The sequence below is a fragment of the Pseudomonas sp. 31-12 genome (assembly GCF_003151075.1).
Lineage (GTDB): Bacteria > Pseudomonadota > Gammaproteobacteria > Pseudomonadales > Pseudomonadaceae > Aquipseudomonas.
Window position 1 is genome coordinate 115,344 of the sequence record NZ_CP029482.1, and the last position, 115,343, is coordinate 230,686.

Consider the following 115,343-nt stretch of genomic DNA (forward strand, 5'->3'; position numbering starts at 1 on the left):
TTCTCTTTCCTCAACGACCAGAACCAGCTCGACGGATTTGACGTCGATGTAGCCAAAGCCGTGGCGGACAAACTGGGCGTCAAACTGCGCCTGGAAACGCCGTCCTGGGACGTCATCGCCGCCGGACGCTGGAGTGGCCGCTACGACATCTGCGTCTGCTCGATGACGCCGAGCAAGGCACGGGCTGAAGTCTTCGATTTCCCGGTCGAGTATTACGCCTCACCAGCGGTGATAGTGGTCAATGCCAAGGATGATCGCATTCACAGCGCCAAGGACCTGAGCGGCAAGAAAGTCGGCCTCACCAGTGCGTCCAGCTACGAAAGTTACCTGAACAAAAACCTGGTTATCGAAGGTGCTGAAGACACCCAGTTGCAGTACCCGTTCGAGGATGTGCAGATCGCGCCGTATGACACCGATAACGTGGCGTTCCAGGACCTGGGCCTCGGCGCTGGCGTGCGGCTGGATGCAATCCTCACCAACCTCGTCACCGCGCAACCGCGCCTGACCGAAGACAAACGCTTCAAGCTGGCTGGCGAGCCGCTGTACTCGGAGCCAAACTCGGTGGCCATCGAGAAAGGCGACGCACAGTGGGACGCCAAGGTGCGTGAGGTCTTTGCGCAACTGAAACAGGACGGCACCCTGAGCAAGCTCTCGCAAAAATGGATCGGCGCCGACATCAGCCAATGACTTCTTTCCCGACACCTCCTCAACCGCCGCAACCGGTGGCTGAGTCGCGGCTGCAACGCCTCTTCGGTTTCCGCACGCGCTTGTACCTGACGTGGGCGGCGATGTTTGGATTGTTCGCCAGTTTTTTCCTGAGCTTCGACCTGAAGTTCTCGATCATCCTCGACAAACTGCCCAACCTGATCGGCCTGCACCTGGCGCCGAACGGCTTCCTGCAAGGCGCGGCGCTGACGCTGTTTCTGTGCCTGGCCTCAATCGTGACGTCGTCGCTGCTGGGTTTCATCACCGCCCTGGCGCGCCTGTCGAAAAGCGCCGTGGCCTTCGGCATCGCCAGTTTCTACGCCTCGTTCTTTCGCGGCACACCGCTGCTGATCCAGATCCTGCTGATCTACCTCGGCCTGCCGCAACTGGGCATCGTCCCCGGCGCAGTCACCGCCGGCATCATCGCCCTTTCGTTGAACTACGGCGCGTACCTCAGCGAAATCTTCCGCGCCGGAATCCTCGGCGTCGCCCACGGCCAACGCGAAGCCTCCCTGGCACTGGGCATGCGCGAAACCGTGATCTTCTGGCGCGTCACCCTGCCCCAGGCCATGCGCACCATCATCCCGCCGACCACCAACCAATTCATCTCGATGCTCAAGGACTCGTCACTGATCTCGGTGATGGGGGTTTGGGAAGTGATGTTCCTGGCGCAATCGTATGGGCGGTCGAGCTATCGGTATATCGAGATGCTGACGACGGCGGCGATTATTTACTGGGTGATGTCGATTGGTCTGGAGCTGATTCAGGCAAGGATGGAGCGGCATTATGGGAAGGCGTATTTGAGTCGGAGTTAGTCTGAAGGCTGACGCACGGACATCATTCTGTAAAAACCCTCCGCTATACAAGACGGCCCGCTTATAACAAAAAGGCCGTCTCACATGTCCTTCTCTCCCCAGCGCCTGGCATTCAGCATCGCGTTATTGATCAGCACCGGCGCCCACGCCGCCCCCTTCAAAAATGTGCAAATCGACACTGCGACCACCGCCGCACAAACCCTCGGCGGTGCCGACACCCTGACGATCTCGGCGCCAGGCAGCATCACCAACGCGGGCAAGACTGTGAGCCTGAAAGACAGCACCAGCGGCACCGGTGTGGTGATCGATAACGCGGGCAAGATCATCTCGACCGGCGGCCGGGCGATCGACAGCAGCGGCGACCTGACGCAAGCGCGCAACTACAGCATTTACAACCGCGTTGGCGCGCAGATCCTTGGTTTCAATGACGCCCTGCGCATCGACAGCAACTTCGTCAGCGGCAGCCTGCTGATCGATAACAGCGGCATCATCCGCTCCACTACCGGGCAAGGGCTGGACCTGGATGCGTTGCGCAGTGCCGGGGTCAAAACCACGGTCATCAACCGCGCGGGCGGATTGATTCGCGGAGACGCCAGCGATGGCATGAAGACCGGCGCCAACGCGACGATCACCAACTATGGCGAGATCGCTACCGGCGACTCTCGAAGCGCCGACGACAAGTTCGACGGTATCGACATCGATACCGCGACCGGCGTGACGGTGACCAACTACGGCAGCATTTCCGGCGGCCGCCACGGTATTACCACCGACCTCGGCGCGACACTGGCCAACTACGGCCAAATCACCGGTCGCAATGGCTCGGGTTTCGGCTCCGATGGCGACGGCACCGTGATCAACCACGGCACGATTACCGGGTCCTATTCGGGCCTGCAACCTAATGGCGACGGCGATGGCGTGGACATCGACAATCTCGCCCACATAGAGAACTACGGCACCATTCAAGGTATCGGCGCCGGGGGTGTCGACAAGGGTGGTTTCGCTAACGGCAGTGAAGGCATCGCGTTGGGCGGCGGCTATGTGTTGAACGCCAACGGCGCGCTGATCGCCGGCGCCAACAGCGCGATTCTGGTGGACGACGGCAGCGGCGGTTCGGGCGTGGCGGCGACTACGCTGGAAAACTTCGGCACCATTCATGGCCTCGACGGTTTCGGTGTGAAGTTTGTCGGTGAGTTCGCCGACAACGTGATCAACGGCGGCACGATCAGCGGCAGCAACGGCCTGGCGCTGGATCTGGGGGGAGGCAACGACAGCCTGACATTGCGCAACGGCAGTCGCTTCGTCGGTGTAGTCGACGGCGGCAGCGGTGACGACCGCGTGGTAATGGACGACGCGGCGGGCGGCAGCTTCGGCGCGAGTCGCAACTTCGAATGGCTGGAGGTCAAGCAAGGTGCCTGGACGCTGACCGGGAGCGGTGATTTCAGCGATGGCGGCGCGGTGCGCAACGGCGCGACGCTGATCAACCAGGGTGGCATCGCCGGCAGCCTGACCGTCGACGAGGGCGGTGTGTATGCCGGCGGTGGTTCGGTGGGCAACTTGCTGGTCAACGGCACTTTGCGCACCAACACTCAACTCGGCACGGCGACCATCACCCATGACTTGACCATGGGCAGCGGTTCCACTTTGGCCTATGGCGTCAACGCCGACGGCAGCAGCGCGCCGATCAAGGTCGGCGGCGTAGCCAACCTGAACGGCGCCACCCTGGCGGTGAACCCGGGCAGCGGCACCTATCCGTGGCAAAGCCAATACACCGTGCTGCAAGCCGCGAGCATCAACGGCACCTTCGGCAAAGTCACCAGCGACTACGCGTTCCTCACGCCGACCCTCGCGTACACCCCGACCCAGGTCGACCTGACCTACACGCGCAACGATGTCGCGTTCAACGAATTCGCGGTCACGGGTAACGGCAGCAACGCCGCCAACAGCCTGGCCTCGATGAGTAAAAACAACGAGCTCTACAACGCACTGCTCAACACCACCAGCTCCACGGCCGGCGCTGCAATCGAGCAACTCGCCGGCGCCAGCAACGCCAACCTGACCAGCGCCACCCTTGGTGCCATCAGCCAGATTGGCGGCAGCATGCTGTCGGCGATGCAACAAATGAGCGGCGGTTCAGGATTGCTGGTTGGCCTGGATCAGCGCGATACCCCGGTGCTCGCCGCCACCGGCGTCCCGTCCGACGCCCGCAACCTCAACGACCCGAACGCCCAAGGCCGACTCTGGCTGCAAGCCATCGGCGGCTACGGCAAGCTCGATGGCGAACACGGCAACAGCGGTCTGGAACAACGCACCAAGGGCACCGTGCTCGGGACTGATTGGGCGCTCGATCCGCAATGGCGCCTGGGTGTTCTCGGCGGCTATTCGAAAACGGATCTGGACGCCACGGGAGTCGATGGCAACGTCGAGAGTTGGCACGCCGGCGTTTACGCCTTGCGCCAAAGCGGACCCTTCGCTTTGCGTCTCGGCGCCGCGTACAGCGGCCATCAAGGCGAAAGCAAACGTACTGTCGCTTTCAACGGTTTCAGCGACCGACCAAAAGGCGATTACGACGCCGACAGCCAACAGGCCTTCGCCGAACTCGGGTACGCGATGGGCAGCGGTCGCCTCAGCGCCGAACCGTTTGCCAGCCTCGGCTACCAGCGTTATCACCGCGACAGCTACCAGGAAAAAGGTGGAGCCGCAGCGTTGCAGGTGGACGAAGAAACACAGGACAACTTCAGCAGCACCTTCGGCCTGCGCCTGGCACACCTGAGTTCGCTGGAGAACGGCATGAGCCTGACGCCACGCATGACCGCTGGCTGGAAACACACCTATGGCGATGTCAGCAACTCGACGCGCCAGGCATTTGTAGTCGGAGGAACGGCGTTCAGTGTCGATGGCAGTTCGCTGGATCGTGACAGTCTGGTGCTGGAAGCCGGGCTGGATCTGGGTATTTCAGCGCGGCATTCGGTGGGGGTGGGTTATAGCGGGGAGATGGGGAGCAACAGCCGCAATCATGGGGTGATTGGGCAGTGGCAGATGAGTTTTTGATTTTTCGCCAATGGACGCTTCCCCCAATGCTGTAGGGAAAGGCTTCTAATGCTCGGGCAATCCGTACGTGGGTGAAGCGCCCTGTGGTTTCGGCTACAAGCGAAGTCCCTGCGTCTTGCGAGACACCGAGAATCGCCCGGCATCCGGAAACTTCATCGACTTTTAAGGTTTGGCCTCCTTCACAAGAGGCTGAACCCGATGCAGATTCAACACACGTTCCGACCCCACTACATAGCGCTGGCGATTTCCTTGGCGCTCGGCCATGCCGGTTCCGCGAATGCTCAAGATCCCGCCTCTCTCTCACCGCCACCCGTTGACCAACTGGCGTGGATCGAAGCATTCATCAGCGATCCCGACACCGTTACAACGTCGGTAACCAAATCAGAAACGGGGCCTGACGGTGTCGCGTTAAAACTCGGTGATTCCAATGATCTGGTCACCGTCAGCCGACGCGGCCGCTTCGTCGGGATCGTTGACGGCGGTGGAGGCACCAATGCGCTGCAACTCGATACCTTGAGTGGTGGCGAAATCGGCGAGAGCCGGAACTTTAATTTCCTGCACATCAAGCGCGGTCCGTGGACATTGACGGGGAACGATGATTTCTCAAACGGTGGGTTAGTCATGGACAACGCAACACTGACCAACCGCGGGCGTATCATCGGCCCGGTAACAGTGGAGAAGAAAGCGACCTACCGCGGCGCGGGTCAGGTCGGCCACTTGCTGGTGGCGGGCCGCCTTGAGGTCAATGCGTTGCATGGAGCGCCCAAGGTAAATGGCAACCTTGAACTGCAGAACACCGCAGAACTCATCTACGAGGTGAACGCCGATGGCCGCAGCGAAACGATCAAAGTTGATGGCATCGCCAAACTCGACAATGCCACGCTGAATATCGTCGCAGTGCCGGGTGACTACCCGTTGAGCAATCAGTACACCCTCATTCAGGCCGAAGGGGTCGAAGGTAAATTCGGCAAAGTCCTCAACGATCTGGCGTTCATGACGTCGACCGTTGAGCACAATGGAAAAACGGTCGAACTGACGTTCGCGCGCAACAAGGTGCCTATCGAGAGTTTCGCGAATAGCAACAACGGACGTGAACTCTCCCAAAGCATCGATGAGCCAGAGGAATTACGGCAAGAGCAGGTGCTATCTGACAACGCTTCCTCCCCCGCGCAAGCCCTGAATCCACTGACAAGCACCGATTCTTCTCCCACCGCTCCCACACCGATCGCTCCCACCGATGCGATCGCACCCACTGCCTCAACTCCATCAACAACGACTAATCCCGTCGCCACAACACCAAAACCAACCACCCCCGCAAACGCCGCTGTCAACGCCCTGCTCGGCAGTAACAAAGTGATCGCCGCCCATGCAATTGAACAGCTTGCTGGCGGCAACACCGCCAACCTCGCCAAAGCCACCCTGAACAGTGACAGCCCGGTCAGCGCCACCCTGCTCTCAGCCATGCGCCAATTGGACAGCGCCAGCGGCTACAACAAACCCGGCAACCGATCCAACGCACCAAGCCTGGCCGTCGGCAACGAAGAAAACGGCAGGGTCTGGCTGCAAGCCTTGGGGCACGGCGGAACACTGGATCGCGACCACGATGCGCTGCAAACATCGACCAAAGGTCTCGTTCTGGGCGCGGATTGGCGCGTTGATGAGGAATGGCGTATCGGTGTGATGGGCGGCAAGTCCGAGACCCGCCTGGACAGCCGCGAGCTCGACGGCGATCTCGACAGTTGGCACTTGGGCGCCTATGCGCTGCGCCAGAGCGGCCCCATGTCGCTGCGCCTCGGCGCGACCTACAGCAATCACGACGGCAGCACAAAACGGCGGGTTGCCTTCAACGGTTTCAGCGACCGTCCCGAAGGCCGTTACGACGCCAGCACCCAGCAGGCCTTCGCGGAAGTGGGTTACAACCTCGGTCGGGCCAATGTCAGCATCGAACCGTTTGCCAGCGTTGGCTATCAACGCTATCAGCGCGACGGCTACACCGAAAAAGGTGGCGCGGCCGCACTTAAAGTCCACGGCCAGACCCAGAACAATATGTACAGCACACTCGGTCTGCGTCTGGCGAAGGTCAACACGCTGGATAACGGCATGCAACTGACGCCGCGGTTCAGTGCCGGCTGGAAACACACGTATGGAGACGTCTACAGCGATACCCGCCAACGACTGGTAACGGGCGGAAAAAACTTCACCGTATCCGGTGCGCCGCTGGACCGTGACAGCTTGCTGGTTAATGCAGGGCTGGACTTGGGCTTGTCAGCGAAACAGACGCTGGGTGTTGGCCTTATCGGCGAGATCGGCACTGACAGCCGCAATCATGGCGTAACGGGTCAGTGGCGGATGGCGTTCTGATCAACAACTGACTCAACGCAGTCCCTGTGGGAGCGAGCAGGCTCGCTCCCACATTTGCCAACGCGAAACTCCGGACAAAAAAAGGGGAGCACATGCCCCCCCGAGGTTTAAAGCGTTGTATCGAGGCTGTTAACTCAGCCTTCGATCTCGATCAGGATTTCGCCCGGGTTCACCCGGTCGCCCTTGGCCACATGGATGGCGGTGACTTTGCCGGCGATGGCTGCCTGGACTTCGGTTTCCATCTTCATCGCTTCGGTGATCAGCACGGCTTGCCCCGCTTTCACGGTGTCGCCTTCCTTGACCAGCACGTCGACGATGTTGCCCGGCATGGTGGTGCTGACGTGGCCTGGAGCGCTAGCTTGCTTGCGCTTGCTGCTGCCGCCGCTGACAAACTCGTTGAGCGGTTCGAACACCACTTCTTCCGGCATGCCGTCGATGGACAGGTAGAAGTGACGCTTGCCTTCCGCCTTGACGCCGACACCGGTGATGTCGACGCGGTAGGTTTCGCCGTGGACGTCGATGACGAACTCAGTCGGCACGCCTTCGCCACCGGCTGAGGTCACACCGCCGGCCTCAGGGATCGGCAGCAGCACTTCTGGAGTCAGGGTGCCGGCAGCACGTTCTTCGAGGAACTTGCGGCCGATGTCCGGGAACATGGCGTAGGTCAGCACGTCCTCTTCAGACTTGGCCACAGCACCGATCTCGGCACGCAGTTTGGTCATTTCCGGCTTGAGCAGATCAGCCGGGCGCACGTCGATCACTTCTTCGCTACCGATCGCCTGGCGACGCAGTTTTTCGTTCACGATGCCCGGCGCCTTGCCGTAGCCGCCTTGCAGGTAAAGCTTCACTTCGTTGGTGATGGTCTTGTAGCGCTCGCCGGCCAGCACGTTGAAAAACGCCTGGGTGCCGACGATTTGCGAGGTCGGGGTCACCAGCGGCGGGAAGCCGAGGTCTTCACGAACCCGCGGGATTTCGGCCAGCACTTCCGCCATGCGGTTCAGGGCGCCCTGCTCTTTCAACTGGTTAGCCAGGTTGGAAATCATCCCGCCCGGTACCTGGTTGACTTGCACGCGGGTGTCGACGGCGGTGAACTCGCTTTCGAACTGGTGATATTTTTTGCGCACGGCGTAGAAGTACAGGCCGATCTCTTGCAGCAGTTCCAGGTTCAGGCCGGTGTCGAACTCGCTGCCTTTAAGGGCGGCAACCATCGACTCGGTACCTGGGTGGCTGGTGCCCGAGGCGAAGCTGGAGATCGCGGTGTCGATGTGATCGGCACCGTTTTCGATGGCCTTGAGTTGGCACATCGTGGCCAGGCCGGCAGTGTCATGGGAGTGGATGAAGACCGGCAGCGACTGCTCGGATTTCAACGCCTTGACCAGTTCGCCGGTGGCGTACGGGGTCAGCAGGCCGGCCATGTCCTTGATCGCCACCGAGTCGCAACCCATGGCTTCCATTTGTTTGGCCTGGGCCACGAACGCGTCGATGGTGTGCACCGGGCTGGTGGTGTAGGCGATGGTGCCCTGGGCGTGTTTGCCAGCAGCTTTCACCGCTTCAATGGCCACTCGCAGGTTACGCACGTCGTTCATGGCATCGAAGATGCGGAACACGTCGATGCCGTTGACCGCTGCCTTGGCAACGAACGCTCTGACCACGTCGTCGCTGTAGTGGCGGTAACCCAGCAGGTTCTGGCCACGCAGGAGCATTTGCAGGCGTGTGTTAGGCAGCGCGGCACGCAGTTGGCGCAGACGCTCCCACGGGTCTTCTTTCAGAAAACGCACGCAGGCGTCGAAGGTTGCGCCGCCCCAGCATTCCAGCGACCAGTAGCCGACTTTGTCGAGCTTGTCGCAGATCGGCAGCATGTCTTCGGTGCGCATGCGGGTCGCGAGCAGCGATTGGTGGGCGTCGCGCAGGATGGTGTCGGTAACGTGGATTTTCTTGCTCATTGTTCTATTCCTCACAGGCCTGCGTGGGCGGCGATGGCGGCGGCGATGGCCAGGGCCAGCTCTTCGGGTTTGCGCTTGATCGAGTAGTTGGTCAGTTCAGGGTGGCTTTCAACGAAGCTGGTGTTGAACTGGCCGCTACGGAATTCCGGGTTACGCAGGATTTCCTGGTAGTACGCGGCGGTGGTCTTGACCCCTTGCAGACGCATGTCGTCGAGGGCGCGCAAGCCACGGTCCATCGCTTCTTCCCAGGTCAGCGCCCATACCACCAGTTTCAGGCACATGGAGTCGTAGAACGGCGGAATGGTGTAGCCGGTATAGATCGCCGTGTCGGTGCGCACGCCGGGGCCGCCGGGCGCGTAGTAACGAGTGATCTTGCCGAAGCTCGGCAGGAAGTTGTTTTTCGGGTCTTCGGCGTTGATGCGGAATTGCAACGCGAAACCACGGTGCTGGATGTCTTCCTGTTTCACCGAAAGCGGCAGGCCGGACGCGATGCGGATCTGCTCACGCACAATGTCGATGCCGGTGATTTCTTCGGTGATGGTGTGTTCCACCTGCACCCGGGTGTTCATCTCCATGAAGTACACCTCGCCCTCGGCGAGCAGGAACTCCACGGTGCCGGCGTTCTCGTAACCCACAGCCTTGGCCGCACGCACCGACAGGTCGCCGATGTAGGCGCGCTGTTCCGGGGTCAGTTGCGGGCTTGGCGCGATTTCGATGAGCTTCTGGTTGCGGCGCTGGATCGAGCAATCACGCTCGAACAGGTGCACCACGTTGCCAAAACTGTCGCCGAGGATCTGCGCTTCGATGTGTTTCGGATTGACGATGCATTTTTCGAGGAACACTTCCGCCGAACCAAAGGCCTTGGTGGCTTCGGAAATGACTCGCGGGAAGGCTTGTTCGAGTTCTTCACGGCTGTCGCAGCGCCGGATACCACGGCCACCACCACCGGAAGTTGCCTTGAGCATCACCGGATAACCGATACGGTCACCTTCGACCAAGGCTTCCGTGATGTCCGCGACGTTGCCTTCGGTGCCTGGCGTGACCGGCACACCGGCCTTGATCATGCTGCGGCGCGCTTCGGTCTTGTCGCCCATGCGGCGAATGACTTCAGCCGATGGACCAATGAATTTGATGCCGCGTTCAGCGCAGATATCTGCCAGCTCGGCGTTTTCCGAGAGGAAACCGTAGCCGGGATGCAACGCATCACAACCGGTTTCCACGGCCAGATTCACCAGCTTGCGCGCATTCAGGTAACCGGCCAGTGGCTCGGCACCGATGCTGTGGGCCTCGTCCGCGCGTTTCACATGCAAGGCATGGCGGTCGGCGTCGGAATAGATCGCGACCGAGCGAATGCCCATCTCGGCGCAGGCACGCACGATTCGTACGGCAATCTCACCACGGTTGGCGATCAGGATCTTTTTTATCACTTGGAGGTTCCCTTGAGCCGGTGGTACCCACGACCTGCTAGACCAGGTCGACGCGTGACTAAATGTTTCGATTTAGTCGCAGCCCCACACTAGCCCCCACAAGGGATTAACAAAAATGATTAATAATTGGGTTAGCCATAAGTAAAGACTTATAGTTGATTCATCAGCCTGGGGCGGGAGCTTCTAGATAATGCGTAAGTCATTGATGCGTATGACATTGCGTCAATTGCAGATCTTCAATGAGGTCTGTGATTTGCGATCCTACAGCCGCGCAGCCGACGAAATGTCGCTCACACAACCTGCCGTGAGCCTGCAGATTCGTCAACTTGAGGAGCTGATTGGTCAGCCTTTGTTCGATTACGTCGGCAAAAAACTCTACATGACGGAAGCCGCCGAAGCTCTACAGCGCGCCAGCCGGGATATTTTCGGGCGCCTGGAAAACCTCGACATGCAGCTTTCGGACATGCAGGGATCGTTGCAGGGCCAGCTGAAACTGGCGGTCGAATCCAGCGCCAAGTATTTCGTGCCGCACCTGTTTGCCGCGTTCAAGCGCCAGCACCCGGAAGTGAATCTGCAACTGACGGTGGTCAACCGGGGGCAGGTGATCCGTCGACTGTCTGATAACCGCGACGACCTGGTGATCATGTCCATGGTGCCGCAGGACATGGGGCTGGAGTTTCTGCCGTTCCTCAACAATCCGATCGTGGCCGTGGCGCCGCCGGATCATCCGCTGTGCCACATGGGGCCGTTGCGCCTGCAAGACCTCGAGCCTTACACCCTGTTGCTGCGCGAACCCGGTTCCGGAACGCGATTGGCGTGCGAAGAGTATTTCAAGGAAAAACGCGTGCACTTCAACCAGACCCAAGAGGTCTCATCGGCCGAAGCCCAGCGTGAATGTGTGCTGGCGGGTCTGGGCGTCGCGCTGTTGACGCGCCACGCCCTGAACCTTGAGTTGGCGACCGGCGGATTGATTGAATTACCGGTCGAAGAGCTGCCGCTGTTTCGCAGCTGGTGCCTGGTGCAGGCCAAGGCCAAGCGGCTGTCGCCGGTGGCCCACGCGTTCCTTGCGTTTATCCGCAGCGAACGCGTGCAGATCAGCGCGCTGGTTGAGCGTTTCGACGGGAAGTTGCGGGAGCTGCCTGCCAGTAGTTGAGTTCCAGATCGGGGAAATCACCGATCTCGGCCAGCAGCTGACGGCGTTCGCAGCGATCTTCGATGGCGCGGCGAAATTCCATGCGGCGCTGATCTTCTTGCTGACGGCGGGTTTTGACGGCGCTGTTGCGTTCTTCGTAGGGCTGGGCCATTTCGAGTCTCCCAAGGCGATTACGGGAGTTTCAAGATAGGCGCGGGGGATGACGGTTTGGCGGCGGGTGGGTTACAGAACGATGAAACTCGCAGACTGACCGCGAATCTGTGGCGAGGGAGCTTGCTCCCGCTCGGCTGCGCAGCAGTCGTAAATGAGCTTGATGCGGTTGGTCAAAAATTGCTGTGAATGGTTTGGGGGCCGCTGCGCAGCCCAGCGGGAGCAAGCTCCCTCGCCACAATTCCAGCCACTATCAATCGTCCAGCGCTTTCACTGATTTTGGCGACAACCGCAAGCTGCGCAGGCTGCGCTTGACGCTCTTGAGGTGGTTGACCAGGCTCGGCCCGCGCGCCATGGCCACGCCCATCGCCAACACGTCGATCACCACCAGGTGAGCGATACGCGACGTCAGCGGGGTGTAGATTTCAGTGTCTTCGTGCACATCGATCGCCAGGTTGACGGTCGACAGTTCGGCCAACGGCGTCTGGCTCGGGCACAACGTGATCAACGAGGCGCCGCTTTCACGCACCAGGTTCGCCGTGATCAACAAATCCTTGGAACGCCCGGACTGGGAAATACAGATCGCCACATCGGTCGGTTTCAAAGTAACTGCCGACATCGCCTGCATGTGCGGGTCGGAATAGGCCGCCGCAGTCAGCAGCAACCGGAAGAACTTGTGCTGGGCATCCGCCGCCACCGCGCCCGATGCACCAAAGCCGTAGAACTCGACGCGCTGGGCCTGGGACATCAGCGACACGGCCCGCTGCAACTCCACCGGATCGAGCTTCTCGCGAACCTCCATCAAGGTGTGCAGGGTGGTGTCGAAGATTTTCAGGCTGTAGTCGGCGACCGAATCGTCTTCATGGATCGCAAACTGGCCAAAGCTCGCGCCTGCCGCCAGGCTCTGCGCCAGTTTCAGCTTCAAGTCCTGGAAACCGGAACAACCAATGGCGCGGCAGAAGCGCACAATGGTCGGCTCACTGATGCCCACGCTATGGGCCAGGTCGGCCATGGAGCTGTGCATCACCGCCGCCGGATCAAGCAGCACGTGGTCGGCGACCTTGAGCTCCGACTTGCGTAAGAGGTGGCGTGACTGGGCGATGTGTTGCAGCAGATTCAAAGGGCTGGACTCTTTGTTATTGGCAGGTGCCGGATATGTAGCAAGCTTGTAGTTATACTACATGAATCGGCTTTTTGCCTGCTCAATGCGTAACTCGATGTCCCCATTCCACGCCACATGCGCTCCATGTAGCACTTACAAGGGTTTTGCGTCCTCACGTAAAAGCGCAGCCAGGTCATCGGCTTCGACCGGGCGACTGACCAGATAACCTTGCACTTCATCGCAGCGCTCGGCTTTCAAGAATTCCAGTTGCTCTTCCCGCTCGACACCTTCAGCCACCACTTTCAGCGACAATCCATGCGCCATGGCGATGATCGCCCGGGTGATCGCCGCGTCCTCGCTGCCCTGCCCCAGGCCGCGGATAAACGCCTGATCGATCTTCACGTAATCCACGGGAATGCGCTTGAGATAGCTCAGGGACGAATAGCCTGTGCCGAAATCATCGATCGCCAGTTTTACGCCAATATCCCGCAACTGCTGAAACGTCGCGATGATGTGCTCGACGCTGTCCAGCAACTGGCTTTCAGTGAGTTCGAGCTCCAGGTAGTGCGGCGCCAGGCCGGTTTCTTCCAGCACCTGCCGCACCAGGCTGACCAACTTGCCCTGACGCAATTGATGCACCGACAAATTGACCGACACGCGAATCGGCTCAAGCCCTTGCCGCTGCCATTCGCAGGCCTGCCAACAGGCTTGGCGTAACACGAACTCGCCGATAGGACCGATCAGCCCGGTTTCCTCGGCCAGACCGATAAAGTCCCCCGGCGGCACGCGACCCATGGTCGGGTGATCCCACCGCACCAAGGCTTCGGCTGCGTTCAGGCGGCCAGTCTCAAGGCAAAGTTTGGGTTGGTAATAGACTTGCAGCTGCTTTTCGTCGATGGCTTTGCGCAGCTGGTTTTCAAGCTGCAATCGTTCAAGAGTGCTGGCCTGCAAGCTCTCGGTGTAGAACTGGAAGTTGTTGCCGCCCAAATGCTTGGCGTGCTGCATGGCAATGTTCGACTGGCTGACCAGCGCGGAAATTTCCCGGGCGGTGTCCGGCAGCATGCTGATGCCCATCGAGGCGCTAACCACCAGTTCATGGCCATCGACGGTGATAGGCAGCCGTAGTTTGGTCGACAATCGGGTCGCCACGCGGGCCAGGCTCGACAGGTTGCCGTAGGCATCAAAGATCACCGCGAATTCGTCACCGGAAAGCCGCGCAATGGTGTCGGCCTCGGGCAGTGCGTTGACCAGCCGCCGGGCCATCTTCTGCAGCAACTGATCGGCGACTTCATGGCCAAGGCTGTCGTTGAGCAGCTTGAAACGATCCAGGTTGATATGCAGCAGCGCCAGGCTGCGGCGCCCGCCCTGACGCACCCGCTGATGCGCTTCGCGCAGCCGTTCGCGGAACAGCGATCGGTTGGCCAGACCGGTGAGTTCGTCGTAATGGGTCAGGTAGCGCATGCGCTCTTCGGATTCCCGTCGAGCGGACAAATCGGCGAAGAAGCCGACAATATGGCTTACATTCCCCCGAGCATCCCGAACAGCGTTCAGTTGCAGCCACTGCGGATAGAGCTCGCCGTTCTTGCGGGTTTCCACCAGTTCGCCCTGCCAGGTGCCGTGCTGTTCCAGCGCATGATGAATCGCACCATAGTGCCGGCGCGCATCGCGACTGCACGGCAACTCGACAACGTTGCGCCCGAGCATGTCTTCGATGTCGTAGCCGGTGACGCGGCTGAACGCCTGATTGACCGCGATCAGCGCGTAATTCGGGTCGAAAATCACGATGCCTTCGCTCGCCGCTTCAAACACCGTCGCCGCCAACTGGCGCTGTTCTTCCTGGCCCTTGCTCGCGCTGATGTCGCGGCGGGTGCCGACCATGCGGATCACCCGGCCATTTTCGCTGCGCTCGACCGCCCGCCCACGGTCCTCGATCCAGACCCAATGGCCGTCACCATGCCGCACGCGGTATTCGATCTGGTAATCCTCGCTGCGACCCTTCAAATGCTCGACCAGGGCACGGCGCAGCGACGGCAAGTCTTCGGGGTGAAGGCGCGGCTTGAGGTGGCTGAGCATCGCGGTCACGAACTCCGGCTCCAGGCCGAACAACTCCTGAAGCTGGGTGTGATGGACTTCGTCGGTTTGCAGGTTCCAGTCCCACAGCCCGAGCTCACTGGCCTTCAACGCCAGCGCCAGCCGCGCCTCGCTCTTGCTCAGGGCCTGGTTGGCCGCGTCCAGCTCCAGGCTGCGTTGGGCAACACGGTTTTCAAGCTCGACCTGGGCTTCACGCAATTTTTCTTCGGCGCAGCGGCGGTGATCGATCTCTTTGGCCAATTCGTGATTGAGTTGGTCGCTGCAAGTCTGCGCCTGCTGCAAGTGTTCTATCAGAGCCTGATTCTGAAAGCGCCGCAGCAAACCGCTGTCGATCAGCCGATTGACTTGCCAGGCCACCACGCTCAGCGCCCCCAACAGAATCAGCCCGAACCAGCCCCAACCCTGGCCTTGTTGATCGCCGCCCCAGAATAGATAGGCGATGGCCGGCAACAGACAGGGCAAGGTAAAGGAGAGGAATGCCGGAAGACTGACCGCATACGCGACGCTGGCCGACAAGGCGGCGGCACCGATCAGGCCGAACACCCAGGCTTGTTGCATGAAATTGTCAGCGGGGACCAAGGCAATACCGGCACCGGCCAGGGTCAGGCCCGTCATGGCAGACCCCAACAGGAACATGCGACGCCAGACCGGATGGGCCTGGCGGTTGGGGATGGCCGAATCGAAGGCTGCGACTTGAATCACCCGCAAGGCCACCAGCGATAAAAGCCAGATCAGCCAGATGCTGACGATGAAGTAGCGCTGCGGGCTCCAGAGCAATGCGGCGCAGACCAGTCCGTTGATCAGCATGAACAGCGTAGGCAGCAGCGAGCCCTGGTAAAGCAGGCGCGTGCGCTCGACCGCCATTTCCATGGCGTACTGTTTACGGATAACCCGAGGCTCCACAGAAGGGCCCGACAGGTCGGAGCTGAGGGTCATAGGCAATGTTCTTGTTCTTATAATGATGAGCATGAGCCCGAAACGTGAACGGAGCATACACAAGCCAATGCCCTTACCAAACTGCCCCGGATCATAAAATCGACAAAATTTCAGGCCCCCGCCGTCCGCTGAAAACCCTTCGAGCGAGCCCCGCCAACGCTTGCAGCCAGTGACTGACCGGTCGTCATTCGTGCTTCTTTCATCGGCTAATGCAAAGCTCGGTTTGCCCGGTGTGACGGCGCACCCTAGAATGCCCCGATGCGCGATGATCTCTCCCTTCTGCTGAACTCCCTCAACGATGCCCAACGCCAGGCCGTAGCTGCCCGCGTGGGTCGTCAGTTGGTCCTGGCCGGTGCTGGTTCCGGTAAAACCCGAGTGCTGGTGCACCGTATCGCCTGGTTGATCCAGGTCGAGAACGCCTCGCCCCATTCGATCCTGTCGGTGACCTTCACCAATAAGGCCGCTGCCGAGATGCGTCATCGCATCGAGCAGCTGATGGGTATCAACCCGGCCGGTATGTGGGTCGGCACCTTCCACGGCCTGGCGCACCGCTTGCTGCGGGCGCATTGGCAGGAAGCCGGCCTGAGCCAGACCTTCCAGATTCTCGACAGCGACGACCAGCAACGGCTGGTCAAGCGGGTGATCCGCGAGCTGGGTCTGGACGAGCAACGCTGGCCGGCCCGTCAGGCCCAGTGGTTCATCAACGGGCAGAAAGACGAAGGCTTGCGCCCGCAACACATTCAAGCCAGCGGCGACCTGTTCCTGGCGACCATGCGCAGCATTTATGAGGCCTACGAGGCCGCTTGCCTGCGCGCCGGCGTTATCGACTTCTCCGAATTACTGCTGCGTGCCCTCGACCTGTGGCGCGATCATCCGGGCCTGCTGGCCCATTACCAGAAGCGCTTCCGGCACATTCTGGTGGACGAGTTCCAGGACACCAACGCCGTGCAGTACGCCTGGTTGCGCCTACTGGCCAAGGGCGGCGACAGCCTGATGGTGGTTGGCGACGACGACCAGTCGATCTACGGCTGGCGCGGCGCGAAAATCGAGAACATTTATCAGTATTCCGACGACTTCCCGGATGCCGAGACCATTCGTCTTGAGCAGAACTACCGCTCCACCGCCGGCATCCTCAAGGCTGCCAATGCTCTGATCGCCAACAACACCGGGCGCATGGGTAAAGAGCTGTGGACCGATGGCGGCGAAGGCGAAGCGATCAATCTGTACGCAGCGTTCAACGAACACGACGAAGCACGCTACGTGGTGGAAACTATCGAAAGTGCGCTGAAAACCGGCTTGGCCCGCAGCGATATCGCGATTTTGTACCGCTCCAACGCCCAATCCCGCGTTTTGGAAGAAGCCTTGCTGCGCGAGCGCATTCCGTATCGCATCTATGGCGGTCAGCGCTTCTTCGAACGCGCAGAAATCAAGAACGCCATGGCCTACCTGCGTTTGCTGGAAGGCCGTGGCAACGATGCGGCGCTGGAGCGGGTCATTAACGTTCCGGCCCGTGGCATCGGCGAGAAAACCGTTGAAGCGATTCGCGACCATGCGCGCCACAGCGATGTGTCGATGTGGGAAGCAATGCGCTTGCTGGTTGCCAATAAAGGCCTGACCGGCCGCGCGGCCGGCGCGCTCGGGGCGTTTATCGAGCTGATCGAAAACCTCGCCGCCAAGTGCATGGAAATGCCGCTGCACCTGATGACCCAGACGGTTATCGAGCAGTCGGGGCTGATTGCTTACCACGAAGCGGAAAAAGGCGAGAAAGGCCAGGCCCGTGTAGAAAACCTTGAGGAACTGGTGAGCGCCGCGCGCAACTTTGAAAACGCTGAAGAAGACGAAGACCTGACACCGCTGGCGGCATTTCTCGGTCATGCGTCGCTGGAAGCCGGGGACACTCAGGCCGACGAGCACGAAGACAGCATTCAGTTGATGACCTTGCACAGCGCCAAAGGCCTGGAATTCCCTTACGTGTTCCTCGTGGGCATGGAAGAAGGCTTGTTCCCGCACAAGATGAGCCTGGAAGAGCCGGGGCGTCTCGAAGAGGAGCGCCGTCTGGCCTACGTCGGCATCACCCGGGCGATGCAGAACCTGGTGATGACCTACGCCGAAACCCGACGCCTGTATGGCAGCGAGACCTACAACAAGGTGTCGCGCTTCGTACGGGAAGTGCCAAAAGGCCTGATCCAGGAAGTGCGGCTGTCCAACAGCGTCAGCCGTCCGTTCGGTGGTGGCCAGCAACAGAGTTCCAGCAGCCTGTTCGGCGGCAGCGAAATCCCGGACACCGGGTTCAGCCTCGGCCAGGCCGTACGCCATTCGGTGTTTGGTGACGGCGTTATCCTCAACTTTGAGGGTGCCGGTGCCCAGGCCCGGGTGCAGGTGAACTTCAGCGAAGGCAGCAAGTGGCTGATGCTTGGCTACGCCAAGCTCGAAGCAATCTAAAGCCCGCCAGTGATTCAATGTGGGGGCGGGCTTGCTCGCGAAGGGAGCAACGTGGTTTGTCAGAAACACCGCGCTATCGTTCTTTGCGAGCAGGCTCACTCCCACAAGGTTCATCCGACCGGATAACCTTCCTACAGAACTTATCTCCTCGTCCTACAGACCAAAGTTAACAGGCCCTATTGCGCTGACTGAAGCTGAACGCAACCTGTCAGGCAAAAGCCCGAAACACTCTGCCGCTAGCCAGTATCACTTCAGCTGTGCAACATGGCGCGCGTGCCATCCACAAATGGGAATTCCCTTTATGAAACGTTTTCTTAGCATCGCCATGGCGTTGTGCATCGGCCTGACGATGAGCCTCGACGCCAACGCCAAGCGCTTTGGTGGCGGCAAGAGCTCCGGCGCTGCGCCGACTCACCAGACCAGCCAAATGGCTCCTTCTTCTGCCGCTGGCGGTGCTGCCGCCACTGCGGGCGCGGCCGGTGCCGCTGGCGCTGCCGCCAAGGCCGGCGGTGCTTCGCGCTGGCTCGGCCCTCTGGCCGGTATCGCTGCCGGTGGCCTGCTGGCCTCCATGTTCATGGGCGGCGGCTTCCAGGGCATGCAGATCTTCGACATCCTGATCATGGCTGTCATTGCCTTCCTGGTCTTCCGCTTCATCGCCGCTCGTCGTCGCAAGCAGCAGGAGCATTTGGCTCCAGCCGGTGCGCCGATGCAGCGTGAAGTGTTCGAGCAGAAGCCAGCCGGCATGGGTTCGATCTTCGGCGGCTCGGCCGCACCTGCTGCCGCTCGTCCGGTAATCAACGCGCCAGCCTGGTTCAATGAACAGAACTTCATTGAAGCGGCCCGCAACCACTTCCAGTCCCTGCAGCAACACTGGGACGCCAACGAAATGGACAAGATCTCCGAGTTCGTGACCCCGCAACTGCTGGAGTTCCTCAAGCGCGAACGTGCTGACCTCGGCGAAGGTTTCCAGTCCACCTACATTGATAACCTCAATGTTCAACTGGACGGCGTGGATGATCGCGCGGACAAGACCATCGCCACCCTGACCTTCACCGGCGTGTCGAAGACTTCGCGTTTCGACCAGGGCGAAGTGTTCAGCGAGAGCTGGAACATGGAACGTCCGCAGGGCGAAAACCAGCCTTGGCTGGTGGCCGGTATCCGCCAGAACGGCTGATCCCTCCGCGTTACGCATGCTGAAATGAAAACCCCGGCCTCGCCGGGGTTTTTCTATTTCACGGTTGCATCTATAGCGAGCTACTGTATAAACCGCCCCAACTAAACCGCGCCATCAGCAAGAGGATCCCGGACGTGGAAGAAATCATCGAACAACTGCGTGAAGCCAACGAACCGGTACCGGTCCCCTTGGAGTTGCCTGACGAAGACCAGATCGTGGAAATCGAAGAACAACTGTTCATCGACATTCCCTTTGTCTTCAGAGAGTTTTTGCTGACCGTCAGCGACGTCGTCTACGGCAGCCTGGAGCCGGTGACCGTCACCGACCCGCAATCCCACACTTACCTGCCAGACGTTGCGGCCAACGCTTGGGACGCTGGCGTCGACCGCAGCATGATCCCGATCTGCCAGGACGGTGACGATTACTACCTCGTCGAAGAAGACGGTACCGTGGTGCTGTGGCAGGCCGAAGAAGAGCTGATTGCCGAAGAAACCTGGGAATCGGTGTGGCACTGGGCGCGGGACGTCTGGCTGGAAAGCTGAGCCGCCTGACGCGCCGCGTGGTCAATGCCCGGACGGCTCCTTGTGGTTGTCCAGCGTTTCGAGCAAGGCCACCTGCATCCGCGTGTGCACGCGGATGAACCAGCGCCAGAGCACGGCCGCTACCGCGGCGGCGACCACGACGATCAGTACCAGCAACTTGTTGGTCGGCAAGATACTGGCCGACAAGGCTGCCAGCAGCAGGAAAATCACCAGCAGCGAGAGGATCGGGATCACTTCGGCGATCACCCGGCGCACTCGCTGCGTGTGGCGCCCCGCCATCTCCGGCTTCACGCCCATCTCCGCCAACAGCATCGACAGCGCCTTGAGCTTGCGATAGGCGGCGATCAGGAACGGCAGCGACAACAGCAACGCCCCACCCCAGATCAACGCTTTCTGCCAGCTCGGGTCACTGATCCAGTCTTGCAGGTAAACGGACATGCGTTCGGCGAAGTACGCGCCGGAAAAGAAGATCGCAATCACCAGCGCCAGATTGACCCCCACCTGCAACAGAATCCGCCGGATCATCGACGCCAGCAACGCGCCCTCGCCCTGAGGCTGGATGCTGCGCAGCCATTCGCCGTACATCCCCAACACTCGAGCCAGCCGCTGCGGCATCACGGCGGCCAGCTTGATCGACAGCGGATCAGCCGCGCGGATCAGATACGGCGTCAGCAACGTGGTAATCACCGAGACCGCCACGGCGACCGGGTAGAGGAAGTTGCTGGTGACCTGCAGCGTCATGCCCAGCGCGGCGATGATGAAGGAAAATTCGCCGATCTGCGAAAGCCCCATCCCCACGCGCAGTGAGGTACGTCCGTCATTGCCGGCGATAAAGGCCCCGAGACCGCAGGAAAGCATTTTGCCGAGCACGACGGCCACGGTAATCACCGCGATCGGCCAGGCGTATTGCAGCAGGATCATCGGATCGAGCATCAAGCCGATGGCCACGAAGAAGATTGCACTGAACAGGTCGCGAACCGGCTCGATCAAGCGCTCGATCTTCAGCAATTGCCGCGACTCGGCCATGATCGCCCCAATCAGGAATGCGCCCAGGACCATGCTGTATTCGAGCTTGACCACCAGCAGGCAGAAGCCGAAACAGAGGCCCAGCACGGTGATCAGCAGCATTTCGTTGCTCTCGAACTTCGCCACGTAGGCCAGTAATCGCGGCACAAGCAAGATGCCGATGACCAGCGCAACGATCATGAACAGCGAGAGTTTGCCCACCGTGGAAAACACTTCGCCGGAACTGACCGTGCCGCTCACCGCGATGCTCGACAGCAAGGCAATGATGCCGATGCCGAGAATGTCCTCGACGATCAATACGCCGAAGATCAACTGGGCGAAGCGCTCGTTCTTCATCTTCAGGTCGTTGAGCGCCTTGACGATGATGGTGGTCGAGGAAATCGCCAGGATCGCGCCGAGGAACAAGGAATCCATGGTGTTCCAGTCAAACCATTGGCCGATTTCGTAGCCGATCCAGATCATCAGCACGATTTCCAGAAACGCCGCGATGAACGCCGTGGCACCGACCTTGAACAGTTTGCGCAGACTGAACTCGAGGCCCAGGCAGAACATCAGGAAAATCACCCCGAGTTCAGCGAGGGTCTTGATGGTTTCTTCGTCGTGGATCAGGCCGAACGGCGGCGTGTGCGGGCCGATGATGAAGCCGGCGACGATATAACCCAGCACCACCGGCTGTTTGAAGCGATGGAACAGCACGGTCACCACACCTGCGACCAACATGATCACTGCCAGATCCTGAATAAAACTGATGGCATGCATGGTGTGGGGCTCCTTGAGGTGGACGTTCGGAGGTTAACACCGCGACTTCCGCCAGAAAGACGGTGCAATATATGGAAACAGATCGATCCGGCGTGACGGCGACCACCCGCCCGGCGTCCCGATAACTGTGGTTTGAAAAAAACCGACCAGGCACCCGCAGAGGTGCCGCCCTTCCGCCATTCTGCCTTGAACCGTGAGAACGCTATGGAACCCGGAAACGCCCAGCTGTCGATGACGGTATTGATGACCCCTGACATGGCCAACTTCTCTGGCAATGTTCACGGCGGTACCCTGCTCAAATACCTCGACGAAGTGGCCTACGCCTGCGCCAGCCGTTACGCCGGCCGCTACGTGGTGACCTTGTCGGTGGACCAGGTGATTTTCCGCGAGCCGATTCATGTCGGCGAACTGGTGACCTTCCTGGCCTCGGTCAATTACACCGGCAACACTTCCATGGAAGTGGGCATCAAGGTGGTGACCGAAAACATCCGTGAGCGCTCGGTTCGCCACACCAACAGCTGCTTCTTCACCATGGTGGCAGTGGATGACGACCGCAAACCGGCTGCCGTACCGCCGTTGCAACCGCAGAACAGCGAAGACAAGCGCCGCTTCATGCAGGCTCAGCAACGCCGGCAGATTCGTCAGGAACTGGAAAAGCGGTATCAGGAAATCAAGGGCGATGCCTGACGTGTTCGGGCTTTAGATCGCTTTCGCGGGCAAGTCTTGCCCGCGAAGCTTTTAAAGACTGATCGCGGTTGCTTCGAACTTCACCCGCGGATGCGCAATCCGGTCCTGCGCCCGCACCAGTTCCAGTTCATAGCTGGCACACGCCTGGGTTTCCAGCAGCACTTCATGCACCGCCGCCGCCGTGAACTCAAAGGCTGCCACCAGGCTGTCACCCAACAGCACGCGCGCCAGAAACAGCCCCGACGTCAGGTCGCCAACGCCCACCGGCTGACGCGGAAACGCCAGCAGCGGACGGCGCAGGTGCTAGCTGCCTTCAGCCGTCACCAGCAACATCTCGAAGCCATCCGCCGGCTTGCCGGGATAGTCCAGATGCTTGACCAACACCGCCTTCGGCCCGCGCGCCAACAGTGCGCGCGCCATCGCCAGGCAATCGAACAGTGACTGCGGCTTGCGCCCCGAAAAGCTGTCCAGCTCCAACTGGTTCGGGCACATGAAGTCCGCCACCGAAGCCGCCTCTTCCAGCAGGAAATCGCTGACTTCGGCCGGCACGCTGCAGCCCTTCTCCGGATGGCCCATCACCGGGTCGCACAAATACAACGCCTTGGGGTTCATCGACTTGATCCGCGCCACGCCGGTCAGGATCGCCCGGCCCTGGGCCGCACTGCCGAGGTAACCGGACAGCACCGCATCGCAATTGCCCAGCTCGCCAATCGCCGCGATCCCTTCGACCAGATCGGGGATCTGGTGCGGTGCCAGCACTTCACCGGTCCACTGGCCGTATTGCGTGTGGTTGGAGAACTGCACGGTGTTGAGCGGCCAGACATTCACCCCGACCCGCTGCATCGGAAAAACCGCGGCGCTGTTGCCAGCGTGGCCGAACACCACGTGGGACTGGATGGCGAGCAGATGGGGCGTACGTTTCATGCGGTGAGTTCCGTAAAACGATTGAAATTCGAGCCGCGCAGTATGCGACGAAACACAGCCTGTACGACAGACCAGCGACGCAGTTAAGCTGGCACTATCTTGTTGGAGCAACCTGCTGATGCTGACCCTCGGAAATATCTTCGTGCTGATGCTGCTCGCCACTGGCGGCGCATGGCTGTGGCACAACCACGGCTTGCGCGAGCGCGCGCTGGAACGGGTCAAGTTGCATTGCACAAAGCTCGGGATCGAGTTGCTGGACGGTAACGTGGCGCTGAAAAAGATCGCGTTCATCAAAGACGCCAACGACCGGCGGCGCCTGGCTCGTGTGTATAACTTCGAGTTCACCGTGACCGGCGAAACCCGCCACAACGGCACCATCACCCAGTTCGGCGCCCATAGCGCGCAGATCGAGCTGGCGCCCTACCCTATGCCGTTCGACGACACCCCTGCGGTGGTCGACGTGGTGAAGCCTCGCGCTGAAGTGATCGAGCTGAGCCAGTGGCGGCAGGAACACACCAAGTGGCGTCCTTAACCCGACCGACAGTCGGCCAACGCTCTTTGCAGTGAATCAACATCCTGCGCCTCACCGAAAATCAGCTCGATCCGCGAATCCTGGCGCCATTCGCTGGGCTGCCATTTCAATGGCGAGTTATCCAGCGCATTCGCCGACACCCAGCCATCCAGGCTGTGGATAACCAGCTTCGCCCGCCGCCAGGCAATGCTTTCAAGCCACTGGCCAACGCGCGCCGCATCGAAGGTCTGCGTCGGATGCCAACGCCAGCCGACGCTCCAGCCGCCCTCCTGCGCCTGGCTCAAGCAAATCGGCAGCGCAGGATCGGTCCAGATGGCCGGCATTTGCGCCAAACCCTTGGGCACGATGAAGTTATCCACACCCACCACCGCCTGAGCGCCAAGCCCCGGTAGCTTGCTCAACGGCAAGAGCGCTTGCTGCGTCCAGTACAAAGGACGAGAAGGCAGTTGCGCGGCGATTCGCTGGCGATCATTGAAGTCGAGACCTTCCGCTTTGTTGAGCACCAACAAACCGGCACTGCTCAACGCCTCCAGTTGCGCCTCGGGCAATGGTTTGCCAGCGGCGAGCGCTTGGGCATCCAGAACCAGTACACAAGGCTGTACCGCCAGTACGCCTCGCCACGGCGCCTCACCCAATTGCCTGAGCAACTGCGCCGGGTGGCCCAATCCGGAAGGTTCGATGAACAGTCGATCCGGCCGCGCCTTGCGCAGCAACCGCCCGAGGCCAATCTGAAACGGTGCACCGTTCACGCAACACAAACAGCCCCCGGCCACTTCACCCAGTGCGATACCATCGGCGTCCTGGGTCAGCAGCGCGGCATCGAGGCCGATCTGCCCGAACTCGTTGATCAGCACCGCCCAGCGCTCACCGATCGGTCGCTGTATCAGCAGGTGCTTGATCAGGCTGGTCTTGCCGGCACCCAACGGGCCGGCAATGACGTGAGTGGGAATGTTCTGCAACATGGTCGATGTTTTCTGAGGAGGTAATGAATGCGGTTGATGGGATTGTCGTTGTTCTTGGCGCTGTTTTCCGGCGAGGCGCTGGCTCAGGCTTGCGTGGTACATAGCACGGCTGAGCGACTTGACGTGAAAGTCTGCCAGCAGAACCGCAACATCCCGCAAAAGCTCTTCGCCGATGGATTCTGCCAACCGAATCTTCCCGGGCAGAAAGTCGAGGTGCAATACGTCGACCAATGCCCCACCGGTGCGTTCGGCGTGTGCAGCAACGCCCAAGTCGCCAATATGCCTTACCGGCAGGATATTCACTATTACGGCGTGGCCACCGATGCAGCGTATCTGAAGCCGTTTTGCGAAGGCCAGAGCCAGGGCAACTGGCTCAAGCCTTAAGCCAGCCAATCCAGGGTCAGAATCAAACGGCGTTCGCCCGGCGCGGGTTGCGGCGAACGGTGAATCAGGCCGAAACCTTCGTTGCCGTGCCATTTCTCGCCTTTGAGCAGTGCCACTTCGCCACTGGTGATTTGCTCGATCAGCGAATCCTCTGTGGGTTCGGCCGCAGGATTGCCCAAGTGCCGGCGATCCATCACCCCTTCTTTCAGCCACTGACTGCCGATACCGGAATACGTGGTGATCAACCGCACCGGCACATGATCGACGTGAAAGCGCGGGCACATGGCCTTGTCCAGGACTCGCACGCGCAAGCCTATGCGCTTGGCGCCCAGCAGACAGGCGAACGCGCTGACCAGCCATGACACGTCGGCATTGAAACCGGCATACCCTTCCAGATCGTTGAATCCTGAGGCCAATCCCTGCAGATCGGGTTCGGCGTCATCGCTGGACAATTCCAGGACCCGCGACTCAGCCAGCGGTTCGTTCAGGGACAGCAGCAAGCGCCCGAAATCACTGATGTGCGCCGGGAGCTGGCGCTGCCAAACGGCGAGGTTTACGCCGTCATCAAGAATTCGCGTCAGTGTCTGCGGCGTTTCACCCTGAACCTGATGAACGATCGTCTGCGGTTTCAGATTCGGCGCCAACATCAGGCGGCCACCTCTTCGTGCCACGGGCCGAACGGATCGGCCAGCAATCGCCAGCCTTCCACACCCAAGGCCATTTCATCATCGTTCAGCAGGCATGCGTCGAGTTCGGCGGTGAGCTGCGCGAAGTCGATGTTCTGGCCGATGAACACCAGTTCCTGGCGGCAATCGCCGGTGGCGGCGGTCCAGTTTTCCATGATCCCGGCCGTGCTTTCTTCGTCCTGCGGCCACTGGGTTTTCGGCACGAAACGCCACCAGCGTCCGGCGAAACCATGGCGCATCAAGCCACCCGCCTGGGACCAGCTACCGGCGTCCATGTGCTTGCTGGCGAGCCAGAAAAAACCTTTGGAACGCAGCAGCTTGCCGTTTACCCACGGCCGATCGATGAAGCTGAAAAAGCGCTGCGGATGAAACGGGCGGCGGGCTCGGTAGGCCGTCGAGGCGATGCCGTATTCCTCGGTTTCCGGCACGTGTTCGCCACGCAACTCCTGCAACCAGCCCGGCGCTTGAGCAGCTTTTTCAAAGTCGAAACGACCGGTGTTGAGGATTTTTTTCAGAGGAATCTCACCCATGACCATCGGGATGATTTCTGCCTGAGCGTTGAGGCGCTCAAGGATCGCGATCAGCTCCAGGCGCTCGCGGCTGCTGATCAAATCGATCTTGCTGATGAGGATCACGTCGGCGAATTCGATCTGCTCGATTAACAAATCGGTGATCGAGCGCTCGTCCTCTTCGCCCAATGTTTCACCGCGCGAAGCGAGGCTTTCGGCGGCCTGATAGTCGAGCAGGAAGTTCATGCCGTCGACCACCGTGACCATGGTGTCGAGCCGCGCGATGTCGGCCAGGCTCTGCCCTTGCTCATCACGGAAGGTGAAGGTTTCGGCCACGGGCAATGGCTCGGAGATGCCGGTGGATTCGATCAACAGGTAATCGAATCGCCCATCCCTCGCGAGTTTGCTGACTTCTTCGAGCAGATCTTCGCGCAGGGTGCAGCAAATGCAGCCGTTGCTCATCTCCACGAGTTTTTCTTCGGCACGGTTCAGGCTGACATCGCGCTGGACTTCGCTGCTATCGATGTTGATCTCACTCATATCGTTGACGATTACGGCGACTCGCAGGTTCTCGCGGTTGCGCAACACGTAGTTGAGCAGCGTACTTTTACCGGCGCCGAGAAAGCCCGACAGAACGGTCACGGGGAGACGATTGGGCATCAGGAATTCCTCACAGAGATACCCGATCGCAGTGTCGGGTTGATTTCAATGTTATAGTATAACAATGCAATCAAGCCAGCCCGCTCTTGCCCATAACAGCAAAGGGCACGATGCTGAAACCCGTCCAACCCGTGAGAATTCCCATGCGTATAGCCTTGAAATCTGCGCTGATAAGCCTCCCGCTGTTGTTCGCCGGAAACGCCTGGGCGCAAGTGCCGAGCCTGGCCACATGCACTCGAAGCGCCAATCTGCTCGCTTGCGTGGATGCCGATGGCAATGCTTACAGCGTCAACACCGTCGGCAGCACGCTCTATTTGCGCGGCTTCGAAAGGGTGGGCAACCGCTATTGGGCGCAGACCAACAGCCGTTACGGACAGCTCACGTTCTTCACCGGTATCGCCTCCGATGGCGAGGCTTGGGTCGGCTACAACCGGCGGGTTGGCTGGACCACGATCAATCGCTTTTCCAGCTCCGGCGGCAGCAGCGCCAAGTTCACCTGCAGCCGGATAGCAGGCTGCTAGGCCTGCGCTTTTCTCTGGTGCTGTTGCCAGGCGATGTAGCTGTTGAACGGCGGATTCTTCTGAAAATAATGCTGCAACCCTTCGAACAATCCGTCAGCTACAGCCTGCTGATGGCGTGGAGTCACCAGTCGCTGGCTGTCGCGGGCGTTGGAAATGAAGCCGGTTTCCACCAGGATCGATGGCACGTCCGGGGACTTCAGCACCGCAAATCCCGCTTGTTCCACGCGCTTCTGATGCAGCGTGGTGATGCCCGCCAGACTGCCGAGAACCGTGCTGCCCAACTGCAAGCTCGCGGCGAGGGTGGCGTTCATCGACATGTCGAGAATCACCCCGGCGAGCATCGGGTCCTTGTCCTTGAGATTGAGCAGACTCGTAGCGCCCAGCAAGTCCGCGCCGTTCTCCCGCTGAGCCATGAAACGCGCCGTGGCCGAGGTGGCGCCTCCTTCCGACAAGCAATACACCGAGGCGCCTGAAGCGGTGAGACGCGGCGCTGCATCCGCATGCACCGAGATGAACATATCGGCGTTGTGCTTGCGGGCGATCTCGACCCGCTTGCGCAGCGGAACGAAGAAATCGTCGTTGCGCACCAGCTTCACGTCGAAGCCCTTCTCGCGTTTCAGCCGCTTGGCCAACAGCTGGGCGATCGACAGAACGACGTCTTTCTCGCGCTCCCCTTTGGCACCCACCGCACCGGGGTCTTTGCCGCCGTGGCCCGGGTCGACCACCACGATGATGTCGCGCTTGGGATGAGCCTTTTCGATGCTCGCTTCAGGCGCCACTGCAATGGGTAACGACGTTGTCGACTTCAGATCAAGCACCAGTCGATCGCCTTGGCCATCCTGCGGCGGCAAGAGAAAGCTGTTGAGCTGAACCGGGGCGCTGAGGTCGAGGACGATCCGCGTATCGCCCTGACCAAAATGCCCGGAGCGGATCGAGCGGATGACCGTATTGCCGAGCGCAAGCTGGCTGAAGTCGCCACTGAGGCTGGCACCCCGCAGATCGATGATCAGCCGCTCGGGCGCGCGCAGTGAAAAGGTTTTGTACTGCACCGGCCCGCTCAGATCGAATACCAAACGCAGCGTGTCATCGGAACGCCAAAGCCGCGCATTGCGAATCTGCGCGGCCGAAACACCAAAGGGTAAAGCGAAGGCCGCGCTGGCCAGTATCCAGTTGAGCAAGTGACGTCTGTGCATTTTGAGAGCCGCTCGTGAAAAAGGCGTAGTCGATCTTGATGTAATAACATAACATTAGAAACCGACTCCTACGATGGACCTTTTCATGAATGCGCTGACTCTGCCGGATATCGCCGCGCAGGCTTCACGCCAAGCCCTGCCACTCGACTGGGTGGGCATGTGCGGCATCGCCCTTCCTGTTTTGTTCGATGGCCAACGGCTAAGCGCAAAGGCGGACGCCGGCGTGAGCCTTGATGATGGAGAAGCACGCGGCATTCATATGTCCCGGCTGTATTTGGCGCTGGAAATGCTTGAACGTGAAAACCTGACACCCGCGCTTTTGCGGCGAGTCTTGCAACGTTTCCTCGACAGTCATGAAGGACTATCCAACACCGCCTACTTAAAAATTGATGCGGATTTACTGCTCAAAAGACCGGCGCTGATCAGCCCGTTGGCCGGCTGGAAAACATATCCGGTGAGCATCGAAGCGCGTTTGAAAAACGCGATGTTCCACGTGGAACTAAAAATCGATGTTCCATATTCCTCAACGTGTCCGTGTTCAGCTGCACTTTCCCGACAATTGATTCAGCAACAGTTCGTCGACGACTTCGCCAACCAATCATTGCAACACGCCGATGTATTGGCCTGGCTAGGTTCCACAAAAGGCATCGTGGCGACGCCTCACAGCCAACGCAGCAATGCACATTTACGGCTGCGCTTGGACGATTATCTGGATGACCTGCCGCTGATTGCACTCATCAACGATGCAGAAGCAGCACTCGGGACCGCCGTGCAAACCGCGGTGAAGCGCGCCGATGAACAAGCCTTCGCCCTGGCCAATGGTCAGAACCTGATGTTCTGTGAGGACGCCGCCCGCCGCTTGAATCTGGCCCTGAAACGCTCCCCCGGCATCAACGCTTTCCACATACGCGTCATCCACGCCGAAAGCCTTCACGCCCACGATGCCGTCGCCGAAAGCCGATGGAACTGGGAAGCGCCATGATCCGCTGCCAAGCATTGCGCTGGGGAGCACCTGGTCAACCGCTGACGCCACCTGTGGATTTTGCCTTGCCCAGAGGAAGTCTGACGGCCGTGATCGGCGCCAATGGCTCCGGTAAAAGCAGCCTGCTGAAAGTAATCGCCGGACTGCAAAAACCACTGGCTGGAAAAATCATCCTCGATGTCCCGCGTAAGGGTTCGCTTTCTTTCCTGCCCCAGCAGCAACACTTGGACCGGCAATTCCCCATCAGCCTCCAAGAGTTGGTGGCAGCCGGTTTTTGGGGCAACCAACAATCACCAGCGCTACGCCGCCAACGCCTCAAAGCCGTGCTGGAAAACTGGTGCCTGAGCGGTTTGGAACAGCGCCCGTTGATGGCCCTTTCCGGTGGCGAATTACAGCGCGCCCTGCTCGCCCGTTTGAGCCTCGCCGACACGCCGTTGCTGTTGCTCGACGAACCCCACGCCGCACTCGATGAGTTGGGCCAGTCGCTACTCTGGAAGCACATCCACGCTTGGCACGCCGAAGGTCGAACCCTGCTGGTCGTGTGCCATGACCTGGCCGCGGTTCGCCAACACATGCCTCAAAGCTTGCTGATCAAAAGCAGCGGCTGCGTACTTGGACCCAGTACCGAACTGATCCGTCAACAACCGCAAACACAGGTGGCTTGATGCTCGCTGCCGCTCAGCTTTGGCAACCGTTCCACGAGTTTGTATTCATGCGCCGGGCACTCTTGGGTGGATTGGTCCTGGCCTGCAGCACGGCTCCGCTGGGCGTGTTTCTGATCCTGAGACGCATGAGCCTGATCGGCGACGCAGTGGCTCACGGCATCCTGCCGGGTGCCGCGCTCGGCTTCTGGTTCGCCGGATTGAGTTTGCCGGCATTGACCTTCGGTGGCCTCGGCGCAGGCTTGAGCATGGCCGGACTCGCCGCCTGGATCACCCGCCGGACGGGGTTGCGCGAAGATGCGAGCCTTGCCGCGATATACCCGATTTCACTCGCCAGTGGTGTGCTGATCCTCGGCATCGCCGGCAAACGCCTGGACCTGCTTCACCTGTTATTCGGCTCGGCACTGGCGGTCGATGGGCCGACATTGACAGGCATGTTGTGGGTCTCCGGTGTCAGCCTGATCGCTATGGCGCTGATCTACAAACCGTTACTGCTGGACACCCTCGACCCGCTTTTCCTGCAAACCGTCAGCCGCCTCGGTCCCTTGGCACACGGCGTATTTCTGACCCTGGTGGTGCTGAACCTGGTGATCGGTTTCCAGGCCATCGGCGCGTTGATGGTGGTTGGGTTGATGATGTTGCCCGCCGCCGCATCGCGCTTCTGGAGTCGCCGTTTGCCAGTGTTGATCGCAATCGCCGCCCTGCTCGGTTGCCTCTCTGTGTGGCTCGGTTTGTTGCTGTCGTTCTACTACTCGCTGCCCAGCGGCCCGGCGATCGTGCTGGTGGCTGGCGGTTTGTATGTGCTGTCTGTGGTGTTCGGGCCGGTGCACGGTTTGCTGCGCCGCCCGCCTTTGTTCACATCCCAATGAGGTGCTTTCCGATGCGCGCTTTACTCGTGCTGTTCAGTCTGATGCTGTCGATGTCGCTGTCCGCTGCGGAGAAACTTCAGGTGGTCACCAGCTTCAGCATCCTCGCCGACATGACTCATCAGGTCGGCGGCGAACATATCCACATCACTAACATGGTCGGTCCCGACGCCGATGCCCACACCTACGAGCCGACTCCGGACGATGCCAAAGCCTTGCTCAAGGCCCGACTCATCATCAAAAACGGTCTGGGATTCGAACCCTGGCTGGACCGTCTGGTGACCAGCACCGAGACCAAAGCCCCGGTCATCAGCGCGAGCCACGGCGTCATCCCACGCTCCCTGGATGAAGACGGCGAGACCGTTCCCGACCCTCACGCCTGGCACAACCTGGCCAACACCGAGTTGTATATCAGCAACATCACCAAAGCGCTGATCGCCGCCGATCCGGCGAACAAAGCCGACTACGAACGCAACAGCCAGGTCTACCTGAAACAGATCTACGCGCTGCTCGCCAAAGCCAAGGCCAAGCTTGCTTCGTTGCCACCAGGCAACCGCAAGATCGTCACTTCGCATGACGCCTTCGGTTATCTGGGCCAGGCCTACGGCATCGACTTCATGGCGCCGCAAGGCCTGTCCACGGAACGCGAACCTTCGGCCGCCGAAGTCGCTGCGCTGATTACTCAGATTCGCCAGGCCAAGGTTAAAGCGGTGTTCATGGAAAACATCAAGGATGCTCGCCTGCTCAAACAGATTGCCGACGAAAGCGGCGCGCACATCGGTGGCACGTTGTACTCCGACGCGCTCGCCGCAAGCGGTCCGGCGAGTACCTTCGCCGGCCTGTTTGAATACAACCTCAACACCCTCTACGACGCCTTGAGCAAGCCATGATCCGCAAGAATCCCTCAGGCGATTTGCCACTGATTGCGGAGTCCGCGTATGTGGATAAAACTGCAATCATCTGCGGCAAAGTGGTGATCGGCGAAAACGTGTTCGTCGGCCCATACGCCGTCATTCGGGCCGACGAAGTGGATGCGTCAGGCGAAATGGAACCGATCACCATCGGTGCCAATTCGAACATCCAGGATGGCGTGGTGATTCACTCCAAGTCCGGCGCGGCGGTGACCATTGGCGAGTTCAGTTCGATCGCTCATCGCTCCATCGTTCATGGCCCGTGCACCGTTGGCGACCGGGTGTTCATCGGGTTCAACAGCGTGTTGTTCAACTGCGCGGTCGGCGATGGCAGCGTGGTGCGGCACAATTCCGTGGTCGACGGTCGTGACTTGCCTGAGGATTTCTACGTGCCCTCCACCACTCGCATCGGGCCCCACACCGACCTCTCGCAGTTCCCGCCGGTGAGCGTCAGTGCCTCGGAGTTTTCCGAAGACGTGGCGCGCACTAACGTCGATCTGGTGCGCGGCTACAAAGCCCTGCAGAACGAGTTTTGACCATGAGCAGCGTGCTGATTCGCAATGCCAGATTGGTGAATGAAGGTCGAGAATTCGAGGGTGACCTGCTGGTGAGCAACGGCCGGATCGTGAAGATTGCCAGCAGCATCGACGGGGAAAATGCCCACATCGAAATCGACGCGCAAGGGCAGTGGCTACTGCCGGGCATGATCGACGATCAGGTGCATTTTCGCGATCCCGGATCGCCGGATAAGGGCAGCGTTTACACGGAATCGCGGGCGGCCGTGGCGGGCGGTATCACCAGTTTCATGGACATGCCCAACACCAACCCGGCCACCCTGACCCTCGCGGCACTCGCTGACAAAAAACGTCGAGCTGCGATCAATTCTGTCGCCAACTATGGCTTTCACTTCGGCGTGAGCAACAACAATCTCGACACCGTCGCGGCGCTCAATCCCTGCGAAGTGGCTGGCGTAAAAGTATTCATGGGCGCCTCGACCGGCAACATGCTGGTGGACGATCCGCAGACGCTCGAACGTTTATTCGCCGAGGTGCCGACCCTTCTGCTGGCGCATTGTGAACACACGCCCAGCATCGAGGCCAATGCCGCGACGGTGCTTGAGCGTTTTGGAGAATACATTCCCGCCGCCGTCCATCCACTGATTCGCGACACCGAAGCCTGTTTTCGCTCCTCCTCAATGGCCGTGGACCTCGCTAAACGTCATGGCACGAGACTGCACGTTTTGCACCTGACCACAGCCCGCGAACTCGCTCTGTTCGAAGACAAGCCGCTGGCACAGAAACGCATTACCGCCGAAGTTTGCCTGCATCATTTGTTGTTCGATGATCGCGACTACCCGACCCTCGGCAACCTGATCAAGTGCAATCCGGCTATCAAAAGCCAGGCTGATCGTGATGCCTTGCGTCATGCCCTGTTAAGCAATCGACTGGACGTCATCGGTAGCGACCACGCGCCGCATACGTGGGCGGAAAAACAACGGCCCTACACCCAGGCACCCTCCGGTCTGCCGTTGGTGCAACATGCCCTGCCGGCGTTAATGGAACTGGTGTTGGACGAAGTTCTGCCGATAACTACCCTCGTGGCCAAGACCAGTCACCGCGTGGCTGATCTGTTTGCCATTCCCGACCGCGGTTATCTGCGCGAAGGCTATTGGGCCGACCTTGTTCTGATCAAACCCGAGCCGGAAGGCGTAGCCGTTTCCAGGCAGCCAATCTTGTCGCAATGCGGCTGGACACCTTTCGCCCGCCAGCGGTTTCGCCACAGCGTCAGCACCACGATCGTCTCGGGGCAAATCGCCTGGCACGACCAACGTCTTAATGACAACTGCCAGGGTTTACCTCTACGGTTTATGCGCTAACGCGCGTTTATTGCACTCGAGAGCACCGACATGATTCACATCACCCTGAGCGATGGTTCATTGCGTGAATACGACCAACCGTTGTCGGTGTATGAGTTTGCCGCGAGCATCGGTGCCGGGCTGGCAAAAGCGGCCGTGGCCGGCCGGGTGGACGGTGTTCTGGTGGACTGTGAATTCATGATCGAGGCCGATGCCCGGGTCAGCATCGTTACGCCTCAAGAGCCCGATGGGCTGGAGATCTTGCGACGCTCATGCGCCTTGATGCTGGCGGTGGCCATCAAGCAGCTCTATCCAAAAACGCGGCTGCAGACCGGATCGGCGCTGGGAGACGGCTTCTTTTACGAGTTCGCGTTTGAGCGTCTGTTAAACCTGGTCGACCTTGCCGGCATCGAAGCGCGCATGAGGACCCTGGCGGCGACCAACCATTCGATCCGGCGCCGCAAGCCGGTAACCGGATCGGTACCCACGCAGAGGTCATTGCCCTACCTCCTCGGGGATTTCGAATGTGTGTCATCGGGCCCGCATGTTCCCGCAACACGGGTGTTGCAAGCATTCGCGCTTGATCACATCAGCGGCACCGCGCCGCAGCGGATCTATGGCACTTGCTGGAGCTGCCAACAGGAACTGGAAGATTGGCGATCGCCGCCGCACGTAATCATCGTCAGCATGGACGAGCGTCAGGCGGATTACGCACAGTCCGTGACCGAGGCCTTGCGCCGAAGCGGCGTGCGCGCTCGTGCGGATCTGCGCAATGAGAAAGTCCGCCACAAGATCCGCGAGCACAGTCAGCAAGTGCCCTATCTGGTGGTGATCGGCGAGAAAGAAAAAGCAGGCGGGTTTGTCAGTGTGCGCAGCCGCACCGGGGAAGATTTCGGCAGGATGGCTGTGGAGGCAGTGTGTGACTGGTTGAGGTCAATAGGCATTGCGAGGGTCTGAACTGACGCCATCGCGAGCAGGCTCGCTCCCACAGGATTCACACCGACCCTGTAGGAGCGAGCCTGCTCGCGATGCTTTTAAGCCCTCGGCTTAACGGTCCCGCAATCCTGCCCCAACCAAACCGCACGGGTATCAAGGCTACCCTTCTGCTGAAGGCCGGTCGCATTGAACGTGCCGTTGACCTTGGTGGTGAACTCACGATCGCTGAGGAAAGTGGCGACACCCGCCCCCTGCGCTTTCGGACAGCTGAAGCGGAATTTCCACTGATTACCGCTGCGCTCAGTGATTTCCTGTTTGCAGCCCGATTGCGGATCCGTCAGCGGGATATTGTCCGACTTCACTTGCTCCGGCGTCAGGCACGCGCGAATGCCTTTGCCACCCATGGTGATGCCCTGCTTCTCCAGTTGCGCGCGCTGCGCCGGGGTCATCTGTCCTTGCAACTGACCGAGGATCAACTGCAAGTCCGGCAGGTTCTGGTCATCGACCTTCATGTTGCTCGTGGTCAATTCCCACAAACCTGGCTGCAGCATCTGCGCCTGAGCGGCCACAGGAAGAGCCAAACCAAAAGCCACGGCCAAACCCAGCAGACGAACGTTCATCGAGTAACTCCTGATCAGTAGTGGCCGTTAGACGTCAGCCAATGGCTTCGGTTCATGGGCCAATTAAATAGCGACATTCTGCACGGAACATGGTCTGTTAAGCATTGAATCTTCAGGAGCAAGGCTGCCCCATGGATTACTTTGGACCGCACATTTTCGGCTACATGATTGCACTGCTTCATACGCTGGGCCTGATCGCAGCCATTCACGCCGTACTCACCGTCCGGACCGCCCAGGGATCCATCGCCTGGGCCCTGTCGTTGATCTTCATGCCTTACCTCACGCTTATCCCGTACCTGGTCTTCGGCCGCAGCACCTTCGATGGCTACATCAAGGCGCGGCGCCAGGCCAACGAGGAAATGCGCAAGGCCATCTCCGAGCTCAACTGGCGGCCCTGGGTAGAAGAAGCGCTGACCGCTCGTGCTTCCAGTGCATACGCCTCCCTGAGAGCGATGCCGAAACTGGGGCGCATGCCGTGCCTGGCGAACAACGAAGTGCGTTTGCTGATCAACGGCCAAGCCACCTTCGACGCGATTTTCGAAGCCATCGACAACGCCAAGGAAGCGGTGCTGATTCAATTCTTCATCATCCACGACGACCGCCTCGGCCAGCGCCTGCAAACCCTGCTGTTGAAGAAAGCCGCCGAAGGCGTGGCAATCCACTTGCTGTACGACCGCATCGGCAGCCATTCCCTGCCCCACAGTTACGTGCAACCGTTGCGTGATGGCGGCGTCGAGGTCAAAGCCTTCGCCACCCGCAGCGGCTGGCTCAACCGCTTCCAGGTCAACTTTCGCAATCACCGCAAGATCGTCGTGGTCGACGGCATTCTGGGCTTTGTCGGCGGGCATAACGTCGGCGACGAATACATGGGCGAGAAACCACCGTTAGCACCCTGGCGTGACACCCACGTCCGCGTGCGCGGGCCGGTGGTGGCCTGCATGCAGGAATCGTTTGCCGAAGACTGGTTCTGGGCGGCGCGATCGCTGCCACCGCTGATCCTGCCGGACGTGTACCCGGACGACGGTGTGCTCTGCCAATTGCTCGCCAGTGGCCCGGCCGATTCCTACGAAACCTGTTCGTTGTTCTTCGTCGAAGCCATCCATGCGGCGACAGAACGGGTGTGGATCACCAGCCCTTACTTCATTCCCGACGAAGCGGTGTTCGCGGCGTTGAGACTGGCGGTGCTGCGCGGCGTGGATGTGCGGCTGCTGCTGCCATCACGACCGGACCACCGAATCGTCTACGCGGCCTCAAGTCTCTACGCCTTCGAAGCGGTACGCGCAGGCGTGCGAGTGTTTCGTTACCAGCCGGGTTTCCTGCATCAGAAAGTGGTGTTGATCGACAGCGAAATCAGCGCAATTGGCAGCGCCAACCTGGACAACCGTTCGTTCCGGCTGAATTTTGAAGTGATGCTACTGACCGTCGACAGCGCGTTCGCCGCCGAGGTGGAACAGATGCTCAACGATGACTTCGCCCAGGCCCACGAGATCGCCAAAGAAGAAAGCCGGGAGACCCGCCGCCTGCAACAGGTCGGCATGCGGATCGCCCGGCTTATTTCGCCGATTCTCTAAAGGTAGATGTCGTCTCGCGTCCAAGGCAGTTCATGGCTGCCATCGGCGTGGGCTTTCACCGCGAGGATCTGGTGCAGGTTGATCCAGCCTCTGGCGAACGCATAGGCGCATCCCGCCAGGTACAACCGCCAGATCCGCAGCGCCTGTTCCGGAACCAGTTTTGAAGCCGCTTCCAGATTGTCCTCCAGGCGTTCGCTCCAATGGTCCAGGGTGCGCGCGTAGTGCAGACGCAAACTCTCGACGTCGACGATCTCCAGCCCCGCTTCGCTGATCTCGGCGGAGATCATCGACAGGTGCGGCAACTCGCCGTTGGGGAACACATACTTCTCGATGAACTCCCCGGCACCGCGTCCCACGGGTCGGCCATCAGTGTGCTTGGCGGTGATCCCGTGGTTCATCACCAGACCGCCCTCTTTCACTGCGCCGAACAAGGTCTTGCAATACTCGGCCAGGTTGGCGTGGCCGACGTGTTCGAACATGCCGACGCTGACCACCTTGTCGAAGCGCCCGTCCTGAGGCAGATCGCGGTAGTCGAGCAGTTGCAGTTCGACCAGATCGTCCAGGCCTTCGGCCGTCACTCTTTCACGGGCCAGGGCCAGTTGCTCTTTACTCAGAGTAATCCCGAACACTTTGGCGCCGAACTCACGGGCCGCAAAGCGGGCCAGCCCTCCCCAACCGCAACCGACATCCAGCAGGTATTCGCCGGGTTGCAGCCGCAGCTTGCGGCACAGGTGGCGGAATTTGGCTTGCTGGGCTTGCTCCAGCGTTTCACTGCCGGTCTCGAAATAAGCGCAGGAATACGCCATGTCGCTGTCGAGCCATAGCTGGTAAAACGCGTTGGAAAGGTCGTAGTGGTAGGAAATCGCCTTCGCGTCGGTTTCCTTGTCGTGGACGGTGCGCACTGGTTGACTGTCGTCATCCTCGCTCAACAACGCCTGGCTCCATTCATCACAGACGCGGATCACGTCGCTGATGGAGCCTTCGAGTTCAAGCTTGCCTTCGACAAACGCCGCTCCGAGCGCGTCCAGGCTTGGGTGGGTAAACTGGGTAACCATTTGTGGGTCCTTGACCACAATAGTGACGCTGGGCGCCGGCCCCAGGTTGAATTCATGGCCGTCCCAGAGTCGCAGGCGTAGCGGTAACTGCAGATTCTGTAAGGCCGGTGGAAGTTGCGCGAGCATGGAAAATCCCCCCTTGTTTCAGACGTCTGATGTGAGGTTAGACCATTCTGGAAAAATAGCTGGCTATCGATTTAATAGCCGTTTTCTATGATTCGCGGCGCTGTAACCAACCGTCATGAATCCACTGTTTCAGCCATGTAACAGCTTGAAGTGGTGCACCCTCACCATAGATGACTGCTAATTCGGAACACAGTTCAGCAAAACTCCAGCCGTGCTGAAACATACCTTTTAGAGCGGTTGCCTCGGCAGATTCGAGACTCCGGTAGTGACAAACCAATTCGCTGCGCCAGATGACGACAACCTGGTGCGCCTCCAATCCTGTGCTCCCTGGAAACGCGGTTTCATCCTTCACTGCTCGCCACAGTGCGACGCTGTTGAAAGCACATTCCAACCACTGCACGGTGGTACCGGGACAGACTCGCAACATCGGCCAGTCTTGCGGTGGCAAAGTGGCCATGTCCTGCATCGTCAGCGGTCGGGAATCAGGTGCGTCAAACGCCAGGGTGAAAGCCCACTCAAGCGCGGCTAACTCGGCAAGTGCAGCACTCTGTTCAGGTACCAGGTGCTGACGGATGAACATTTCAAAACCTTTACCGAGCCACCTCAAACTGAAATGTGTTGAGGGTGACTGGCGAATGTAAGCCGCGGCGAGCTGTGCGAATTCATCGTCGCCCAACCAATGCCAGATGGCCGGATAGTCCCCACGCAACACTTCCTGAAGCCGCGCCTGATAGGCGTTGTGATAGATCGCCAAGCCAGTATTTACATCGAGTGTCGGGCCGCCGATCAGGCTTGCTCCCAGCTTGGGATCGGCTATTGCCCGCTCCCCTGACAGGTAATCCTCAAAGGCCAGTTGCCAATCGTTCAGACGCATTTCAGTCTCCGGGCCAGCACGCTATCGCCTAGCTCCCGGACCTTTTGCAATTCAGTCAGCAGCTCTGCAAAAGGCGGGAAGTGATCATCGCGTTCCAGAAGCGTGGCGACCGGGCCGAGGTGTTCGAGGGTTTTTTGATAGAGCGTCCAGACCGAATCACTCACGGGCTGATCATGGGTGTCGATCACGTAATGTCCGTAATCGCTGTGCCCTGCCAGGTGCAGTTGGCGAATCTTGTTCGCCGGCAAACCTTGGATGAACGTCCACGGATCGAAGCCGTGATTGCGCGAACTCACATAGACATTGTTCACGTCCAGCAACAGCTCGCAGTCGCTCAGTCGGCTGAGGGCTTCAAGAAACTCCCACTCGCTGAAATCGTCGCCGGCGCTGCGCACATAACTGGAGACATTCTCCAGCACCAACGGCCGCTGCAAAACGTCCTGAACCTGTCGCACTCGGCCCGCAACGTAGTGAAGGCTTTCCTCGGTGTAAGGCAACGGCAGCAGATCATGAAGCTGATGAGCGTTGCCGCGGCTCCAGCACAGGTGATCGGAGATCCACGCGGGTCTCACTCGCTCAGCCAATAATTTGAGTTGATTCAGATAGTCTGGATCGAGGGCGTGAGGCCCGCCGATGGACAACGACACGCCATGCATCACCACCGGATAACGCTCGGCAATGGCGTCGAGGTAGTACAAAGCTTTGCCGCCCTGAACCATGAAGTTTTCGGAGACGACTTCGAACCAGTCAACGGGGGGTGACTGCTCGAGAATCTGTTGGTAGTAAGCACTGCGCAAACCCAGGCCGTAGCCCAGGCAAGGAAGGGATGCAGACATTTTGCGGACTCCTCGCAAAGTGGCCGCAGTGGCGCAAACCACTGCGGCGGCATGCAGTAGTCGATTACTCGCCGACCTTGCCACCTGCTTTCACACACTCGGTCTGAGTCATTGCCTTGAAGCCGTGACCTTTGCAAACACCCTGGCCCTTGCAGGCATTTTCAGCAGTCTTGCAATCGTTCATGCCTTTGCAAGAAGTCACGCCGTAGCAATGAACCTGAGCAGTGTCCGCGGCTTGGGCCTGAGTGGCGACACCGGCAAACAGGGTTGCAGCAGCGAAGGCGAGAGCAGCACCGGCGGTGGCGTTTTTGAAGTTCATTTTTATATCCTCGGTAATCGTCAGTGGTGTCGGCCAGGACGGCTTGTCCAGTCCCGACACAGCACTAGAGCGCAGTGCCCCCAGCGGCGTTACAGAGGGAGTAAAAAAAGAGTTTCGCGCCCCTTAAAGCTCGTCCTTCAACTTCAGCAATGGCTCCTGAAAGCGCAGCAACCGTCCAGCGTTACCAAGTACCAGCAACGTGCTGAGGTTATGCAGCAACGCTGCGATCATTGCCCCCGCTGCACCGAGCCAGCCGAACGCGGCGAAGGCAACAATCGCCAGGGTCCAGCCCAGCCCGATGATCACGTTGACCTGCAAGGTCTGCCGACATTGGCGACTCAACCGCACACAGGTGCCGAGGCGACGCAGGTCGCTGCCGATCAGCACGATGTCCGCCGACGCCAGCGCGATGTCCGCACCACCCGCGCCCATGGCCACCCCCACGACGCCGGCCTTGAGTGCCAATGAATCGTTGATGCCATCCCCCACCACCATCGGCCGGAAACCGTTGTCGATCTCCGCCAGCACGCGATTAAGTTTGTCCTCGGGCAAGGCCTGCGCTTCAACGTCGCTGATGCCGACATCGCGCGCCAGCGTGTGCGCCACGCTGTGCCGATCACCGGTGAGCAGCAACTGACGGCCCAACCCCAGTTCACGTAATTCGCTCAAGGCAAATCGCGCCTCAGGTTTGACGCTGTCGGCCAGCAACAGCCAGGCAAGGAATTCACCGTTGAGTGCCAGCCCGGCAATCGGGCCGTCGTGTTCGGGAACGACTGAAGTGGCGATGCCCAGTTGCGCGAACAACTCCGGACGACCGAGTGCCGCTTCACCCTGCTCCGTCATCGCGACGACGCCCAGACCCTGACGCTCGTGGATGTCCGACAGCAGCAGAAAATGTTCCTGAGTGACCAACCCGGCGAGCGCACGGCTGACCGGATGACTGCTGGCCGAGCCCAGGCTGGCGGCGAGTTTCAGCACGTGACTGCGGTCCGCCAACGGGCTGTCGATGGACTGCAAGCGCAAGGTGCCAAAGGTCAGGGTTCCCGTCTTGTCGACCACCAGCGACGTCAGGTCCGCCAACTCTTCCAGAAACGCCGAACTACGGATCAGAATCCCGTGCCGTGCCGCCACCGCCACGCCGGCAATTGCCGTGGCCGGTGCCGACAAAACCAACGCGCAAGGACACGCCGCCACCAACACCGCGAGCATCGCCTGGGCATCGTTGGTGACAAACCAGGTCACCGCGGCCAATAGCAGCACCAACACCATGTAGCTGCCGGCGTAACGTTCGAGCAATCGCGTGATCGGCGGCTTTGAACGCTCCGCGCTTTGCATCAGCGCTATGACTTTACCGAGGGTCGATTCTTTGCCCGTGCGCGTCACTTCAATGCGCAGCAAACCGTCGAGATTGATTGCGCCGCCAAAGACCTGCATGCCGACACCCGCCTCGACCGGCACCGACTCACCGGTGATCGATGCCGTGTCGAGGCTCGCCTGACCGGACAACACCCGACCATCGGCCGGCACCCGGTCACCGGCCCGCACCTCGACAATGTCGCCGGATTTAAGTGTGCCGTTGTCGACCTCGACGATGGCACCGTCCGCCTGAACCTTGCGTGCATGACTGCGGGTCAGTTTGCCGAGCGCACGAATCGCTTCCTGGGAACCGATCACACTGCGCTCTTCCAGTACGTGGCCGAAGATCATGATGATCGGCAACAACGCGGCGGTCAGCAGGTCACCCGTGGCCCAGGCGCCGAGCATGGCGAGGGCGATCAACTGATCGGTGATTCCGTGCAGGCTCGGATAGCGCAGGCTGTACCACGCCGATCGCATCACCGGCACAGCCACCAGTAAGGAAGCAAAACCCAACAGCAATTGACTGACGCCGGTCTGTTCCGGCGACAGCCAGCGCCAGACCAAACCGAGGCTGAGCAAGCCAAGGGCGAGCATGGCCAGGGTCAATTGGCGTGCAGCGCTGCGTTGTTCAGCCGAGGACAACAGGCTCGGTGCGGCGGCAGTTTCGGCGGTCATTGTGTGGCTCCCTGAATGATCAGGCGGGTATCGTCTTCCGGGTTGACCGTCGTCACCGAGCCGGCCTGGCCGAGAATCTTCGGCATTCGCTCGCGGTAGATACGCAGCAACATTTGCGGGTCGGTGCCCTGCTGTTGCGCCTTGGCCAGGCTCAACACCGTGGCCGTATCGGCCGAGGCTTTGGCCAGTCGTTCGCTCGCCTGGGCGTGGGCGACTTGCAGTGTTCGATCGCCTTGTTCATTGGCGGTCTGGGTCAACTTCTCGGCCTCGGTGCGCGCATTGGCGACGGCTTTATCCGCTTGCTGGCTGGCGGTCAGCACCGCATTGAACGCATTCACTGCTGGGCCGGGCAGACTTGATTGCACGTCGACTCGCGTCACTTCGATACCCAGTCCCTGCCCTGTCGCGGTCAGCTCGGCCAGTCGTTTATTGATGCCTTGCACCAAGTCACCGCGCAGGCGTTCGCGGCGTTCGGCCGCCTGATTGTCGGAGCCGATCAGCTCCGGTCGTGCCACCAGAATGGTGTCCAGGTCTCGCGCAGCGGTGAGTGCAACGGCGCTGCGAGTGACCAGTCGATCGAGTGCCGGCAGCACATGTTCACCTTGAAGCACGAAGGCATAAGGTTCGGTGACCTTGTAGAAAACCCGCACATCCAGTTGAACCACGCCCGCGTCACCGGTCAGCAAATAGCCAGAGCCAGCAAGCGCATCGCTCAGCGGAGTCGCGAAGGATGCCACTCGATCGGCTTGCAACGCGGCATCGCTGCGAAGCAAGTTCTCCACCCGACGTTCGATCACCCGATCGGCTGCCGGCAACAAAATCACTTGCTCGATGGGACGCGGCCACGCCAACAGCAACCCGGCATTCTGGATGCGATCCAGCGCGCCGAAGTGCAGGACCACAGCGCGATTCTGTGGATCGATCTGCCGCACATTGGAGAATGCCCAAGCTAGCGCGGCGAGAATTGTCACTCCGTATAGAGCAAGAAAAGCCAACCGCCCGGCCTGAATCCAGGGGCTACTTAACTCAAGTGTTCCACGTGGAACTAAATTCATGGCTGCGACCCGGACTTGGTTTCGAGGGTCGGCGGACCGTCAACCAACACCCGGAAAGGCGCCGCATCCGTTCGCAATATCAGTTTGGTGCCTGGGGAAACGATCGTGCCCAAGGTGTCGAGGGAGCGCAGCAAGTTGTAAAGCTGCGGCGAACCGGCGTAGGCACGACCATAAATCTGCGCCGCTTCGACCCGTGATTGGGCTTCAATATCAGCCGCTTTGACCGTTGCATCGGCTTGCACGATGCGCGCATCACGCTCGGCAGCCGACCGGATTTGCGCGGCTTCTCGTTTGCCGATAGCGGTGCGTTCAGTGGCAATTGTTTCACGCTCGGCACGCATGCGATCGACGGTGGCGGTTAGCGTTACCGACGGCAGAGTCAAACGCTCGATGCCCACTTGAAGCACCCGGACGCCATACGTGGTCAGCAACTGTTGGTCGATCTGTTTACGCAGCTGCGCTTCGAAATCGGCAATGTGCACTTGATTGGCGTCGGTGTTCACCAGGTTGGCCAGATCAAAACTGCTCGCGGTGGTTTCCAGCGCAGAACCGACAAACGTACGAATCTGCCGTGCCGCTTCGTCCGGCTGATTCTGCACGGCGCGCATAAAGCGCTGCACGTTGTCCGGATCGCCCTGCACCTGCCACGCCACGTACGCCTGAACAATGATGCGCAAACCGTCGCGCGTGCCCACATCCTGCAAGCCGCTGGAGGTGGTGCGCAGCCGCAAGTCGACAGGAATCGCCGCTTCAAACGGGGCCGGCCAGCGCCAGCCAAGGCCCGGCTCCAGCAACACCCGCGACGGATTGCCGAAGCGAGTGATCACCGTGGCTTCTCCCGAGCGAACCTGCACCAGACTCGCTGCCGCGATGGCGAATGCTACGAGCAACGCGGCCCAGCCCATGCGCCGCCACGGGAATGGACCGGCTTCCTGTGGATCACCGTGATGGTGGTGACCGTGGTGATGTCCGCCATGGCCGTGATCGTGGCCGGCGTGGTCGTCATGATCGTGAGTGTGCGACTGGCTCAATGGGCAGCTCCTGGCTGAGCGCTGGTGCGCGGCGACGCAGGATCGGCCGGCAGCGTGAAGGTTCGTAAGTCGATGGTCGGTGCATTGCCGCTGCCGCCGAGACGATGATCGAGCACCAGCAATTTGGCGTTGGCCAGGCCTTGGGTCAGTCGGCTGAAATACTGCTCCAACACGAACGCCTGGCCGGCGCTGGCATACGCTTTCTGTTCGGCGGAGAACTTCAGATCAGCCGCCTGAGCGGTGGAGTTGATTTCATGGGCACTGGCTGTCGCTTGATCGCGAGCGATGCTGGCCTGCAATTGCGCCTGATTGGTCGCCTCGGCTGCCGCGCCGCGTTCACGGGAGATCAACGCCTGGGCACCAATCTGCGCTGCTTGAACACCGTGATAAGCATTGGCCGCACCGGCCGGCGGATGGATCGCCTCCACCACCGTCGCGAGAATTTCCACGCCGCTGTCAAGTTTCTCCAGATCGGATTGCACGGCGCGACCGATCTCTTCGGCCAGCCCTACCCTGTCTTCGCCGAGCAAACCATCGAGGGTTCGCGAGGCAAAGTCGTGAACCAGAATCCGGCTGGCGGTGCTGCGAATCAACGTCGGTACATCGGCGCTGTTGTACGTCGCGGCCAGCGCCGCTTGATCGGTCAGACCGATGCGATAGACAAAACGCACGTCCATGTTGACGATTTGAAAGCTCTGCTTGTCGGCACGGCTGCTGGCGATGACCTGGGATTTATCGTTCACATGACTGGCGTCCCACAAGCGATTGGCAATCGCCGGCGCCGGGCCTTCCGCCGGCTCCAGGACGACTGGCGCCGACGTTTCGCCAACGCTCGTTGCCAACTCATGAACCACGCCGTTTTCAACATTCAGCACCCGACCCAATGGCCACGGCAGACCAGCGTGCAAACCTGGACCGAACACTTCCACCGGTTTGCCGAAACGTTCGTAGATGCCCCGCCCTTGCAGCGGAATTTCGTGAACGCCGGTGAGCGACCAGCCGACGATCGCCACCACCGCCATCACCGGCAAAAATGCCCGGCGCATATAGGTGAACGCCCAGATCTGCCGCAAGTCGATACCGAAGCGGTTATGCAATTCGTGCTGCAACGCCAGCAACGGTTGTGGTGGCCAGCGCAGCATGTCGGCGACAAAACTACGCGCCAGCAATGTCGGTTCAAGTTGTTCACGGCGAGGACTGAACAGCGACAGCACGGCGCGCAGCAGCAACTCGACTGCGACCAGTCCTGGCAGCAAGCCGATCAATACGGCGAGGCGTACCGGCCAGACCGAGGTTTCGCTACCGAACAACAAACACAACGCGCTGAGTACCAGGCAAATGATCGCCACCCGGCTCAGTTGCGCCAACGGCCCCGCTTCCGGCCATTGGGCGATGTTTTCCTGGGCGAGCTGACGCTCAAGCACCAGCAAACCGAAGCCCAGCAACAACGACAGCACCGCGCCGACGCTCGCCGATAAACCCAACGCAGCGGGCGGTAACGCGAGGTTCCAGAACTGACTGATGCTCAAGATCGTTAACAGCGCCCAACCTGCGAGCCAGAGGGTTGGTGCGCCGATCTGCCCGAGCATGCGCACCCAGCGCTGACTGAGTCGCTCCAGCAAACGCTCATACCAGCCTTCGGGAACAACCGTCGTGTCCTCTGTGAGCACCCCCGGCAACGTCGGGCTCATCGCCTGCGCGCGCCACTGCGTTATCCACCACGCCGATTGCAGGCCTGCAATCAGCACTAACAAACCGGCACTTTGAGTCACCAGCAACGGCGCCCACAGCGACAGCGGCGCAAACAATCCGACGAAAAACGCCAACAACAGACCGACCGCCGCCAAGGCGCTCAGGCCGATGGCGAACTGACGTAATCGCCGCCCTTGAAAGACCGCCTGCTGAAAGCGCGGCAGCCCGGCTACCTGCGTTCCATCGACTTCGAGATCGACTTGCATACCACCCCAGTGCTTATCATTAGCTGTATCGCAATTCGTTACGATATAACGAAAGTGGTGAAATTTTTGTACTAATTCGCTCTATCTAAAGATGCCCAACCTGTCGCCTTGCTGAAGCCTTGACCGAAATAGTCACAAACGCACATGTTACGTCCGTAATTTTAATCAAAGACTACGGTTATCCAGCCCATTCCCCTTTCAGTCCAGGAGTACATCCATGAGCACTTATGACGTCGTGATACTGGGCGGTGGCCCGGGCGGTTACAACGCAGCGATCCGCGCAGGTCAGCTGGGCCTGAAAGCGGCGTGCGTGGAAGGCCGGGCGACGCTCGGCGGCACCTGCCTCAACGTCGGTTGCATGCCGTCCAAGGCGCTCTTGCATGCCTCGGAACTCTACGACGCGGCCATGGGAACAGAATTCGCCAACCTGGGGATCGAGGTCAAACCCACCCTTAACCTCGCCCAGATGATGAAGCAGAAAGATGAAAGCGTGACCGAGCTGACCAAGGGCATCGAGTTTCTGTTTCGCAAAAACAAAGTCGACTGGATCAAAGGCTGGGGCCACATCGACGGGCCAGGCAAAGTGACGGTGACCGACAGCCAGGGCGCCAAGACCGAACTGAACGCCAAGGACATCATCATTGCCACCGGCTCCGAGCCCACTCCCCTGCCCGGCGTCGAGATCGATAACAAGCGCATCCTCGACTCCACCGGCGCGCTGTCACTGGCTGAAGTGCCGAAGCACTTGGTGGTGATCGGTGCCGGCGTGATCGGCCTGGAACTGGGCTCGGTGTGGCGACGCCTGGGCGCTCAAGTGACGGTGGTCGAATTTCTCGACCGCATCTGCCCCGGTGTGGACGCAGAAGCAGGTAAAACCCTGCAGCGTTCATTAAGCAAACAGGGCATCAGCTTCAAGTTGAGCTCGAAAGTGACCAGCGCCACCACCTCGGCAAACGGCGTTCAGCTCAGCGTGGAGCCGGCGGCGGGCGGCACCGCCGAGCTGCTCGAAGCCGATTACGTGTTGGTGTCCATCGGTCGCCGTCCTTATACCCAAGGCCTGGGGTTGGAAAACGTCGGCCTCACCACCGACAAGCGCGGCATGCTCGCCAACAAGGGACACTGCACCGAAGCTGCGGGCGTGTGGGTGATAGGCGATGTCACGTCCGGGCCGATGCTCGCCCACAAGGCCGAAGATGAAGCCATGGCCTGCATCGAACAGATCGTCGGCAAGGCGGGCGAGGTCAACTACGACCTGATCCCCAACGTGATTTACACCAGGCCGGAACTGGCCAGCGTCGGCAAGACGGAAGAGCAGCTCAAGGCTGAAGGCCGCGCGTACAAGGTCGGTAAATTCCCTTTCACCGCCAACAGCCGGGCGAAGATCAACCACGAGACCGAAGGCTTCGCCAAAGTGCTGGCCGATGAACGCACCGACGAGATTCTCGGCGTGCACCTTGTAGGACCGAGTGTCAGTGAAATGATTGGTGAGTATTGCGTGGCCATGGAGTTCAGCGCTTCGGCGGAGGACATTGCGTTGACGTGCCATCCGCATCCGACGCGGTCCGAGGCGTTGCGTCAGGCGGCGATGAATGTGGAGGGGATGGCGACGCAGATGTAAGCCAGCCTGCCAGAGTGATGCCGGCCGTCAGGACGCCTTCGCGAGCAAGCCCGCTCCCACACTGGTTTTGTGAACGCCACAAATCCCCTGTGGGAGTGGGCTTGCTCGCGAAGGGGTCGACTCGGTCTAAAGCGGCAAATGCCCCAACGGCAACGCCCCCGGCGTCTTCACCGTATGAATCGCAAAGTTGCTGCGAATATCACTCACGCCCGGCAATTTCAGCAGCCGCTCCGTGAGAAAGCGGTCATATCCACGCAGATCCGGCACCACCACTTGCAGCAGAAAATCCGACTCCCCTGACACCAGAAACGCCGAAATCACCTCGGGCAATGCCGTCACGGCCAGGCGAAACGCTTCGGCCTGTTCATCGTTGTGGCGCTCCACCTTGACCCCGACAAACACCGTCAGCCCAAGCCCCACTTCGTCACGATCAAGATTGGCCTGATAGCCACGAATCACGCCCGCCTCCTCCAGCATCCGCACCCGGCGCAAACACGGCGACGCGGACAAACCGATCTCGTCGGCCAGTTGCACATTGCTCAGGCGCCCGTCCCGTTGCAGGGCTGCGAGAATTTTGCGGTCGTAGGCGTCCAGTTTCATGGTTTGGCAGATCCTGATGGTTTGATCGTCACGAAGTGGCAGGTTATGCCAATTATCGATCCATTAGAAGCTGACTACGCAAGCACCTGCCCCACTCTTGCACCCTAGACTGGCGCTACCAAATCGACAACGAATGGGGTGCAAAGTGGAAGGACTCTGGCTGTTTTTCATGGCATTGGCGGTGGTGTATCTGTTGCCTGGCCCGGACATGATTCTGCTGCTGCAAACCGGTGCCCGTCAGGGCAAAGGCGCGGCGTTGGCGACGGCGGTGGGTCTGGGCATTGCTCGCGGCTGCCACGTGGCGTTGGCTGCGCTGGGGCTGGCGGCGCTGTTCAAGGCTGCGCCGTGGACCTTCGACGTGGTGCGTCTGGCGGGGGCCGCGTACCTGCTGTGGATCGGCATTCAGTGCCTGCGAACCACGATGTTGCCGAACCTGAATGGCGCAGCCACAACCGGTGAAAAATCGTCCTGGCGCGCATCGATCCAGCGCGGCTTGCTGACCAACCTGCTCAACCCCAAGGCGCTGCTGTTCTGCTCGGTGCTGTTGCCGCAGTTCATCAACCCTCACGCAGGACCCGTGCTCGCGCAATTTGCGGTATTGGGCGTGCTGCTGGTCGGCGTCGGTTTGCTGTTCGACAGCGCCTACGCCTTGACCGGCGCCGCACTGGGCCGCTGGCTGCAACGCAGTCCCTCGGCCCAGCGCCTGCAACAGTGGTTGTTTGGCAGTCTGTTGATCGGCTTCGCCCTGCGGCTGACCTTTGTTCAACAGGCCTGAACCTTACTGCGCCTTACGACGGCGACGGCGGTTGAGCAACAACAGCGCCGCCGCAGTCACCGCGATAACACCACCGATCTGCAACGGCCACTTGTACGGCCGCAGCACCGAACGCGTGGCGTCAGTCACCTGGGTGACATAACGTTTGCTGGCATTTTCGAAGTCGGGATACGGGCACTGGTGGCCGAAATCCACCGCCCACTCCACGTACGGCCCTTCCTTGACATAGCGCTGGTACAGCGCGCTTTGGTCTTCAAGGCTGCTGTTCCAGCCCGCCGCTGAACACAACACCGCCGCAAAGGCCTGGCTGGTGTGAGGCAGGTTATCGGCGGCGCGGTTGGCCAAGGCCGTTGCGACGAATCGATAGTGGTAGCGTTCGTCGGGCTTCGCGGCACTGGCTTGCTGGCGCTGGACTTCACCCTCGGCCACCAATGGGCCAACCTTCAGCTCAGCCGTCTCCAGGCTGTAATTGCCGCCAAACGTGGCGTAGTCCGGGGCCATTTCATAACCGAGAATGTCCATGCCCCACTCGCGTGCCGTCCAGGCTGCGTTGAACAGAGCAGACGCACGCTTGGTCGGCCACCACGCCGCATCGGCGAGCTGCCGCTGTTGCGCATACAAACGGGCTTTTTTCTGTAGATCCGGGTTATCGAAGTAGACCAGCGCCTCGTCGTAGCGCTCTTCACGCAGCAAGCGACGCCCGAGCAGATTGCGCAGTTGCGCCGCCACCGGCAACGGCACGTAGTTGTCACGATCCTGCTGGCTGAGCGCTGGCGGCGCCGGCACCTGGGTGTCGACGTAATGCTTGAGTTCATCGACCGTCAATACGCGTTCGGCAACGGTCGCGGCGTCGAACCAATAGATGCTTTGGCTGCGATAAAGTTGATCGAACGCTTGCAGGTAATCGCCGCGTTGCAGCGCCAGGATCGCGCTTTCACCCTCGACCCGGCACTTGGGCTGCAGGCTTTCGAAATCGTAGTCGGGCGTACGTCGCTCGCCCCACGACTCGTTCTGCGGGAAAGCCTGGGCAGCCTTGGCATACGCCGCGGCGGCTGCGTTTTTGTCGCCGTCACGCAGCGCCAGTTTCGCCCGCAGCCACCACGCCAGACCGCCGTCCCCGGCGTGTTCAAGGAACGCCTTGGCGCTGGTGTAATCGCCCTGCTGATAATTCATCGCCGCCAACCGATCAGCGTTGTCCAGACTGCCGCGCGTGCTGCTTTGCAGGAGTTTGATCAATTTCAGTTCGTTCGGTGGTTGATCACCAAATGACCAGCCCAGGCGACTGATCAACGACGCGGTCACCAGTTGCTGCACCGGTTTGCCCTTGAGCAACTCGGTCAACTGATCCTCAGGCATCGCCAGCAGATCCGCCATCAACAGCTTCAGCGAGGTGTAACCCACTGCCGAACCGTGACGATTTTGCGTGGCGTACAGATTGATGGCGCGGTTCCAGTCGCCCGCAGTGCGCGCCACTCGGGCTTGTTCGCCGAGGCTGGCGACACCCAGTTCCAGCGGGTCGCTGAAACCCTCGATAGTCAGCTGAAGGGCCTGCTCGAAAGCTGTTTGCGCCTGCGCCAACAGGTCGGGCGCTGCGCCCGCTTCGGCGCTCATGGCAAACAGCGCCCGACCCAGCGAATACGCGGCCCAAGTGCTGCGCAATGCGCGTTGATCCGCCGGCAGCGCCAGCACTTTCTGGAAGTACTCGGCGGCCAGTGCGTGATCACCGGCGTTGAACGCCACAGCACCCGCCAGATAGAACCGAAGCTCGGCCGGCAGGCTCGCGCCCTGGGTCTCGACTTGATGGGCATCGGTCAGCGCACGCAGTTGCTTGACCAGTGCTTGCTGCTGCTCCGTCAAACCGGCCTGCTCGGCCTTGTCCCGCTGCTCTGCGTAGTCAGTCGCCTCCATGCTGTAAGGGGACGCCGCAACGTTCTTGAGCCCAGCGATCATGTGCCCGAGGCGGTTGATCTCGAACTGGAAGTTGCCTTCCGGCAGCTCCGCCAGCGATTGGGCGCGGTTGTCCAGCAAGCGCATCGGGAAGTCCGGCCCGCAGGCCATCGCCGAACCCAGCGGCAGGCTGAGGCTCAGGCAAAGCACATGGCGGGGCCAGTTACGGGTGAACATTCGAAGCTCCTTGATCAATTTGCGCGCAGCGTGCCCAACCGATGGCGCGCTGCTCGCCGGCCGGTATCCGGCCGTCGCGCAGGCGGGTGAAGGTAAGCAGATCCGGGCTTTGTTGCAATGAATAACCGGCCAGCGCATCGGCACCGTCGCAGCCGCGAACCGCCAGCGTTACGCGTTCGGGCCAGGCGTTGTCGAGGTTGCCTTGATTGCTGACGCTGATGTCATAGAGGTCGTCTTGCGCGATGAGTTTCAAACTCAAGCGACTGTCGAGGGAATCTCCGCGAGCTACGGCCCTCAGCGTGTTCAGGCTCCAGGCCCGACGATCACCTGCCAGCGGCAGACGAAACCAGATCAGGCCGGCCAGATGCTCCGGTGGATCGGCGCGTAGCTCGGTGGCGAGTGTGCTCAGCTGCAAGGGGTCCGCCAGCAATTCCCTACGTTTGCCGGTGCGCTCGATGGGCACTTCGCTTTCAATGACCGGCGCACCACTGGCCCCCGGCAACAGAGCCACGCCATAGGCGGGCAGCGCGAGGTAAAAGGGTTTTGAGGTGATGCGGCTCCAGGCGTTGGCCCATTGCCTGGCTTGGTCCGGATCAAACAAACCACGACGCGGATCGCTCACCGCATGCACCTGCAAGACGCTGCTGTCGACAGTCGCCAAGAGTGCCGGCAATTCAGGGCTGTCGAGCCAGGCAGGCAATGCGGTGATGCTTAACGGCAAAGCGGCAGGTAAAACCGCGCGCAAGTGCGTGAGAAATTCGCGGTAAGCCGGTAGCCGGGCGCTACCGGCGTCGTGGTCGATTTCGACGCCGGAGAGCGTCAGCCCCTGCCCTTGCCAGTCGCTGAGCACTTGCTGGATCTGCGCCGTGACGTCGTCCTGATCCAGCGCCGTGAGTTGGCCATCGAGGCGGATCACCGCAATAAGCGGCCGGCCATCACGCTTGAGCAACGCCGGATCGATCCGCGCCCGGCTCCAGCCCGCCTGGGGAAATGCCTGCAAGGCCAGCACCCGCAAGGTCGAGAAGTCCGCGCGACTGTCTTGCAAGGCGGCGTCGTGGGCTGACGTCCATTGCCGTTGCCAGACGTAGAGTTGCTGATCGAGCGGTGGCGCGTCCTTTTGCTCGCAACCGTTGAGCAGCATCAACGCGGCAAGCACCACCGCCAAACGAATTGAAAGCATGAAATCCCTGATCCCGAACAACACAATGTTGCAGGGTACACAAAACCTGTGGGAGCGAGCTTGCTCGCGATGAGGCCGTCACATTCAGCATCAAAGGTGAATGTCACACCGTCATCGCGAGCAAGCTCGCTCCCACAGGTCAGACGCTAGGGCTTGCGGGCAATGATCACCTGACTTTTCGCCACGACCGCGTCCAGCGCCTGCTTGATCTGAGTCCCCCGGGGCGATGCCAGGATGGCCTGCCACGTGTCGGCCCAGTGGTTGAGCAGCGGGTGGTCGGGATTGCTGAAATCAACCTTGGCTTCCCAGAACAACAGCATCCACATCGACCAGTAAAACCCGTACTGACTGTGGCTGAGCACTTCCAGGCCCGCGTCACTGACCATCGCCTTGAACTGCTCTTCGCTGATGATGCGAATGTGGTTGGGCTTCTGGAAATACTCGGGCGCCGCGATGTCTTTTTGCAGGTCTTCGGAGCTTGGATGCGGGACGCTGAGCAAGTACAACGCGCCCGGTTTGCCGACCCGCACAAGCTCAGCGAGAAACTGCGCCGGATCGTCCACGTGTTCAATGACTTCGGTGGACACCACGCGGGTGGCCGTCGCATCGGCGATCGGCAGAGGATTGCAGTCGGTGACGTGGCATTCGACCTCGCGCGCCGGCGTGTCGCTCAGGCGCTGACGGGTGGCTTCGACCTTGGCCGCGTCGATGTCGGCGATGATGATCTTTGCCCCGCGCATGCCGCAGAAATGCACGTTGCCGCCATCACCGCAGCCGACGTCCAGCAGCGTGTCCTTGGCGGTCACCGGGAACCCGGTGAACAGCTCGCCGGTTTGCTGATTGAACCAGCCGCTGAGCATCGCGTCGTGCAGGCCGAGCATGTATGGATCGACCTTCTCGACCTTGTCCACCACAGGCGCCACGGGAGCGGGCGTACCCGCCGTGAGTTTCTTCAAAAGGCTCAGCATGAGGTGGCTCCAGAGGTTTGGGCGGCTGTTCGGGACGTGCCCAGGCGTTTGACCAGCGAGGCGCCGCGGTTGCGCATGGGCATTTCGATAAAGCGGAAGTTGAGTTCGCTCAACAAGGCGATCAACCCGCCAGCAATCATCAGTGTCAGGATCGGATGGCCGCCGGGATTGGGCAGACCGGCACCCTGCAAGCGGAAGGTGAATTCGCGTACCAGCAGATAAGCCGGAATGTGGATCAGGTAGATCCCGTAGGAGCGACTGCCGACCCACGTCATCAGGTTCTTGAACGCGCCCCGTGGCAGGAGGTAATCGCGATTGTAGGAAGCAATCCACACCAGCACCGCGCACAACACGGCAATCGTGCCGATGCGGTAGTTGGTAAACGTGAAGCGATCCGTCGCCATGAAACTGAGCACCAGCGACAGCACTACCAACGCCGTCACACCGGCCCATGGCCGGCGTAAAAGCGTCGGCTCCCAGCGCAGATACGAAGGTTGTGCACTCCACATCGCCAGCAAGATACCGAGTGCCAGCGCATCGGTGCGAACCACCATCAGGATCGGCGTGCGCAACGTGAACAACTGCACCGCGACCAGCGCCAGCAAGGCCCAGACCAGGTGCTTGCGACAAAGCAGAATCAGCAGCGGAAACAGCAAATAAAACTGTTCCTCCAGCGACAGGCTCCAGTACACGAAACTGGTGCCGTACTCATAGTTATAGAAGCTGTCGGCGAAGCGGAAGTTGGCGTACTGCGCGACCCCGGCCAGGGTCGCTTGCAGGTTGGCGTGCAGCGTGCCGAACGCCCCGGAGCGATTGAGGAAAATACACGCCAGCAACATCAGCGCCAGCCACAACCACGCCGACGGCAACAATCGAAAGGCTCGGCGCAGCCAGAAGTTGCGCGTCTGCTCCCAGTATTCCTGGCGCGTGCTGCAACCCTGCAACGCCGGGATCAGGCTGCGTGCGATGACAAACCCGGAGATAGCGAAAAACAGATCCACGCCCCACCACGGCTGCCCCCACGCGGTGATGGCTTGCAACAGCGGCACCGGGGCCGCAAACAGGCTGTCTTGCAGGTGATGGAACAACACGCCGAGCACCGCAATGCCGCGCAACAATTCGATGTCCATGATCCGTCTGTCGTTACTCATGTCGTCCTCCTGGACGCTGCTCCGCTATATACCCGATGCAACGCTGCGCGGGTCATGCTTCGGGGGTATCCACGGCGACGCAGGTTTCAAGGAGCTGCGCGAAGAAGACTTTCAGCCGTTGCTCGGCAGTGGCCTGGCTGCAGAATTTTTCCAGGCTGGCCACCGAATGCGCGGACATCTGCGCGTAACGCCCGGCATCGTTTTTGGCGACGTCATAGCTGGCCCGATAAGCGCGGCACAACGACGCCCAGTTCGTCACGTACCTCAGGGTCCGGAACGCCCTGCGCGGGTCGTGAGGCCAGGCGGTCAGCTCGTCGGTGGAGTCGATCAGGAACGCATTGTCGGCATCCAGGTAATCGATCATCGCCGTGGTCCGTGGCGCCACGGCCGGTTTGCCGCAGGACATGAACTCCATCAACGGCAAGCACTGGCCTTCGCCGTAGGAGGTGTTGACCACGTAGCTGGTTGCCTGCACCAGCTGCTCGTAGTCCGCATCCGCGAGGTAGCCGTAAATCAGCACGATGCGGCAGCGGTAAGACTGGTTTTTGTACAAATGGTGAAGGATGTCGGTCAGCGCCGCTTCGGCGTCGTGGTGGGTCAGTTTGAGCACCAGCGTCGCGTCATCGACCTCGCGGAACGTCACGCAGAAGGCACTGAGCATGTCTTCCCAATTCTTGCGCCCGTCACCCGGGTTGAACACTGAGGTGTAGATCACGCCGTCGAGCACCAACTCGTGCTCACGGGGCGGCGCCTCGAAATCGATACCTTCACCTTCGCGTAACGGCGCCGGCCCAAAGGCCCGCAAGTCAAGCGTGCGGCTGTCTGCCACCAGGCCTTTGATCTTCAGTCGCACCTGGCTGGCCAGTGGTTGACGCTGCAACTGGGCGCCACGCGCCGAGAATCGATCCCACACCGGCGCCGGCACCGCGACGATCGGATAGTCGGCGCCCATCGCCTCGCGTACGGCATTCACGGTGTAGCCGGAATGGGTAATCGCCGCGCCTGAAGCGCGCAAAACCGTGCGCCAGTCATTGCGCGGCTCACCGGCAAAGGGTTCGTTGGGAATGGTGCTGAATTCCCACGCAAACACCGGCAAGGTCGGACAGGCGAAGTGCATCGGCGTGCAATGCGGCGGCGAGAACGACAGGAATATGCAGTCTTCACCACGGGACAGCGCGTCGAGGTACAAGGCATCGACTTCGGTCTGCGGATCCCTGACTTCTACCACGCGCCCCAGGCGTTCCAGCACCGGCCGGTACTCCTTGAGCACGAAGTAATAGCTGTACTCCGAACGGCCAAGGTTCTGGGCAATGGTGTGCTGGTTGGTTTCCGAATGAATGATGATCAGCATGAGGCGTTATCCGTCACGGCCGCGCCCGGAAAAACCTGCGGCGTCAGCCCGAAAAAATCCGCCAGGCGCTTCTGCACCGGGGCGAAGGCGCAGTAGTCGCGCATACGCTCGACCGCGTCGCCAGACATGCGCTGGTACGCCTGCGGTTGCTCCTTGGCCATCCGATAGCTGTTTTCGTAGGCGATTTTCAGCGACCCCCAGTCCGGGCGATAACGCAGGGTCCGGTAGATGATCCGGGTGTCCTGGGGCCAGATGGTCAGCTCTTCGCTGGACTTGACCACAAACGCCACACGCTCATCGATGTAATCCTCCATGGCGGTGTGGTTCGGGGCGATCACCGGTTTGCCGCTGGCCATGAACTCCATCAGCGGCAGACACAAACCCTCGCAGCGCGAGGCGTTAACGTAATAACTGGCCGCTTCGTACAGCCGGGCATATTGCGGATCGTCCAGGTAGCCGTGCATCACCACCACCCGACAGGCGAACGGCGAAAGTTGCGCGAGCAAGGTCATCAGTTCGTCGTAATAGGACGACAGGTCGCTTTGGGTAATCTTCAGCACCAGCGTGGCGTCCTCCGTTTCGCGGAAGGCCCAGCAAAAAGCGGTGATCAATTGGTGCCAGTTCTTGCGACCGTCCCGGGGGTTGAACACCGTGACGTACACCACGCCGTCGACGTGAGTCTCGACCTGGCCAGTGGTGTCCGGCCATTGACGCGGTTCAGGCTCATGCACGGCCATCGTCTGCGGGCCAGCGATGGCCGGCAAAAACCCGGCAAGCCGTTCATGAGCGGCGTCCGACAGCAAGTCACGAACGCCTTCCCAATACCACTGGCTCAGAAAGTGCGTGCGATGCACCGGGACGGGCAGTGTTTTGCCCATGTCCCGGCGCCACAGGTGCAGGTAATGGCGAGCAATGACGAAGCGGCGTTTCAAGGTCAGCGGCGGTGGCTTCGCGGCTTCCGCTTCAGCCTCTCGCGCGGCGATTTCTTCGGCCGTGGGCACGACCGGGATCAGTGCGTCAGCGCTGAGCCCGAGGGTACGGGTGTCGAAAATGCAGCCCTTGATCTCCAGAGTCGAACCGGCATTGACCGGGACGCTGGTGTGGTTGCTGCGAATCGTCGCGAAGTTCTCCCACAGTGGCGTGGGCAAAACCAACACGGGGAAGTCTTCACCCATGGCTCGCCGAATCGCCCGGGCCGTGTGACTGGAAAGCGTAATGACCCGACCCTGGCGCGCGAGCATTTGCGTCCAGTCCTGGCGCGGGTCGTTGTCCCACTGCTCATCGGGAATGGAGTCGAACTCCCAGGCCACCACGCAGATCGTCGGGCACTCAAGGTCGTTCGGGGTTTTCTGCGGCGGCGTAAAGGACAGGAACAGGCTGTCTTCGCCGGCAGCCAACAGTTGTCGATAAAGAGGATCGACCTCGGCGGTGGAGGACACCACATGCACCCGCCCGAGGCTTTCGAGCACCGGGCGATACGCCTTGAGCACGAAGTAATAACTGTATTCGGGACGGCCGAGGCTCTGGCTGATGGAGCTGTCGTTGACATCCGAGTAAAGAATGAAATTCATGGCATCCCACGATGAAACCGCCATCCCGGCAGCCTCACTCTATGACGGCAAAGCCACGGATCGACCCGGAGTTTGCCGGTCGTCGTCCATCGTCTTCTTGCCCGTCTACGTTCTTGTTTTAATGGTCAGTTTCGCGGGGTGTGAATACCACCCGGCCGAACCCTGGGTAATCGTGACGAGGGGCATTCTAAACACATCCGCTGAGGATTCGTGAACCGCCCGGCGAGAATAAATCGGGCTACGCTAACGAGAACTGACCGGTCACGGTGGGACCTGTTGAAATTGCCGCGTAATTGGCACAGATTGGCTACCAAACAACTACAACAAACGTTTCGCCTGTCTTTCGACCAAGGAATCCACCCGGTCTGTCAGACATCTCCATAGAGCCTGTGGGGAATGGACGAAATGCATGACCAAGGGGCTGCTGTTTGAAAAAGCGTCTGTTCGTTACGGGTCTCAGTGGATTCGTAGGACAACACATCCAATCTCGCCTGCAGGCCGGTGCCTCGGAATGGGAGCTTCTGCCTGTCGCCGCCCGTTACGATCTCGCTGAGCCCGGCACCCTCGACGGCCTCTGGCCCGAGATGCCCGACGCGGTCATTCACCTGGCTGGCCAGACCTTCGTTCCCGAAGCCTTCCGCGATCCGGCACGCACGCTGACCATCAACTTGCTCGGCACCTTGAACCTGCTTCAGGCACTCAAGGCCCGCGGCTTCAACGGGACCTTTCTGTACGTCAGCTCCGGCGACATCTACGGCCAGGTGATGGAATCAGACCTGCCGATTACCGAGCTCCAGCCACCCTGCCCGCGCAACCCCTATGCCGTGAGCAAACTGTCGGCCGAGTTCCTCAGCCTGCAATGGGGCCTGAGCGAAGGCTGGCCGGTACTGGTCGCCCGCCCGTTCAACCACATCGGCACCGGTCAGAAAGACAGCTTTGTCATCGCCAGCGCCGCGCGGCAGATCAACCGTATCAAACAAGGCCTGCAAGCCCCGCAACTGGAAGTCGGTGACATTGATGTCACTCGCGATTTCCTTGATGTCGGCGATGTCGTGTCGGCCTATCTGGCGCTGCTGGAAAAGGGCACGCCGGGGCAGGTCTACAACATTTGCTCGGGGCGCGAGCAGAGCATCCGCAGTTTGATCGAACAGTTGGGGGACCTCGCCCAGGTCGACATGCAATTGATTCAGGATCCGGCGCGTCTTCGCCGCGCGGATCAGCGTCGCGTTTGCGGCAGCCATGCCAAGCTTGCCCAGACCACAGGATGGACGCCTGAAATCACAACACAACAATCCCTGCGGGCGATCCTGTCCGACTGGGAGAAGCGAGTACAAGAAGAATGACAAAAAGTGCATTGATCACAGGGATCACCGGTCAGGACGGCGCTTATCTGGCCAAACTGCTGCTCGACAAGGGTTATAAAGTTCACGGCCTGGTGGCACGGCGCAGCAGCGATGCGCGCTGGCGTCTGCGTGAGATGGGGGTCGAGGGCGACATCGTTTACCTGGACGGCGACATGGCCGATGCGTGCTCGGTGCAGCGTGCGGTGATCAAGTCCGCCCCGGACGAAATCTATAACCTGGCGGCGCAAAGCTTCGTCGCGGCCTCCTGGGATCAACCGGTCACCACCGGCATCGTCGACGGGCTGGGCGTGACTCACCTGCTCGAAGCGATCCGCCAGTTCAGCCCGCACACGCGTTTTTACCAGGCGTCGACCAGCGAAATGTTTGGCCTGATCCAGGCCGAGCAGCAGGACGAGAACACGCCGTTCTACCCGCGCAGCCCTTACGGCGTGGCCAAGCTGTACGGCCACTGGATCACCGTGAACTACCGCGAAAGCTTCAACCTGCACGCCAGCAGCGGGATCCTGTTCAACCACGAATCACCGCTGCGCGGCATCGAGTTCGTGACCCGCAAAGTGACCGACGCCGCCGCCCGCATCAAGCAGGGAAAACAGCAGGAACTGAGCCTGGGCAACATCGACGCCAAACGCGACTGGGGGTTTGCCGGCGATTACGTCGAAGCCATGTGGCTGATGCTGCAACAGGACAAGCCTGACGACTTCGTGGTCGCCACCGGCGTGACCACCACCGTACGCGAGATGTGCCGCATCGCCTTCGACCACGTGGGGCTGAACTACCGCGACTTCGTCAAGATCGACCCGGCGTTCTTCCGCCCGGCCGAGGTCGAAGTGCTGCTCGGCAACCCGGCCAAAGCCCAGCGTGTATTGGGCTGGAAGCCAAAAACCGACCTGGATACCTTGATCCGCATGATGATGGATGCGGACATGAAACGCGTCGCCAAGGAGTAGGCCATGCTGATTCCTGTGATTCTCTCCGGCGGTGCCGGTACTCGCCTGTGGCCGGTGTCCCGCGAGGGCCATCCCAAGCCGTTCATGACCCTGCCCGACGGCCAGTCGCTGCTGGGCAAGACCTATCGGCGGGCGGCCGGGTTGCTCGATGGCTGGGGCGATATCGTCACGGTGACCAACCGCGACTATTACTTCCAGAGCAAGGATCACTATCAAGAGGCGCAGCTAAGTCGCCATCGCGGGCACTTTCTGCTGGAGCCGACGGGCCGCAATACGGCCCCGGCCATCGCTGCCGCGGCCCTGTCGCTGCAAGCCCTGCACGGCGATGAAGCGATCATGGTGGTGATGCCCGCCGACCATTTGATCCTCAATGAAGATGCCTTGAAGTCCGCGGTCGAACACGCCATGGCACTGGCCAAAGATGGTTTCCTGGTGACGTTCGGCGTGGTGCCGACCGCCCCGGAAACCGGTTTCGGCTACATCGAGACCGGCGCGGCGCTGGACGGAAAAGGCGCCGCGAAGGTGCAGCGCTTCGTCGAAAAACCGGATCTGCAAACCGCCACCCATTACCTGGAAAGCGGCAAGTTTCTGTGGAACTCGGGAATGTTCTGCTTCTCGGTCGCGACCGTACTGGCCGAACTGCAGGTCCACGCGCCCGAGCTGCTGGAGCAGACGCAAACCTGCATGGCGCAAAGCGCCCCCGTGGAAACCGCCGGGTGCCTGCAACAGGAATTGTCCCCGGCGCTGTTCGCCGAGATCACTGACATTTCCATCGACTACGCCTTGATGGAACGCTCCGACAAAGTGGTCGTGGTGCCCGCCGGTTTCGACTGGAGCGACATCGGTTCCTGGGGCGCAGTGGCCGCGCTGGTACCGGCGGATAGGCAAAACAATCGCGCCAGCGGGGACGCGGTGTTCGTCGACAGCCACAACAACTTTGTCCAGAGCGAAGACCGGCTGGTGGCGGCGGTGGGTGTGGATAACTTGATCATCATCGACACCGCCGACGCGGTGCTGGTGGCCCACGCCGATCGCGCGCAGGATGTGCGCCGGGTGGCCAAGCAGCTCAAGGACAAAAAGCACGAGGCCTATCGCCTGCACCGCACGGTCAGCCGGCCTTGGGGCACCTACACCGTGCTCGAGGAAGGCCCGCGCTTCAAGATCAAGCGCATCGTGGTCAAGCCCGGCGGCAAGTTGTCGCTGCAAATGCACCATCACCGCAATGAACACTGGGTGGTCGTCGAAGGCATGGCCAAGGTCACCAACAATGGCACCGGTACTCACCTGGTGGCCAAGAACGAATCGACTTTCATTGCCGCCGGCCACAAGCATCGCCTGGAAAACCCGGGCGTGATCGACCTGGTGATCATTGAAGTGCAAAGCGGCGAATACCTGGGAGAGGACGATATCGTTCGCTTCGAAGACCAATATGGCAGGACGGTTTGAATGCTGCTTTCCCTATACCGCTCACTGTGCAGCCATCGAGGGTTCATCCTCGGTAGCGTCCAGCGAGAGTTTCAGGCGCGTTACCGCAATTCGCTGTTTGGTGCCCTATGGCCGGTGCTCAATCCCCTGTCGATGATCATCGTCTACACCGTGATTTTTTCTCACATCATGCGCGCCCGCCTGCCGGGTGTGGATGACAGCATGGCCTACAGCGTGTACCTGTGCGGCGGCTTGCTCGCCTGGGGACTGTTTGCGGAAATCACCCTGCGCAGCCAGAACATGTTTCTGGAAAACGCCAACCTGTTGAAGAAAATCAGCTTCCCGCGGATCTGCCTGCCGGTGATTGTCTTGATCAACGCCGGCATCAACTTCGCGATCATCATCGGCCTGTTCCTGGGTTTTCTGCTGTTCACGGGACGTTGGCCGGGCATGGCGTTGCTGGCGTTGATACCGCTGATGGCGTTGCAAATGATGTTCTGCGCCGGGTTGGGAATGATACTCGGCGTGTTGAATGTCTTCTTCCGTGATGTCGGGCAACTCTTCGGCATCTGCCTGCAATTCTGGTTCTGGCTGACGCCCATTGTGTACCCGATGAGCATCCTGCCGGACTGGGTTCAGCGCCTGCTGCAACTCAACCCACTGACCAACCTGATCGTCAGCTATCAAAACATGTTTCTCTATGGGCAATGGCCGGTCTGGAGTTCGCTGCTGCCGATTTTTGTCACCGGCGTGGTGTTCTGTCTGATCGGGCTGCGTCTGTTTCGCCAGCGCGTCGGCGAAATGGTGGATGAACTCTGATGGGGCATATTCGCGTCACCGGCCTGGGCAAGGCCTACAAGCAATACCCGAACCGCTGGAGCCGACTGGCCGAGTGGCTGATCCCGTTTTCGCCCAAGCGTCACCACGAGCACTGGGTGTTGCAAGACGTCGCATTCAAGATCGCCCCCGGTGAAGCGGTGGGCATCGTCGGGGTCAACGGCGCCGGCAAAAGCACCTTGTTGAAGATGATCACCGGCACCACCCAACCGACGTGCGGCAAGATCGAACTCGAAGGCCGGGTGGCGGCGTTGCTGGAACTGGGCATGGGGTTTCACCCGGACTTTACCGGGCGACAGAATGCAATCATGGCCGGGCAATTGCTGGGCATGCAGGTCGATGACATTGAAGCGCTGATGCCCGAGATCGAACATTTCGCAGAAATCGGCGAAGCCATCGACCATCCGGTGCGGACCTACTCCAGCGGCATGCAGATGCGCCTGGCGTTCAGCGTGGCCACCGCACGGCGTCCGGACATCCTGATCGTCGACGAAGCCCTTTCCGTGGGCGATGCCTACTTCCAGCACAAGAGCTTCGAACGCATCCGCAGCTTCCGCAAGGCCGGCACCACCCTGCTGATCGTGTCCCACGACCGCTCGGCCATCCAGGCGATTTGCGATTCGGCCATCCTGCTCAAGGACGGCCGCATGGCCATGCACGGCAAACCCGAAGCGGTCCTGGACTATTACAACGCCATGATGGCCGAACGTGAAGGCCAGATCGTGCGTCAGGAAATGCTCGCGGACGGGGAAGTGCAAACCATTTCCGGCACCGGTGAAGCGGGCATCCTCAGTGTGCGGTTGCTGGACGAGAATGAACGTTCCATCGACGCCGCCGAGGTCGGTCAGGCCGTGGTGCTGGAAGTCCAGGTCGAAGTCCGTCAGGACATCGAGCGATTGGTGCTGGGCTTCATCCTCAAGGACCGCCTGGGTCAGATGATGTATGGCATCAACACCCATCGCCAGGACAAGGCCCTGACCGATCTGCACGCAGGAGAGCGCTACACGTACCGTTTTGCCTTCGTCATGGGCCTGGGCAAGGGCAATTATTCCGTGTCCCTGAGCCTGTCGCGGCTGGACTCGCACCTGGACCGCAACTACGAATGGCGCGATTACGGGCTGGTGTTCCATGTGATCAACAACCGGCATGAAGACTTCGTCGGCTGCTCGTGGCTGGCGGCGAAAACCACCATTACCCGCTCCGGGTCGACTGTTTCGGAGCGCACGCCATGACCCGTCTCCTGGTGGAATGCACCCACGTGTTCCAGCACCCCAAGGTCAATTCGGGCATTCAGCGGGTGGTGCGTAACGTCATCAACCAACTGCCGGACAGTGTCGAGGGTGTCGAGTGCGTTCCGGTGGTGATGCTCAAAGGCAAACTCTATCGGGTGCTGAAACTCGGCGCGTTGAACATCCCGTTTTTCGATGGTTTGATGACCTTCGGCGGACGATTGGGACGCCTTGCTCATCGTTTCTGGCAACTGCATCAACGCTTGCACAAACGCAGCAACTCGCGAGTGATCAAGCGCCTGCTGCACGTGGCCTACCGCCTCACAGCCATTACCTGCTTCAGCCTGCCGATACGGCTGATCGAGGCCATCAATCAGTATCAACTGCCCAAACGCTGCTCGCCGCTGCAGCATCAGCCGGGCGATCAACTGGTGTTGCTCGATTCCTCCTGGCACAGCGATTTCTTCCCGTTTGCCGAACAGCTCAAGCGTGAAGGCGTGGGCATCGTTTCGGTGATCTACGACCTCATCCCGCTGACTCACCCGCAGTTCTACGACACGCGGCTAGTGCAGATTTTCAACGAGTGGTTCAACTGGATCACCCAAACCGCTGACGGCTACGTGGCGATTTCGGCCACGGTACGCGATCAGGTACGAGAAGAACTGCAGCACCGGCTGGGCCCGGCCAAAGCCGATGCGCTGTGGTTCGACTATTTTCACCTCGGTTCCGAGCTGGACCTGAGCGAAGCCACCGCTGCCGTCGAGCCACGACTGACGCGCGTATTCGAAACGCCGGAACCGGTGTTTTTGATGGTCAGCACCATCGAGCCGCGTAAGAACCACGATTACCTGCTCGACGCTTTCGAACGCGCCTGGGCCTCGGGTTCGCACGCCCGGTTGTGCATCGCCGGGCGTATCGGCTGGAAGTGCGACGCCCTGCTCGCTCGCGTGCGCAATCACCCGCAACTGAACCAACGCCTGTTCATGTTCAACCACCTGAGCGACACCAGCCTCGAACACGCCTATTCCCACGCCAGCGCACTGGTGTTTCCGTCCTGGGTCGAAGGCTTCGGTCTGCCCCTGGTCGAAGCGATGCAGCGCGGTTTGCCGGCCATGGGCAGCGACATTCCGATCTTTCGCGAAATCGGTGGCGAGTTCATGGTGTACTTTGATTTGGCCGAACCGCAAAGCCTGGCAGACCTGGTCACCGGGTTCGAACGCTCCGGGCAATTCCCCGCAGCTCGCCACGTGGCGGACTGGCAGTGGATCGGCTGGCGTGAAGCCAGTGCGCAACTGGCCGAACGCACCCTGCGCAATCTGGCAGAAGCGCCGGTCGTGCAAGAGAGGCAACATGCGAATTGCCCTTAACGCCCGGATCCTGCAAGCCCCGCGCACCGGTATCGGCCATTACGTCGCCGAACTGGCGAACGCCCTGGCTGATGAGCCCGATGTCGAACTGACGCTGTTCCACGGTTGGGGCTGGAGTTCGGATTTGCCGGAAGCCGCCATGCCCGGCTACTCGCGACTGACGCCGTTGCTGCGACAGATTCCGGGGGCTTATCAGGTCCGGCGCTGGCTGGAGCAGAAACGCTTCGATCAAGGGCGCTCGAAGACCATCGACCTCTATCACGAACCGAGCCTGTGGCCGCTGTCGTTTGACGGCCCGACGGTCATCACCCTGCATGACCTGACGCACCTGCACTACCCCGAGACGCAACCCCCCTCGCGTTTGCGGGAAATCGAGCGGCGACTGGCCGACGGCGTGCAGCGGGCGAGTCTGATTCTCACCGACTCGCAGTACATTGCCGACGAAGCCCAGGCGTATTTCGCACTGCCGGCCGAGCGTTTTGTCGTCGCGCCGCTGGGCGTGGCCGCACGTTTCCATCCACGGGAACCTGAAGCCATCGACGCGGTGCTCAAGGCCCACGGCGTTGAGGCGCGGGAATACTTTCTGTGCGTCGGCACCCTCGAGCCGCGCAAGAACCTGACGCTTGCCCTGCGTGCCCACGCCCGACTACCGGAAGCCGTGCGCCAGCGTTTTCCACTGCTGATCGCCGGCATGGCCGGTTGGCAGGGCGAACAGTTCAGTGATGAATTGCGCACCGCCCTGGCCACCGGCGATGTGTGCCTGCTGGGGTATCTGCCCGATGAAGCGCTGGCACAACTGCTGGCCGGCGCCCGGGCCTTGGTCTTTCCCTCGTTGTACGAAGGGTTCGGCCTGCCCGTCCTGGAAGCCATGGCCAGCGGCACCCCAGTGATCCTGACCCGGCATTCGGCCATGCCGGAAGTCGCAGGCGCCGCCGGCAACTACATAGCACCGGACGATCCGGACCAATTGCGCGATGCCATGAGCCGACTCATCGACGACCCGCTGCATTGGCAGGTCTGTCGCGAAGCCGGATTGCAACAAGCGAAGCATTTTTCCTGGGCGCGTTGCGCGAAGGCCACGGCCCGCGCTTACCGCCAGGCTATGGGAGACTGATATGCGCGTACTGCACTTTTATAAGACCTACCTGCCCGACTCGATGGGTGGCATCGAACAGGTCATTTTTCAACTCTGCGAGAGCGGCGCGCGCCACTCGGTCGACAGCACGGTACTGACGTTGAGCAACAACCCGGCACCTGGCGCGATACAGATCCGTCAGCACCAGGTTCATCAGGCCCGGATGGATTTTCAGATGGCCTCCACCGGTTTTTCATACAGCGTCTTCAAGCAGTTTCGTGAGCTGGCGGCTGAGGCGGACGTGGTCAATTACCACTTTCCCTGGCCCTTCATGGACCTGGTGCATTTTTTCAGCGCCACTAAAAAGCCCTCCGTGGTGAGCTACCACTCGGACATCATTCGCCAGCGCTATTTGCTCAAGCTCTACCGTCCATTGATGCGTCGTTTCCTGGACAGCGCCGACCGAATCGTCGCAGCCTCCCCCAACTATTTTCATACCAGCGATGTGCTTCAGGAGTACCGCGATAAAACCCGCGTCATCACCTACGGGCTGGACAAGTCAGGTTATCCACAGCCTGAAGCGGAACGTACCGAACACTGGCGCAAACAGGTGGGCGACCGCTTCTTCCTGTTCGTCGGCGTCATGCGCTACTACAAGGGGCTGCATATTCTGCTGGACGCGATGCAAGGGCTGAATTATCCGGTGGTGATCGTTGGGGCCGGACCGCTGGAAGTCGAACTGCATGCCCAGGCCAAGGCCTTGGGATTGCAAAATTTGCACTTCCTGGGGCGTTTGGGTGACGAGGACAAGGTGGCCTTGCTGGAGTTGAGTTACGCGGTGGTGTTTCCGTCACACCTGCGCTCGGAAGCGTTCGGCATCTCGCTGCTCGAAGGCGCGATGTACGGCAAGCCGATGATCTCCAGCGAAATCGGTACCGGCACCAGCTACATCAACATCCACAACGAAACCGGGCTGGTGGTGCCGCCGAGTAATCCACAGGCGTTCCGTGAAGCGATGCGCACGCTGTGGGAAAACCCGACGCGTGCAGCGGAAATGGGCGTGAAGGCTGAGGCGCGGTATCGGCAGTTATTCACCGCTGATGAAATGGGCCGCAAGTGGACCGAGCTGTATGAAGAACTGCTGGAAGAAAAATCCCTGTCCTACGCCTGACTGCTTTTCTGTGGGAGTGAGCCTGCTCGCGATAGTGGTGTATCGGTCGACATCAATGTGACTGTCAGGCCGCCATCGCGAGCAGGCTCGCTCCCACAGTGGTTCAGCGGTGTGGTGCAGATTTTGGTACGGCAACGTTATCCAGCATCCGGTTCATCGCCAACTCCGCCAGCATGACGATCTGCTGAATCGCCATCGCCGTATGCCGATGCGGCCCCTCCAGATACCCCGCAAAATCACTCGCCATCACGCTGGCCTGAGCCAACGATTCACAGGTGTGGGCCAACAGGTCTTCATCTTTGATATCCGGCGCGATCATGAACATCGTGCTTGGCTGGCGGGCCACGGGGGATTTGAGCGCGGACGGGTTGAGGTAGTGATCCAACGCGCGCTCGGCGGCGTCGTTGAGTTTTTTGGAATCGATGGATTCGTAGGGGGAAACGTCGTCGGTTTCCGGGGGATTTGGTGTTTCTTTAATCATGGTGACACTCCGAATGAGAGGGTGGCTGCCACTGATCGCTGCGACGCGATGTGAAGGAGGCAGCTGTACGCGGGGTCGCAGACCGAGCCATTCGGAAACTCGGCATACCCGAAGGTATCCCGCGCACAGCCGCCATCAAGCGGGGCCGGCGATTATGCACCAAATGAACTGAACGGACTGCGACGCCCGGTCGCTGATGTGCAGCGACCTTCAAAGCCTATCCTCCCCGACTTCCGACACGACAACCGCTAGAACGTGTCGGAATCATCTCCAGGAACGCTCAAGTTTGTAGGACGTTCGCAGTATTTTTCAGGCCAACATCGGCCCCAATGTGGGAGCGGGCTTGCTCGCGAAGGCTGTTTAACATTCAACATTGAAGTTGGCTGACACACCGCCATCGCGAGCAGGCTCGCTCCCACAGGGGATCTCCTGCGCTTTGCGGATTCGTTACAGATCCAGCACCAACGGCTGCGACCCTTGCGCCGGCACCGCGCAACAAATCAGCACCTCTCCCGCATCGGGCACTTCCGCCGGGGGCTGTGGATAATTCACTGCGCCGCTGATCAGACGAGTCTTGCACGTGCCACAGGAACCACCGCGACAGCTGAATTCCGGACGCAATCCACGGCTTTCCGCCAGCTCCAGCAAACTCCCGCCCTCCGGCTGCCAGCGCGCCTCTTTGGCCGAGCGCTGGAACACGACAGGCACCGAAACCGTGGCTGCCGGCGGTTGCTCGATGACCACGGCGTCCGGGTCCGGCGTACGACGCAACGTCGACGGACCAAAGGTCTCGGCGTGAATCCTTGAGTCGCGAATGTCCAGGCCCCGCAGGATGTCGTACAGCCCTTGGGTAAAACTGCCCGGACCGCAGAGGACAAAGTCCACCTGGTCGAAGTCTTCCACTTCAAGGATCGTCTTGAGCAAGTCGCCGTCAATCCGCCCGGTCAGGTCGAAATCTTCACCTTCGCGGGCATCCGGCTCCGGCTGGCTGAGCAACCGCAGAACGCGCACCGCGTCACCAAGGCCATCAAGCAAGCGGTCCAGCTCGGGACGAAACGGCTGATCGGCCAAGGTTCGCGAACTCTGGAAAAACCAGGTCGGGCGGATGCCCCGCGTGCGCAGGCCTTGATAAACCACCTCACGTACCATCGACAGCAGCGGCGTGATTCCGACGCCAGCGGCCAACAGCACCAGCGGCCGCCGCTCATTGGCCGTCACGGTGAAATGCCCCTGAGGTGCGCGGGCTTCCAGCACATCGCCGACCCGGATCTGCTCATGCAGGTGCGACGACACAAGGCCTTCACGCTTCACACTGATACGGAAAAAGTCATCGGACGGCGCGCTCGACAGGCTGTACGTGCGGATATGCACATCGCCCCCAATGTTGAATCGCAAAGGCAAATGCTGCCCGGCCTGAAACACCGGCAACCCGGCGTCATCGGCAGGCTCCAGATAGATCGAACGGATGTTGTGGCTCTCCTGTTCGATGCGCGCCACCCGCAGCGGCCGCCAGTGATCGCCCAAGGCCTTGGCTTGCAGGCGTGCATTCGCCTGCGCCCAGGTGCCGGTCAGCAAACTGGTGGGCGACACGCCGTCAAAGCGCCAGCGCAACGCCAGCGCCGCAGGCCGACGCACCACGCGCTCCACGTCGAACGTCCACAGCCGCTCGGCGCCTTGAAAGGCTTCGACTTGCTCGCCTTCGAGGATGACTTGCGCGCGACCGCTGAGGTGCAGCAGGTCGCCGGTATTGAAATCGATGAACAGCAAACCGGCCCGAGGATTGATCAGCAGGTTGCCCAAGGTGTTGAAGAACAGGTTGCCGGCGAAGTCCGGGATGGTCAGGCGATTGCCTTTCACCTGTACGAAACCAGCCTGTCCGCCCCGATGAGAAACGTCCACCGAGCGTTGGCCTTCGACGTCGACATAACTGGCGACAAAGAAGGTATCGGCGCCGGCGATCATGGCTTGGGCCGCGTCATCCAGCGCATTGAGGTGTTGCGCGACACGGGTCGCCGGATCCGCCAAGGACACCGAACGAAACTGGCGCAACTGGATGTATTGCGGGCAATTGCCGAAGGATTGCTCCACCGTGACCGCGAAGCCATCCTCGGTGACAGCGCCGACTCGGCCGTTCATACGGTTGCGGCGTCGGGTGTGCAGCTCGATACCGAGCAGACCGATCGCCGCACCTTCTTGCAACTGCGCAGGGTCGTCGCTGCCAGGCAGGCTGGCGAGCTGCAACAACGCAGGTGCCGGGGAATGAGCAAACCCCGGTGCCCCTTCGAGAATGCTGGCCCAAGGGTTGCCGTCGGCATCCACCGCGCCGTACAGCATGAACGGCAGTTGCTGATAGAACTGGCGGTGCTGATCCGGCATCTCGCCGCGAATCACCCTACGACCTAATGTGTCCATTCGCTCGGCCACACCCACGTGAGCCTGCAACTGTTTCTCGCCTGCGTGCCAAGGTGAACGGTCCATAACGGCTTCTCCCCTGCGCTCATCGCGCAACCAGAACGGCCCGACAGAGTCGGGCCGTTAACATCAGGCAGTTTTTTGCAAACCGACGACGGTGCGCGGCATGCCGACAAACCCTGGCAGGGCTTCGATGCGCGCCAGCCAGGCGCGGATATTGGCGTAGTCGTCCAGCGACACGTTGCCTTCCGGCGCATGGGCGATGTAGCTGTAGGCCGAGACATCGGCGATGGTCGGCTCATTGCCGACAAGGTATTGCGTGGCGGCCAATTCCTGATCGATCGCTTTGAGCCAGGTGTGGGAGTAAGCGATCACTTCTTCGGCGTTGTAAGACGCACCAAACACAGTGATCAACCTTGCTCTAGCTGGGCCAAAGGCAATCGGCCCGGCGGCGATCGACAACCAGCGCTGGACCCTGGCCGCACCGACCGGATCGGTTGGCAACCAACGCCCGTCGCCGTATTTCTGCGCCAGGTAAACCAGAATCGCGTTGGAATCGGCCAGCACCACGCCTTGATCATCAATCGCCGGCACCTGACCCAACGGATTGAGCGACAGGTAATCCGGCTGCTTGTGCGCGCCTTTGGCCAGATCGACGAAGATCAGCTCGGTCGGCAGTTGCAGCAGGGACAGCATCAGCTCCACACGGTGAGCATGGCCGGAACGTGGGAAGTTGTAGAGTTTGATGGCTTGCATGGTCGACTCCGCTGGGTAGTGGCGCCGTTCAGGGAAGATCAGCGCCGATGGGAGCTATCTTCCCCTCTCAACCAAAACAACAGAATAACCAGCAATCGCAATCCATTATTTCAGCCAGCGCAATAACCCGTCAGCGGTGCAAGGCCGGGTGCTCACGCAGCACTTTCACCGCGAAGTCGACAAAGCTGCGGACCCGCACCGGCGCCTTGCGTCCACCCTGATAGACCACATGAATGGGCAACGGCGGCAGTTCGAAGTCAGCCAGCACGATTTCCAGCTCACCGGCGGCGATCTTGCTCGCCACTTGATACGACAGGACTCGGGTCAGGCCCAGCCCCAGGCTCGCGGCGGTAATGGCTGCCTGATTGGCCGTGACCACAAGCCTCGGCTCCGGGCGGGCACTCAGTGGCTCCCCCGCCTCAAGGAACGGCCAGTTTCTCAGTTGGCCAATGGACGAGGTGGCGATAATCGGCGCCCCGTTTAAATCATTGGGGTGCAGAGGCTTGCCGCGCTTCGCCAGAAACTCCGGAGAGGCGCAAATAACCCGCCGCACCTCGCCCACATGAATCGCATGCTGGTTGCTGTCAGGCAATTCACCGATGCGCACCGCCACATCGATGCCCTCCTCGACCATGCTCACCACCCGGTCGACGAGCAGCGCGTTGATGGTGACTTCAGGAAACTGATTGAGGTAACCGACCGTGAGCGGCGTGACGAATAACTCACCGAACAATACCGGTGCTGTAATCGTCAGTTGCCCACGAGGTTGTGCGTGACTGCCGGCCGCCGAATCCTCGGCTTCCTGCACCTCGGCGAGAATCCTCCGACAATCTTCCAGAAAACGCTGCCCCGCCTCACTCAAATGCACGCTGCGAGTGGTCCGCGTCAGCAACTGCGTGCCGATGCGCTTCTCCAACGCAGCCACCGCCCGGGTGACGCTAGCTGCCGACATCCCCAAACGCCGCGCCGCCGCAGAGAAGCCTTGGTCCTGGGCGACGGCGACGAAGACCTGCATTTCCTGGAATCTGTCCATGGGGCAATGTCCTTCATTCGGATAAAAAAAATCGCAACCATAGGCTGCGATTTTTAGTGTTGGCGCTGAACAAAACATTTTGACACTAGCAGGTCAGTAAATACGAGGGCAAACGTATTAACCTGGCACGCAGCCAGGTGGTGTTTTGCCGTTAACGAAGTTGCTCGACGTGTCGCCGGAGGTGCTGGATCTGATTGCCTGCTCGGCCCCTTGCCAGCCGGCCTGGCGCAAAGCGTAGAGCAAGGTGGCGGCATCCAGCCCCGGCACCGCATGCCCGTTGCCTTCGGAATCATCGAGATATCAAACATCCAAGGCTGATGAAGCGTGGGGGGAGATTCGCAGGGGGGCTTATGTCCCGAAATAGTCTTCCGGGCCTGACTAATTCATCATAAACCAACCAACTCTCTCTCAGAGGCGAGTGGATGGTGGGCAAAGCCGCGAAGGTTGGGGTACCGGCAACTAGTACCGGCCACCCTTTCGGGCGCCCGACGCGACTCCGCCCATAACGCAGACAACGCGATAATTCACAGAGGCCCTAAGCAATCCCGCTGGATTCACCGACGGGCTTCTTGGTAACAATTCTAGGCTAATCGATATCAAGTCTTCGTCGAGATTTGATTCAAAAAACATCACTCCCACCCCGATAGGAGCAGTGTTCCATGGTCGGCTACGGGCAAGGCTCAATCAAATTCTTTCCAGAACACCTCGTCTTCGATAATCCATTACGGGGCCGTGCTATCAAGCAATTCGCGATCTCTTATTTGACTAAGGTGATTGGTACTTCTGAGAGCTGAATCACCTTAGCCGCGACAGAACCCAGAAAGATCCCCGCCAGAAAACCGTTACCATGGGAACCTAGGATGATGCTGTCACATCCTAGGGATTGCGAGCTCGCCACGATTCTGCTGGCAGCATCGCCTTGTAACGTATGGAATGTGAATGCAATGCCTTCTTGTGTCAGAAGCGTCACAGCCTTTTGTGAGTCTTCAGCACTTTTATCACCGTAGTAACGATCAATCTCATCCTCGCTCATGTCGTGTGCGATTCGAGTGGGTAAAAGTGGCTGCACATTCACCAGATGTACCTCAACACTCCCGCCCAGTAATCCGCCATCTTGGATCAGCCCAATAAGGTAACTAACCGCGCGCTCCGAATGCTCGGAACCATCGACAGCTACAAGTATTTTATGCATTTTCTAAACCCTCTTTCAGTGGCATGAAGATGCTTGTCGATAGGGTATGGCCAGCTTGCAATCAGTTCTACTCGGACAAGCGGATTCGAATTTGTTTTTCAATCTCGATGATCGCAAAGAGCGCAACACCAACCCCGATGATCAGTAGGCCATCAAGGAAGGGGATCGCTTCTGTGGCAAACACCTTTTGCAGCGGTGGCGCATACGTGATGGCGAACTGAGCGATGGTAACCACTGCGACGGTCATCCACACGACCTTGGTGCCACGAATGCCCTTCCAGGTAAGCGATGTGCTGTAGAGATTACGAATGAAGAACAAATGGAATATTTCCATCACGACTAACGTGTTCACCGCGATGGTTCGGGCCAACTCCACCGAGTAGCCTCGGTCGAGCGCATACGAAAAAATACCGTAAACGCCGCAGAGAAACAGAATAGAAACAAGCACCATATGCCAGACTAAAGCACCGCTTATCAGCGGCTCTTTGCGCGAACGGGGCGGTCTGCGCATGGTGTTTTCTTCGGTGGGCTCAAACGCTAGTGCGATGCCGAGCGTCACTGCGGTTATCAGATTGATCCACAGAATCTGTATCGGCGTCACCGGCAGTGTAAGGCCGAGTAGCAGGGCCACGATGATGGTCATGGTCTCGCCCGCGTTTGTAGGCAGCGTCCAGCTCAGCACTTTCTTGATGTTGTCGTAGACTGTCCGCCCTTCGCGCACTGCAGCCACGATGGACGCGAAGTTGTCATCGGCCAGCACCAGGTCTGCGGCTTCCTTGGCGGCCTCACTGCCTTTTCCACCCATGGCGATACCGGCATCGGCACGCTTTAGCGCTGGTGCATCGTTAACACCATCGCCGGTCATGGCCACAGCCATGCCATTCGATTGCAGCAGCATTACCAGCCTGAGCTTATGTTCGGGGCTGGTACGAGCAAAGATATTGACGTCCTTTACCGCCTCCTTGAGGGCGGCATCGTTCATGGCGTCCAGGTCTACACCAGTCAGCACCTTGTCGGGATTTTGCAGGCCAATCTGGTAACCGATGGCAGCGGCGGTGCCGCCATGATCGCCAGTAATCATTTTTACGACAATGCCCGCCGCTTGGCATTGTTGAACTGCCTTTATGGTCTCGGGTCTAGGCGGGTCAATCAGCCCGACCATACCCAGCAAGGTTAATGTCCCTTGCACGTCCCCAAACTCCAACACGGTGTGCTCGGGCTGAACTGATCTAACTGCAAAAGCCAATACACGCTGCCCTTTGGCAGCAATCGTGTTTGCCTGTTCGTGCCAGTAGTCCGCGTTTAGCGTCTCAGTCCCGCCAGCGTTTACGAGCTGCTGCGTGCTCATGGCCAATATTTGCTCTGGCGCACCTTTCACATAAATAGAGGCCTTCCGATCATGGTTGTGATGCAGGGTCGCCATAAAGCGGTGTTTCGCGTCAAACGGAATGGCATCGGTGCGGGGCCAGGCCCGATGATCTTCATCGCTATCTACTCCGGTCTTTCCGGAAAATGCCAGCAAGGCACCCTCCATCGGATCTCCCTCTACCTTCCATAAGTCTTCATGCAGGCGCAGCACAGCATCGTTGCACAGGCCGGCTGCTCGCCCCAGTTCTGCCAACACAGGGTAAGTCGATATATCGACTAGCTGATCTGCAAGACTGATGCTTCCCGCAGGCTGATAACCTGCGCCATCGACCTTGAAGATGAGATCGTTCGTGACGACCGATGCCACCATCATTTCGTTGCGGGTGAGTGTACCGGTCTTGTCAGTGCAGATGACGGATACCGAGCCTAGCGTTTCGATGGCAGGCAGGCGACGCACGATGGCGTTGCGGCGAGCCATTGCCCGAACTCCGACAGCCAGAGTGATAGTAAGGACAGCGGGTAGCCCTTCAGGTATCGCCGCGACTGACATCCCGACCACGACCATGAAGATATCGGTGAACTCGTAGTGTCCGACATAATGGCCGAACACGAGCAAAAGGCCGCCGACTAACAAGATCAAGATCGTCAGCCAGCGCGCAAATACGTTCATTTGCTGCACCAGCGGAGTGGTCAGCGTTTCTACTCCTGCAAGCAGCGTACTGATGCGTCCGATTTCAGCTGCTGCTGCGGTAGCAACTACAACCCCAGTTGCTTGTCCGCAAGTCACGAGCGTGCCGCTGAACGCCATGCAAGTACGATCACCCAGGGCGGCTTCAAGACCCACTGGTTCGGTATGTTTTTCTATTGGTACGGATTCACCGGTGAGAATTGCTTCTTGAATTTGTAGTCTGTTCGCGTGCAGCAGTCGTAAATCAGCAGGTACTTTGTCTCCGGCCTCCAGCAAGACAATATCGCCCGGTACTAGCTCCTCGCCTACAACACTCAAGCGTTCGCCTGCACGAACCACTGCGGCGTGCGGTGCCAGCATCTGCCGGATAGCGTCCATGGCTTTTTCCGCTTTGCCTTCCTGGACATATCCAATGATTGCGTTTGCAATAACCACTGCAAGAATCACCACCGTGTCCCACAGATGCTGCAGCATCGCGGTAATCGCAGCGGATCCTAGAAGCACATAAATCAGAATGTTGTGAAATTGCAGCAGGAATCTGAGCCACGCAGGTCGACGTGCTGCTTCTGGTAGCCTGTTGAAACCAGTGCGGGCAAGCCTGGCTTGAACTTCGGCGGCCTCCAGCCCAACATGCTCATTGACCTCAAGCAGGTTCGTCACTTGCTCTGCAGGCAGGGAGTGCCAGGCCACGGAATGCGGAGGGATTGGTGTTTGCTCAACTGCTGCATCGACCACCTGATTCATCAATAATTATCTCCTGTGCGCACAGCTCAACTGAATCGGGCTGAGGTGGTCATGAGCGAGCGTGGCTATATCAGAATGCTGAAAAATCGTTCGTCGTTCTTACATTCTCTATGTCATCTAGCTGATACGAACTAAAAGATACATGCAACCAATCGCTTGATGATTATTGACTTAAATCAAATTGTTGGCAGTCGGTAGTGTGACAAGATATTTTACTGAGTAAGCTATTCTTCGATCTAAGTTTCTGGTGATTAAGGGTGTCAGCCGCCTGATATTATTGTTTAGTAAGTTCGATCTGTAAGCCTTTTGAATACCGTTACTGCAATACGTTGATAAATCATTACGTTACAGTCCGCCTATTGGTTGCACTCGACGTCAGAGTGCAACCATACGGGGTACCTAGCTTGATTGAGCACCGCTGTCGACCGGATTCTCATCCAGCACTTCTAGTGCTTCTGGCAACTCGGTAATCACGCTGAAGTCGCTCACCTCAACGGCACCCAATCCATAGCCCAACAAGTGGAACGAAAACGCCTTACGCGACTGCGGATTGTCAAAACTGAAGTCCATCTCCAGTGGCTGGTCTGCAGTGACGACCATTTCGGCTGGCAGGCCCAGTTGGACATCCTGTTCCAGCTCCTTGGCCTTGAGCAGTATGTAGGCGTTCTGTTGTGGATCTACCGAGCGCACGGTCAGACGCACGCGAGTATGTGAGCCCTTGGGCATTTCCAGGTACTGAGCACCGATAAGGTTATCGGCCCAGTCATCCTTGATCTGCGCCTGAAGCGGGATGATGGCGGGACTGCCGAACTGGTAGTGCTGGTTCAACGGTGTCCGGAGCAGCGAATGATCCAGTGCCGTCGCTCTGGCTACGATTTGGCGGGCACGCTGGCCCCCATACTGCCCCGTCAAGGTTGCACGCTCGGCAATGAAGCCGGCGCTGGCGTAATACCGACAGCGCTGTTGAAAGTCACACTCGGTCAAGATGCCTTGGCCATCGTGATAGCGCAGCTTGTCGTTGGTGAATGACATGATTTCGCGGCCCGTTTCATAATCACGAAACAGGGAACGACCGCTCAAGGCTGAGGGGACGGGTAAGGCGAAGTAGTCGAGTATCGAGGTACTCAGATCGACATGCCCGTAGACCCCAGACTTCACCCTGGGCAACTGATCCTGCTCGGGCGCTAGCATCAGGTTGAAGCCCCAAGAGGAAGCCAGGCGCACACCATCTATGCCGTGGGATTCGTCCGAGGTGATCACCAGCAGGGTGTCTTTCAAGATGCCCTGACGTTCCAGGCCGCTGAGGAATTGCCCGAGAGCATCATCCAGATACCCGACGGCGGCCTGCTTGGGTGTGTCGTAGCGCTCAAGGTAGTCTTCAGGGGCCGAATAGGGTTGGTGGGTGCCAACGGTCAGCAGGGTCAGCATCCACGGCGTCTTCTGCTTTTTCAGCTGGCCGACATAGTCCAGCGCCCCTTCGAAGAACGCCTTGTCATCCTTGCCCCAAGGGAACTCCAGATAGTTGCTATTAGTGAACCATTCCAAGCCATGGGTCGCATCGAAGCCGATGTGCGGCATGATCTTGTCTTTGGCCATGAATCGAAGGCCTGCACCCTGAAGGTAGTGCGTGGTAAACCCGTTCTTATGCAACTGGGCTGGCAAGCAGGCTTGGTTGCGCTTGCTCTGGGTCAACATTTCGACGCCTTTGGGCGTGCCGTTATCCAGCTTGTCGTAATCGCCGCAAAGCATCGCGTAAAGGCCGCGAATGGTTTGATGGCTATGCAGTACATAGTCCGGCGTATTCATGCCGCGCTCTGCCCAACGACTGAGGTTGGGCATGAGGTTTTCTTGATAGCTGCTGTGCAGGGCTTGGCGGTTGACGCCGACGTAAGCGCCGGGAATACCTTCCAGCGCGATGATCAACACATTGCGCGCACGCCCCGGTGCCGCGAGCAATTTCTGTCCGTCCAAATCGAGTTGAGTGAGCCCCGCCATTTGCGGTGGGACATCGACAACATCACCTTCCAACCACTCTTCTGCGCTTGCCTGAACATCGCCAACGCTCGCGGCCATCAACTGATGCGGGAGGTTGAACAAGCGCCACTGGTCTTCCTCTGAGGGGTACAGGTGCTGAGCGCCCCAATGGGCGATCAATAGCAGTAGCGGTGCTCCCCACGCGCTTCGTGGCAAGCCCGGAGCGGCAGTGGAGCGCCCCAGATACTGCGTGATCAGCCAAATCACCAGTCCAAGAAACAGAGTGGCGGCTAGCCAAGGCTGGGCGAAACCACCACCGGTAGAGTTTTCCAAAAACTGAGGGTCGATCAGGTAGTGCAGGTCTGAGGAGTTTGGAAGTCTACCGACCGCGCTGACCAGTTCGGCAGTCGCCAGCGTCATAAGTCCCCATGCCAGCAGCACTGGAAGTGCCAACCACCAAGGACGGCGATGCAGGAGTACGATGAGCAGGCTCGCAATTCCCAGATCTGAAAGGTAGCCGAGTGGATTCGACCAACCCAGTGCCGCACGCATGCACACAGGCACTATCAGAACCAATCCGATCAAAGTGATGAGGCGTGCATAGGGTTGTCGTAACCAGCGACGGATAATGTTCACAGAGGCCTTCCAGACATTAAATCTTCATACAAGTGTGCTGGATGGTATCAAGCGATGGGAAGACTGATCGGGTTATTCGAAAAGGGCATGGGGTATGGAGCCGATGGGCGGCATGTATTGTTTCGCATGCCAATAGGTTCTGGTCTAAAACCCCCATTCCAGAGTAATGAATGAACAGCATTAATGCCCGGTTATGGCCTTGAACATTAACTGTTTCAGGCTGTTTAACGCCGCCATTCGTGTAGGCCAGATGTTAATCTATTACCTTTTAAGTGATCCCAAGGACGTTGATGACCAAGCATCAAGCTAAAGCCGAAACCCCTAGAGCAGCCGCGATTCTGGCTCGCTTCCTGTCGTCGGAATCCGCTGGCGGTCTCGTGTTGATGGGTGCAGCTCTGGCCGCTCTGATTGTTGCTAACTCACCTCTATCCCAGAGTTACTTTGCAGCCTTGCACAGCGTTTGGATGGGCATGTCTGTAGAGCATTGGGTGAATGATGGTCTGATGGCGATCTTCTTTCTGATGGTCGGTCTAGAAATCAAACGAGAGGTGCTGGCCGGTGGGCTTTCCACGTGGGGGCAGCGTGCCTTACCTGGATTTGGTGCTTTGGGCGGCATGGTTGTTCCTGCGCTGATCTACATCGCAATCAACTGGGGTAATCCTGAGACCTTGGGGGGGTGGGCGATCCCGGCCGCTACTGACATCGCATTCGCCTTAGGTGTTTTGTCGTTGCTGGGTAAGCGAGTCCCGACTTCGCTGAAAGTGTTTCTGGCTGCCTTGGCGATCATTGACGATCTGGGCGCGGTGGTGATCATCGCCTTTTTCTATACGTCGGGCCTTTCCATGCCGATGTTGCTGGCCTCGCTTGCGACCCTGGTCATTCTGATCGCAATGAATCGATTGGGCGTAAGGCGATTGTTCCCGTATCTCCTGGTCGGTGGTGTGCTGTGGTTCTTCGTGCTGCAATCGGGTGTCCATGCCACGCTGGCCGGTGTCGCTGTGGCGCTGTGCATCCCCATGGGCAAGCCAGAAGAGGAAGCCCGATCTCCGCTGCTTTTCCTGGAAGAGAAGCTGCACATGTGGGTAGCTTTCGCTGTGGTGCCGATTTTTGGTTTCGCCAACGCGGGTGTTTCATTGGCCGGTATTTCGATGGAGAACCTGGTCGATCCGGTTCCACTGGGTGTCGCTCTGGGGCTGCTGGTGGGCAAGCAGGTCGGTATTTTCCTATTGGCTGCTATGGCGATTCGTATGGGCCTGGCCAAGCTGCCGGAAGGGAGTACCTGGGTTCAACTCTATGGCGTAGCACTGTTGTGCGGCATTGGTTTCACTATGAGCCTATTCATTGGCAATCTGGCGTTCGCCGGATCAGCTCTTTTGATTGATGAAGTCAAAGTCGGTGTATTGATCGGATCGATTCTGGCAGCGTTGGGCGGCGTTATAGTCCTTCGCCGCAGCAGCGTCCTAACGAGTGCTGCCGTAGCCAAATAATCTCTCTTGATATGACCACAGTATTTCTCGAAACCTAGAAATACTGTGGTTTAGGAACCTGCGTCAGCCACTTAACAACCGATCCTTGTTTGACTGATTGCCCGTAGAAATTTTACGCAAAATTTACGGGGCGTGGAGGTTGAGCATTCGATACTGCGCGGCGCTAATTTGGCAGGCTACTTTCTATGTCCCTCGCAGCATTGCGGCTCATCGGCTTCATCATAGGCATTTTTTTGATCACGCTGGCCGTAAGCATGGCTATTCCCATGATTACGCTGGTGGCCTATGAGCGTAACGACGATCTGTCGGCTTTTCTCTGGTCGAGTTTGATTACCTTCATAAGCGGCCTTCTTTTGATCGTGCGTGGGCGTCCTGATACTGGCCAGCTCCGTCCGAGGGATATGTACCTGTTGACGACTGGCAGTTGGGTGGTGGTGTGTACCTTCGCTGCGTTGCCAATGGTGTTCATCAGCCACATCAGTTACACCGACGCTTTCTTCGAAACAATGTCCGGCATCACAACCACTGGCTCAACTGTCCTGAGTGGTTTGGATACCGCTTCACCGGGATTGTTGATCTGGCGCTCGATGCTGCACTGGTTGGGTGGGATCGGCTTCATCGGCATGGCTGTGGCGATCCTTCCACTGTTGCGAGTGGGTGGCATGCGTCTTTTCCAGACAGAGTCTTCAGACTGGTCGGAGAAAGTGACGCCGCGTTCCCATGTGGCAGCCAAGTACATCCTCTTTCTCTATCTGGGACTTACTGGCATCGGGGCTCTGGCACTCTGGATCGCTGGGATGACGCCGTTTGACGCGGTCAACCACGCAATGTCGTTGATCTCGACTGGCGGATTCTCCACTTCGGACGCCTCGCTTGGGCATTGGACGCAGCCAGCGATTCACTGGGTAGCGGTGGTCATCATGATTCTGGGCAGCCTGCCTTTTACCTTGTACGTCGCAACTTTGCGCGGCCATAGGCGTGCGCTACTGAAGGATCACCAGGTACGCGGATTTCTTGGATTCCTGATTGTCACCTGGCTGGCTGTGGGTACATGGCTATGCTTTCACAGCGACTACGTTTGGTGGGATGCATTTCGTATTGTGGCGGTCAACGTGACCTCCGTCGTCACGACCACAGGAGTTGCAGTTGGCGATTACACACTATGGGGTAGTTTTGCCGTTCTGTTTTTCTTCTATCTGACGTTTGTCGGCGGATGCTCAGGCTCGACGGCTGGCGGACTGAAAATCTTTCGCTTCCAAGTTGCTGCCGCCCTACTCGTGAGTAGTTTGAAGCAGTTGATTCATCCTCGAGCCGTGATTCAGAAGAAGTACAACGGTCACCCCATTGACGAGGAGATCTTGCGCTCACTTTTAACCTTCTCATTTTTCTTCACCATCACCATTGCGGTAATCGCCCTAGGGCTCGCTTTAATCGGACTGGATTGGACGACGGCTTTAAGTGGCGCTGCTACTGCTGTGTGTAACGTTGGGCCAGGCCTGGGCACGATTATCGGGCCTGCCGGTAACTTCTCATCACTACCTGATGCAGCAAAATGGTTACTGACCATTGGCATGTTACTGGGGCGGTTGGAAATCCTGACCGTGCTGGTACTTATTACGCCAGTCTTTTGGAGGTATTAGCCTACCTATTGTGAGTTTGAGACTGGCTGCCCAAAACCTCCATCGCCAATTGAAAGAATGGAAAACCGCGTTCGGTGCAGATGTCGTTGAGTCGTGGCGCACTCAATAACATCATTTGTAAGTACAAAGGGCCCTGTGAGGGTAATGCCAGTCAGCTAGGCTGACTGGCATTTTTTTCGGGGGTGAGAATCCCGATTAGGCGTCATCGCAGCGACCGATTGAGAAGCCCAAAATTATTAAGCTAACTCAGCTTCCCACTCAAGGCGTTGGTTTCGACTACAGTAGAAAGACTCTGCATAAAGCCATAACAAGACGGAGAGTTTTCCATGCGAGTAAACAAACGCTTTAGCCTCTTTGCGGCCACCGCTGCGTTGACAGTCTCGTGCGCTGCTAACGCCGCACCGGTGTTCATAAACATCCTTACAGGTGGTACTAGCGGGGTTTATTACCCCATTGGGGTTGGGCTGTCACAGATATACAGCGATGGGATACCGGGGGCGAAGACTTCTGTCCAAGCGACCAAAGCATCGGTGGAAAATCTCAACCTTTTACAAGCTGGGCGCGGGGAGCTCGCTCTGGCGCTTGGGGACTCTGTCGCTGATGCAAAAAACGGAGTGGAAGATGCCGGATTTAAGGCCCCGCTGACAAAGTTGCGAGCAATTGCCGGAGCCTATCCGAATTACATTCAAATTGTTGCGAACAAAGAGTCCGGCATCAAAACCTTGGCGGATCTGAAAGGGAAAACCATCTCCGTCGGCGCCCCCAAGTCCGGTACCGAGCTGAACGCGCGTGCGATCTTCAAAGCTGCGGGATTGACGTACGAAGACATGAGCAAAGTCCAATACCTACCCTTTGCGGAGTCGGTCGAGCTGATCAAAAACCGTCAGTTAGATGCCACGCTTCAGTCCTCGGGGTTAGGAATGGCGGCTATCCGCGACCTTTCCTCAACCATGCCATTGAACTACGTCTCCATCCCTCCCGATGTGGTTTCGAAAATCGGCAATGCCGCGTATCAGCCTGCACAAATTCCAGCCAATACCTATGACGGACAGCCTGAGTCAGTGCCTACGGTGGCGATCACTAATATTTTGGTGACGCGCGAGGATGTCTCGGATGACGTTGCCTACCAGATGACCAAGCTGATGTTCGAAAACCTCACTCGTTTAGGTAATTCTCACTCAGCCGCCAAGGACATCAAGTTGCAAAACGCTGCCAAGAATCTGCCCATTCCACTTCACCCCGGCGCCGAGCGCTACTACAAGGAAGCTGGAGCGCTGTAATCCAAAAATGCGCCACGGGGATGGTCGCTAGAGCGATAGAGCGGTTCGTACCCTTCTATGTAGTTTTGAGGCAGGTACCCAATGAGCGAAGATCATCATGGCATAGCCGCCAATCCACGCGACTGGCCTAAGACGCTGTTCTACGTGGCGTTGTTGTTTTCAGTTTTCCAGATTATCACCGCTGCGTTTGCACCTGTTTCCAGCCAGGTGCTGCGCGCGGTGCACGTTGGTTTCCTGCTGTGGGTGGTGTTTTTAAGTTACCCGGCGTATGGCAGAGCACGTCCTTGGCAGCCGTTGGCCTGGATATTGAGTCTCGCTGGGATTACCACTGCCTTGTATCAATGGTTCTTCGAGGCGGATTTGATCCAGCGTTCGGGTGACCTGACATCTGCAGACATGGTGGTTGGGCTGGTATTGATCGCATTGGTGTTTGAGGCGGCTCGTCGGGTGATGGGTATCGCATTGCCCGTCATCTGTGGACTGTTTTTGGCATACGGTTTATTGGGTGAATACCTGCCAGGCGACTTGGCACATCGAGGCTACGGATTCGATCAAATCGTCAACCAGTTGTCCTTCGGCACCGAAGGTCTCTACGGGACACCCACCTACGTTTCCGCTACCTATATTTTCCTGTTCATTTTGTTCGGTTCCTTTCTTGAACAGGCCGGCATGATCAAATTGTTCACAGATTTCGCGATGGGACTGTTTGGCCACAAACTCGGGGGGCCGGCAAAAGTATCGGTAGCGTCATCGGCTTTGATGGGGACGATTACAGGTTCAGGCATTGCAAACGTTGTCACGACAGGACAGTTCACAATTCCATTGATGAAGCGCTTCGGCTACAAGGCAGCATTTGCTGGCGGCGTAGAGGCGACTTCGAGCATGGGCAGCCAACTGATGCCGCCTGTGATGGGGGCTGTCGCCTTTATTATGGCGGAAACAATTAATGTCCCATTTGTAGAGATCGCTAAAGCTGCGTTAATTCCAGCCATCCTGTATTTCGGTTCGGTATTCTGGATGGTTCACCTTGAGGCAAAACGCTCCGACCTTAAAGGGCTACCCAAAGACCAATGTCCCAGCGCATGGGGTGCGGTAAAGGAAAGCTGGTATTTGCTGATTCCGCTTTTTGTCCTGGTCTACCTGCTGTTTTCCGGACGTACCCCGCTATTCTCCGGAATGGTGGGGCTGGCGCTAACAGCCATCGTTATTCTCGGTTCGGCAATCATTCTTCGGGTGTCCAGTTTCGCGATGCGGTGTGCGTTCTGGATCGCTCTTGGTGTCCTCTGCGTCGGTTTTTTCCAGTTGGGTATCAGCGTGATCTTTGCGGTGATCGCCACGTTAGTGGTCATCTGCTGGTTCATTCAGGGAGGCCGAGCAACCCTGAGTATTTGCCTGCATGCCTTGGTCGAAGGTGCTCGTCATGCTGTGCCGGTCGGGATTGCTTGCGCGCTAGTGGGAATCATCATCGGTGTAGTGTCATTGACGGGCATAGCCTCGACCTTCGCCGGTTACATACTGGCCATCGGCAGGGATAACTTGTTGTTGTCACTCATACTGACGATGGTTACCTGCCTGGTGTTGGGTATGGGTATCCCGACGATTCCCAACTACATCATCACCAGTTCGATTGCAGCACCCGCTTTGCTTGAGTTGGGTGTGCCGCTGATCGTGTCGCACATGTTTGTTTTCTATTTCGGAATTCTTGCAGACCTTACCCCACCGGTTGCCTTGGCATGCTTTGCCGCAGCGCCCATTGCCAAGGAAACAGGATTCAAGATCAGTCTGTGGGCGGTTCGTATTGCACTGGCAGGCTTCGTCATTCCTTTCATGGCGGTCTACAACCCTGCGCTCATGATGCAAGGCGACAATTTGTGGATGACGGCCTATATGTTGGTGAAGACGATGTTGGCCGTTGGCCTCTGGGGAATGGCGTCCACAGGTTATCTGCAACAAAAGATGCCGATTTGGGAGCGGTTATTGAGTTTCGCCGCAGGTGCTTTGTTGGTCGTTGCGCTGCCTTGGACTGACGAAATCGGTTTCGTGCTGGGTGTGTTGATGATACTTCAGCATGTCTGGCGGTCTCGTCGTGCGGGACTGGCCAAAGCATGATGGGCTTGTGCCTGGGTCTGGCCGGCGTCGCCTGGGCTCAACTCCCAATCTCAAGCTTTACACTGGCTTGGAATCACACAATTGAAAAAATTCGTTGGGAAGAAGACTACCGCGTCTCGAAACAGGGACTTGTGCTTACTGAGGCCAGGGTCAAAGGGAATGGCGCAGGCATGGAAATTCCCCCTGAGGCCAGGTTGGAAAAAGGCAGTTGGCACTATCAACGTCACCTGCCGCCCTTGCAGCCTCTGAGTCTGGGACGCACCCCGCAAGCAGGTGACTACCAGTTATGCTTCGATCAGCAATGTCATGAGATGAGCGAGTGGCTAGGGCCACCCGTCAGCAATCCGTCCTCAGTGGAGCTATGGAGTTGCTGGACGGACTCAGGACAACACTAAGTGGCCGGGGTAGCACAAACGTGAAGCCCTGTCCGGATACTGACGAACGTCCAGTACCCGGACAGGCAGGCATCAACTCATGCCCAGCCAGTTTGGCAAAGCCAGGGAGATCCAAGGCACGTAGGTAATCAGAATCAGGAACAGGAGCAGGATCATCAGCCACGGCATGGCGGCTCTGATGGTTGCCGGCAGTGTCATACCCGTCACAGCAGAGGTCACGAACAGGTTCAGACCCACGGGCGGCGTGATCAAGCCGATCTCCAGATTCACCACCATAATGATGCCCAGGTGAATGGGATCGATACCCAGCTTCATGGCGATGGGGAAGAGGATCGGTGCCAGGATCAGGATGATGGCCGAGGGTTCCATAAAGGCCCCTGCAATCAACAGCACAATGTTCACCACCAGCAGGAACATCACCGGTGTCAGCCCCGCTTCAATCACCCACGCGGTGATCTGTTGCGGTAGCTGCTCGGTCGTCAGCACATGGGCGAAGAGCATGGCGTTGGCAATAATGAACATCAGCATGATGCTCAGCTTGGCTGAGTCGAGCAGGACTTTTGGCGTTTCGCGAAACGTCAGGTCTTTGTAGACGAACAAGGCGATGAAGGCCGAGTAAACGGCCGCCACCGCCGCAGCTTCAGTCGGGGTGAACATCCCGGAGTAGATACCTCCCAGGATGATGAGCATCAGCAATAAGCCCCAGATCGCCTTGCGTGCGGTGCCAAGCCACTCACGGAACGTCGCGCGCGGCATGGCGGGCAGGTTTTTCTTCACGGCGACGATGTAGATCGCCACCATCAACGCCAGCCCCAGCAGCAGGCCTGGTAACACGCCCGCCATAAACAGTTTGCCGACAGACGTTTCGGTCGCGGCTGCGTAGACCACCATGACGATCGAGGGTGGAATCAGGATGCCCAGGGTCCCCGCGTTACAGACGATCCCCGCACCGAAGGCCTGCGGATAACCGGAGCGGACCATGCCGGCAATGGCAATTGAACCCACCGCGGCGACAGTGGCCGGGCTCGATCCGGAAAGGGCCGCGAACAACATGCACGCCAACACGGCAGCGATGGCCAGACCACCACGGATATGGCCGACACAGGCATTGGCAAAGTCAATCAGCCGCCGAGCGACGCCACCGGTGGTCATGAAGGCCCCCGCGAGCAGAAAGAACGGGATGGCCAGTAGCGTGTAGTGCTCCGACGTCTCGAACAGTTTGATCGCCAGTGAGCGCACGGAGTCCGGGCTGAAAAAAACGATGGTCAGTGAGCCCGCCAACCCCAGGGAGATGGCAATGGGAACACCGATAAACATCAGCACGAACAGCGATATAAACAGGAAGGCAATGGTCATGACTTGTCATCCTCGTGTTCAGTCAGTTTCATCGCATCGGCGGCTTCATCGGCCAAGCCCAGGCCGGTCTGCCTGTTTTGCAGGATGCGCACGAGAATTTCAGCGAAACGGATGAAGACCAAGGCGAACCCTACGGGGACGATCAACCCGATGTGCCATTGCATGATCCCGTACTGGCCCAGGTCTTCGGCACCTATGCGCGCAATCATCAGGGTCTGGATCCACCCGAAACTGGCAATGCTGAGCAGTCCGGCATAAGTCAGGCAGAAAAGACACGCGATGACGCCAATGAACCGTTGCATCGGTTTGCTGGCCAGCCTGACCAGCGCGTCGACGCCGATATGGCCTGCCGTGCGGACGCCGTACGACAGCCCGAAAAATATCAGCCAGCCAAACAAGGCCTTGGTCAGTGAGGTGCTCCAGGTCATCGCCTGGGCCATTCCCATGACCCCGTCGCCGATGGCGAACAGCGATTCGCTGGCGCCTTCCCAGCTCTCGGCGAGGCTGTAGAACAGGGTGTAGAGATTGTTGAGGACAACGTAGACAAATGTTACCAACGTCATGGCGGCCAGAAGAAAGACGATGAAGCCTTCCTCGAAGTGTTCCCAGATGCGCCGAAAAGCATTCATGGATGGCATCTCCTCTAGCGGATGACAGGCAGGTGCTGCCAGGACGGCAACACCTGTCCTCCACCGATCATTGGGCCTGGTTGGCAGCTTCAGCAGCAGTGATCAGATCGGCGCCGATATCGCCTTCGAACTTCTTCCACACGGGCTTCATCGCGACACGCCATTGGTCGCGTTGCTCAGGCGTCAGGGTGATGATCTCGGTAGTTTTGGCCGCAATGATGCTCTGCTTGGCGTTCTGATTGAGTTGCTCGGCCTCTTTGTTCACATGGGCGGTGACTTCGACGAGGATCTTTTCCAGTTCGCCACGAAGCTCCGGCGATAAACCGCTCCAGAACTTGGTGTTGGTGATTAGCATGTAGTCCAGTACACCGTGGTTGGATTCGGTGATGTACTTCTGCACTTCATGCATTTTCTGGCTGTAGATGTTCGAGTAAGGATTCTCCGCGCCGTTGACGACACCGGTCTGCAAGCCTTGATAAACCTCGGCGAAGCTCATCTTGCGTGGATTGGCGCGTATGACCTTGAACTGCTCCTCGAGCACTGCAGAGGCCTGCACCCGGAACTTCAGGCCACGGGCATCACCCGGCACTCGTAGCGCTTTGTTCGCGGACAGTTGTTTCATCCCGTTGTGCCAATAGGCCAGTCCTGTGATGTTTTTGTCTTCCATGGACTTGAGCAGTCCCTGGCCCTGCGGGCTCAGCTGGAAGCGGTCAACAGCGGTGATGTCATCAAACAGGAAAGGCAGGTCGAACAGTTGAACGGTCTTGGTGTAGTGCTCGAACTTGGCCAGCGACGGTGCAATCATCTGTACGTCCCCGAGCAGTAAGGCCTCCATCTCTTTGCCATCGCCAAACAACGAGGAGTTGGGGTAGACCTCGACTTTGACCTTGCCGGGCAAGCGTTCTTCCACCAGTTTCTTGAACAACAGGGCGCCCTGGCCTTTGGGAGTCTGCTCTGCGACGACGTGGGAAAATTTTATAATTACCGGGTCTGCAGCCATGGCCGTACTCATGGTGCCAAGAGCAAGGGCGCAGGCGACTGCTTTCCACATAGGCTTGAACATTGGGGGGATTCCTCTTGTTTTGGTTTTTCGTACAGTTCCATGCTCCGAAAGCATGTGCACGGCGGACAAGAGCAAGTCTAGGCAGAAAACTGGAATTTGGAGGGTGATGACTGAATGTAGTTAGAAATCTTGTACGTAATAAGGTGCTGCCTCTGGAAACAACTTATTACAATTAATGTTTGAGACGATTGCGATAAGGGGTAGCGGTTTTAAGAGCCATCTATACCGATGACAATCTCATCATCGATCAACGCACCACAACAAGGGCACCTACTTAGCTCATGCTCATCGCTTCAGAATAAGAGGGTATATAGGTCAGTTGGCCTTTTTGCCGACGACGTCCATTTCGATCGGGAGTCTTAGTAAAAAACACGGAAATTTCTTCGTCCTCCAATGGCTTGAACAACGTTCCGGACTCGTCCTCGGTGATGGTCATGCGTAGACCGCCTAAGGGTCAGCTGAAGTCAGCAGCTTGGGTCAAAACCACATCAGCACCAACAGCCGGCTGCGATAGTGGCGGTTTTTTCGTTCAGTGATCCGCTTCTCCCTTGATGGCCAAAACGCTGCAGGGCACCTGATACAGAACATGCTCCGTGGTACTGCCAATCAGCTTGTCCACCCCTTTGTGATGGGTATTTCCCATTACGAAGACATCCGCTCGAGTATGAGTCGCAAAGTCGGCCATCGCTTTGGTTGGTGGCCCTGCAATGAAGTGTTGTCGCTCAGGTGGCACGCCGTAGCGTCCAGCCAAGGCAACGAAGCACTTTTCAAGTGACCGGCGCACATCGTTGCTGAAGCCGGGCATCGTCACGGCGCCAGCACCTGCATCAGAGAAATGTGTGTGTGTCAGTTCATAGGCATACAGCATGTGCAATTCAGCATCACATTGCGTCGCCAATTCGTTCGCCGCCTGAATGACGCTGTCGTTGATTCCGCTGATCTGACCCTCTGGATGCGATGGATCAACCGCCGCCACAATCACCCGAGGAAGCGGACACCTGACTTCGCTGACCAGATGTATGGGGGTCGGACATTCGCGCAATAGTTGCCAATCCAAAGGCGTGACGAATACGCGTTTGAGCGCTGATTCATGATGTACGTCCTTGATAATCAGGTCCGGCTGCATTTCAGCCACATGCCCGAGGATCTCTTGCAGCGGGTCACGGGTCAATGCAACTTCGGTGGTCACATTGATGCCCTTCCTGCGCATGAGTTCGGCCTCATCCGTCAACCACTGCAGGTTCTCCTGCCGGCAACTCTCACGAAGTTGTGCACTGTTGCTCATTAACCGCATAAGGTCGAAGTCTTCGATGAACACCGCAATATGCAGCGCTGCGCCTGTGGCATCGGCAAGTGCGATTGCCCGCTCCATCGCCGGCGAGTGACGCATGGTTGGACCTGCGATCAGAAAGAGTCGTTGATACTGCCTCATGTGACACCTCCAAACGTTCCGGGTTATCCGCTAGCGCCCCCAGCACTCTCGCTTGTCCCACCATTGGCGATCTTTTATCGCCTCAACTACCTGGATCGACACTATCAATATACGCCTGCATCACCGGCTTACCAGTTGCCAAGCCTGTCGAAGGGTGTAGCAGACCTTTTCATCACGATCGAGCAGGAGACGGGACTGCTGGAGCCGCGCGCCATGCCACCCGTCTTGAGCACGGAGCAGAACCAATTCGATTGCCGGTAAATGAGTACTTGAATCAATACTTCGTAAAAAACGAACTATTCGCAACGAATAAACGATTTTTGTTGATGTAACAGGCTCGTTAGCATGACTCCTCCAGCCTATTGCTGCTTCATGCGGAGACAGTAAATGACCGCCATCAGCGTCGGCCAATCCTGGATGTGGGCCGCCTTCATCGTGTTCGTCCTTGCCATGCTGGCGCTCGATCTGTTCGTCTTCGGCGGACGCAAGGCGCATCGTGTTTCGGTGCGCGAAGCGCTGGCCTGGGTCATCGCCTGGACCAGTTTGGCGTTGATCTTCGCCGTCCTGCTCTGGTGGTATCTGCGCAGCATGTTCGGCGCCGAAGTGGCCCAGCGTACAACGCTCGAATTCCTGACGGGCTACCTGATCGAGCAGTCGCTGTCGATCGACAACATGTTCGTTTTCGTGATGATCTTCGGCTACTTCGCCGTGCCGCCAGAGTTGCAGCGCCGCGTCCTGCTTTATGGCGTGCTGGGCGCCATCATCATGCGGGCCGGTATGATTTTCGCCGGTGTCTGGCTGGTGCAGGAATTTGCCTGGCTACTCTATGTCTTCGGTGCTTTCCTCGTCATCACCGGCATCAAGATGCTGATCTTCGCCAACCAGCAGCCAGACCTCGAAAAGAACCCTTTGCTGCGCTGGATGCGTAGCCATCTTCGCATCACCGACGGCTTTCATGGCGAGCGCTTCTTCGTGCGTCAGAACGGCCTGCTCTGGGCGACGCCGATGTTCCTGGTGCTGGTACTGATCGAGGCCAGCGATTTGGTGTTCGCGGTCGATAGCATCCCGGCTATCTTCGCCGTCACCACCGACCCCTTCATCGTGTTCACCTCCAACATCTTCGCCATCATGGGCCTGCGCGCACTGTATTTTCTGCTTGCCGACATGGCCAACCGCTTCCACTTGCTCAAATATGGCCTGGCCATCGTACTGGTGTTCATCGGCGGCAAAATGCTGGTCGCGCCGTGGTGGCACATGCCGATCCAATGGTCGCTGACCACAGTCGGCGGCGTCATATTGATTTCGGTATTGTTGAGCCTGACTTTGACGAAGAGCAAAACACGGGTTATGGGAGAACAATGATGAATCAGAGATGTTGGCGCTGAGGCGGTTTTGACCCAGGCTACCGGAAATCAATGGCCTACCCGAATACTTGGTAATCGATGGTCTAATGCGTGTCTTCACAGGCCGCCTAAGGGGCAGCTGAAGTCAGCAGCTTGGGTCAAAACTGCACCTGCACCAACATATATAGATCCGACATCTAGCTAATATCCTATCGGTCGATACACGACTCAGCATCGTCAGGAGTAGCTGTATCGCGGTTTCGCGCTCTGGATCATTAGGATCAAGAGCGCAGTACGGTGACGCGAGATCTTGGCGAACAGTTTCGGCACTTGCCCTGCATTAACCGCCGCGCCTGCATCGCCCTTGACTGACTCAACTACGCTTTAAGTGAAGGTTGCAGGCTGCCGAACCCGCAATCAGGAGGGTCCCATGAACAGTCGCTGGTGGTGCCGCCTGCTCCTGCTGATGATACTGGTCGGGTTGCCGATGGGGTCAGTGACGGCTGCGGGCAGCATCGTGGTCCTGACGGTCAACGATGCCATCGGCCCGGCCAATGCCGACTACGTCGTGCGGGGCCTGACGCGTGCGGAGACCGAGGGCGCACAGTTGGTGGTCATCAAGCTCGACACCCCCGGCGGGCTGGACACTTCGATGCGCTTGATCATCAAGGCGATTCTGGCCAGCCCTCTGCCAGTGGCCAGTTTCGTCGCCCCCAGTGGCGCACGTGCGGCCAGCGCCGGCACCTATATCCTATATGCCAGCCACGTTGCCGCCATGACCCCGGGCACCAATCTGGGCGCCGCTACGCCGGTGCAGATCGGCGGCCTGCCCGGGACCGCGCCAGATCCACCGCGCCCACCAGCGGCACCTGCCACCGACAAAAACTCACCGCCCGAGCCGCTGGATACCCTGGCTCGCAAACAGATCAACGATGCAGCGGCTTACATCCGCGGCCTAGCGCAACTGCGCGGACGTAACGCCGACTGGGCCGAACAAGCGGTACGTGAATCGCTCAGCCTGTCGGCCGACGAAGCGCTCAAACTCAAGGTGGTCGATTATGTGGCCAATGACGTAGCGGACCTGCTCAAGCAACTGGACGGTAAGAGCCTGAATGTCGCCGGTCAGACGTTGAAGCTGAGTACCGCCGGGGCTGCACTCATCGATCATGCGCCTGATTGGCGCACACAACTGCTGGCGGTGATCACCAACCCCAGCGTGGCATTGCTGCTGATCATGTTCGGGGTCTATGGGTTGATATTCGAATTCATGAACCCAGGGTCAGGTGTCGGTGGAGTACTCGGTGGTATCTGCCTGTTGCTGGGGTTGTATGCCCTGCAACTGTTGCCCGTGAATTACGCCGGGGTCGGACTGATTCTGCTAGGGCTCGCCTTCATGATCGCCGAGGCGTTTCTACCGAGTTTCGGTGTAATCGGCTTCGGTGGGGTGGTTGCTTTTGTAGTGGGCGCAGTGATTTTGATGGACACCGATGTACCGGGCTTCGGCATTCCGTTGGCGCTGATCATCGGCATGGCACTGATCAGCGCCCTGTTGCTAATGACTCTGGTCGGCATGGCGCTCAAGGCCCGACGCCGTGCCTTGGTCAGCGGCGATGCGGGCTTGGTTGGCAGCCTGGCCACGGTGACGGGGCTGCTGCCGGGTCTGCCGATGAGCGGCTGGGTGCAACTGCAGGGCGAAAAATGGCAAGTTCAGAGCCGCTCGCCTCTGCACCTGGGCCAACAGGTCCGGGTGGTGGCACGCACGGGCGTGAAGCTGGACGTCATTGCACCGGATGAAACGCCACCGCGAGGAGGTTGATCCATGTTCGTCGAATTGGGTTTTGGCGCGCTGCTCGCCTTGCTCCTCATCGCCAAGCAAGCCGAGGCTGAGCGTGAACGGCGGGCCAAGGTGATACACGCCGAAGGTGAATTGCAGGCTTCGGAGAAGCTCATGCAGGCCGCCGAGATGCTTGGGCGCCAGCCTGGTGCCATGCAACTGCGCTATATGCAGACACTGGGTGCAATCGCTGGGGACAAGAGCTCGACCATTGTATTTCCGTTGCCGATTGAGTTTTTGAAAGGAATGGCCGATTTGTCGCAAAAGAAATGACCAACACCGGTGTAGCATCCAATGCGGCAGCTCGAGAACCATCTCGTTCAGCATGAAGTGCTGAAGGTGCTTGGCCCCCTGACGGACCGACTCTGGAACAGACTGGTCTCTCGCCAAGTCGCGCAAACAATCACCCGTTTGAATAATGCTACGAGTAAGTTCATGGGGCGTTTGAGGTTGGTCGCGGAGACTAAGGGAGGGTCGCCTGTAAGCGACCTCCCGATCGTGAGACAGTTTTCATTATCGCTGGACAGACTTTATTGTCTGAAAGCAGTGTTCAGTCAGCTGTGGATAACTTATTCCACCGTCACCGACTTCGCCAGGTTCCGTGGCTGGTCAACGTCCGTGCCTTTCAACACCGCCACGTAGTACGAGAGCAACTGCAGCGGGATGGTGTAGAGGATTGGCGACAGGATGTCGTGGATGTGCGGCATGTGGACAACGTGGGTACCCTCGCCGTTGGTCATGCCGGCCTTTTCGTCTGCGAAGACGATTAATTGGCCGCCACGGGCGCGGACTTCCTGGAGGTTGGACTTCAGCTTCTCCAGCAGTTCGTTGTTCGGTGCCACGGTGACCACGGGCATGTCGTTATCCACTAGCGCCAACGGGCCGTGCTTCAGTTCGCCCGCCGGGTAGGCTTCAGCGTGGATGTAGGAGATTTCCTTGAGTTTCAGGGCCCCTTCCATCGCTACCGGGAATTGCGCGCCACGACCGAGGAACAGGGTGTGGTTCTTCTCGGCGAACAGTTCGGCGATTTTCTCCACGGTGCTGTCCATGGCCAGGGCTTCGCCCAGACGTGTTGGCAGGCGGCGCAGTTCTTCAACCAGGGTGGCTTCGACGCCTTTGGCCAAAGTGCCGCGAACCTGACCCAGGGACAGAGTCAGCAACAGCAGGCCGACCAATTGGGTGGTGAAGGCTTTGGTCGAGGCCACGCCGATTTCGCGACCGGCCTGGGTCAGCAGGGTCAGGTCGGACTCACGCACCAGCGAGCTGATGCCGACGTTGCAGATCGCCAGGCTGGCGAGGAAGCCCAACTCCTTGGCGTTGCGCAAGGCGGCCAAGGTGTCGGCGGTTTCGCCGGACTGGGAAATGGTCACGAACAGCGTGTCTGGCTGCACCACGACTTTGCGGTAGCGGAATTCACTGGCGACTTCGACCTGGCACGGGATACCGGCCAGTTCTTCCAGCCAGTAACGGGCAACCATACCGGCGTGGTAGCTGGTGCCGCAGGCGACGATCTGTACGTTGCGAACCTTGGCGAACAACTCCGGGGCTTCCGGGCCGAAGGCTTGCACCAGAACCTGTTGTTGGCTCAGGCGTCCCTCCAGCGTGCGCTGCACGACCGTAGGCTGCTCGTGGATTTCCTTGAGCATGAAGTGGCGGTACTCGCCCTTCTCGGCGGATTCGGCGTTGTCGCCGTACTGCACGGCTTCGCGCTCGACGAGTTTGCCATCAACGTCCCAGATTTGAACGCTGTCGCGGCGAATCTCGGCGATATCGCCTTCTTCCATGTACATGAAACGGTCGGTGACCTGACGCAAGGCCAATTGGTCGGAAGCGAGGAAGTTTTCCCCCAGGCCCAGGCCAATCACCAGCGGGCTGCCACTGCGGGCGGCGACCAGACGATCCGGCTGGTCGGCGCTGATAACTGCCAGACCATAAGCACCGTGCAGTTCTTTGACGGTCGCCTTCAAGGCCACGGTCAGGTCGTGCAGATCCTTGAGTTTATGCGCCAGCAGGTGAGCGATGACCTCAGTGTCAGTGTCCGAGGTGAACACGTAGCCCTGGGCCTTCAACTGTTCGCGCAGGGCCTCGTAGTTCTCGATGATGCCGTTGTGCACAACGGCCAGGTTCTGCCCGGAGAGATGTGGATGGGCGTTGCGTTCGCAAGGGGCGCCATGGGTTGCCCAACGGGTATGGGCGATGCCCAGACGACCGATCAGCGGCGCCTCGGCCAGAGCTTGATCCAGCTCATTGACCTTGCCCGGACGACGGACGCGATCAAGGATCCCGTCGTTGGTGAAAACCGCCACACCGGCGCTGTCGTAGCCACGGTATTCCAGGCGTTTCAGACCTTCGAGCAGGATGGCGGTGATGTTACGTTCTGCGACTGCTCCGACAATTCCACACATGCTATTTCTCCTGACTGACAGCCGCGATAATCAAATTGATACCGCGGGCCTGAATCTGATCCCGTGCTTCAACTGGCAGGCGATCATCGGTAATAAGGGTATGGACACTGCTCCAGGGCAGTTCCAGGTTGGGAATCTTGCGGCCGATCTTGTCGGCCTCCACCATCACGATCACTTCACGGGCGACGTCAGCCATAACCCGGCTCAGACCCAGCAATTCGTTGAAGGTGGTGGTACCGCGAACCAGGTCGATGCCATCGGCACCGATAAACAACTGGTCGAAGTCGTAAGAGCGTAGTACTTGCTCGGCGACCTGCCCCTGAAAGGACTCGGAATGCGGGTCCCAGGTGCCGCCGGTCATCAACAGCACCGGCTCGTGTTCGAGTTCGCTCAAGGCGTTGGCCACATGCAGGGAATTGGTCATCACCACCAGCCCGGGCTGTTGACCGAGTTCCGGGATCATGGCGGCGGTGGTGCTGCCGCTGTCGATGATGATTCGTGCATGCTCGCGAATCCGCCTAACGGCGGCACGGGCAATGGCCTGCTTGTATTTGGAGACCGGTTGGCCGATGTCGGCGACCAGCTCCTGAGGCATGGTGATCGCTCCGCCATAGCGGCGCAGCAACAAACCATTACTTTCTAGCGCGGCCAAATCCTTGCGAACCGTAACTTCTGAAGTTTCGAAGCGCTTGGCCAGCTCATCCACACTGACTTCGCCCTGCTCATTGACCAAGGCGAGGATGTTGTGACGACGTTGGGGTGTATTGCGTTTCGACATGATCTGGTAAGTTTCGATTCGAAAGATAACGGAAGCAATCAAAACCTATCAGCGAAACTTCGTCAAGCGGGTGTAAGAAAAAATATCAGTGGATAAACGCATCGCGGGCAAGCCCGCTCCCACAAGGTCTTGCGAAATCCTTGTGGGAGCGGGCTTGCCCGCGATGACGATCAATCAGGCTGTGTATAACTAAAACCTGAAAACGCTATGTGGATAACTCAGCTCTTCTTGATCTTCACCGGCCGTTTCCAGCCATCGATATTCTTCTGGCGCGCGCGACCCACCGCCAACTGCGCGTTATCCACATTCTGGGTTATCGTCGAACCGGCCGCCGTCGTCGCACCGGAAGAGATATCCACAGGCGCCACCAACGAGTTGTTGGAACCGATGAACACATCTTCACCCAACACGGTTTTCCACTTATTGGCGCCGTCGTAGTTGCAGGTGATGGTGCCCGCGCCAATGTTGGTGCGCGCGCCGATCTCGGCATCGCCCAGATAGGTCAAGTGACCGGCCTTGGCGCCTTCACCCAGATGAGCGTTCTTCAGCTCTACAAAGTTACCCACATGCGCGCGAGCTTCCAGCACCGTACCTGGACGCAGGCGAGCGAACGGGCCGGCATCGCTGCCTTCGCCCAGGCTCGCGCCTTCGATATGGCTGTTGGCCTTGATCACCACGCCTTTGCGCAGGGTGCTGTCCTTGATCACGCAGTTAGGACCGATCACCACGTCATCTTCAATGACGACCTTGCCTTCGAGGATCACGTTGATGTCGATCAGCACGTCGCGGCCGACGGTGACTTCACCGCGCACATCGAAACGCGCCGGGTCGCGCAGGGTCACGCCTTGCGCCATCAGACGACGACCGGCGCGCAGCTGATAATGGCGCTCGAGCTCGGAGAGTTGCTTGCGATCATTGGCGCCCTGCACTTCCATGGCGTCATGGGGTTGCTCGGTAGCCACCACCAGACCATCGCTGACCGCCATTGCAATCACGTCGGTCAGGTAATACTCGCCCTGGGCATTGTTGTTGGAGAGGCGGCTCATCCAGCCACCCAATTGCGCGAAAGGCAGCGCCAGAATGCCGGTGTTGCCTTCGGTGATCGCACGCTCGGCTTCGTTGGCGTCTTTCTGCTCGACGATGGCCGTGACCTTGCCGGCGGCATCGCGGACGATGCGGCCGTAACCGGTCGGGTCATCCAGCTCGACGGTGAGCAGGCCCAGTTGCTGCGGGGCGACTTTCTTGAGCAGACGTTGCAGGGTTTCGACTTCAATCAACGGCACGTCACCGTACAGGATCAGTACGGTGTCGGACTTGATGAACGGCACGGCCTGAGCCACCGCGTGACCGGTACCCAGTTGCTTGTCCTGCAGCACGAAATTCAGATCGTCCGCCGCCAGACGCTCGCGCACCGCTTCGGCGCCATGACCGATCACGACGTGGATGCGCTGTGGATCAAGTTGCCGGGCGCTGTGGATAACATGACCAAGCATCGAGTTGCCGGCAATCGGATGCAGCACCTTCGGCAACGCCGAACGCATGCGAGTGCCTTGGCCGGCAGCGAGGATAACGATTTCAAGAGACATGACTGGCTACCAATCCTGGGTGGTCAGCGGCTGCGACCAGGTTATGAATATCGGAAAAGAAAAAAGGGTAGCCGAGGCTACCCTTTTTAATCAATCGCGCAACAAGCAATGGCCTATTAGTGGCCAAACTTCTTGCGGATCTGCTGGACGGTGCGCAGCTGAGCTGCAGCCTCGGCCAGACGTGCGGCAGCAGAACCGTAATCGAATTCCGCGCCCCGCTCATGCAAGGCCTTCTCGGCAGCCTTAACGGCTTCCTGAGCGGAGGCTTCGTCCAGGTCGGCAGCACGTTGCACGGTGTCGGCAAGAACCTTGACCATGTTCGGCTGAACCTCGAGGAAACCACCGGAGATGTAATACACCTCCTCTTCCCCGCCCTGCTTGACCAGGCGGATCGGGCCCGGCTTGAGATTAGTGATCAACGGCGCGTGACCCAGGGCGATACCAAGATCACCCAGTGCACCGTGCGCAATCACCATCTCGACCAGACCGGAAAAGATTTCCCCTTCCGCGCTGACGATATCGCAATGGACTGTCATAGCCATCTGATTGCCTCAACCTAAATTAGCGCCCGTTGCCGGGCGCCGGGATTACAGTTTCTTGGCTTTCTCGATCGCTTCTTCGATGCCGCCGACCATGTAGAACGCTTGTTCTGGCAGGTGGTCGTAGTCACCGTTGAGGATGCCTTTGAAGCCAGCAATGGTGTCTTTCAGGGAAACGTATTTACCCGATGCACCGGTGAAGACTTCAGCCACGAAGAACGGCTGCGACAAGAAACGCTGGATCTTACGAGCACGGTTTACCAACTGCTTGTCGGCTTCCGACAGCTCGTCCATACCCAGGATCGCAATGATGTCCTTCAGTTCTTTGTAACGTTGCAGAACATACTGTACGCCGCGAGCGGTGTCGTAGTGGTCCTGACCGATTACGTTCGGATCCAGCTGGCGCGAAGTCGAGTCGAGTGGATCGACCGCCGGGTAGATACCCAGGGAAGCGATGTCACGGGACAGAACGACGGTGGCGTCCAAGTGGGCGAAGGTGGTCGCTGGCGACGGGTCGGTCAAGTCATCCGCAGGTACGTATACCGCTTGGATCGAGGTGATCGAACCGTTCTTGGTCGAAGTGATACGCTCTTGCAGAGTACCCATCTCTTCGGCCAGGGTCGGCTGGTAACCTACTGCGGAAGGCATACGGCCCAGCAGTGCGGATACTTCAGTACCGGCCAGGGTGTAACGATAGATGTTGTCGACGAACAGCAGAACGTCGTTACCTTCGTCACGGAACTTCTCGGCCATGGTCAGGCCGGTCAGTGCTACGCGCAGACGGTTACCCGGCGGCTCGTTCATCTGACCGTAAACCAGTGCCACTTTGTCCAGAACGTTGGAATCCTTCATCTCGTGGTAGAAGTCGTTACCCTCACGAGTACGCTCACCCACACCGGCGAACACGGAATAACCGCTGTGCTCGATGGCGATGTTACGGATCAGTTCCATCATGTTTACGGTTTTGCCTACACCGGCACCACCGAACAGACCGACTTTACCGCCCTTGGCGAACGGGCAAACCAGGTCGATAACCTTGATGCCGGTTTCCAGCAGGTCGTTGCCGCCCGCTTGTTCAGCGAAGGTTGGCGCAGGACGGTGAATGCCCCAGCGCTCTTCGGTGTCGATCGGGCCAGCTTCATCGATCGGGTTGCCCAGTACGTCCATGATCCGGCCCAGAGTCGCTTTACCGACCGGTACGGAGATGGCTGCGCCGGAGTCGGTGACTTCCAAACCGCGCTTCAAGCCTTCGGTGGAACCCATCGCAATGGTACGAACCACGCCGTCGCCCAGCTGTTGCTGAACTTCGAGGGTGGTTTCAGCCGCGCTCACTACTTTCAGCGCGTTGTAGATGCTCGGTACGCTGTCGCGTGGAAATTCCACGTCGATAACGGCGCCGATGATTTGAACGATACGTCCGCTACTCATAGCTGGATCCTCTGAATATTTGAACCGTTAAACCGCGGCAGCGCCGCCGACGATTTCCGAGATCTCTTGGGTGATCGCAGCCTGACGCGCCTTGTTGTAGACCAGCTGCAAATCGCTGATCAAATCACCGGCGTTGTCGGTAGCGTTCTTCATCGCGATCATCCGCGCAGCTTGTTCCGCCGCGTTGTTCTCGACCACCGCCTGGTAGACCTGCGACTCCACGTAACGGACCATCAAGCCGTCAAGCAGCTCTTTGGCGTCCGGTTCGTACAGATAATCCCAGTGGTGCTTGAGTTCCTGATCCGGGGTTGCCACCAGTGGAATCAATTGCTCCACGGTAGGCGTTTGCGTCATGGTGTTGACGAACTTGTTGGACACCACGGACAGGCGGTCAATACGGCCGTCCAGGTAGGCATCCAGCATCACCTTGACGCTGCCGATCAGGTCATTGATCGACGGCTCTTCACCCAGGTGGCTGATAGCGGCTACGACGTTACCGCCGAAGTTGCGGAAGAAAGCCGCACCCTTGCTACCAACAACACACAGATCGATCTCGACGCCGTTTTCGCGGTTTACCGCCATGTCCTTGACCAAAGCCTTGAACAGGTTGGTGTTCAAGCCACCACACAGACCACGGTCACTGCTCACCACGACATAACCGACGCGCTTTACTTCACGGTCGAGCATGAACGGGTGGCGATATTCCGGGTTGGCGTTGGCCAGATGGCCAATAACCTGGCGGATGCGCTCCGCATAAGGACGGCTAGCAGCCATGCGCATTTGTGCCTTGCGCATTTTACTGACCGCCACTTTTTCCATGGCGCTGGTAATCTTTTGCGTGCTTTTGATGCTCGCAATCTTACTGCGAATCTCTTTTGCGCCTGCCATGTAACACCTATCAGGTTAGCAAGCGGGAGCCTTGCGGCTCCCGCTGCGGCTTACCAGGTTTGGGTGGCCTTGAACTTCTCGATACCGGCTTTCATGCCAGCGTCGATTTCGTCATTGAAGTCACCCTTCACGTTGATCTTCGCCATCAAATCGGCGTGATCGCGGTTGAAGAAAGCAATCAGCGCTTGTTCAAAGCTGCCGATCTTGGCGATTTCGACGTCAGTCAGGAACCCACGCTCAGCGGCATACAGCGACAGCGCCATGTCAGCGATCGACATTGGTGCGTATTGCTTCTGCTTCATCAGCTCGGTAACGCGCTGACCATGCTCAAGTTGCTTACGGGTCGCTTCGTCCAGGTCAGAAGCGAACTGGGCGAATGCCGCCAGTTCACGGTACTGAGCCAGAGCGGTACGGATACCACCGGAGAGCTTCTTGATGATCTTGGTCTGAGCGGCACCACCCACACGGGATACCGAAACACCGGCGTTCACAGCAGGACGGATCCCGGAGTTGAACATGGCCGATTCCAGGAAGATCTGACCGTCGGTGATGGAAATCACGTTGGTCGGAACGAACGCGGAAACGTCGCCAGCCTGGGTTTCGATGATCGGCAGTGCGGTCAGGGAACCGGTTTTGCCGGTCACTGCGCCGTTGGTGAACTTCTCTACGTATTCTTCCGAAACGCGGGATGCGCGCTCCAGCAGACGGGAGTGGAGATAGAACACGTCGCCTGGGTAAGCTTCACGGCCTGGTGGACGGCGCAGCAGCAGGGAAATCTGGCGGTAAGCCACTGCTTGCTTGGACAGATCGTCATAAACGATCAGCGCGTCTTCACCGCGGTCGCGGAAGAATTCACCCATGGTGCAACCGGAGTACGGTGCCAGGAATTGCAGTGCTGCAGATTCCGAAGCGCTCGCTGCCACGACGATGGTGTTAGCCAGTGCGCCGTTTTCTTCCAGCTTGCGAACCACGTTGGCGATGGTCGATTGTTTCTGACCGATTGCTACGTAGACGCAGAAAATGCCGCTGTCTTTCTGGTTGATGATCGCGTCGATCGCCAGAGCGGTTTTACCGATCTGACGGTCACCGATGATCAGCTCACGCTGGCCACGGCCGACAGGGATCATGGCATCGACAGCCTTGTAGCCAGTCTGTACAGGCTGGTCTACCGACTTACGCCAGATCACGCCTGGAGCAACTTTCTCGACCGCATCGGTCTCGGTGTTGTTCAGCGGACCTTTGCCGTCAACTGGGTTACCCAGTGCGTCGACTACGCGACCCAGCAGTTCCTTACCAACCGGAACTTCGAGGATGCGGCCGGTGCACTTGGCGCTCATGCCTTCAGCCAGTGACTGGTAGGAGCCCAATACAACGGCGCCTACGGAGTCTTGCTCCAGGTTGAGAGCCATACCGAAGACGCCGCCCGGAAACTCGATCATCTCGCCGTACATGACGTCGGCCAGACCGTGAATCCGCACGATACCGTCAGATACGCTGACGACAGTGCCTTCGTTACGGGCTTGGGAGGTCACATCGAGCTTGTCGATGCGGCCCTTGATAATTTCACTTATTTCGGAAGGATTGAGTTGCTGCATTGCTCTGCTGCCCCTTCAAACTCAAGATTTCAATGCTTCGGCAAGGCTCGCGAGTTTGCCGCGAACCGAGCCATCGATAACCAGGTCGCCGGCGCGGATGACAATGCCCCCAATAAGGGATTTGTCTTCCTCGACTTGCAGGCGCACTTCCCGGTTGAGTCGTGCACTGAGAACCTTGGCGAGTTTGTCTTGCTGTTCTTGGTTCAATGCAAAAGCACTGGTTACTTCAACGTCTACCGATTTCTCTTGTTCAGCCTTGTACAGGTCAAACAGAGCGGCGATCTCCGGCAGAAGCGGGAGACGGTCGTTTTCGGCAACGACGTGAATGAAGTTCTGTGCCTTGGCATCAAACTTGTCGCCGCACACGTCAATAAACGTGGCGGCCTTGTCTGCGCTCGTCAGTCGCGGGGCCTTGAGCACGCGCTGCATGGTGTCATCTTGCGACACTGCTGCAGCCAGGCCGAGCATGGCTGACCAAGAGGCCAGTTGCTGGTGGGCCTGGGCGTGCTCGAAGGCTGCCTTAGCGTAAGGTCGGGCCAACGTGGTCAATTCTGCCATGATCGCCCTCGCTTAAATTTCAGCAGCCAGTTTGTTTACCAGCTCCGCGTGCGCGTTTTGATCGATTGTGGAACCCAGGATCTTCTCGGCGCCAGAGACTGCCAGGTTACCCAGTTGGGCACGCAGCGCGTCTTTGACACTGTTCAGTTCCTGCTCGATCTCGGCCTGAGCCTGAACCTTCACACGGTCAGCGTCGATACGGGCTTTTTCAACAGCCTCTTCAACGATCTGGTTACCGCGTTTCTTGGCTTGCTCAATGATTTCGGCTGCCTGAGCTTTTGCTTCGCGCAGTTGCTGACCCGCTTTATCTTGGGCCAGCTCCAGGTCGCGAGCTGCTCGGGCGGCAGCGTCCAGTCCATCCGCGATCTTCTTCTGACGTTCGTGCAAAGCCGCGATGACCGGAGGCCACACGAACTTCATGCAAAACAGTACAAAAATGAAGAACGCAACGGACTGGCCAATCAGGGTTGCATTAATGTTCACGCCAACACCTCGCTCGTTCGTTGCACATCACACCAATTACTCGAAGGTTCGAGTAATTAGCCAGCGAGTTGACCAACGAATGGGTTCGCGAAAGTGAAGAACAGAGCGATACCAACACCGATCATGGTTACGGCGTCGAGCAGACCGGCAACGATGAACATTTTAACTTGCAGCATTGGAACCATTTCTGGCTGACGCGCTGCGCCTTCCAGGAACTTGCCGCCCAACAGGCCGAAACCAATTGCGGTACCCAGTGCGCCCAGGCCGATCAACAGTGCAACAGCGATAGCGGTTAGACCAACTACAGTTTCCATCTTTCCTCCCGACTTTTACGTCGTATGGTTTAGGTTTTTTAGATTTTAAAGCGGTAAAACAAATCGTTTCATAGCCCTGTTCGGGCACCCACCCGTTTGACCGGGTGGGACATCAGACTAGTCGAGACTGGTCTTAATGGTTCTCTTCGTGCGCCATCGACAGGTAAACGATGGTCAGCATCATGAAGATAAACGCCTGCAGGGTGATGATAAGGATGTGGAACACAGCCCACGCCCACTGCAGAACTACGCCCAGGCCGCTAAGCCAGAGCAGACCGCTGCCGAACATAACAGCAATCAGAATGAAGACCAGTTCGCCGGCGTACATGTTGCCGAACAGACGCAGTGCCAGCGAGATAGGCTTGGCGATCAGTGTCACGAACTCCAGCAGGAAGTTCACCGGAATCAGCAGGGCTTGAACGAAGATGTTCTTGCTGCCGAACGGGTGCAGAGTCAGCTCGCCGATGAAGCCGCCGATGCCCTTGACCTTGATGCTGTAGAAAATGATCAACGCGAACACCGACAGGGCCATGCCCAGGGTAGCGTTCGGGTCAGTGGTCGAAACGGCACGGAAAGGAATGTGCGCATCGCCAGTGATCAGGATGGCCAGCTGAGGAATCCAGTCGACCGGGATAAGGTCGACGGCGTTCATCAGGAAGACCCAGACGAAGATGGTCAGTGCCAACGGTGCGATCACCGGGCTACGGCCATGGAAGCTGTCTTTCACGCTGCCATCGACGAATTCGACCAATACTTCAACGAAGTTCTGCAAAGCACCAGGCTGACCGGAAGTCGCCTTCTTAGCCGCCATGCGGAAAAGAAGAACGAAGATCAGACCCAACGCGACCGACCAGCCGAGGGTATCGACGTGGAAAGCCCAGAAGCCCATTTCTTTGGCTTCTGCTGCGGTGTGGGCAAAACCCCACCCGCCAGTTGGGTGCTGACCGAAGGTCAGGTTCTGCAAGTGGTGCTGGATATAGCCCGAAGCGGTTGTCTCTGCCATGGTTGCCTCAAACGCCCTAAGGTCTCGAAAGTCTTGTTCTCATCAGCAGGGGCGCGAACCAGCTGACCAGTTGGGTCAACACGAAGACGCCGAATACAGCTAGCGGCGCCAATGGCTTCACACCTGCGAACGTCAATGCAAAGAGCACTGCCGTCAAAATCAGTTTGCCCGCCTCACCGGCATAAAAAGACCGGACGATGGCTTGGGCTGCTCGGGCGCCGGAAAACCGAAAGGCCCTGTGAGCGAAATAAACATTGGGCAGCAAGGCTATCAGGCCTCCGCAGAGTCCCGAGTACCCGGCAACGACTCCGTGCCATTGCCAGAGCGCCAAAGCGGCGATCAGCAAAACTACAAACTGAGCCATTAACACCGGAAAAACTGCCAGGCGATGGAACGGCAAGCGGTTTGGCGTGCGGCTTTCCATCACAATTACTCCCCAATGGTCGGCTGCCAGAATTCAATAACTTGGCATAATTTGTGCCGACAAAATGCGCGCAGAGTATAGGGGCGGTTCTGCCCCTATTCAACTGTCAGGTAGTGATTTCCGACTGCACGCTACATGAGGAAATGTTTCAGCGAATGTGTGCGAGCACACCCTGAAGCTCATCAAGGGAGTTGTAACCAATAACCAACTGCCCTTTCCCCTTCTTTCCGTGGCGGATCTGCACCGCAGAGCCTAGGCGTTCGGCCAGGCGCTGCTCGAGTCGGGCGATATCAGGGTCCGGTTTGACCGGTTCGGCAGGCTCCTGTTTGCCACTCAACCACTGGCGAACCAGTGCCTCAGTTTGGCGCACCGTCAGCCCCCGTGCGACAACATGTCGCGCCCCTTCAACCTGTTGATTCTCCGGCAAACCGAGCAAAGCACGGGCATGACCCATTTCCAGGTCACCGTGCGACAGCATGGTTTTGATAACTTCCGGCAACGCGATCAAGCGTAGCAGGTTGGCCACAGTCACGCGGGATTTGCCCACGGCTTCGGCCACTTGTTGCTGAGTCAGCTGGAATTCCTGCTGCAAACGCTGCAGGGCCACGGCTTCTTCGATCGGATTGAGGTCTTCACGCTGGATGTTCTCGATCAGCGCCATGGCGATCGCGGTTTCATCCGGCACATCGCGAACCATCGCCGGAATGGTTTCCTGGCCAGCCTGCTGGCTGGCGCGCCAGCGACGTTCACCGGCGATGATTTCGAAGCGACCGTTGCCGATCGGACGAACCACGATCGGCTGCATCACGCCCTGGGCCTTGATCGACTGCGCCAGCTCTTCCAGCGCCTGAGGATCCATGTCCCGACGCGGCTGGTACTTGCCGCGCTGGATCAGGTCCAGGGGCAGGTGCTGCAGCTCACGCTGATCGGCCTGCACCGCTTGTTCTTCCAGCGAGCTGACAGTCGGACCACTCAGCAGTGCATCCAGTCCACGTCCGAGACCTCGTTTCTTGACGGCCATGGGGATTCCTTAAGTTGCCTGAGCGGCGGCGGTGCGTGAGTTTTTGCGTTGACGACGAACCAGCTCGCCGGCTAACGCCAGGTAGGCGATAGCGCCACGCGATGCTTTGTCGTAAGCCAGTGCCGGCATACCGTAACTGGGTGCTTCAGCCAGACGGATGTTGCGCGGGATAACGGTGTCGTACAGTTGCTCGCCGAAGTGTTCCTTGAGCTGCGCCGACACGTCGTTCATCAGGCTCAGGCGCGGGTCATACATGGTCCGCAACAGGCCTTCGACTTTCAGGTTCGGGTTGAGCAATTCAGCGATGCGCTTGATGTTATCCACAAGGTCGCTCAAACCTTCGAGCGCAAAGTACTCGCACTGCATGGGGATAATCACCCCGTCAGCCGCGACCAATGCGTTCAATGTGAGCATCGACAGCGACGGCGGGCAGTCGATCAAAATGTAATCGTAGTTTTCACGGATCGGCGCCAGCGCACTGCGCAGACGGCTTTCCTTCATCTGCATTTCCAGCAGAACCACTTCAGCCGCCGTGAGGTCACGGTTGGCCGGCAACAACTGGTAACCGCCATGCTCGGAGTAGTGCATGGCCTGGGCCAGGTCACACTCGCCGATCAGCAGGTCGTAGACCGAGTTTTCCAACCCGTGTTTATCCACACCGCTACCCATGGTGGCGTTGCCCTGTGGATCGAGATCGATCAACAGCACCCGGCGCTTGGTAGCAACCAGGGAAGCTGCGAGGTTGATGCAGGTGGTGGTTTTACCCACGCCACCTTTCTGGTTCGCTATCGCGAATACCTTAGCCATTCTTGCTTGTGTTCCCAATCATGCCGTGCGGCGCAGTATCAGCAGATGGCGTTGGCCTTGGCAACCAGGTACGGCCAGGGCGTGTTCGCTATCGAGGTGGAAGTCTGCCGGCAATGCTACCAGCTCATCGGCCGGATGAACGCCCTTCATTGCCAGCCAGCGTGTATCGGCATCGCCAAGGTGGCGAGTCCAGTTACTGAAGTTTTCCATGCTGCTGAATGCCCGGGAAATGATCCCGTTGAACGGCTGGGCAGGCTGGAACGCTTCGACACGGCTGTGGATAACTTGCAGGTTATCCAGTTTGAGTTCGAGTTTGACCTGGGTCAGGAAGCGGGTTTTCTTGCCGTTGCTGTCCAGGCAGGTCACTTGCGACTCTGGAAACAGGATAGCCAACGGAATACCCGGCATGCCGCCGCCGCTGCCAACGTCCAGCCAGCGACCGTTCTCGACGAACGACATCACGCTCAAACTATCGAGCAGGTGACGGGAAACCATTTCGTCCGGATCGCGCACGGCGGTCAGGTTGTAAGCCTTGTTCCATTTGATCAACAGGGCCAGATAGCCCAGCAATTGCGCGTGCTGGGCTTCTGTCAGTGTGACACCGAGCTGGCGGGCACCTGTGGATAACTCTTCGGCATGTTGCGAGGTGACCAACGAACTCAAGCGCTTTGCTCCAACTGACGGCCCGCGCCGCGTTTTTTCAAATGAATCATCAACAGCGAAATCGCTGCCGGCGTGACGCCCGGGATACGTGATGCCTGACCCAAAGTCTCTGGACGGGTCGCACCGAGCTTGCTCTGGATCTCCTTGGAGAGACCGGAAATGTTCGTGTAATCGATATCCACAGGCAGTTTTGTATCTTCGCTGGCCCGCAGACGAGCGATTTCATCCTGCTGACGATCGATGTAACCGGCGTATTTGGTCTTGATTTCGACCTGCTCGGCGACTTGTGGATCTTCTGCGCCCCCACCGGTCACGGCGATCAGACCAGCGTAGTCGATTTCCGGACGGCTCAGCAGATTGAGCAAATTGTATTCGTGGGTCAGCGGTGTACCGAACTTCTCGGAAATCGCATCGCCCTGCTCGGTACCCGGGCGGACCCAGGTACTTTTCAGACGTTGCTCTTCGAGATCGATGCTTTCGCGTTTCTTGCAGAACGCCGCCCAACGCGCGTCATCGACCAGACCCAACTCGCGCCCTTTTTCGGTCAGGCGCAGGTCGGCGTTGTCTTCGCGCAGGATCAGGCGGTATTCGGCACGGGATGTGAACATCCGGTACGGCTCTTGAGTACCGAGGGTAATCAAGTCGTCGACCAACACCCCGATGTACGCCTCATCGCGACGCGGGCACCAGGCATCTTTGCCCTGTGCCCGCAGTGCAGCGTTGGCGCCGGCCAGCAAACCTTGGGCACCCGCTTCTTCGTAACCGGTGGTGCCGTTGATTTGCCCGGCGAAAAACAGACCACCGATGACTTTGGTTTCGAGGTTGTACTTCAGGTCACGGGGGTCGAAATAGTCGTACTCGATGGCGTAGCCAGGACGAACAATGTGCGCGTTTTCCATGCCGCGGATCGATTGCACGATCTGCAATTGCACGTCGAACGGCAAGGATGTGGATATCCCGTTCGGGTACAACTCGTGCGTCGTCAAACCTTCCGGCTCGATGAAGACCTGGTGGCTTTCCTTGTCGGCAAAGCGGTGGATCTTGTCTTCGATCGACGGGCAATAACGCGGACCGATACCTTCGATCTGCCCTGCATCGGAATACATCGGCGAACGATCGAGGTTCGCGGCGATGATTTCGTGAGTGCGGGCGTTGGTGTGGGTAATCCAGCAGCTCACCTGTTTCGGATGCTGTTCTTTGGACCCCATGAACGACATCACCGGGATCGGTGTATCGCCTGCTTGCTCGGTCATGACCGAGAAATCCACGGAACGGCCGTCGATTCGCGGTGGTGTACCGGTTTTCAGACGACCAACCCGCAATGGCAATTCACGCAGACGGTGAGCCAGGGCGATCGATGGCGGATCACCGGCGCGGCCACCGGAATAATTCTGCATGCCGATGTGGATAAGTCCGCCGAGGAAGGTGCCAGTGGTCAACACCACGGAATCCGCGAGGAAACGCAGGCCCATTTGGGTGACAACACCACGCACTTGCTCCTGCTCGACGATCAAATCATCAGCAGCTTGTTGAAATATCCACAGGTTCGGCTGGTTTTCCAATGCTTCGCGGACAGCGGCCTTGTACAGAACCCGGTCTGCCTGAGCGCGAGTTGCACGCACGGCCGGGCCTTTGCGGCTGTTCAATACGCGAAACTGGATACCACCTTTGTCGGTAGCCATGGCCATCGCGCCGCCGAGGGCATCGATTTCTTTTACCAGATGGCTTTTGCCGATCCCGCCAATGGCAGGGTTGCAACTCATGGCACCGAGGGTTTCCACGTTATGCGTCAGCAACAGGGTTTTAGCACCCATGCGTGCTGAGGCCAGTGCTGCCTCGGTACCGGCATGACCGCCGCCGATGACGATCACTTCAAAACGGGAAGGGAAATCCACCACGCACCTCGTGCCTGCTTCAGTCAGGTAATCAGGAATAGTTTGAGCTCAGGTTTCTATACCTGGTCGGCAAGTATAGGGACTTCGCCCTTCCTAAAGAACCCTTTGCACAAAAATTAACCAGCTGTGGAGAAGTCGGGGTTATAGAAATTAAAAAGAGAGAAATTTATTAAATCTTTGTTTTTATGTTTATTTCTACTGAGGCACATTTCTGTGGATAGATCTCTACAGGCCTTTATATTCAATATGTACAGAGATTCAAAACCCTGTGATCATGTGCCAAGGAGGCCCTTGGATAACCGGTTTAAGCCTGTGGATGAAAGGGGTGGTTATCCACAGGGGCGGTTATCTTCAGTTTTCAGGCCCTGTTATCAACTGCCCTTAGTGGCAGTTACTCACAGGGCTTAATCCACAGAAAAGTGCTGATCCAGCAAATTCCGCACACGGAAAATCCGCTCAAGCAGAAAGAATCTGCTCAGCACTGGAGGACGATCTGAGAAAAGGGAAGGAACAGACAGGCTCGAATGGCCTGTCTGTGGACAACGGAAGGACTATTTACCGATGCAGAAGCTGGAAAAAATGCGCCCCAGCAGGTCATCGGAGCTGAATGCACCGGTGATTTCACCCAAAGAGTGCTGAGCCTGGCGTAAATCTTCGGCTAGCAGTTCACCGGCGCCCGCCAAGGTCAGCTGTGCACGGCCATGTTCAAGGGATGCGCTGGCATGTCGTAGTGCCTCAAGGTGACGCCTGCGAGCACTGAAGCTGCTTTCCGAGGTCTGCTCGTAGCCCATGCACGCCTTGAGATGTTCGCGTAGCAGCTCCAGTCCCATGCCGGCGGATTTCGCACTGAGGCTTATGGTGACGTGGCCATCGTCACTGACTTCCAGGGCAATCGCTTCTCCCGTCAGGTCAGCCTTGTTACGGATCAGCGTGACCTTTGCCGGATCCGGGCGTATTTCCAGGAATTCCGGCCATAACGCAAACGGATCAAGTGCCTCAGGAGCAGTCGCATCGACCACTAACAGCACGCGATCTGCCTCGCCGATGGCTTTCAACGCCCGCTCGACACCGATTTTTTCCACCTGGTCATCGGTATCTCGCAAACCTGCCGTGTCGACCACGTGCAACGGCATGCCATCGATGTGGATATGTTCGCGAAGAATATCCCGGGTGGTGCCGGCAATCTCGGTCACGATCGCGGCTTCTCGCCCGGCCAACGCATTCAGCAGGCTGGACTTACCGGCATTCGGCCGGCCGGCAATGACCGCGGTCATCCCATCGCGTAACAAGGCACCTTGTCCGGCTTCACGAAGCACTGTGGATAATTCGTCGCGCACCTTATCGAGCATCGTCAGTACGTGGCCGTCAGCCAGGAAGTCGATTTCTTCCTCCGGGAAATCGATGGCCGCTTCGACGTAGATGCGCAGGCCAATCAGCTGCTCGGTGAGGTTATGCACACGCTGGGAGAAGGCGCCCTGCAACGAACGCAACGCGTTGCGCGCGGCCTGTGCAGAACTTGCCTCGATCAGGTCGGCGATGGCTTCCGCCTGGGCGAGGTCGAGTTTGTCATTGAGGAAGGCACGCTCACTGAATTCTCCCGGCCGGGCCAGACGGCAGCCCAGTTCCAGGCAACGTTTGAGCAACATGTCCAGAACGATCGGCCCGCCGTGCCCCTGCAGTTCAAGCACGTCTTCGCCGGTAAAAGAGTTGGGTCCCGGGAAATACAAGGCGATGCCTTCGTCCAGCACCTCTTCGTTTTCATTGAGGAAGGGGCCGTAGTGGGCAAATCGGGGTTTCAGTTCGCGACCGCTGATCGCCTTGGCGGCAATGCTCGCCAACGGCCCGGAAATACGGACGATGCCCACTCCGCCGCGACCTTGAGCGGTGGCGACAGCTGCGATGGTTTCCCGAGGAACGCTCATAAACCGGTATCCAGACAAAAGTGACAGATAGCAAAACGCCCCACTAGGGGGCGTTTTGAGTGGTTATCCACAGTGTAAATCAGGCAGCTGCTTTAGTAGCCGCTTCGACTTTACGAGTGATGTACCACTGTTGGGCGATGGACAGGCAGTTGTTCACTACCCAGTACAGCACCAGACCAGCCGGGAACCACAGGAAGAAGAAGGTGAAGATGATTGGCATCAGCTTCATGACCTTCGCCTGCATAGGATCCGGAGGTGTCGGGTTCAACTGCTGCTGGATGAACATGGTTGCACCCATGATGATCGGCAGAATGAAGAACGGATCCTTGATCGACAGGTCAGTAATCCACAGCATGAATGGCGCTTGGCGCATTTCAACGCTTTCCAGCAGAACCCAGTACAGAGAAAGGAAAACCGGCATCTGTACGAGGATTGGCAAGCAACCACCCAGCGGATTGATCTTCTCTTTCTTGTACAGCTCCATCATGGCTTGCGACATTTTCTGCCGGTCATCGCCATGTTGCTCTTTCAGCGCGGCCAGTTTCGGTGCCACTGCACGCATGCGCGCCATGGATTTGTAGCTGGCAGCCGACAGCGGGAAGAAAATCCCTTTGATCAGCATGGTCAGGAAGATGATCGACCAGCCCCAGTTACCGACGATGGCGTGGATGTGTCCCAGCAGCCAGAAGATTGGCTGGGCAATGAACCAAAGAATGCCGTAGTCGACGGTCAGTTCCAGACCTGGGGACAACTCTTTCAGCACGGCCTGGCTTTTCGGACCGGCATAGAGAATCGCGCTGGTTTCGGCTTTTGCACCTGGCGCAACGCTTATTGCCGGGCCGGTATAACCGATGATGTAGTTGCCTTTGCTGTCTTTACGGGTCTGGACGACGTTGTTTTCGCCCTTGGCCGGAATCCAGGCGGTGACGAAGTAGTGTTGCAACCAGGCAACCCAACCACCACTGACGGTTTCCTTCAACTGCGCCTTGTCCATGTCCTTCATGGACACTTTCTTGTACGGCTCGTTACTTGTCCACAGGGCAGCGCCCAGGTAAGTCGCGGTACCGGTGGCGGTAGTCGAGGAAGGATCGCCGCTGGCGTCACGCTTCAGTTGCGCGAACATCGCACCAGACCAGGGCTGTGCGCTCTGGTTATCGATCAGATAGGAAACGGTTACGTCATACAGGCCACGTTTTACCGTGAAACGCTTGATGTAGTTGACGCCGTCCTTGCTGAACTTCAGGTCCACGACCAATTGGTCCTGACCGTCAGCCAGTTGATAAGTCTTCTTCTCCGAAGAGTAAACCGGACGACCGGCCGGGCTTGCGTCCGGCCCGTTGGTACCGATCAGACCGCTTTGCGCCAGGTAAGTCAGCTCACCGCCGTTATCAAACAGCTGGAACGGAATTTCCGGATGGTCCTGGCGACGTGGGTACAGCGGCAATTTCAACTGGGCGACATCGCCACCTTGTGGATCGATTGCCAGGTCGAGCACATCCGTTTTGATCTGGATGAGGTCCTTGCTGACAGCAACTGGTGTTTCAGCAGGTGCTGCACTGGTATCACTTGCGGCGCGTGGAATGTCGTCACTGACAGAAGCATTATTGCCAGTCGCCGTGTCCGGTAGGCCCGGTGCGGTAGTACTGGAAGCAACATTCTGAGTCGGCAGGGCAGCCTGGCCATAGTCCTGGTTCCATTTAAGAACCATAACGTAGGACACGATTGCCAGGGCGACGATCAGGATCGTGCGTTTGATATCCATGATTACTCGGCCATCGAAGAAGAACGGGAGGTAGGGATAGGTGGAACCGGGTCATAACCACCGGGATTCCACGGATGACAGCGACCTAAACGACGAAAGGTCAGCCAGCCACCGCGCAGAAGGCCATGATTTTCTATGGCTTCATACGCGTAGCAGGAACAACTGGGGTAGAAACGACAGTGACTGGCCATCAGGGGACTAATGGCATAGCGATAAAACTGGATCGGAACGAGTGCCAGTTTACGCATCGGGACTGTCTACCCCTACAGTTTCGGTTTTGACTGCTGGTACCGGCTTGCTACGTGCCAGACGCTTCCAGAGTTTGCCGAAATGCTGAATCAATTCGGGGTTTTCTACGTCACCCAAACCTTTGCGCGCGACGATAACGATGTCCCATCCGACCAGTGAATCCTGGTTCAGGCGAAACGATTCGCGCATCAGACGTTTGAGGCGATTGCGCTCGACGGAGAGCTTTACGCTCTTTTTCCCGATAACCAACCCGAGACGGGGGTGATCGAGATCGTTGTTGCGCGCAAGGAGCAGGAGATTTTTCCCCGGAACCTTGCCGGTAGGGGAGTCAAAGACTGCCTTGAAATGCCGGGGGGTAAGCAGACGCTTTTCCCGACTGAAGTCCTGACTCACCTCCAGTGCCGGATTATCAAACTGCCAGACGCGCACGACCTTTGGCGCGACGACGCGACAGGACGGCACGACCGTTCTTGGTAGCCATGCGAGCACGGAAACCGTGGGTACGAGCGCGTTTGATAGTGCTTGGTTGGAAAGTACGTTTCATTGTCGTGTTACCTGGTTCGTCCACAACGGGCCGGAATGGCCCCCGTTTTAAGAGACCGGGGATTCTAGAGAAAGCAAGCCTCTAGGTCAATTTCCAACCAGCGTTTCCTTATAAATAGATCTCCAGGCGATTTCTCGTCCGCAGGTGCTTCGCTAGATATAGAAATAAAGAAGGAAGTTATTTAAAGCTTTTCTGTAAAGCTTATAAAAGCTAGGGAGGCGATCATCTGTGGATAACTACCTTGAGCCCTTCTATCTCGCACTGTACAGAGAATGACAACTACGGTGGAAAACAGGGGGCAGCCTGTGCTGCGCTGTCGGATAAGCTGTGTGTGGAATGGCCAGTTATCCACAGGCAGGTTATCCACCGAGTTTCGCCCCTACTTGTCCAGTGCCCTCATGGGCGGTTATCCACAGAGCTTATGCACATACCATTGGTCGTCTTTTTGACGGTTAACGCGTTGATAATTCATGGTCTGTGCGCAACCTGCATGTGGATAAGTGGACGTCTGGCCGCTACAATGGCCGCTTGTTTTTGCCTCACCGGCTTTCAACTTAGGGGATATCCGTGTCAGTGGAACTTTGGCAGCAGTGCGTAGAGCTTTTGCGCGATGAGCTGCCTGCCCAACAATTCAACACTTGGATCCGTCCACTACAGGTCGAAGCCGAAGGCGACGAGTTGCGTGTCTACGCACCGAATCGTTTTGTTCTCGACTGGGTCAACGAAAAATATCTGGGCCGCGTCCTTGAACTGCTGGATGAGCATGGCAATGGCATGGCGCCTGCGCTCTCCTTATTAATAGGCAGCAAACGCAGTTCGGCACCGCGTGCGGCACCGAATGCACCGTTGGCCGCCGCTGCTTCCCAGGCTCAATCCGCTCAAGCGCCTGTCAGCGCTCCGGCACCAGTACCGACGAGCGCACCGACCAAACGTGCGACGCAAAAAATGGCCGAGGTCAATGAAGAGCCGTCTCGCGACAGCTTCGACCCCATGGCCGGCGCCAGTTCGCAACAGGCACCGGTTCGCGCCGAGCAGCGCACGGTGCAGGTTGAAGGTGCGCTCAAGCACACCAGTTACCTGAACCGGACCTTCACCTTCGAAAACTTCGTTGAGGGTAAATCCAACCAACTGGCCCGAGCTGCGGCCTGGCAGGTTGCGGATAACCCGAAGCACGGTTACAACCCGCTCTTCCTTTATGGCGGCGTCGGCCTGGGTAAGACCCACTTGATGCACGCTGTGGGTAACCACCTATTAAAGAAGAACCCGAATGCCAAGGTCGTTTACTTGCATTCGGAGCGGTTCGTGGCCGACATGGTCAAGGCCCTGCAGCTGAACGCGATCAACGAGTTCAAGCGCTTCTACCGTTCGGTGGATGCGTTGCTGATCGATGACATTCAGTTCTTCGCTCGCAAAGAGCGATCCCAGGAAGAATTTTTCCACACCTTCAACGC

98 protein-coding genes and 3 pseudogenes (2 of these 101 cut by a window edge) are annotated in these 115,343 nt (G+C 58.8%); 40 read left to right on the plus strand and 61 right to left on the minus strand.

Going from position 1 to position 115,343, the window contains the following annotated elements:
• From DJ564_RS00550 to DJ564_RS00565, 4 genes are all read left to right on the plus strand, one after another.
• Positions 1-687 carry the 3' portion of an ABC transporter substrate-binding protein gene (locus tag DJ564_RS00550; protein WP_109626840.1) on the plus strand. The gene continues 135 nt to the left of window position 1, outside the view, so 687 of the gene's 822 nt are visible here — the last part of the coding sequence; the start codon falls outside the window, past its left edge; it ends in the stop codon at positions 685-687.
• Positions 684-1,520, plus strand: coding sequence for an amino acid ABC transporter permease (locus DJ564_RS00555; RefSeq protein ID WP_109626842.1), 837 nt, complete (start codon positions 684-686; stop codon positions 1,518-1,520). Before DJ564_RS00550 ends, DJ564_RS00555 begins: the two co-directional genes overlap by 4 nt.
• 84 nt (positions 1,521-1,604) lie before the next feature.
• The gene (locus DJ564_RS00560) at positions 1,605-4,568 is read left to right on the plus strand and encodes an autotransporter domain-containing protein (protein ID WP_109626844.1); all 2,964 of its coding nucleotides are present in this window, start codon (positions 1,605-1,607) and stop codon (positions 4,566-4,568) included.
• 198 nt (positions 4,569-4,766) lie between these two features.
• Positions 4,767-6,929 (plus strand): autotransporter domain-containing protein, encoded by a 2,163-nt coding sequence (locus DJ564_RS00565; protein ID WP_109626846.1) that lies wholly within the window; start codon positions 4,767-4,769, stop codon positions 6,927-6,929.
• 134 nt (positions 6,930-7,063) lie between these two features.
• Here DJ564_RS00565 and oadA read toward each other — a convergent pair whose 3' ends face one another.
• Together oadA and DJ564_RS00575 are read right to left on the minus strand one after the other, a co-directional pair.
• Positions 7,064-8,872: a sodium-extruding oxaloacetate decarboxylase subunit alpha gene (gene oadA, locus DJ564_RS00570; protein WP_109626848.1), complete on the minus strand. Its 1,809-nt coding sequence runs from the start codon at positions 8,870-8,872 to the stop codon at positions 7,064-7,066.
• A gap of 11 nt (positions 8,873-8,883) precedes the next feature.
• Positions 8,884-10,299 (minus strand): acetyl-CoA carboxylase biotin carboxylase subunit, encoded by a 1,416-nt coding sequence (locus DJ564_RS00575; RefSeq protein WP_109626850.1) that lies wholly within the window; start codon positions 10,297-10,299, stop codon positions 8,884-8,886.
• Between the two features lie 190 nt (positions 10,300-10,489).
• On the opposite strand from DJ564_RS00575, the gene DJ564_RS00580 reads away from it, so the two are divergent.
• A complete protein-coding gene (locus DJ564_RS00580; RefSeq protein WP_109626852.1) occupies positions 10,490-11,452 on the plus strand; it encodes a LysR family transcriptional regulator in 963 nt (320 codons plus the stop codon).
• Here the strand turns inward: DJ564_RS00580 and DJ564_RS00585 are convergent.
• The 3 genes from DJ564_RS00585 to DJ564_RS00595 all read right to left on the minus strand — a co-directional run bounded on the left by DJ564_RS00585 (position 11,394) and on the right by DJ564_RS00595 (position 15,731).
• Entirely contained in the window at positions 11,394-11,603 is a 210-nt protein-coding gene (locus DJ564_RS00585; protein ID WP_109626853.1) for a PA3496 family putative envelope integrity protein, read from the minus strand. The genes DJ564_RS00580 and DJ564_RS00585 overlap by 59 nt on opposite strands.
• A gap of 252 nt (positions 11,604-11,855) precedes the next feature.
• On the minus strand, positions 11,856-12,722 hold the full coding sequence (gene hexR / locus DJ564_RS00590; protein ID WP_008027445.1) for a transcriptional regulator HexR: 867 nt from the start codon (positions 12,720-12,722) through the stop codon (positions 11,856-11,858).
• Between the two features lie 135 nt (positions 12,723-12,857).
• Positions 12,858-15,731, minus strand: coding sequence for a bifunctional diguanylate cyclase/phosphodiesterase (locus DJ564_RS00595; RefSeq protein ID WP_109626855.1), 2,874 nt, complete (start codon positions 15,729-15,731; stop codon positions 12,858-12,860).
• A gap of 258 nt (positions 15,732-15,989) precedes the next feature.
• On the opposite strand from DJ564_RS00595, the gene uvrD reads away from it, so the two are divergent.
• From uvrD to DJ564_RS00610, 3 genes are all read left to right on the plus strand, one after another.
• Positions 15,990-18,173, plus strand: a complete 2,184-nt coding sequence (uvrD, locus tag DJ564_RS00600; protein ID WP_056738578.1) for a DNA helicase II — start codon at positions 15,990-15,992, stop codon at positions 18,171-18,173.
• Between the two features lie 301 nt (positions 18,174-18,474).
• The gene (locus DJ564_RS00605; protein WP_109626857.1) at positions 18,475-19,347 is read left to right on the plus strand and encodes a Tim44 domain-containing protein; all 873 of its coding nucleotides are present in this window, start codon (positions 18,475-18,477) and stop codon (positions 19,345-19,347) included.
• Positions 19,348-19,481: 134 nt separating this feature from the next.
• Complete coding sequence (locus DJ564_RS00610; protein ID WP_007943369.1) at positions 19,482-19,889, plus strand: SMI1/KNR4 family protein; 408 nt, start codon at positions 19,482-19,484, stop codon at positions 19,887-19,889.
• Between the two features lie 21 nt (positions 19,890-19,910).
• On the opposite strand, the gene DJ564_RS00615 is transcribed toward DJ564_RS00610, so the two are convergent.
• The gene (locus tag DJ564_RS00615) at positions 19,911-21,674 is read right to left on the minus strand and encodes a cation:proton antiporter (protein WP_109626859.1); all 1,764 of its coding nucleotides are present in this window, start codon (positions 21,672-21,674) and stop codon (positions 19,911-19,913) included.
• A gap of 204 nt (positions 21,675-21,878) precedes the next feature.
• Here DJ564_RS00615 and DJ564_RS00620 point away from each other — a divergent pair, with 204 nt between their 5' ends.
• The gene (locus DJ564_RS00620) at positions 21,879-22,361 is read left to right on the plus strand and encodes an acyl-CoA thioesterase (RefSeq protein ID WP_010465381.1); all 483 of its coding nucleotides are present in this window, start codon (positions 21,879-21,881) and stop codon (positions 22,359-22,361) included.
• 51 nt (positions 22,362-22,412) lie between these two features.
• On the opposite strand, the pseudogene pdxY reads toward DJ564_RS00620, so the two are convergent.
• A pseudogene (pdxY, locus tag DJ564_RS00625) lies at positions 22,413-23,285 on the minus strand (pyridoxal kinase PdxY).
• Between the two features lie 118 nt (positions 23,286-23,403).
• Between pdxY and DJ564_RS00630 the strand changes: the two are divergent.
• On the plus strand, positions 23,404-23,817 hold the full coding sequence (locus DJ564_RS00630; RefSeq protein WP_109626861.1) for a DUF3301 domain-containing protein: 414 nt from the start codon (positions 23,404-23,406) through the stop codon (positions 23,815-23,817).
• Here DJ564_RS00630 and DJ564_RS00635 read toward each other — a convergent pair.
• A complete protein-coding gene (locus DJ564_RS00635) occupies positions 23,814-24,779 on the minus strand; it encodes a GTP-binding protein (RefSeq protein ID WP_109626863.1) in 966 nt (321 codons plus the stop codon). The genes DJ564_RS00630 and DJ564_RS00635 overlap by 4 nt on opposite strands.
• A gap of 27 nt (positions 24,780-24,806) precedes the next feature.
• On the opposite strand from DJ564_RS00635, the gene DJ564_RS00640 reads away from it, so the two are divergent.
• Positions 24,807-25,163, plus strand: a complete 357-nt coding sequence (locus DJ564_RS00640) for an NADH:ubiquinone oxidoreductase (protein ID WP_109626865.1) — start codon at positions 24,807-24,809, stop codon at positions 25,161-25,163.
• Here the strand turns inward: DJ564_RS00640 and DJ564_RS00645 are convergent.
• Together DJ564_RS00645 and zigA are read right to left on the minus strand one after the other, a co-directional pair.
• The gene (locus DJ564_RS00645; RefSeq protein ID WP_109626867.1) at positions 25,160-25,810 is read right to left on the minus strand and encodes a DUF1826 domain-containing protein; all 651 of its coding nucleotides are present in this window, start codon (positions 25,808-25,810) and stop codon (positions 25,160-25,162) included. The two genes, DJ564_RS00640 and DJ564_RS00645, sit on opposite strands and share 4 nt — an antisense overlap.
• Entirely contained in the window at positions 25,810-27,018 is a 1,209-nt protein-coding gene (zigA, locus tag DJ564_RS00650; protein WP_109626869.1) for a zinc metallochaperone GTPase ZigA, read from the minus strand. Before zigA ends, DJ564_RS00645 begins: the two co-directional genes overlap by 1 nt.
• A 143-nt stretch (positions 27,019-27,161) precedes the next feature.
• On the opposite strand from zigA, the gene DJ564_RS00655 reads away from it, so the two are divergent.
• Positions 27,162-27,539, plus strand: a complete 378-nt coding sequence (locus DJ564_RS00655) for a glutamine synthetase (RefSeq protein ID WP_109626871.1) — start codon at positions 27,162-27,164, stop codon at positions 27,537-27,539.
• Here the strand turns inward: DJ564_RS00655 and DJ564_RS00660 are convergent.
• Positions 27,536-28,732 (minus strand): N-acetylmuramoyl-L-alanine amidase, encoded by a 1,197-nt coding sequence (locus tag DJ564_RS00660; protein ID WP_109626873.1) that lies wholly within the window; start codon positions 28,730-28,732, stop codon positions 27,536-27,538. The genes DJ564_RS00655 and DJ564_RS00660 overlap by 4 nt on opposite strands.
• A gap of 85 nt (positions 28,733-28,817) precedes the next feature.
• Here DJ564_RS00660 and folE2 point away from each other — a divergent pair, with 85 nt between their 5' ends.
• From folE2 to DJ564_RS00695, 7 genes are read left to right on the plus strand one after another with little or no spacing between them, the layout of a single operon-like run.
• The gene (gene folE2, locus DJ564_RS00665; RefSeq protein ID WP_109626875.1) at positions 28,818-29,714 is read left to right on the plus strand and encodes a GTP cyclohydrolase FolE2; all 897 of its coding nucleotides are present in this window, start codon (positions 28,818-28,820) and stop codon (positions 29,712-29,714) included.
• Positions 29,711-30,379, plus strand: a complete 669-nt coding sequence (locus tag DJ564_RS00670; protein WP_109626876.1) for a metal ABC transporter ATP-binding protein — start codon at positions 29,711-29,713, stop codon at positions 30,377-30,379. The genes folE2 and DJ564_RS00670 overlap by 4 nt, the downstream gene beginning before the upstream one ends.
• Positions 30,379-31,245, plus strand: coding sequence for a metal ABC transporter permease (locus DJ564_RS00675; RefSeq protein WP_109626878.1), 867 nt, complete (start codon positions 30,379-30,381; stop codon positions 31,243-31,245). Before DJ564_RS00670 ends, DJ564_RS00675 begins: the two co-directional genes overlap by 1 nt.
• An 11-nt stretch (positions 31,246-31,256) precedes the next feature.
• Positions 31,257-32,132, plus strand: coding sequence for a metal ABC transporter substrate-binding protein (locus DJ564_RS00680; RefSeq protein ID WP_109626880.1), 876 nt, complete (start codon positions 31,257-31,259; stop codon positions 32,130-32,132).
• Positions 32,129-32,689 (plus strand): DapH/DapD/GlmU-related protein, encoded by a 561-nt coding sequence (locus tag DJ564_RS00685; RefSeq protein WP_109626881.1) that lies wholly within the window; start codon positions 32,129-32,131, stop codon positions 32,687-32,689. Before DJ564_RS00680 ends, DJ564_RS00685 begins: the two co-directional genes overlap by 4 nt.
• A 2-nt stretch (positions 32,690-32,691) precedes the next feature.
• Positions 32,692-34,029 carry a dihydroorotase gene (locus tag DJ564_RS00690; RefSeq protein ID WP_109626883.1) on the plus strand — a complete coding sequence of 446 codons (1,338 nt, stop codon included), beginning with the start codon at positions 32,692-32,694 and terminating at the stop codon, positions 34,027-34,029.
• A gap of 30 nt (positions 34,030-34,059) precedes the next feature.
• Positions 34,060-34,965 carry a His/Gly/Thr/Pro-type tRNA ligase C-terminal domain-containing protein gene (locus DJ564_RS00695; RefSeq protein ID WP_109626886.1) on the plus strand — a complete coding sequence of 302 codons (906 nt, stop codon included), beginning with the start codon at positions 34,060-34,062 and terminating at the stop codon, positions 34,963-34,965.
• A gap of 77 nt (positions 34,966-35,042) precedes the next feature.
• Here the strand turns inward: DJ564_RS00695 and DJ564_RS00700 are convergent, their stop codons facing one another.
• Positions 35,043-35,564 (minus strand): DUF3617 domain-containing protein, encoded by a 522-nt coding sequence (locus DJ564_RS00700; RefSeq protein WP_109626887.1) that lies wholly within the window; start codon positions 35,562-35,564, stop codon positions 35,043-35,045.
• Positions 35,565-35,695: 131 nt separating this feature from the next.
• On the opposite strand from DJ564_RS00700, the gene cls reads away from it, so the two are divergent.
• Positions 35,696-37,135 carry a cardiolipin synthase gene (cls, locus tag DJ564_RS00705; protein ID WP_109626890.1) on the plus strand — a complete coding sequence of 480 codons (1,440 nt, stop codon included), beginning with the start codon at positions 35,696-35,698 and terminating at the stop codon, positions 37,133-37,135.
• Here cls and cfaB read toward each other — a convergent pair.
• From cfaB to hflK (DJ564_RS00745), 8 genes are all read right to left on the minus strand, one after another.
• Positions 37,132-38,316, minus strand: a complete 1,185-nt coding sequence (gene cfaB / locus DJ564_RS00710) for a C17 cyclopropane fatty acid synthase CfaB (RefSeq protein WP_109626891.1) — start codon at positions 38,314-38,316, stop codon at positions 37,132-37,134. The genes cls and cfaB overlap by 4 nt on opposite strands.
• A gap of 85 nt (positions 38,317-38,401) precedes the next feature.
• Entirely contained in the window at positions 38,402-39,190 is a 789-nt protein-coding gene (locus tag DJ564_RS00715; RefSeq protein ID WP_109626893.1) for a DNA-binding domain-containing protein, read from the minus strand.
• Positions 39,181-40,026 carry a DUF692 domain-containing protein gene (locus DJ564_RS00720; protein WP_109626895.1) on the minus strand — a complete coding sequence of 282 codons (846 nt, stop codon included), beginning with the start codon at positions 40,024-40,026 and terminating at the stop codon, positions 39,181-39,183. Before DJ564_RS00720 ends, DJ564_RS00715 begins: the two co-directional genes overlap by 10 nt.
• Before the next feature lie 64 nt (positions 40,027-40,090).
• Complete coding sequence (locus DJ564_RS00725) at positions 40,091-40,345, minus strand: hypothetical protein (protein WP_109626897.1); 255 nt, start codon at positions 40,343-40,345, stop codon at positions 40,091-40,093.
• Positions 40,346-40,468: 123 nt separating this feature from the next.
• Positions 40,469-42,379, minus strand: a complete 1,911-nt coding sequence (locus DJ564_RS00730) for a cation-translocating P-type ATPase (RefSeq protein WP_109626899.1) — start codon at positions 42,377-42,379, stop codon at positions 40,469-40,471.
• A complete protein-coding gene (gene hflK, locus DJ564_RS00735) occupies positions 42,376-43,434 on the minus strand; it encodes a protease modulator HflK (protein ID WP_109626901.1) in 1,059 nt (352 codons plus the stop codon). The genes DJ564_RS00730 and hflK (DJ564_RS00735) overlap by 4 nt, the downstream gene beginning before the upstream one ends.
• Positions 43,431-44,465, minus strand: coding sequence for a protease modulator HflC (gene hflC / locus DJ564_RS00740; RefSeq protein ID WP_109626903.1), 1,035 nt, complete (start codon positions 44,463-44,465; stop codon positions 43,431-43,433). The genes hflK (DJ564_RS00735) and hflC overlap by 4 nt, the downstream gene beginning before the upstream one ends.
• Positions 44,462-46,423, minus strand: a complete 1,962-nt coding sequence (hflK, locus tag DJ564_RS00745) for a protease modulator HflK (protein ID WP_109626905.1) — start codon at positions 46,421-46,423, stop codon at positions 44,462-44,464. The genes hflC and hflK (DJ564_RS00745) overlap by 4 nt, the downstream gene beginning before the upstream one ends.
• A 217-nt stretch (positions 46,424-46,640) precedes the next feature.
• Between hflK (DJ564_RS00745) and lpdA the strand changes: the two genes are divergently transcribed.
• On the plus strand, positions 46,641-48,041 hold the full coding sequence (gene lpdA, locus DJ564_RS00750) for a dihydrolipoyl dehydrogenase (protein ID WP_109626907.1): 1,401 nt from the start codon (positions 46,641-46,643) through the stop codon (positions 48,039-48,041).
• A gap of 126 nt (positions 48,042-48,167) precedes the next feature.
• On the opposite strand, the gene DJ564_RS00755 is transcribed toward lpdA, so the two are convergent.
• A complete protein-coding gene (locus DJ564_RS00755; RefSeq protein WP_010465412.1) occupies positions 48,168-48,641 on the minus strand; it encodes an Lrp/AsnC family transcriptional regulator in 474 nt (157 codons plus the stop codon).
• A 145-nt stretch (positions 48,642-48,786) separates the two neighbouring features.
• On the opposite strand from DJ564_RS00755, the gene DJ564_RS00760 reads away from it, so the two are divergent.
• Positions 48,787-49,416 carry a LysE family translocator gene (locus tag DJ564_RS00760; RefSeq protein WP_109635909.1) on the plus strand — a complete coding sequence of 210 codons (630 nt, stop codon included), beginning with the start codon at positions 48,787-48,789 and terminating at the stop codon, positions 49,414-49,416.
• 3 nt (positions 49,417-49,419) lie between these two features.
• On the opposite strand, the gene DJ564_RS00765 is transcribed toward DJ564_RS00760, so the two are convergent.
• The 6 genes from DJ564_RS00765 to DJ564_RS00795 form a co-directional block, all read right to left on the minus strand.
• Complete coding sequence (locus DJ564_RS00765; RefSeq protein ID WP_109626909.1) at positions 49,420-51,540, minus strand: hypothetical protein; 2,121 nt, start codon at positions 51,538-51,540, stop codon at positions 49,420-49,422.
• The gene (locus tag DJ564_RS00770) at positions 51,527-52,720 is read right to left on the minus strand and encodes a DUF3142 domain-containing protein (RefSeq protein ID WP_109626911.1); all 1,194 of its coding nucleotides are present in this window, start codon (positions 52,718-52,720) and stop codon (positions 51,527-51,529) included. Before DJ564_RS00770 ends, DJ564_RS00765 begins: the two co-directional genes overlap by 14 nt.
• Before the next feature lie 146 nt (positions 52,721-52,866).
• Positions 52,867-53,688 (minus strand): class I SAM-dependent methyltransferase, encoded by an 822-nt coding sequence (locus tag DJ564_RS00780; protein ID WP_109626913.1) that lies wholly within the window; start codon positions 53,686-53,688, stop codon positions 52,867-52,869.
• The gene (locus DJ564_RS00785; RefSeq protein ID WP_109626915.1) at positions 53,682-54,839 is read right to left on the minus strand and encodes an acyltransferase; all 1,158 of its coding nucleotides are present in this window, start codon (positions 54,837-54,839) and stop codon (positions 53,682-53,684) included. The genes DJ564_RS00780 and DJ564_RS00785 overlap by 7 nt, the downstream gene beginning before the upstream one ends.
• Before the next feature lie 52 nt (positions 54,840-54,891).
• Positions 54,892-56,190 carry a glycosyltransferase gene (locus DJ564_RS00790; protein WP_109626917.1) on the minus strand — a complete coding sequence of 433 codons (1,299 nt, stop codon included), beginning with the start codon at positions 56,188-56,190 and terminating at the stop codon, positions 54,892-54,894.
• Complete coding sequence (locus DJ564_RS00795; RefSeq protein ID WP_256597463.1) at positions 56,184-57,761, minus strand: glycosyltransferase; 1,578 nt, start codon at positions 57,759-57,761, stop codon at positions 56,184-56,186. Before DJ564_RS00795 ends, DJ564_RS00790 begins: the two co-directional genes overlap by 7 nt.
• Positions 57,762-58,189: 428 nt before the next feature.
• On the opposite strand from DJ564_RS00795, the gene DJ564_RS00800 reads away from it, so the two are divergent.
• Genes DJ564_RS00800 through DJ564_RS00835 form a run of 8 tightly spaced genes read left to right on the plus strand, consistent with a single transcriptional unit; the run spans position 58,190 to position 67,176 of the window.
• Positions 58,190-59,104, plus strand: coding sequence for a GDP-mannose 4,6-dehydratase (locus tag DJ564_RS00800; RefSeq protein WP_109626921.1), 915 nt, complete (start codon positions 58,190-58,192; stop codon positions 59,102-59,104).
• Positions 59,101-60,072: a GDP-mannose 4,6-dehydratase gene (gmd, locus tag DJ564_RS00805; RefSeq protein ID WP_109626923.1), complete on the plus strand. Its 972-nt coding sequence runs from the start codon at positions 59,101-59,103 to the stop codon at positions 60,070-60,072. The genes DJ564_RS00800 and gmd overlap by 4 nt, the downstream gene beginning before the upstream one ends.
• 3 nt (positions 60,073-60,075) lie before the next feature.
• Complete coding sequence (locus DJ564_RS00810; protein ID WP_109626925.1) at positions 60,076-61,518, plus strand: mannose-1-phosphate guanylyltransferase/mannose-6-phosphate isomerase; 1,443 nt, start codon at positions 60,076-60,078, stop codon at positions 61,516-61,518.
• A complete protein-coding gene (locus tag DJ564_RS00815) occupies positions 61,519-62,316 on the plus strand; it encodes an ABC transporter permease (protein WP_109626927.1) in 798 nt (265 codons plus the stop codon).
• The gene (locus DJ564_RS00820; protein ID WP_109626928.1) at positions 62,316-63,566 is read left to right on the plus strand and encodes an ABC transporter ATP-binding protein; all 1,251 of its coding nucleotides are present in this window, start codon (positions 62,316-62,318) and stop codon (positions 63,564-63,566) included. Before DJ564_RS00815 ends, DJ564_RS00820 begins: the two co-directional genes overlap by 1 nt.
• Positions 63,563-64,930: a glycosyltransferase family 1 protein gene (locus DJ564_RS00825; protein WP_109626930.1), complete on the plus strand. Its 1,368-nt coding sequence runs from the start codon at positions 63,563-63,565 to the stop codon at positions 64,928-64,930. The genes DJ564_RS00820 and DJ564_RS00825 overlap by 4 nt, the downstream gene beginning before the upstream one ends.
• Positions 64,914-66,044, plus strand: a complete 1,131-nt coding sequence (locus tag DJ564_RS00830) for a glycosyltransferase family 1 protein (RefSeq protein ID WP_109626932.1) — start codon at positions 64,914-64,916, stop codon at positions 66,042-66,044. Before DJ564_RS00825 ends, DJ564_RS00830 begins: the two co-directional genes overlap by 17 nt.
• A gap of 1 nt (position 66,045) precedes the next feature.
• Positions 66,046-67,176 carry a glycosyltransferase family 4 protein gene (locus DJ564_RS00835; protein ID WP_109626934.1) on the plus strand — a complete coding sequence of 377 codons (1,131 nt, stop codon included), beginning with the start codon at positions 66,046-66,048 and terminating at the stop codon, positions 67,174-67,176.
• Positions 67,177-67,279: 103 nt separating this feature from the next.
• On the opposite strand, the gene DJ564_RS00840 is transcribed toward DJ564_RS00835, so the two are convergent.
• The 7 genes from DJ564_RS00840 to DJ564_RS00870 all read right to left on the minus strand — a co-directional run bounded on the left by DJ564_RS00840 (position 67,280) and on the right by DJ564_RS00870 (position 78,460).
• Positions 67,280-67,657, minus strand: coding sequence for a DUF6124 family protein (locus tag DJ564_RS00840; protein ID WP_109626936.1), 378 nt, complete (start codon positions 67,655-67,657; stop codon positions 67,280-67,282).
• A 447-nt stretch (positions 67,658-68,104) separates the two neighbouring features.
• The gene (locus DJ564_RS00845; protein WP_109626938.1) at positions 68,105-70,135 is read right to left on the minus strand and encodes a pyridoxamine 5'-phosphate oxidase family protein; all 2,031 of its coding nucleotides are present in this window, start codon (positions 70,133-70,135) and stop codon (positions 68,105-68,107) included.
• 63 nt (positions 70,136-70,198) lie between these two features.
• Complete coding sequence (locus tag DJ564_RS00850) at positions 70,199-70,825, minus strand: glutathione S-transferase family protein (RefSeq protein ID WP_109626940.1); 627 nt, start codon at positions 70,823-70,825, stop codon at positions 70,199-70,201.
• A 130-nt stretch (positions 70,826-70,955) separates the two neighbouring features.
• Positions 70,956-71,858, minus strand: coding sequence for a LysR family transcriptional regulator (locus tag DJ564_RS00855; RefSeq protein WP_109626942.1), 903 nt, complete (start codon positions 71,856-71,858; stop codon positions 70,956-70,958).
• Positions 71,859-72,615: 757 nt separating this feature from the next.
• Positions 72,616-73,050, minus strand: a complete 435-nt coding sequence (locus tag DJ564_RS00860) for a universal stress protein (RefSeq protein WP_109626943.1) — start codon at positions 73,048-73,050, stop codon at positions 72,616-72,618.
• A 67-nt stretch (positions 73,051-73,117) separates the two neighbouring features.
• Positions 73,118-75,850 (minus strand): cation-transporting P-type ATPase, encoded by a 2,733-nt coding sequence (locus tag DJ564_RS00865; RefSeq protein ID WP_109626946.1) that lies wholly within the window; start codon positions 75,848-75,850, stop codon positions 73,118-73,120.
• A gap of 399 nt (positions 75,851-76,249) precedes the next feature.
• The gene (locus DJ564_RS00870; RefSeq protein WP_109626948.1) at positions 76,250-78,460 is read right to left on the minus strand and encodes an LTA synthase family protein; all 2,211 of its coding nucleotides are present in this window, start codon (positions 78,458-78,460) and stop codon (positions 76,250-76,252) included.
• A 290-nt stretch (positions 78,461-78,750) separates the two neighbouring features.
• Between DJ564_RS00870 and nhaA the strand changes: the two genes are divergently transcribed.
• The 6 genes from nhaA to DJ564_RS00900 all read left to right on the plus strand — a co-directional run bounded on the left by nhaA (position 78,751) and on the right by DJ564_RS00900 (position 85,371).
• Positions 78,751-79,947, plus strand: a complete 1,197-nt coding sequence (gene nhaA / locus DJ564_RS00875) for a Na+/H+ antiporter NhaA (protein ID WP_109626950.1) — start codon at positions 78,751-78,753, stop codon at positions 79,945-79,947.
• Positions 79,948-80,132: 185 nt separating this feature from the next.
• Positions 80,133-81,587, plus strand: a complete 1,455-nt coding sequence (locus DJ564_RS00880) for a TrkH family potassium uptake protein (protein ID WP_109626952.1) — start codon at positions 80,133-80,135, stop codon at positions 81,585-81,587.
• A 10-nt stretch (positions 81,588-81,597) separates the two neighbouring features.
• Complete coding sequence (locus tag DJ564_RS32675; protein ID WP_371922014.1) at positions 81,598-81,696, plus strand: hypothetical protein; 99 nt, start codon at positions 81,598-81,600, stop codon at positions 81,694-81,696.
• A gap of 217 nt (positions 81,697-81,913) precedes the next feature.
• Entirely contained in the window at positions 81,914-82,867 is a 954-nt protein-coding gene (locus DJ564_RS00890; RefSeq protein WP_030128979.1) for a TAXI family TRAP transporter solute-binding subunit, read from the plus strand.
• 81 nt (positions 82,868-82,948) lie between these two features.
• Positions 82,949-84,976, plus strand: a complete 2,028-nt coding sequence (locus DJ564_RS00895; protein WP_109626954.1) for a TRAP transporter permease — start codon at positions 82,949-82,951, stop codon at positions 84,974-84,976.
• Positions 84,973-85,371, plus strand: a complete 399-nt coding sequence (locus DJ564_RS00900) for a DUF1850 domain-containing protein (protein WP_109626956.1) — start codon at positions 84,973-84,975, stop codon at positions 85,369-85,371. Before DJ564_RS00895 ends, DJ564_RS00900 begins: the two co-directional genes overlap by 4 nt.
• A gap of 72 nt (positions 85,372-85,443) precedes the next feature.
• Here the strand turns inward: DJ564_RS00900 and dctM are convergent, their stop codons facing one another.
• The 5 genes from dctM to DJ564_RS00920 all read right to left on the minus strand — a co-directional run bounded on the left by dctM (position 85,444) and on the right by DJ564_RS00920 (position 89,851).
• Positions 85,444-86,727: a C4-dicarboxylate TRAP transporter large permease protein DctM gene (gene dctM / locus DJ564_RS00905; RefSeq protein ID WP_109626958.1), complete on the minus strand. Its 1,284-nt coding sequence runs from the start codon at positions 86,725-86,727 to the stop codon at positions 85,444-85,446.
• A complete protein-coding gene (locus tag DJ564_RS00910; protein WP_109626960.1) occupies positions 86,724-87,356 on the minus strand; it encodes a TRAP transporter small permease in 633 nt (210 codons plus the stop codon). The genes dctM and DJ564_RS00910 overlap by 4 nt, the downstream gene beginning before the upstream one ends.
• Positions 87,357-87,423: 67 nt before the next feature.
• Positions 87,424-88,419, minus strand: a complete 996-nt coding sequence (locus DJ564_RS00915) for a TRAP transporter substrate-binding protein (protein ID WP_109626962.1) — start codon at positions 88,417-88,419, stop codon at positions 87,424-87,426.
• A 274-nt stretch (positions 88,420-88,693) separates the two neighbouring features.
• On the minus strand, positions 88,694-88,855 hold the full coding sequence (locus DJ564_RS32290; protein ID WP_256597464.1) for a hypothetical protein: 162 nt from the start codon (positions 88,853-88,855) through the stop codon (positions 88,694-88,696).
• 93 nt (positions 88,856-88,948) lie between these two features.
• Positions 88,949-89,851 carry a universal stress protein gene (locus DJ564_RS00920; RefSeq protein WP_109626964.1) on the minus strand — a complete coding sequence of 301 codons (903 nt, stop codon included), beginning with the start codon at positions 89,849-89,851 and terminating at the stop codon, positions 88,949-88,951.
• Between the two features lie 387 nt (positions 89,852-90,238).
• Between DJ564_RS00920 and DJ564_RS00925 the strand changes: the two genes are divergently transcribed.
• The 3 genes and pseudogenes from DJ564_RS00925 to DJ564_RS00935 all read left to right on the plus strand — a co-directional run.
• Complete coding sequence (locus tag DJ564_RS00925) at positions 90,239-91,213, plus strand: TerC family protein (RefSeq protein ID WP_109626965.1); 975 nt, start codon at positions 90,239-90,241, stop codon at positions 91,211-91,213.
• Positions 91,214-91,624: 411 nt separating this feature from the next.
• Positions 91,625-93,010, plus strand: a complete 1,386-nt coding sequence (locus tag DJ564_RS00930; RefSeq protein WP_109626967.1) for a nodulation protein NfeD — start codon at positions 91,625-91,627, stop codon at positions 93,008-93,010.
• A 48-nt stretch (positions 93,011-93,058) separates the two neighbouring features.
• Positions 93,059-93,301, plus strand: a pseudogene (locus DJ564_RS00935) (slipin family protein); the annotation flags it as partial.
• A 75-nt stretch (positions 93,302-93,376) separates the two neighbouring features.
• Here DJ564_RS00935 and DJ564_RS32680 read toward each other — a convergent pair.
• The 22 genes and pseudogenes from DJ564_RS32680 to rpmH all read right to left on the minus strand — a co-directional run.
• Positions 93,377-93,535 (minus strand): annotated as a pseudogene (locus DJ564_RS32680) (BPSL0761 family protein); the annotation flags it as partial.
• 62 nt (positions 93,536-93,597) lie between these two features.
• Entirely contained in the window at positions 93,598-95,433 is a 1,836-nt protein-coding gene (gene glmS / locus DJ564_RS00940; RefSeq protein ID WP_109626969.1) for a glutamine--fructose-6-phosphate transaminase (isomerizing), read from the minus strand.
• A 1-nt stretch (position 95,434) separates the two neighbouring features.
• A complete protein-coding gene (locus tag DJ564_RS00945; RefSeq protein ID WP_178082333.1) occupies positions 95,435-96,214 on the minus strand; it encodes a DeoR/GlpR family DNA-binding transcription regulator in 780 nt (259 codons plus the stop codon).
• Positions 96,215-96,429: 215 nt separating this feature from the next.
• Positions 96,430-97,797 (minus strand): bifunctional UDP-N-acetylglucosamine diphosphorylase/glucosamine-1-phosphate N-acetyltransferase GlmU, encoded by a 1,368-nt coding sequence (glmU, locus tag DJ564_RS00950; RefSeq protein WP_109626973.1) that lies wholly within the window; start codon positions 97,795-97,797, stop codon positions 96,430-96,432.
• Positions 97,798-97,913: 116 nt separating this feature from the next.
• A complete protein-coding gene (locus DJ564_RS00955; RefSeq protein ID WP_007969909.1) occupies positions 97,914-98,339 on the minus strand; it encodes a F0F1 ATP synthase subunit epsilon in 426 nt (141 codons plus the stop codon).
• A 45-nt stretch (positions 98,340-98,384) separates the two neighbouring features.
• Complete coding sequence (gene atpD, locus DJ564_RS00960) at positions 98,385-99,764, minus strand: F0F1 ATP synthase subunit beta (protein ID WP_008155715.1); 1,380 nt, start codon at positions 99,762-99,764, stop codon at positions 98,385-98,387.
• Between the two features lie 27 nt (positions 99,765-99,791).
• Positions 99,792-100,652, minus strand: coding sequence for a F0F1 ATP synthase subunit gamma (gene atpG, locus DJ564_RS00965; RefSeq protein ID WP_109626974.1), 861 nt, complete (start codon positions 100,650-100,652; stop codon positions 99,792-99,794).
• Between the two features lie 50 nt (positions 100,653-100,702).
• Complete coding sequence (gene atpA / locus DJ564_RS00970) at positions 100,703-102,247, minus strand: F0F1 ATP synthase subunit alpha (protein ID WP_008007884.1); 1,545 nt, start codon at positions 102,245-102,247, stop codon at positions 100,703-100,705.
• Between the two features lie 21 nt (positions 102,248-102,268).
• Positions 102,269-102,805: a F0F1 ATP synthase subunit delta gene (locus DJ564_RS00975; protein ID WP_109626976.1), complete on the minus strand. Its 537-nt coding sequence runs from the start codon at positions 102,803-102,805 to the stop codon at positions 102,269-102,271.
• 12 nt (positions 102,806-102,817) lie between these two features.
• Positions 102,818-103,288 (minus strand): F0F1 ATP synthase subunit B, encoded by a 471-nt coding sequence (locus tag DJ564_RS00980; protein WP_109626978.1) that lies wholly within the window; start codon positions 103,286-103,288, stop codon positions 102,818-102,820.
• Between the two features lie 56 nt (positions 103,289-103,344).
• Positions 103,345-103,602: a F0F1 ATP synthase subunit C gene (gene atpE, locus DJ564_RS00985; RefSeq protein ID WP_002555987.1), complete on the minus strand. Its 258-nt coding sequence runs from the start codon at positions 103,600-103,602 to the stop codon at positions 103,345-103,347.
• A gap of 133 nt (positions 103,603-103,735) precedes the next feature.
• On the minus strand, positions 103,736-104,605 hold the full coding sequence (gene atpB / locus DJ564_RS00990) for a F0F1 ATP synthase subunit A (RefSeq protein ID WP_010465471.1): 870 nt from the start codon (positions 104,603-104,605) through the stop codon (positions 103,736-103,738).
• A 16-nt stretch (positions 104,606-104,621) separates the two neighbouring features.
• Entirely contained in the window at positions 104,622-105,029 is a 408-nt protein-coding gene (locus DJ564_RS00995) for a F0F1 ATP synthase subunit I (protein ID WP_010465473.1), read from the minus strand.
• Positions 105,030-105,177: 148 nt separating this feature from the next.
• Positions 105,178-106,050, minus strand: coding sequence for a ParB/RepB/Spo0J family partition protein (locus DJ564_RS01000; protein WP_109626980.1), 873 nt, complete (start codon positions 106,048-106,050; stop codon positions 105,178-105,180).
• Positions 106,051-106,059: 9 nt separating this feature from the next.
• Entirely contained in the window at positions 106,060-106,857 is a 798-nt protein-coding gene (locus tag DJ564_RS01005; RefSeq protein ID WP_090177596.1) for a ParA family protein, read from the minus strand.
• A gap of 18 nt (positions 106,858-106,875) precedes the next feature.
• The gene (gene rsmG, locus DJ564_RS01010; protein ID WP_102594524.1) at positions 106,876-107,520 is read right to left on the minus strand and encodes a 16S rRNA (guanine(527)-N(7))-methyltransferase RsmG; all 645 of its coding nucleotides are present in this window, start codon (positions 107,518-107,520) and stop codon (positions 106,876-106,878) included.
• Positions 107,517-109,415 (minus strand): tRNA uridine-5-carboxymethylaminomethyl(34) synthesis enzyme MnmG, encoded by a 1,899-nt coding sequence (mnmG, locus tag DJ564_RS01015; protein ID WP_109626982.1) that lies wholly within the window; start codon positions 109,413-109,415, stop codon positions 107,517-107,519. The genes rsmG and mnmG overlap by 4 nt, the downstream gene beginning before the upstream one ends.
• A 551-nt stretch (positions 109,416-109,966) precedes the next feature.
• Positions 109,967-111,337, minus strand: a complete 1,371-nt coding sequence (gene mnmE, locus DJ564_RS01025) for a tRNA uridine-5-carboxymethylaminomethyl(34) synthesis GTPase MnmE (protein WP_109626984.1) — start codon at positions 111,335-111,337, stop codon at positions 109,967-109,969.
• 79 nt (positions 111,338-111,416) lie between these two features.
• Positions 111,417-113,099, minus strand: coding sequence for a membrane protein insertase YidC (gene yidC, locus DJ564_RS01030; RefSeq protein WP_109626986.1), 1,683 nt, complete (start codon positions 113,097-113,099; stop codon positions 111,417-111,419).
• Between the two features lie 2 nt (positions 113,100-113,101).
• Complete coding sequence (gene yidD, locus DJ564_RS01035) at positions 113,102-113,347, minus strand: membrane protein insertion efficiency factor YidD (protein WP_010465488.1); 246 nt, start codon at positions 113,345-113,347, stop codon at positions 113,102-113,104.
• A complete protein-coding gene (gene rnpA / locus DJ564_RS01040; protein WP_010465490.1) occupies positions 113,340-113,741 on the minus strand; it encodes a ribonuclease P protein component in 402 nt (133 codons plus the stop codon). The genes yidD and rnpA overlap by 8 nt, the downstream gene beginning before the upstream one ends.
• Before the next feature lie 16 nt (positions 113,742-113,757).
• A complete protein-coding gene (gene rpmH / locus DJ564_RS01045; protein ID WP_003213577.1) occupies positions 113,758-113,892 on the minus strand; it encodes a 50S ribosomal protein L34 in 135 nt (44 codons plus the stop codon).
• 567 nt (positions 113,893-114,459) lie between these two features.
• Between rpmH and dnaA the strand changes: the two genes are divergently transcribed.
• On the plus strand, positions 114,460-115,343 hold the 5' portion of the coding sequence (dnaA, locus tag DJ564_RS01050; protein ID WP_109626987.1) for a chromosomal replication initiator protein DnaA. It continues 637 nt past the right edge of the window; 884 of the gene's 1,521 nt are visible here — the first part of the coding sequence; it begins with the start codon at positions 114,460-114,462; its stop codon lies beyond the right edge, outside the window.

Excerpts from the sequence above, each read along its gene's own strand:
- DJ564_RS00555 (WP_109626842.1), top strand. The coding sequence starts at position 684 with ATGACTTCTTTCCCGACACCTCCTCAACCGCCGCAACCGGTGGCTGAG.
- DJ564_RS00560 (WP_109626844.1), top strand. The coding sequence starts at position 1,605 with ATGTCCTTCTCTCCCCAGCGCCTGGCATTCAGCATCGCGTTATTGATC.
- DJ564_RS00565 (WP_109626846.1), top strand. The coding sequence starts at position 4,767 with ATGCAGATTCAACACACGTTCCGACCCCACTACATAGCGCTGGCGATT.
- oadA (WP_109626848.1), bottom strand. The coding sequence starts at position 8,872 with ATGAGCAAGAAAATCCACGTTACCGACACCATCCTGCGCGACGCCCAC.
- DJ564_RS00580 (WP_109626852.1), top strand. The coding sequence starts at position 10,490 with ATGCGTAAGTCATTGATGCGTATGACATTGCGTCAATTGCAGATCTTC.
- DJ564_RS00585 (WP_109626853.1), bottom strand. The coding sequence starts at position 11,603 with ATGGCCCAGCCCTACGAAGAACGCAACAGCGCCGTCAAAACCCGCCGT.
- DJ564_RS00595 (WP_109626855.1), bottom strand. The coding sequence starts at position 15,731 with ATGACCCTCAGCTCCGACCTGTCGGGCCCTTCTGTGGAGCCTCGGGTT.
- uvrD (WP_056738578.1), top strand. The coding sequence starts at position 15,990 with ATGCGCGATGATCTCTCCCTTCTGCTGAACTCCCTCAACGATGCCCAA.
- DJ564_RS00605 (WP_109626857.1), top strand. The coding sequence starts at position 18,475 with ATGAAACGTTTTCTTAGCATCGCCATGGCGTTGTGCATCGGCCTGACG.
- DJ564_RS00615 (WP_109626859.1), bottom strand. The coding sequence starts at position 21,674 with ATGCATGCCATCAGTTTTATTCAGGATCTGGCAGTGATCATGTTGGTC.
- DJ564_RS00620 (WP_010465381.1), top strand. The coding sequence starts at position 21,879 with ATGGAACCCGGAAACGCCCAGCTGTCGATGACGGTATTGATGACCCCT.
- DJ564_RS00630 (WP_109626861.1), top strand. The coding sequence starts at position 23,404 with ATGCTGACCCTCGGAAATATCTTCGTGCTGATGCTGCTCGCCACTGGC.
- DJ564_RS00635 (WP_109626863.1), bottom strand. The coding sequence starts at position 24,779 with ATGTTGCAGAACATTCCCACTCACGTCATTGCCGGCCCGTTGGGTGCC.
- DJ564_RS00640 (WP_109626865.1), top strand. The coding sequence starts at position 24,807 with ATGCGGTTGATGGGATTGTCGTTGTTCTTGGCGCTGTTTTCCGGCGAG.
- DJ564_RS00645 (WP_109626867.1), bottom strand. The coding sequence starts at position 25,810 with ATGTTGGCGCCGAATCTGAAACCGCAGACGATCGTTCATCAGGTTCAG.
- zigA (WP_109626869.1), bottom strand. The coding sequence starts at position 27,018 with ATGCCCAATCGTCTCCCCGTGACCGTTCTGTCGGGCTTTCTCGGCGCC.
- DJ564_RS00655 (WP_109626871.1), top strand. The coding sequence starts at position 27,162 with ATGCGTATAGCCTTGAAATCTGCGCTGATAAGCCTCCCGCTGTTGTTC.
- DJ564_RS00660 (WP_109626873.1), bottom strand. The coding sequence starts at position 28,732 with ATGCACAGACGTCACTTGCTCAACTGGATACTGGCCAGCGCGGCCTTC.
- folE2 (WP_109626875.1), top strand. The coding sequence starts at position 28,818 with ATGAATGCGCTGACTCTGCCGGATATCGCCGCGCAGGCTTCACGCCAA.
- DJ564_RS00670 (WP_109626876.1), top strand. The coding sequence starts at position 29,711 with ATGATCCGCTGCCAAGCATTGCGCTGGGGAGCACCTGGTCAACCGCTG.
- DJ564_RS00675 (WP_109626878.1), top strand. The coding sequence starts at position 30,379 with ATGCTCGCTGCCGCTCAGCTTTGGCAACCGTTCCACGAGTTTGTATTC.
- DJ564_RS00680 (WP_109626880.1), top strand. The coding sequence starts at position 31,257 with ATGCGCGCTTTACTCGTGCTGTTCAGTCTGATGCTGTCGATGTCGCTG.
- DJ564_RS00685 (WP_109626881.1), top strand. The coding sequence starts at position 32,129 with ATGATCCGCAAGAATCCCTCAGGCGATTTGCCACTGATTGCGGAGTCC.
- DJ564_RS00690 (WP_109626883.1), top strand. The coding sequence starts at position 32,692 with ATGAGCAGCGTGCTGATTCGCAATGCCAGATTGGTGAATGAAGGTCGA.
- DJ564_RS00695 (WP_109626886.1), top strand. The coding sequence starts at position 34,060 with ATGATTCACATCACCCTGAGCGATGGTTCATTGCGTGAATACGACCAA.
- DJ564_RS00700 (WP_109626887.1), bottom strand. The coding sequence starts at position 35,564 with ATGAACGTTCGTCTGCTGGGTTTGGCCGTGGCTTTTGGTTTGGCTCTT.
- cls (WP_109626890.1), top strand. The coding sequence starts at position 35,696 with ATGGATTACTTTGGACCGCACATTTTCGGCTACATGATTGCACTGCTT.
- cfaB (WP_109626891.1), bottom strand. The coding sequence starts at position 38,316 with ATGCTCGCGCAACTTCCACCGGCCTTACAGAATCTGCAGTTACCGCTA.
- DJ564_RS00715 (WP_109626893.1), bottom strand. The coding sequence starts at position 39,190 with ATGCGTCTGAACGATTGGCAACTGGCCTTTGAGGATTACCTGTCAGGG.
- DJ564_RS00720 (WP_109626895.1), bottom strand. The coding sequence starts at position 40,026 with ATGTCTGCATCCCTTCCTTGCCTGGGCTACGGCCTGGGTTTGCGCAGT.
- DJ564_RS00725 (WP_109626897.1), bottom strand. The coding sequence starts at position 40,345 with ATGAACTTCAAAAACGCCACCGCCGGTGCTGCTCTCGCCTTCGCTGCT.
- DJ564_RS00730 (WP_109626899.1), bottom strand. The coding sequence starts at position 42,379 with ATGACCGCCGAAACTGCCGCCGCACCGAGCCTGTTGTCCTCGGCTGAA.
- hflK (WP_109626901.1), bottom strand. The coding sequence starts at position 43,434 with ATGAATTTAGTTCCACGTGGAACACTTGAGTTAAGTAGCCCCTGGATT.
- hflK (WP_109626905.1), bottom strand. The coding sequence starts at position 46,423 with ATGCAAGTCGATCTCGAAGTCGATGGAACGCAGGTAGCCGGGCTGCCG.
- lpdA (WP_109626907.1), top strand. The coding sequence starts at position 46,641 with ATGAGCACTTATGACGTCGTGATACTGGGCGGTGGCCCGGGCGGTTAC.
- DJ564_RS00755 (WP_010465412.1), bottom strand. The coding sequence starts at position 48,641 with ATGAAACTGGACGCCTACGACCGCAAAATTCTCGCAGCCCTGCAACGG.
- DJ564_RS00765 (WP_109626909.1), bottom strand. The coding sequence starts at position 51,540 with ATGTTCACCCGTAACTGGCCCCGCCATGTGCTTTGCCTGAGCCTCAGC.
- DJ564_RS00770 (WP_109626911.1), bottom strand. The coding sequence starts at position 52,720 with ATGCTTTCAATTCGTTTGGCGGTGGTGCTTGCCGCGTTGATGCTGCTC.
- DJ564_RS00780 (WP_109626913.1), bottom strand. The coding sequence starts at position 53,688 with ATGCTGAGCCTTTTGAAGAAACTCACGGCGGGTACGCCCGCTCCCGTG.
- DJ564_RS00785 (WP_109626915.1), bottom strand. The coding sequence starts at position 54,839 with ATGAGTAACGACAGACGGATCATGGACATCGAATTGTTGCGCGGCATT.
- DJ564_RS00790 (WP_109626917.1), bottom strand. The coding sequence starts at position 56,190 with ATGCTGATCATCATTCATTCGGAAACCAACCAGCACACCATTGCCCAG.
- DJ564_RS00795 (WP_256597463.1), bottom strand. The coding sequence starts at position 57,761 with ATGAATTTCATTCTTTACTCGGATGTCAACGACAGCTCCATCAGCCAG.
- gmd (WP_109626923.1), top strand. The coding sequence starts at position 59,101 with ATGACAAAAAGTGCATTGATCACAGGGATCACCGGTCAGGACGGCGCT.
- DJ564_RS00810 (WP_109626925.1), top strand. The coding sequence starts at position 60,076 with ATGCTGATTCCTGTGATTCTCTCCGGCGGTGCCGGTACTCGCCTGTGG.
- DJ564_RS00815 (WP_109626927.1), top strand. The coding sequence starts at position 61,519 with ATGCTGCTTTCCCTATACCGCTCACTGTGCAGCCATCGAGGGTTCATC.
- DJ564_RS00820 (WP_109626928.1), top strand. The coding sequence starts at position 62,316 with ATGGGGCATATTCGCGTCACCGGCCTGGGCAAGGCCTACAAGCAATAC.
- DJ564_RS00825 (WP_109626930.1), top strand. The coding sequence starts at position 63,563 with ATGACCCGTCTCCTGGTGGAATGCACCCACGTGTTCCAGCACCCCAAG.
- DJ564_RS00830 (WP_109626932.1), top strand. The coding sequence starts at position 64,914 with ATGCGAATTGCCCTTAACGCCCGGATCCTGCAAGCCCCGCGCACCGGT.
- DJ564_RS00835 (WP_109626934.1), top strand. The coding sequence starts at position 66,046 with ATGCGCGTACTGCACTTTTATAAGACCTACCTGCCCGACTCGATGGGT.
- DJ564_RS00840 (WP_109626936.1), bottom strand. The coding sequence starts at position 67,657 with ATGATTAAAGAAACACCAAATCCCCCGGAAACCGACGACGTTTCCCCC.
- DJ564_RS00845 (WP_109626938.1), bottom strand. The coding sequence starts at position 70,135 with ATGGACCGTTCACCTTGGCACGCAGGCGAGAAACAGTTGCAGGCTCAC.
- DJ564_RS00850 (WP_109626940.1), bottom strand. The coding sequence starts at position 70,825 with ATGCAAGCCATCAAACTCTACAACTTCCCACGTTCCGGCCATGCTCAC.
- DJ564_RS00855 (WP_109626942.1), bottom strand. The coding sequence starts at position 71,858 with ATGGACAGATTCCAGGAAATGCAGGTCTTCGTCGCCGTCGCCCAGGAC.
- DJ564_RS00860 (WP_109626943.1), bottom strand. The coding sequence starts at position 73,050 with ATGCATAAAATACTTGTAGCTGTCGATGGTTCCGAGCATTCGGAGCGC.
- DJ564_RS00865 (WP_109626946.1), bottom strand. The coding sequence starts at position 75,850 with ATGAATCAGGTGGTCGATGCAGCAGTTGAGCAAACACCAATCCCTCCG.
- nhaA (WP_109626950.1), top strand. The coding sequence starts at position 78,751 with ATGACCAAGCATCAAGCTAAAGCCGAAACCCCTAGAGCAGCCGCGATT.
- DJ564_RS00880 (WP_109626952.1), top strand. The coding sequence starts at position 80,133 with ATGTCCCTCGCAGCATTGCGGCTCATCGGCTTCATCATAGGCATTTTT.
- DJ564_RS00890 (WP_030128979.1), top strand. The coding sequence starts at position 81,914 with ATGCGAGTAAACAAACGCTTTAGCCTCTTTGCGGCCACCGCTGCGTTG.
- DJ564_RS00895 (WP_109626954.1), top strand. The coding sequence starts at position 82,949 with ATGAGCGAAGATCATCATGGCATAGCCGCCAATCCACGCGACTGGCCT.
- DJ564_RS00900 (WP_109626956.1), top strand. The coding sequence starts at position 84,973 with ATGATGGGCTTGTGCCTGGGTCTGGCCGGCGTCGCCTGGGCTCAACTC.
- dctM (WP_109626958.1), bottom strand. The coding sequence starts at position 86,727 with ATGACCATTGCCTTCCTGTTTATATCGCTGTTCGTGCTGATGTTTATC.
- DJ564_RS00910 (WP_109626960.1), bottom strand. The coding sequence starts at position 87,356 with ATGAATGCTTTTCGGCGCATCTGGGAACACTTCGAGGAAGGCTTCATC.
- DJ564_RS00915 (WP_109626962.1), bottom strand. The coding sequence starts at position 88,419 with ATGTTCAAGCCTATGTGGAAAGCAGTCGCCTGCGCCCTTGCTCTTGGC.
- DJ564_RS32290 (WP_256597464.1), bottom strand. The coding sequence starts at position 88,855 with ATGACCATCACCGAGGACGAGTCCGGAACGTTGTTCAAGCCATTGGAG.
- DJ564_RS00920 (WP_109626964.1), bottom strand. The coding sequence starts at position 89,851 with ATGAGGCAGTATCAACGACTCTTTCTGATCGCAGGTCCAACCATGCGT.
- DJ564_RS00925 (WP_109626965.1), top strand. The coding sequence starts at position 90,239 with ATGACCGCCATCAGCGTCGGCCAATCCTGGATGTGGGCCGCCTTCATC.
- DJ564_RS00930 (WP_109626967.1), top strand. The coding sequence starts at position 91,625 with ATGAACAGTCGCTGGTGGTGCCGCCTGCTCCTGCTGATGATACTGGTC.
- glmS (WP_109626969.1), bottom strand. The coding sequence starts at position 95,433 with ATGTGTGGAATTGTCGGAGCAGTCGCAGAACGTAACATCACCGCCATC.
- glmU (WP_109626973.1), bottom strand. The coding sequence starts at position 97,797 with ATGTCTCTTGAAATCGTTATCCTCGCTGCCGGCCAAGGCACTCGCATG.
- DJ564_RS00955 (WP_007969909.1), bottom strand. The coding sequence starts at position 98,339 with ATGGCTATGACAGTCCATTGCGATATCGTCAGCGCGGAAGGGGAAATC.
- atpD (WP_008155715.1), bottom strand. The coding sequence starts at position 99,764 with ATGAGTAGCGGACGTATCGTTCAAATCATCGGCGCCGTTATCGACGTG.
- atpG (WP_109626974.1), bottom strand. The coding sequence starts at position 100,652 with ATGGCAGGCGCAAAAGAGATTCGCAGTAAGATTGCGAGCATCAAAAGC.
- atpA (WP_008007884.1), bottom strand. The coding sequence starts at position 102,247 with ATGCAGCAACTCAATCCTTCCGAAATAAGTGAAATTATCAAGGGCCGC.
- DJ564_RS00975 (WP_109626976.1), bottom strand. The coding sequence starts at position 102,805 with ATGGCAGAATTGACCACGTTGGCCCGACCTTACGCTAAGGCAGCCTTC.
- atpE (WP_002555987.1), bottom strand. The coding sequence starts at position 103,602 with ATGGAAACTGTAGTTGGTCTAACCGCTATCGCTGTTGCACTGTTGATC.
- atpB (WP_010465471.1), bottom strand. The coding sequence starts at position 104,605 with ATGGCAGAGACAACCGCTTCGGGCTATATCCAGCACCACTTGCAGAAC.
- DJ564_RS00995 (WP_010465473.1), bottom strand. The coding sequence starts at position 105,029 with ATGGAAAGCCGCACGCCAAACCGCTTGCCGTTCCATCGCCTGGCAGTT.
- DJ564_RS01000 (WP_109626980.1), bottom strand. The coding sequence starts at position 106,050 with ATGGCCGTCAAGAAACGAGGTCTCGGACGTGGACTGGATGCACTGCTG.
- DJ564_RS01005 (WP_090177596.1), bottom strand. The coding sequence starts at position 106,857 with ATGGCTAAGGTATTCGCGATAGCGAACCAGAAAGGTGGCGTGGGTAAA.
- mnmE (WP_109626984.1), bottom strand. The coding sequence starts at position 111,337 with ATGAGCGTTCCTCGGGAAACCATCGCAGCTGTCGCCACCGCTCAAGGT.
- yidC (WP_109626986.1), bottom strand. The coding sequence starts at position 113,099 with ATGGATATCAAACGCACGATCCTGATCGTCGCCCTGGCAATCGTGTCC.
- yidD (WP_010465488.1), bottom strand. The coding sequence starts at position 113,347 with ATGCGTAAACTGGCACTCGTTCCGATCCAGTTTTATCGCTATGCCATT.
- rpmH (WP_003213577.1), bottom strand. The coding sequence starts at position 113,892 with ATGAAACGTACTTTCCAACCAAGCACTATCAAACGCGCTCGTACCCAC.